A 113,904-nucleotide genomic window follows, 5' to 3' on the forward strand; every position below is an offset into this window, starting at 1 on the left:
GGGCAATGGCTGCATAATGTTCAACAGCCCGCCCGCACACGGAATTCCTGACAGTCCCGCCGACGGCGGCCCATTGCAGGCATTCGCGCTCGCGCGGGGTCAGCTCGATATGGTCGATGGTCTTGGCCGCCATGGTGTGGATTTGCATGGCGCGGCCAACGGCATAGGTCGAGACCAGCGACACCAGGCCGAACTCGGCAGCCGACAGCTGCACGGCCTCGCCACCCAGCGACACCATGACAATCTGGCCATCGAGCGTGATCAGCGGGAAGGCCAGTCCGTCGCGCAGCTTGAAGGCGCCGGCATCGCCCATCACCTCGCCGCTGCTCTTGTCGAAGCTAATGCCCTGGGCGGCTTCACGCCACTGGAACGGCGCCTGCAGCTGCTTCATGTGGCTGACCACCGGATCGTGGTCGACATAGTTGCGCGCCACGTAGCGCTCCAGCCATTCGACAGGCCAGTCGCAAAGCAGCACATGCTGCTTTTGCTGTCCGGCCGGCGTGCCTGGCTGTGGGACGGTTCCCGCCATCAGCGCGGTCAGACCGAAATCCGACGTTATGCCCAACAGTTTCTCGCAGACCGCCGCCGCCGTTCCGGCGTGCTGCAGTTGGTCTATGTATTCCAGCGTACGATCAAATTGACTCATCGCAACATCAACCCCATGTTGCCTCATGCATTGAGATCAATGGTCCACGCGTTGTCTGCATTTGGCCACCGACCACGGATTGCAAGGCGCACATTCTCAGTTGTGGTTCTCGACCCTGGTCCCCAAACCAAGGCAGCCACCGCTGCTTGCAAACGTAGTAAAGCATAGCCTGAAATTGGCGCGTTGAAATCAAAAACCATTGTGCCTGTACCATTTTCGTACCAAAACCGGTGCGAATACGAGTGCGGCGGAGTTCTATCGTGGCGTTCCAATGGAGATTCCCGGTCCTGGCGTCGCTGTTGATCGCGGCGCTGTCATTGGCTCCCGGGGTACGCGCGGCCGAACCGCAGGTGCCGGTGTTGTGGGACGCCAAGGAACGGTTGCCGAAGCCCGACCTCTCAGCACTGCCACGGCTGCGATTCCTGACGACCACGGATTTTCCGCCCTTCAACTTCCTCGATGGCGCGGGAAAGCTGTCGGGTTTCCACATCGACCTGGCACGCGCCATCTGTGCCGAACTCGGCATTGCCGACAAATGCCAGATCCAGGCATTGCCCTGGCGCGAGCTTGAAGGGGCACTCGAGAAAGGCGAAGGTGAAGCGATCATCGCCGGCATCGCCGCGACGCCGCAATCACGCCAGACATACGCCTTCTCGCGCTCGTATCTGCAGTTTCCGGCACGCTTCATCACGCCGAAGAACAAGGCGTTTGCCGAGCCGGTTTTCGACAAGCTGCGCAGCAAGCGCGTCGGCGTAATTGCCGGCTCGGCGCATGAGCGCATGCTGCGCGACTATTTCAACACGGTCCAGATCGTCTCCTTCGACGGACCGGAAGCCCTCTACAGCGATCTCAAGGCGGGCAAGATCGATGCCGCCTTCGGTGACGGCATGCGTTTCGCCTTCTGGCTGGGTGGCTCGGACGCGGCCGGCTGCTGCCGTTTTGCCGGCGGTCCTTATCTGGCGCCCGAATATCTGGGCACCGGCATGGCCATCGCTACACGGGCGGACAATCCGGCGCTGGCCGAGGCACTCGACTACGCGCTGCAGGAGATTTCGATGAAAGGCACCTTCGCCGAATTCTACCTGCGCTATTTCCCGGTCAGCTTCTTTTGATCCGGTCCCGGTCAGGTTTTTCTGGAGTTGCTCAGGTCAGCGTGCGCAGCCGCGCCTTGGCCGCGCGGCCGATGGCGGCGACGGTCAGCGTGTCGAGATCGAGCTTACGGCGGATCAACTGCAGCACCCGCACTTCCTCCATGCGCATTTCGAGATCGACGGCGGCCACTTCGAAGGCGGCGGCATAGGCGGTGTCGCGCAGGCGCTCAGGCAGGGCTTCGGCAATCTGGGCCAGGACACCCTCCAGGCCGTCCTTTTCATGCAAGAGCTTCTGACAAGCCTGGGCGACGGGAACCAGCCGATCCTGCTTGAAATCCTCGAACACCGGCCATGAGCGGACAACGTCGCCGATCCTGGCCAGCTCGACATCGGTCATGTCGCGGTCGGAGGCCGAGGTGATGACCATCAGGTAGATCAGGGCTTCGTGCGGGGTCGGCGACGGCATTCTTTACTCCTTGAACGGGTTTCGAAGGTAGGAACGGGGATCGAAGGTCGCAAGGAAAAAGCGCCCCACGCGTTGACGCTCCGGCCATGCGCGCCTAGAGGACCGGTTGAAAATCGACACTGCGACCATACCGGCGAACAATTTGGAAAACACGACCATGGCGGGATCAAACATAATCGATCTCAATCCCGAACTGCTGGCGGCAGCGGCCGAGAGCAAGGCTTGGCCGTTCGAGGAAGCCAAAAAGATCATCGAGCGCTACAAAGGCAGCGACTTTCCCGAAACGATCCTGTTCGAGACCGGCTACGGTCCATCCGGCCTGCCGCATATCGGCACGTTCGGCGAGGTGGCGCGCACCTCGATGGTGCGCCATGCGTTCCGCGTGCTCACGCAAGACAAGATCGCCACCAAGCTGCTGTGCTTCTCCGACGACATGGACGGGATGCGCAAGATCCCCGACAACGTGCCGGATCGCGCGGCGCTTGAGCCGCATCTGCACAAGCCGCTGTCTTCGGTTCCCAATCCGTTCGACGGCGACTATGCGAGCTTCGCCGACCACAACAATGCGATGCTCTGCCGCTTCCTCGACACGTTCGGCTTCGACTATGAATTCGCCAGCGCGACGCAGTACTACAAGTCAGGCCGTTTCGACGCGATGCTGCTGCGCGCCGCCGAACGCTACGACAAGATCATGGCGGTGATGCTGCCGACGCTCGGGCCGGAGCGGCAGGCGACCTACAGCCCGTTCCTGCCGATTTCGCCAAAGAGCGGCCGCGTGCTTTACGTGCCGATGAAGCATGTCGACGCCAAGGCCGGCACCATCACCTTCGACGATGAAGGCACCGAGACCACGCTTTCGATCACCGGCGGCCGGGTGAAGCTGCAGTGGAAGCCGGATTTCGGCATGCGCTGGGCAGCGCTTGGCGTCGATTTCGAGATGTTCGGCAAGGATCACCAGACCAACGCGGTGGTCTATGACCGTATCTGCAACATTCTGGGCGGGCGCGCACCGGAGCATTTCGTCTACGAGCTGTTCCTCGACGAGAACGGTCAGAAGATCTCGAAGTCGAAAGGCAACGGCCTGACGATCGACGAGTGGCTGACCTATGCGCCGACCGAAAGCCTCGGGCTCTATATGTACCAGCGGCCGCGGCAGGCCAAGAAGCTCTATTTCGACGTCATTCCGAGGGCGGTGGACGAATATTACACCTTCCTGGCCGCCTACCCCAGGCAGGACTGGAAGGAGCGACTGGGCAATCCGGTCTGGCACATGCATGACGGCAATCCCCCGGCAATCGACATGCCGGTGCCGTTCTCGCTGCTGCTCAACCTGGTCAGCGCCTCCAACGCGCAGAACAAGGACGTGTTGTGGGGCTTCATCTCGCGCCACGCGACCAATGTGACGCCGAAGACGCACCCGGAACTCGACCAGCTGGTCGGCCATGCGATCCGCTATTTCGACGATTTCGTGCGGCCGACGAAGACCTTCCGTGCGGCCGACGAGGTCGAGCGCGAGGCGCTCGAGGCCCTGGACGCGGCACTTGGCGCATTGCCGGCGGACGCCGGCGGCGAAGCGATCCAGAACGCTTCGCTCAACGTGGCGCGCAAGATCGAACGCTATCAGGATCATTCCAAGCAGAGCCCGGAGGGTGGCCCGGGTGTTTCGGGCGCTTTCTTCCAGATGATCTACCAGGTGCTCATCGGCCAGGAACGCGGTCCGCGCTTCGGCTCGTTCGCCGCGCTCTACGGCGTCGCCGAGACCCGCGCGCTCATTCAGCAGGCGCTGGCTGGTCAGCTGGCTTGAGGGCGCCGTCGACCTCTTCCAGGATCGAACCCGGCGCCTGAGGCGCCGGGGCTGGCGCGGGCGGCACCGCCGATATGCCGGCCAGGTTCGGCGCCGGTCCGAAAATACCCTTCTTGGCGCTTTGCGCCTTCTCGCCGGCCTCGACATAGGGTCCGCCCTTGGCGGCACGCGCCCAGCCATTGTCGACCAGCCATTGACCGACGTCCTGCTTGCCGATCCGGCACTCCGCCGCGATGCGGTCGCGGCCGCCTTCGGGCGGCACCGTGCAGACCACGGCGCGGCCGCGCAGGAAAGCGCGGAACGCCGTGCGCGCACGGATACCGCACGGCCAGGACTTGCCGTCGGTGGTGCAGGTCTCGTCCTGTGGCACAGCGTCTATGCCGGAAATCGCGACCGAATAGCCTTTCGCCTCGATCAGGCCGGCGGCCGTCGCGACCGGCTGGAACAGCTTCGTGCCGTTCCAGTCATCTGGCATCTTCGGCTTGGGCGGCATGGCCAGCGCCAGCTTGCTCAGCGGCTCGCGCGGCTCGACCCGCTCGAGTTCGCCCGCGGGCAGTTCCGGCGGCGCGACGACATCCGGATCGATCGCCCGCGAATGCAGCGCCGGCTTCGGCGGTGGCGGAGCGGCCGGCGCGGGAATGGCTGACGTGGCCGGCTCGTCAGGCGCGGCATCGGTGCCGGTTTGAGAGATCGTGTCCGCGCCGGGATCGATCTGATCCACCGCGACAGTGCTTTGGCTTCCTTTCAGCGTGCGGCCGCCGGCGACGACCAGAGCCGCCATCACCGGGACCATCACAACCGCCAGAATGAGATGAGGAATCCGCACCAGCCCGACCTACTGGCTTGCCCAGACAATCCGCGCCACCCATTCGACCTCTCGCATGGGGATATCGCGGTCGGGATGATCGGGATTGAGCGAGACCAGCGCGATCGATTTGACAGTCTGGCGCTCGAGCACCTTGGCCATCACCTCGCCCGACGTGGTCTTGACGACGACGCGATCGCCCTTGCGGGTGATAGCGCCCGGCTCGACGATGAGGACGTCGCCATTGCGGTAAAGCGGCAGCATGGAATCGCCTTGCACCTGCAGCGCATAGGAGCTCTCGGTCGATTGCGCCGGCAGTTCGACCAACTCCCAGCCTTGCCCGGCCGGAAAGCCGGCATCGTCGAAGAAGCCGCCGGCGCCGGCCTGGGCAAAGCCGAGCAGCGGCACGGAGCGCCTGTGGGCGGGCGCGGCACCCATGCGGCCTTCGATCAGCCCGGTGAATTCGTCGAGCGAGGCACCCGTCGCCTCGATGATCTTGGCCAGTGATTCGGTCGAGGGCCAGCGCGGCCGGCCATCCGAGGACAGGCGCTTCGACTTGTTGAAGGCGGTCGAATCGAGGCCAGCGCGCCTCGCCAGACCTGACGCCGAAAGCGAATAACGCTCGGCAAGAGCATCGATGGCGGCCCAGACGCGGTCGTGCGAGAGCATGTCGTGCTCTCCTTCCAGACAGGAAAAAATGCCTTTTCCTTCTAGTCTCTGCATCCCGGTTTGTCCACCGGACGCGCTCAGACGGCACACCTTCGTGAAAGCTGCGGAAATGATGATCTCCGCTGGTCAGCCGGTTCCTTTGGTCAGGCCGCGCAGCCCCTGGTGCGACGTCATGAAAATCCGTTCGGCCTCGGTCGGCGGACGCGGATTGACCGAGCGACCAAGCGCGGCGACGACCTCGTCAATCTCAAGGAAGCTGCGCGCCTTGCGGTCGTAGACGCCGGCGGTCGTCAGGATCAAGGCGGCCGTCTCGCCGTTGTCGAAGACGAAACGGTGCTTGCCGATGGCCTGGCTGCCCTCCCAGGTTTCGATCGACGACACCACCTCGAAGCGGCGCCACAGCCTGATCTCGCGTGCGTAGACCGCCTGCAGCCCGCCCATCATCGGCGCCCAGCCATTCTTGCGCGCCAGCGTGATCAGGCCGGCACGGACGAACAGGTCGATGCGGCCGAGATCGGCCAGCATCATGTAGCGCGCATTGTTGAGGTGGACGTTGAAATCGATGTCGGTCGGCAGGCAGCGGAAGGCCAGCCGGCTCTCACCGCCCATCATATAGGGGCCACGGCTGCGCGCCGTGGCCAGCATGCGCGCCATGCGCGCCCAGACATACATGACCCTGCGTCAGGCGGCCTGCTTCACGTCGCCCTTGGCGTAGGGGTCGAAGCGTTCGTAAAAAGTGTCACCCTTCTCGGCCATGTCGATGAGCAGTTTGGGCGCCTTGAACTCGGCGCCGTATTTCTTCTGCAGGCCCTTGGCGATCTTGACGAATTCCTTGGCGCCGATGCCGTCGATATAGGACAGCGCCCCGCCAGTGTAGGGGGCGAAGCCGAAGGCCAGGATCGAGCCGACGTCGGCCTCGCGTGGATCGGTGACGATGCCCTCCTCCATCACGCGCGCCGCTTCCAGCGCAATGGTGACCAGCAGGCGCTGCTGCAGCTCCTCATAGTCGACCTTCTCGGCCGCCAGCTGCGGATAGAGGTCCTTCAACCCCGGCCACAGCTTCTTCTTGGCGGGCTTGGCCGGATAGTCATAAAAGCCCTTGCCGTTCTTGCGGCCGAAGCGACCATGATCGTCGACCATGGTGTTGATCAGCGCCATCTGCTTGGGGTCGACGGCCTTGTCACCGAGATCCCGGATGGTCTGCTTCATGATCTTCTGGGCGAGGTCGATCGCCGTCTCGTCGGTCAGCGCCAGGGGACCGACCGGCATGCCGGCGGCCTTCGCCGCATTCTCGATCATCGGCGCGGGCACGCCCTCGATAAGCATCTTGTAGGCTTCCGACATGTAACGCAGCACGCAGCGGTTGACGTAGAAGCCACGCGTGTCGTTGACGACGATCGGCGTCTTCTTGATGGCGCGGACGAAGTCGATCGCGGTCGCCAGCGCCTTGTCGCCGGTCTTCTTGCCGAGGATGATCTCGACCAGCATCATCTTGTCGACCGGCGAGAAGAAGTGGATGCCGACGAAATTCTTCGGCCGCGCCGAATTCTTCGCCAGCGAGGTGATCGGAATGGTCGAGGTGTTCGACGCGAAGATCGCGGACGACTTCAGCACGGCTTCCGCCTGTTCGGTGGCTGCCTTCTTGACGGCCGAATCCTCGAACACCGCCTCGACCACGAGGTCGCAGCCGGCAAGGTCGGCATAGTCGGCTGTCGGCGTGATCAGCGACAAGAGCTTGTCCTTCTCCTCCGGTTTGGCACGGCCCTTCTTGACCTGATCCGAGACCAGGCCGTCCGAATGCGCCTTGCCCTTTTCGGCCGACTCCATGTCGCGGTCGAGCAGCACCACCGGGATGCCGGCCTTGGCCGTGACATAGGCAATGCCAGCGCCCATGAAGCCGGCGCCGAGAATGCCGATCTTCTTGAATTTGGTTTCCGGCACGCCGGCCGGGCGGCGGGCGCCCTTGTTCAGCTCCTGCAGCGACACGAACAGCGAGCGGATCATCGCCGCCGCTTCCCTGGTCTGCATGACCTCGGTGAAGTAGCGCTGTTCGATCCTGAGCGCGGTGTCGAACGGCACCAGCAGGCCTTCATAGACGCATTTCAGGATGGCGGCGGCGGCCGGATAGTTGCCATAGGTCTCGCGACGCAGGATGGCGATGGCCGGCGGCCAGAGATTGAAGCCGGCCGGCGAATAGATCTGGCCGCCGGGCAGCTTGAAGCCCTTCTCGTCCCAGGGCTGGACGGCTTTCAGACCGTTCCTGATCATGGCCTTTGCCGTCTCGATCAGCTTGGCCGGCTCGGCGATCTCGTGGATCAGACCCATGGCCTTCGCCTTCTGCGGCGACAGATTCTGGCCGGAGGTCAGCATCTGCAGCGCCTGCTGCTGATCGGTCAGCCGCGGCACACGCTGGGTGCCGCCGGCGCCGGGGAAGATGCCGACCTTGACTTCCGGCAAGGCCATCTTGACCTTGTCTGAATCAGCGGCGACGCGACCGTGGCAGGCCAGCGACAATTCGAAGGCGCCGCCCATGCAGGTGCCGTTGATCGCCGATACCCAAGGCTTGCCTGATGTCTCGAGCTTGCGCCACAGACCGCCCATGCGGCCGGCATTGTCGAACAGCAGCTTTGCCGCCTTCTCCGGATCCTTGGTCTTTTCCCTGGCGAACACGCCAAGCATCTTCTGCAGCATGGTGAGATCCGCGCCGCCGGAGAAGCTGTCCTTGCCTGAGGTGATCACCGCACCCTTGATGCCGGCGTCGGCCACCACCTGGTCGATGATCTTGTCGAGTTCGCCCATCACCTCCTCGGTGAACACGTTCATCGAGCGATCCGGCATGTTCCAGGTGACGAGCGCAATGCCGTCAGCGTCGGTGTCGAGGGTGAAATTGATGTAGCTCATTGTTTCTCTCCCCGTCAGACGCGTTCGATGATCGTTGCGGTGCCCATGCCGGCACCGATGCACAGCGTCACCAGCGCGGTGTTCAGATCGCGGCGCTCGAGTTCGTCCAGCACCGTGCCGAAGATCATCGCGCCGGTGGCGCCGAGCGGATGGCCCATGGCGATGGCGCCGCCATTGACGTTGATCCTGTCGTGCGGGATCTCGAAGGCCTGCATGTAGCGCAGCACCACCGAGGCGAAGGCCTCGTTGAGCTCGAACAGATCGATGTCCGACAGCTTCATCTTGGCGCGCTTCAGGAGCTTCTCGGTGACATCGACCGGGCCGGTCAGCATCAGCACCGGCTCGGAGCCGATATTGGCGAAGGTGCGGATGCGCGCGCGGGGCTTGAGGCCCATCGCCTTGCCGGCCTTCTTCGAGCCGAGCAGCACGGCCGCCGCGCCATCGACGATGCCGGACGAATTGCCGGCGTGATGGACGTGGTTGACCTCTTCCACCTCGGGGTGCTTCTGCACCGCGACCGCGTCGAAGCCGCCCATTTCGCCTGGCATGACGAAGGACGGATTGAGCGAAGCCAGCGACTGCATGTCGGTCGAAGGCCGCATGTGCTCGTCATGGTCGAGGATGGTCAACCCATTCTGGTCCTTGATCGGAATGACCGAATTCTTGAAGCGGCCGTCGGCCCAGGATTTGGCGGCGCGCTTCTGGCTCTCGACGGCATAGGCATCGACGTCGTCACGGGAGAAGCCGTATTTGGTGGCGATCAGGTCGGCCGAGATGCCTTGCGGCACGAACCAGCCGGGCAGGCCGACCGAAGGGTCCATGAACCAGGCACCGCCGGAGGCGCCCATGCCGACGCGCGACATGGATTCGACACCACCGGCGATGACGATCTCGTCGGCGCCCTGCGCGATCTTGGCGGCGCCGAAATTGATGGCGTCGAGACCCGAGGCACAGAAGCGCGAGATCTGCATGCCGGGCGCCTTGGTGTCATAGCCTGCCTCGAAGGCGGCGGCGCGCGGAATGACCGAACCCGCTTCGCCGACCGGATCGACGCAGCCGAAGATGATGTCGTCGACGTTGCCGGTGTCCAGCCCATTGCGGTCGCGCAGCGCTTCCAGCGTCTTGGCGGCAAGCCGCACCGCCGGCACTTCGTGCAGCGACCCATCCTTCTTGCCCTTGCCGCGCGGCGTGCGCACGGCGTCATAGACATAAGCCTCAGCCATTTTCGTGCTCCTTGGGTTTGCCGGTCGCCGCTCTCAGAGCGAGCGTCCGATCAGCAATTTCATGATCTCGTTGGTGCCGCCGTAGATGCGCTGGACGCGAGCGTCGCGGAACATGCGGGCGATCGGATATTCATTCATGTAGCCATAGCCACCATGCAATTGAAGGCATTCATCGACGACCTTGCCCTGCAGGTCGCTCAACCAGTACTTGGCCATCGAGGCCGTCACCGGATCGAGCCCGCCATTGATGTGGCGGGCGACGCAATCATTGTAGAAGACGCGGCCGATGGTCGCCTCGGTCTTGAGCTCGGCCAGCTTGAACTGGGTGTTCTGGAAGTCGATGATCGCCTTGCCGAAGGCCTTGCGTTCCTTGACGTACTCGATGGTCAACGCCAGCGCCCGCTCGATCATGGCAATAGCGCCGGTGCCGATCTGCAGCCGCTCCTGCGGCAATTGCTGCATCAGCTGGATAAAGCCCTGCCCTTCCTCGTGGCCGAGCAAATTGGAGGTCGGGACGCGCACGTCGTTGAAGAACAGTTCCGACGTGTCGTTGGCCTTCAGACCGATCTTGTCGAGGTTGCGGCCGCGCTCGAAGCCGTCGACCTCGTCGGTCTCGACGACAATCAGCGAAGTGCCCTTGGCGCCCTTTTCAGGATCGGTCTTGGTGACGACGATGATGAAGTTGGCCAGCTGGCCGTTGGTGATGAAGGTCTTGGAACCATTGATCCTGTACTGGTTGCCGTCCTTTTCGGCCCGCGTCTTGACGCCTTGCAGATCGGAACCGGCGCCCGGCTCGGTCATGGCGATGGCGCCGATCATCTCGCCGGTGGCAAGCTTCGGCAGCCATTTCTTCTTCTGCTCTTCCGAACCGTAGTGAAGGATGTAAGGCGCGACGATCGAATTGTGCAGGCCGATGCCAAAACCGTCGACGCCGACATGGCCGATCGCTTCGATGATGGCGCTCTCATGCGCGAAGGTGCCGCCGGAGCCGCCATATTCCTCCGGCATCGAGGCGCAGAGCAGGCCGGCGGCGCCAGCCTTCAACCAGCTCTCGCGGTCGACCATCTCGTTCTTCTCGAACTCGTCGTAGCGCGGCGCGATCTCCTCCGACATGAAGCGGGTTGCCATGTCGTAGAGCATGCCGACCTCGTCCGCCGCCCAGGCGGGCTTGGGAAGGCCAAGGATTTCGGCGGGGTTGGTCATTTGGATATGTTACTCCTCCCAGAGCGCATCGTCGGAGTTGAGGTCGGCGCATGTCACGCTGGCCTCAACCGACCCTCCCCTCGAGGGAGAGGGCAACCATCTTTAGAACGCTTCCGCCGGCAGGGCCATCAGCGTGTCCGCGCCACTCGAAATGCGGGCGAGATGGGCCGACGTCTCCGGCATGATCCGCTCCATGAAGAAGCGCGCCGTCACCACCTTGTTGTCGTAGAAGGCCCCCTTGTTTTCATGGAAAGATGGGGCGCCGTTGGCGCCGCTCTTGTCCTGAGCCGCCTTGGCCATCTGCGCCCACATGTAGCCGAGCGCCACAAGGCCGAAGAGATGCATATAGTCGGTCGAGGCCGCGCCGGCATTGTCGGGCTTGGCCATGCCGTTCTGCACCAGCCACATGGTCGCCGCCTGCAGGTCGTTGAGGCCCTTCTTCAACCCCTTGGTGAAGAGCGTCATCTTGTCGTCGGAGCGGTTTTCCTCGCAGAATTCGCCGACCTCCTTGAAGAAGGCCTGGATGGCGCGGCCGCCATTCAAGCCGAGCTTGCGGCCGACGAGGTCGAGCGCCTGGATGCCGTTGGCGCCCTCATAGATCATGGCGATGCGGGCATCGCGCACGAACTGGCTCATGCCGTGCTCTTCGATATAGCCGTGACCGCCGAACACCTGCTGGGCCATGACGGCGTGGTCAAAACCCTTGTCGGTGAGCACGCCCTTGACCACGGGCGTCATCAGGCCGGTGTAGTCGTCGGCGGCCTGGCGGTCCTTGTCGTCGGCGGAGCGGTGCGCGATGTCGGACTTGATCGCCGTCCACAGCGCCAGCGCGCGGCCGGCTTCGTTGAAGGCCTTCATGGTCATGAGCGAGCGACGGATGTCGGGATGGACGATGATCGGGTCAGCCTTCTTGTCCGGCGCCTTGGCGCCAGACAGCGAACGGCCCTGCAAGCGGTCCTTGGCGTAGGCGACGGCGTTCTGGTAGGCGATCTCCGACAGAGAAAGCCCTTGCAGGCCGACGCCGAGGCGGGCCTCGTTCATCATCGTGAACATCGCCTTGAGGCCGCCATTCTCCTCGCCGAGCAGCGTGCCTTCGGCCTCGTCATAGTTCATGACGCAGGTCGAATTGCCGTGGATTCCCATCTTCTCCTCGATCGAGCCGCAGGAGAGCGTGTTGCGTTCGCCCGGATTGCCCGATGCATCGAGCTTGAGCTTCGGCACGATGAACAGCGAAATGCCCTTCACGCCTTCCGGCGCGCCCTCGATGCGGGCCAGCACGAGATGGACGATGTTGTCCGACATGTCGTGCTCGCCGGCCGAGATGAATATCTTTTGGCCTGAGATTTTGTAGGTGCCGTCGCCGTTCGGCACCGCCTTGGTGCGCAGCAGGCCGAGATCGGTACCGCAATGCGGCTCGGTCAGGTTCATGGTGCCGGTCCAGGACCCCTCGACCATCTTCGGCAGCCATTTGGCCTTCTGCTCGTCGGTGCCGTGGGTGATGATCGCCGCGATGGCGCCCTGCGTCAGGCCCGGATACATCATCAGCGACATGTTGGCCGAGACCATGTATTCGGCGACGGCGGTGTGCACGGCATAGGGCAGGCCCTGGCCGCCGAACTCGACCGGCGCCGCCAGCCCCATCCAGCCGCCTTCGCGATACTGGTCGAAGGCCTCCTTGAAGCCTTTGGGCGTGGTCACCGAGCCGTCTTCGTGACGCACGCAGCCTTCCATGTCGCCGACGCGGTTGAGCGGATGCATGACGTTTTCGGCAAGCTTGGCGCCTTCGGCCAGGATCGCCTCCAGCACGTCGGGCGTGGCGTCGGCAAATCCGGGAAGGTTCGAATAGCGCTGATAGCCCAGCACCTCGTTGAGTACGAACAGCGTATCCTGGACCGGAGCCCTGTATGTCGGCATGCTTTTTCTCCACCCTGCGGACCTGATCCGAAAGCCCCCGAATTCGTGTCAGGGCAGCATACGGACCCGTGTTGAAGCCGGGATAGCAAAAATTGACGTTTGCGTAAACGTCAATTTTTTCGATGCGACAAGATTTCCCGCCCAACCCCTGCTTGGTGAGACTGGCGGCGCGACATCATGCAGGCCGGCGTCGACGGAACCAGTTGGGCTGATACAGGCAAAGAAAAAGCCGCGCGGCAGAGCCACGCGGCTTTGATGGTCAAGACTCCGACGGAGTCGGAACCGGTAGATGCTTCAGCTCGCGACGCTCGCCTGCGGCGCCGTGCGCTCGGCCAACATCTGGCGCACCGCCGACATTGAGCCCGAGAGCTCGTTGATGGCATCGTCGATCAGCGCCCGCTGCTTCTGCAGGCGGGCAAGCTGCTTCTCCGACTTGTCCAGCGCCAGCCGCAGCTGCTTGGTGTTGGAACCGGTGGGATCGTAGAGGTCCATCATCTGCTTGACGTCGCGCAGCGAGAACCCGACCTTGCGGCCAAGCAGGATCAGCTTTAGCCGGGCCTTGTCGCGGCGCGTGTAGAGACGGGTGGAGCCGTCGCGCTGCGGGTTGAGCAGGCCCTTGTCTTCGTAGAAACGCAGCGTGCGCAGCGTCACGCCATATTTCTTGGCCATTTCGCCGATGCGGGCGAGGTCCTCACCGGCTTCGACAGATGCATTATTGGTATTGGCCGCGGTCTCGCCGGCCGAGATAAGCTTCATGGTCACTGGCTTTCCCCGTCTGGTGGCGTCGCGGTCCTGGACCATGCGTCGCCTGACTGGAAGCGGGGGCGTGCTTCCGGCCGTGGTTTCGACAAACAAAATCGCAAACAGCACACACAAATGCGCCTTTTACGTTTACGTCAATTCTATACCGATAGCCGCCTCATGACGCAAGGGGCGTTCTGTGAAGGTGCTTTATGCCGCACCGTGGACAGCGACAGCGAACTTCCTTCCAACTTCTTAAGCTTGGTTAACGCCTTGTTTACCACGTTGGGGGAAATGTGGGCGCGTCGGCTACCCGTGTTTATCCTGTATCGAATTTTTCACGGTTTTTCGGAGCGCGGGTGAACCCCCGGGAAGCTTGTCTTCCACCGTGAAAGCGCGGTCGCCTCGTTCCGGCAGGGACTTGGGGAGCTGGTCGCAAGCCGGCCAATCTGAAAGACGGACGCACCGATGAACAGCAAGCGGTCCTATCTCGACACACTCAACGCCGGCAGGCAGCGCAAGCCGCAGACCACGCTCGAGCAACTGAACCGCTCGCTGGAGACGCTGGAACAGCGGCTGGGGCAGACCCGCGAGGAGGTGACGGCACGTCCCGCTCCGCACCAATACGGCGCCGACCCGCGCTATCCGGCCACCGAGCCGCGCTATCCCGCCGTCGACCCGCGCTATCCCGCCGCCCAGCCAACCGCTCAGCAGCGCTGGTATGAGGATCCGCGGCCGGCAGCGCGCCCGCAGACCCCGGCGCCGGCCCCCAGCTTCGACCAGAACTACCAGGCCATCGCCCGTGACATCGACCGCGTGCGCGGCCAGGAAGACAGCGTCGCCATGGTCGGCAAGATCGCCGGCGAACTGCGCGGCATGCGCGAGGAACTGCGCCACCAAATGACATCGGGACTGCAGCGTGAATTCGATACGCTGCGCAAGGATATCGACCGCGCCTTCCAGGCCAACGCCAGGCCCGGCACAGCGAGCAAGGGCAGCGCCGAACTCGGCGTCGAATTCGAACGGCTTTCCGGCGCCATCAAGTCGCTGTCGGAGAAAAGCGACGACAGAAGCGTCAACATGCTGCGGCTGGAGCTCGAGCAGGTTAAGGCCGCGCTCGACACGCTGGCGCGCGAGGAGAGCGTGCAGAAGGTCGATCGCCGCTGGGACGATTTCGATCGCCGCTGGACGGCTTTCGAAGACCGCGTCGACGCCGACCAGCGCAAACGTTCCGACGACCCCGCCCTTGCGGCGCTGACCGACCGGCTGGAGCAGATCAGCAACGCCGTCAACAATCTGCCGGAATCGCTGTCGCTGCGCTCGCTCGAGGAAAAGGTGCGCACGCTGGCCGGCGCCGTCGAACACTTCGCGGGCCAGCAGGACAACCGCGGCGGTGACACGCTTGCCATGATCGACGAGCGGCTGGACGAGATTTCCCGTGCCATCGTTGCCTCGACGGTCGCGGCACAGGCCAATTCGGTCGACCACGAAGCCTTCGACCGCATCGAGAAGCGCATCGACTCGCTCGCCCGGCAGATCGAGGAAGTGGCGCAGGATCGCCCCGGCAACGCGGTCATGGATCGCCTGAGCACGCTGTCGAGCCGCGTCGACGAACTCGCCGGCCGGGCCAATTTGCCCGAACAGGCGATGGAACGGCTGGCCAAGCAGATCACCCTCATTGCCGACAAGATCGACCAGGCGCCGGCCATGCCCGACGCCGACTACATCTTCCACGGGCTCGAGCAACGCTTCGACGTGCTGTCCGGCATGATGGAACGCCGCCAGGGCGATGCCATCGAACAGGGCAACATGCTGTTTCGCGATCTCGAGCGCCGTCTCGACGAGGTTGCCGACCGGCTCGACCATCGCCTCGCGCCGCAGATCGACAGCGCCGGCATCATGGAAGCCATCGACGCCCGCTTCACCGCGCTCGCCACCCGCATGGAGACGCGCGCCGCCGATCCCGCCGGCGAAGCGGCGATCCGTGGACTGGAGAGCCGGCTCGAGGATATTTCCAGCCGGCTCGACGCCTCGGCGGCCCAGGTGGCCGGCATCGATCCGGCGCTGATCCGCAGCCTGGAGGCGCAAGTCGCCGGCCTGTCCGCCCATCTGTCCAAGCCCAGCACGCCACTGCCGGAATTCGAGGACATCAGCCCGCGCCTCGACGAGATCGAGAAGGCGCTGGCCGGGACCCGCGATTCCATCCTCGGCGCGGCACGCGAAGCGGCCGAGAACGCGGTGCGTTCGCTTGCGGGATCGAATGCCAACGCCTCGGCGGTTTCCGGACTCGCCCAGGACCTGAAGACGTTGGAAACGCTGACGCGGCGTTCCGACGAGCGCAATTCGCGAACTTTCGAGGCCATCCACGACACGCTGCTCAAGATCGTCGACAGGCTGGGTTCGCTGGAAACCAACGAACCGTCCGAAGCGATCAGCGAACTCCTGGACACGCGCCAGGACGAGGTGGCCGGCAAGCGCCGTGCACGGACCGCCAAGATGGCTGTCGAAGCGCCGTCGATGGATATCGACGAGCCGATGCCGCTGACCGGCGACATGGCCGATCTCGATGGCCGCGCCGCCGCCATAATGCGTAACGAACAGGGTCCGCGCAGCGATCTGGGCACCCGCTCGCCGGCGGAAGCCGCCGCGGCTGCCGCCATGGCCGCGCTCGGGTCCGACTCCATCGCCGAGAAGGACCAGCCGGCAGGCCGCAAATCGATGTTTGGCGGGCTGGCCCGCGCCTTCAAGGGCAGGAAGGCGGCGGACCTCCCGCCGCTGGCTGGTTCGGCGCCGAGCAGCGATATTCCGACTGTCGACCTTGACGAGCCGCTCGACCCGAAGGTGGCCAACCGCCCGCTGGAGCCAGGCTCCGGCGCGCCCGACCTCAATGCCATCATGAAGCGGGTTCGCGACGAGCGTGGCCAGCCGGCAAAGCTTGGCGAAAGCGATGCCGCGAAATCGGATTTCATCGCAGCCGCGCGGCGCGCGGCGCAGGCCGCCGCCGCGGAGGCCGACGCCCTGAAGCGCCAGTCGACGGTGAAAGGCCCGGTCAAGGCGCTCAGGATCGGCGATCTGCTCAAGGCGCGGCGCAAGCCGATCCTGATGGCGGCGGCAGCGATCATGCTGGCGCTTGCCGGACTGCAGCTCGGCAAGGCGTTCCTCTCGGATCCCGCCCAGGTGGCCAGCAACGAAGCCGCCCCGATCGTCGCCGCGCAGCCAGTGCAGACGGCATCCGTCGACACGGCGAGCCAGCCGAAGACGGAAGCCCAGCCGGCGGCGACGGACAGCGCGCCAGCCCGTGCCGTCAGGCAGGCCGAACAATCCGCGCCCGCGACCAAGGACGACATGGTGGCGCAGGCCGCCCTGGCGATGCCGTCGGACACGGACGCAATGGCGAATACGGCGCCGGTTGCAGAGCCCGCTGCGGCGCCTGCTGCTTCAACCGCCTCTTCCGGCCCAAGCACTGCCGCTTCAGACGCGATGGCTTCGGCCGCTCCGGCGCCAGTTGCGCCTATCGCCACGACCCCGATGGATGCAACGGCTTCCGAGCCGGCCACTGTTGCCGGCGGTTCGCAAGCGACGAATACCGATGCCCAGCCGGCCGCGGCCAACGAGGCCATTGCCAAGGACACGACCGGCGCCGTGGCGCCGGCAGGTGCTCCCGCGACAGCAGCCGCGGCCAAGTTCGACATTCCGGCCGATGCCGGCCCTGCCGCGCTGCGCGATGCCGCCGCTGGTGGCGACGCCAAGGCGCTGTTCGAGATCGGCTCGCGCTACGCGGAATCGCGCGGCGTCAAGGAAGACATGGCGGCAGCGGCCAAATGGTACGAGAAATCAGCGGAACTCGGTTTCGCGCCGGCCGAGTACCGCATCGGCAATTTCTATGAGAAGGGCATCGGCGTCGCCCGCGACATCAAGAAGTCGAAGACCTGGTACCAGATGGCCGCCGAGCAGGGCAATGCTAGCGCCATGCACAATCTGGCCGTGCTTTTCGCCATGGCCGCCGATGGCGTGACCGACAATGAATCGGCCGCGCACTGGTTCCAGGAGGCCGCCGACCTCGGCGTCAAGGACAGCCAGTTCAATCTCGGCATCCTCGCCGCCAAGGGCGTCGGCATGAAGCAAAACCTCGAGGAATCCTATAAATGGTTCGCTCTCGTCGCCAAGACCGGCGACAAGGACGCGGCCGCCAAGCGCGACGAGATCGCCAATGCGCTGCGGCCCGAGCAGCTCGAGCGGGCGCGCGCCGCGACCGAGCTGTGGAAGGCCAAGCCGCTCAATGCGGCGACCAATTCGGCCGACATTCCCGAGTCCTGGCAGGAAGGTACTCCGCAGACGACCGCCGGCATCGACATGAAGAAGGCGGTCAAGAACATCCAGCTCATCCTCAACAAGAACGGCTATGATGCCGGCGGCGCCGACGGCGTCATGGGCGAGAAGACCAAGAACGCGATTATCGCTTTCCAGACCGACAACAAGCTGCCGGCGACAGGCGCCGTCGATGAAAAACTGGTGCGGGCGCTGCTGGCGCGCAAATAACAGAGAAGCGTCGTTTCCACGACGCTCTTGCCACACATTTGCCTGTTAACTGATTGAGATATTTTTTGTTTCGGCGCGGCGACGGGGTTTGACCCCGCCGCCGCGTTGGCGCAAGGAAAAATTGGCTTTTCGGTGCGAGACTGCCCAGAACGGCTGTATTCGCCGACAGGCAAACTGATCGAGACTGACGGGTGGGCATCTATCTCCCGATTGCGGAAATTTCCGTCAACGTCTTCGTGCTGCTGGCCATGGGCGCTGCGGTGGGCTTCCTGTCGGGCATGTTCGGCGTCGGCGGCGGGTTCCTGATCACGCCGCTCCTGATCTTCTACAACATCCCTCCGGCGATCGCGGTCGCCACCGGCGCCAACCAGGTCATCGCCTCTTCCGTCTCCGGCGTGCTTTCCCACATGAAGCGGGGTACGCTCGACTTCAAGCTCGGCGGCGTGCTCCTGGCCGGCGGCATCATCGGCTCCACCGCCGGCATTTATGTCTTCGCCTTCCTGCGCCGGCTCGGCCAGCTCGACCTGTTCATCTCGCTGCTTTATGTCGTGCTGCTCGGCACGGTCGGCGGGCTGATGCTGGTCGAAAGCATCAATGCGCTGCGCGCCACACGCAGCGGCGCCGCGCCGGTGCTGAAGAAATCCGGCCAGCACAACTGGATCCACCGGCTGCCGCTGAAGATGCGTTTCAGGGCGTCGAAACTGTTCGTCAGCGTCATCCCGGTGCTCGGCCTTGGCGCCGGCATCGGCTTCCTGTCGTCGATCATGGGTGTCGGCGGCGGCTTCATCATGGTGCCGGCGCTGATCTATCTGCTCAAGGTGCCGACCAATGTCGTTATCGGCACCTCGCTGTTCCAGATCATCTTCACGTCCGCCTACACCACGCTGGTCCACGCCACCACCAACCAGACGGTCGACGTCGTGCTGGCCTTCCTGTTGATGGCGGGCGGCGTCGCCGGCGCGCAATATGGCGCCAAGGCCGGTCAGAGGCTGCGCGGCGAGCAGCTCAGGGCACTGCTGGCCTTGCTGGTGCTGGCTGTGGCGATCAGGCTGGCCATCGATCTCTTCGTCACCCCGCCCAATCTCTATTCGCTGTCCAGCGCGGGCCTCAACTGATGGCGGGTCCGAAAGCACTCGCTGCCGCCATCCTCCTGTCACTGCTTGCGGCCGCCGCGCCGGCGAAGGCACAGACGCCACTGACGGAAGGCATCCAGATCGGTCTCTCCACCGACAATGTCTCGATCACCGCCGGTTTTTCCGGCGCCGACCTGACCATTTTCGGCTCGCTGGAAAATCCCGACCCGCTGGTCGCCCGCCAGGGGCGCTACGACGTCATCGTCGTGCTCGAAGGGCCACCCAAGCCGGTGGTGGTGCGACGCAAGGACCGGGTGCTTGGTGTCTGGGTCAATCTGGATTCCGAAACTTTCGAGAACGTGCCCGTCTCCTATTCGGTGGCGACGACGCGGCCGCTGCAGGACATCACCGAACCCAATAGCTACAAGCAGCTGTCGCTCGGCGCCTCCAATCTTTACATGCAGCCCGCCGACGCTGGCGACAGCCCGGCGACGATCGAGGAATTCACCGCTGCGTTGCGCGAGCGCAAGGGCGCGGCTGGCCTCTACAGTGAGAATGTCGGCGGCGTGCAGTTCCTGTCGCAGAACCTGTTCCGCGCCACCGTCAGGCTGGCGCCGAATGTGCCTGTCGGCACCCATAAGGCCCGCGCGTTCCTGTTCAAGAGCGGCCTGTTCATCAAGGAAAGCTCGGCCCAGCTCGAAATTCGCAAGTCCGGCTTCGAACAGTCGATCTTCCGCGTCGCCCACGACTACTCCTTCCTCTATGGCGTCTTCGCCATATCGCTGGCCATGCTGACGGGCTGGCTCGGCAGGCTGATCTTCCGCAAGGACTGAGGCAGCCAAAGGGGGTTTCCCTTTCGCGCGTCATGCTATAGACCGCACCTCCCCGCCCAACGGGCAAACAAGCACAATTCAATTCCGCAGAGCGGTCCGGTCGCCGGAACCCCAGCGCACGCCTCTCCCGCGAGCGCCGATCCGCTGTCTGCCGCCAGTGACAGGAGGCTGCCTTGCGGCCAGCATTCGCCGGTATCGATTTCGGCACTTCGAACTCCACGGTCGGCGTGGTCCGCAACGGGCAACCCCACCTCGTCGCGCTTGAAGGCGGTCAGGTCACGCTGCCCAGCGCGGTGTTCTTCAATTTCGAGGACGGCCGCATCTGTTTTGGCCGCCAGGCCATCGCCAACTACACCGACAGCGTGGAGGGCCGGCTGATGCGCTCGCTGAAGAGCGTGCTGGGCAGCTCGCTGGCGCATGAAAAGACGCGCATCAAGGCGCGCTCGATCGGCTTCATGGAGATCATCGGCCTGTTCCTCGGCCATCTCAGGAAGAAGCTTGAGGAAGATGGCGGCGATCTGGTCGAGACCGTGGTGCTCGGCCGGCCGGTGCAGTTCGTCGATGACGACCCACAAGCCGACGCGAACGCGCAGAGCGACCTGGAAAAGGCCGCGCATGCCCAGGGCTTCAAGCACATCGCCTTCCAGTTCGAGCCGATCGCGGCTGCGCTCGATTACGAGCAGAGGGTGACGCGTGAGGAGCTGGCGCTGATCATCGACATGGGCGGCGGCACGTCCGACTTTTCAGTCGTTCGCGTCTCGCCGGAGCGTGCCCGATCGCCGGACCGCAAGGACGATATCCTGGCCAGCCGGGGCGTCCATATCGGCGGTACGGATTTCGACCGGCTGCTCAGCATTGCCCATGTCATGCCGCAGCTCGGTTATTTGACCCCGACCAAGGACGGCAAGCGCAATCTGCCGGCCAGCTACTTCATCGATCTCGCGACATGGCAGCGCATCAACCTGGTCTACACCGCCAAGGCGATGACGCATCTGCGCCAGATCCGCTACGAGGCCGCCCGCGCCGACCTCGTCGATCGCTTCATCCACATCGTCGAGCACCGTTACGGGCACGCGCTGGCGGCCTTGGTGGAAAAGGCCAAGATAGAGCTGACCGACCACTCATCGGCCGAAGTCGCGGTGAGGCTATCCGACGTGGAGTTCGCCGCCGAAATCACGCGTGACGGGCTGGACGCCACCATCGCCAGGGACATCGATCGGGTCACCGCAACGGTGGCGGAGACCATGCGCGACGCCGGGGTCAAGCCGTCCGACATCACCGCGGTGTTCCTGACCGGCGGCTCGACCGCGATCCCGCTGGCGAGACGGGAAATCCTGTCGCTGGTGCCGCAGGCTTCCGTCATCGACGGCGACATGTTCGGCTCGGTCGGGCTTGGCCTGGCGTTGGATGCGCAACGCAAATTCGCCTAACTAGAGCGCGTCGCTCCCCTTAGTTTCTGCACCCAGGTGCGCCTTCAGCGCCATCTGGGCCAGGCTTGCCTGGCGGTCGCGGTGGGAGATCATGGCGAAGTCGCGCTGTGGCAGTTCGAGCGGCACGGACCGCAGGCTGCCCTCGGCGACGGCGCGTCCGACGACCAGTTCCGAAATGATGGTAGCGCCGGCGCCCGCCTCGACCGCCTGGCGAACCGCCTCGTTGCTGGGCAGCACCAGGAACACCTGCAGATCGGCAAGCGAAATCCCCTCGCGCCGCGCCAGATCCTCCAGCACTTCGCGCGTGCCCGAACCGCCCTCGCGGATGATCCAGCGCAGGCCCCTGATATCGGGGCGGCCCGGCGCGGTTTCGACGATTTCGGGATGTGACGCGGCAACCACCAGCATCAACCGGTCGGTGTCGACCTTGGCGCGGCGCAATATGTCGGACTCGGTGCGACCCTCGACCAGGCCGAGATCGGCGGTTCCATCCAGCACACTGGCCTCGACCTGCCTCGTGTTGCCGATGCTGACGCTCAGCCGCACCGCGGGATAGGCCTCGTGGAAGGATGCCAGCCTTCGCGGCAGCCAGTAGCTGGCGATGGTCAGGCTGGCAGCAATCGAAAGACTGCCGGCGACCGTCTGGGAGACATGTTCCAGCACATTGCGCGCGGCGGCGGCGCGCTCCAGCACGGCCTTTGCCTCGGGCAGGAACCGGTGGCCGGTCTGGGCAAGTTCGATGTTGCGGCCGACACGGTTGAACAGATGGACGCCGTGCTGCTCCTCAAGCGCGCGGATGGCGGCCGATGCCGCGGACTGGGAAATGCCCAGAAGCTCCGCCGCCTTGGTCATGTGGCCGCGCTCGGCGACGGCAACGAAAATGCGCAACTGATCCAGGGTCATGTCAGCATTAAGAACCAATATCGATCGAATTTACAAGAACAACTGATTAGACGGATCGATAGCTTCATTCTACATTTTCACGCGAAGTTAGAAAAAATTCGCCAGCGGATGGCAGAGACTAAAATGATCGGGCGGTTCAAGTCCCTTCTCGCGCATTGGACCCGCGGCATCCGCAGACGGCTGGCCGGCGATCGCTACCACCCGGAAGAGCATTACATGCGTGGCCCCGGGCCGAAGACCCGGGCCAAATCGGCCGGCCGCGCGGGCACATCCGGATCATGAGGCATCCATCGCCGCGCGGCGCGAATTCGGCACCATCGCAACGCCCGCTTGCCGACACGCGCGCGCCCGATGAAGGCGACGGCGTCGACACCTCGCCGGGCATTTCCGACAGCATCGCCAAGACCACCTGCTACATGTGCGCCTGCCGCTGCGGCATCGACGTGCACATCAAGGACGGCAAGGTCCGCTACATCAACGGCAACAAGGACCATCCGGTCAATCGCGGCGTGATCTGCGGCAAGGGCAGTTCCGGCATCATGCAGCACTACAGCCCGGCCCGGCTGAAGAAGCCGCTGCTGCGTACCGGCCCGCGCGGCTCGGGCGTGTTCCGCGAGATCGAGTGGGAGGAGGCTTTGTCGATCGCGACGGGGCGGCTCTCAGCCATCCGTCGCACCGACCCGAAGAAGCTCGCCTTCTTCACCGGCCGTGACCAGTCGCAATCCCTGACCGGATGGTGGGCGAGCCAGTTCGGCACGCCGAACTTCGCCGCCCATGGCGGCTTCTGTTCGGTCAACATGGCGGCCGGCGGGCTCTATTCGATCGGCGGCTCGTTCTGGGAGTTCGGTGAGCCTGACTGGGATAACACACGATATTTCATGCTGTTCGGCGTCGCCGAGGACCATGATTCCAACCCGATCAAGATCGGGCTGGGCAAGCTCAAGGCGCGCGGCGCCAAGGTGGTGTCGATCAATCCGTGCCGCACCGGCTACAACGCGATTGCCGACGACTGGATCGGCATCCGGCCAGGTACCGACGGCCTGTTCGTCTTCGCGCTCATCCATGAACTGCTGAAAGCCGGCCGCGTCGATCTCGATTATCTGCTCCGCTACACCAACGCCCATGTCCTCGTCGTGCAGGAGCCTGGCGCCTCAGACGACGGGCTGTTCGTCCGCGACGCCGACGGCAATCCACTGGCCTGGGACAGGGTGGCGAAGACCGCCGTCAAGGCAACCGACCCGGAAGCGAAGCCGGCGCTTACCGGCAGCTTCGAAGTCGGCGGCCGCCGCTGCACGCCGGTGTTCCAGTTGATCGCCGACCGCTACCTTGATGACAGCTATGCGCCGGATGCCGTCGCCGAGCGCTGCGGCATTGCCGCCGATGCGATCCGACGGATCGCCGCCGAACTTGCCCATGTCGCCTTCGAAGAGGCGATCGAACTGCAGGTGGCGTGGACCGACTGGGCCGGGCGCCGGCACGAGACGATCAAGGGCCGGCCGGTTTCGATGCATGCGATGCGCGGTATATCGGCCCGTTCGAACGGTTTTCACTCTTGCCGCGCCATCCACCTGCTGCAAGTGCTTCTGGGTACGGTGGATGTTCCCGGCGGCTTCCGCTTCAAGCCGCCCTACCCCCGCTCGGTGCCGCCAGGCCCGAAACCCGCGGGCAAGACGGTCAAGCCGATGACGCCGCTGGACGGCATGCCGCTTGGTTTCGTCTGCGGGCCGGACGACCTGCTGGTCGAGGAAGACGCCACGCCGACCCGCATCGACAAGGCCTACTCCTGGGACGCGCCGCTCGCCGCGCACGGGCTGATGCACACCGTCATCCGCAATGCCTGGGCCGGCGACCCCTACCCGATCGACACGCTGATGATGTACATGTCGAACATGGCCTGGAATTCCTCGATGAACACCGTCGAGACTATCCGTATGCTGACCGACAGCGACGAGGCGGGCAACTACAAGATCCCCTTCATCATCTATTCCGACGCATACTATTCCGAGACCGTGCCGTTCGCGGACCTCGTGCTGCCGGATACGACCTATCTCGAACGGCATGACTGCATCAGCCTGCTCGACCGGCCGATCAGCCATGCCGACGGGCCGGGCGATGCCATCCGCCATCCCGTCGTCGAGCCGGATCGCGACGTCAGGCCGTTCCAGTCGGTACTGATCGAACTGGGTTCGCGGCTTGGCCTGCCCGGTTTCGTCGATGAGGACGGATCGGCCAGATATGCCGACTACGCCGACTATATCGTCAACCACGAGCGCACCCCTGGCATCGGACCGCTGGCCGGCTGGCGCGGCAAGGATGGGACGTCGATCGGCAGGGGTGAGGTCAATCCAAACCAGTTGCAACGCTACATCGACAATGGCGGCTTCTGGCATCACGACTTCGCTCAGGACCAGCGCTACTACAAGATGGCCAACCGCTCCTATCTCGATTTCGCGGTGCAGATGGGTTTCATCCCGAAGGCCGAGCCGATCGTCTTTCAGCTTTATTCCGAGCCGTTGCAGCGGTTTCGTCTCGCCGCGCGCGGCCATGGCCGTGTCCTGCCGCCGGAGGCCGAGCGCCAGCGCATCGAGACCTATATGGATCCGCTGCCGTTCTGGTACATGCCGTTCGAGGAAGCGGTGGTCGACCTCGAAAAATACCCGCTGCACGCTCTGACACAGCGGCCGATGCATATGTATCATTCCTGGGGGTCGCAAAATGCGTGGCTGCGGCAGATCACCAGCCAGAACCGGCTGTTCGTGCATCATCGCACCGGCGCCAGCCTCGGTCTCGTCGACGACGACTGGGTGTGGATCGAGAGCATCAACGGCAGGGTGAAGGGGCAGATCAAGCTGGTCGACGGGGTGAACGAAAGCACGGTCTGGACCTGGAACGCGATCGGCAAAAGGCGCGGCAGCTGGGGCCTCAAGGACGATGCCGCCGAGAGCAATCGCGGCTTCCTGCTCAACCATATCATCGGCGACCAGACCTCGGCGGACGCGCAGGGCAAACGCTATTCGAATTCGGATCCGGTCACCGGCCAGGCGGCATGGTTCGACCTGCGTGTGCGCATCGTCAAATGCAAGGCGGAGGAAGCCGGCTTCACCGAGCCGCAATTCGAGCGGTTCAGCCAACCGCCGCATTTCGAGCCTTCGCCCGACAAGCTGAGTTTCGGGACCGAATTCCGCCGGGCAAGAGAGGCCGCGCAATGACCTGCCTCCCCGCCCATACCGACAAGAAGCTCGGCCTGGTCATCGACCTCGATACCTGCGTCGGCTGCCAGGCCTGCGTCACCGCCTGCAAGGAATGGAACACCGGCGGCCACATGGCGCCGCTGACCGACATCGACCCCTATGGCGGCCATGTCGACGGCGTCTGGTTCAACCGCGTGCACAGCTATGAGCACACCACCGAGATGGGCGGGCGCACGGTCAACTTCCCGCGCTCCTGCCTGCATTGCGAGACGCCGGCTTGCGTCACCGTCTGTCCGACCGGCGCCTCCTACAAGCGCGCCTCGGACGGCATCGTGCTGATCGACGAGGACAAATGCATCGGCTGCAAATTGTGCAGCTGGGCATGCCCCTATGGGGCGCGCGAATTCGATACCGATGTCGGCGTGATGAAGAAATGCACGCTCTGCGTCGACCGCATCTACAATGACAATCTGGCCGAAGAAGACCGTGTGCCGGCTTGCGTCGCCGCCTGCCCGACCAGCGCCCGGCATTTCGGCGATCTCGGCGATCCCCAATCGGCCGTCTCGCAGCTGGTTGCGGAGCGCGGCGGCGTCGACCTGATGCCGGAACTCGGCTATCACCCGACCAACAAGTACCTGCCGCCGCGCGCCCATACACAGCGCGCCGCATCGGTGCCCGCGAAGGCGCTGGAGCCGGTGCGGGCAGAAGGCGGCTTCCTCGGCTGGGTCGATCGCATGCTTTCGAACTGACCATGCATCCAGCCTTTTCCGTTGTCTTCTTCACCACCGCCACGGGCGCCGGTTACGGCCTGCTCGCACTGCTTGGCGTGTTGGGTGGATTTCAGGTCGTCCCGCCCGATTTCTGGCTCGGCTTCGTCGGCCTGGGGCTGGCGCTCGGCCTGATCGCGGCGGGACTGCTGTCGTCGACCGGGCATCTCGGCAGGCCGGAGCGCGCCTGGCGGGCTTTCTCGCAATGGCGCAGCTCCTGGCTGTCGCGCGAAGGCGTGTCGTCGGTCATCACCTTCATCCCGGCGGCATTGTTCGGGCTCGGCTGGGTGTTTTTCGGCCGTACAAGCGGCTGGGTGGCCGTTGCCGGATTGCTGGCCGCCATCGGTGCGGTCGTCACCGTTTGCACCACCGGCATGATCTATGCGTCGCTGAAACCGATCGCCCAATGGCACAGCCGCTATACTTTGCCGGCCTATCTGCTCTTCGCGGCCATGACCGGCAGCGTTCTGTTGAACGCTCTGCTGCAAGGTTTTGGTGTCGGCTCGATACCCGTGCTGTTGTTGTCGCTGCTTGCCACCCTTGCCGGCTGGGGCTGGAAGGTCGCCACCTGGCGACACAATGACGGGCTCGAGATCCCGACCACAGCCAACACGGCTACTGGTTTGGCCGGCGGCACGGTGCGGTCGCTGGAATGGCCGCATACCGAGGAAAATTACCTGCTCAAGGAAATGGGTTTTCGCATCGCGCGCAAGCACAGTGCGAAGCTGCGCATGCTCACACAGGCATTGGCCTTTGCCCTGCCCGTCCTGCTGCTCGCCGCCACCTTTGCCTCGTCCTGGCCCTATGCGGCGGTGCCTTCAGGGCTCGCCGCGATCATCCAGTTCGCCGGGATGCTGGTCGAACGCTGGCTGTTCTTCGCCGAGGCGAAGCACACCGTCACTCTGTATTACGGCAGATAGGACTGCTCAGCCCGGCCGCAGCATCGAGCGGGAGATGGCGAAGATGCGGTCGCTGCCAAGCATATAGGCCATCAGCGATTCCAGCCGGAACAGCCCGGCATAGGCGCGGTCGAGCACGTTGAGCGAACCGGTATAGGCGCCGAAGGCCGGCATGATCATGCGGCCGCCATCGCCGGCAAAGCAGCGCCGCCGCACCGAACGGCCGCGCTGGACGATGCGCGCGCAGGGATGGAGATGGCCTGCAATCTCGCCCTCGACGCGCACCTTGGACGGCTCATGCCGGAACAACAGCGAGCCGATGGCCAGTTCCCGCACCGTTTCACCGGGCAGATCGGCCGGCGCTTCCGGATCGTGATTGCCGGCGACCCAGAACCAGTCGCGGCCTGCCATCAGCGCTTCCAGCCGCTCGCGAAAACTCGCATGCATGCGCTCGGCGCCGCCGCCATCGTGAAAGGAGTCGCCCAGGCTGATGACGATCGACGGCTGGTAGTCCGATATGACAGCCTGCAGCCTGAGCAAGGTCGCGCCGGTGTCATAGGGCGGGATCAGCGTGCCACGCCTTGCCAGCGACGAGCCTTTTTCCAGATGCAGGTCGGAGACCGCCAACAGCCTGAGTTCGGGAAAATAGAGCACGCCGCGCGGATCGCATACCGCGCGCTCGCCGGCGATGCCGATCATGTCGGCCTCGGCGATCAGCGACGTGCGCGCCAGCGAAAAATTCATCCCTCTACCTTCGTTCGTCACCCTCGGCCCATGGCCTCTTCGACCAGGTCGGCCGCTTCCATGAGCAGCGAGTCATTGGCGCCGCCATTCACCGATTCCTTGCCGATCTCCAGCATGACAGGCACAGCCAGCGGCGAAATCTGCTCGAGATGCTTATGCATGATTCGACCGCGCACACGCGAGAGCATCTCGGCAAGTCTGCTGACATCGAGCAATCCGGCGGATGCGTCGGTGCGCGTCGCCTGCAACAGTATGTGGTCCGGCTCGTGGCTGCGCAGCACATCGTAGATCAGATCGGCCGAGACGGTTACCTGGCGGCCGCTCTTCTCCTGGCCCGGAAAACGCTTCTCGATCAGCCCGGCAATGACGGCGCAGGTGCGAAAGGTGCGCTTCAGCATCCAGCTGTCGTTCAGCCAGGCTTCGAGATCATCGCCCAGCATGTCCTCGTCGAACAGCGCGGCCAGAGACGGCTTCCTGGCTTTGAACAAGGCGGCCATGTCGTCCAGCGCCCAGACGGCCAGCGAATAGTCGGTGGCGACGAAGCCGAGCGGCCGGGCGTTCGCCCGCTCCAGTCGCCGTGTCAGCAACATGCCGAGCGTCTGGTGCGCCAGCCTGCCTTCGAAGGGATAGGCGACCATGTAGTGGCGGTTGCCGCGCGGAAAGGTCTCGACCAGAAGGTCGCCGCGCTTGGGCAGCACCGACTTTTCCTTCTGCAGCCGCAGCCAGTCGGCGACCTGTTCGGGCAGCGCCTGCCAGCGGTCGCTGTCGGCCAGCATGCCACGCACCTGATCAGCCAGATAGGTCGAGAGCGGAAACTTGCCGCCGGCATAGGACGGCACGATGATGTTGGCGCCCGCACCATTGGAGACGACGCATTCGTTCTCACGGATGCCTTCGAAGCGCAGCACCTTGCCGGCGAAGAGGAAATTGTCGCCTGGGCGCAGTGTCTCGGCAAAATACTCCTCGATCTTGCCCAGCACCGGCCCGCCACGCCCGGCCATGCCGCGGCCCTGCCTGACATAGCGGACATTGAGCTCCGGCATCTCGACGATGGTGCCGACATTGAGGCGGTATTGCTGGGCGACGCGCGGATGCGAGACGCGCCACAGCCCATCCTTGGTCCTGCGGATACGCGCGTAACGCTCGTAGTTCTTCAGAGCATAACCACCGGTGGCGACGAAATCGACGACGCGGTCGAAAGTCTCGCGCGCCAGTCCGGCATAGGGCGCGGCACTGCGCACCTCCTCGAACAGATGGTCGGCGTCGAAAGGCGCGCCGCAAGCGACGCCGAGGACATGCTGCGACAGCACGTCTAGCGCGCCGGTGATCAATGGCGGCGTGTCCTGCGCACCGAGATAGTTGGCGTCGAGCGCAGCCCGGCACTCCAGCACCTCGAAACGGTTGGCCGGGATGAGGATCGCCTTGGACGGCTCGTCCATGCGGTGATTGGCGCGGCCGATGCGCTGCGCCAGCCGACTGGCGCCCTTCGGCGCGCCGACATGCACGACCAGGTCGACATCGCCCCAATCGATGCCGAGATCGAGCGTCGAGGTGGCGACGATCGCACGCAGCGCGTTCTCGCCCATCGCCTTTTCGACGCGCCGGCGCTGGCCGACATCGAGCGAGCCGTGATGCAAGGCGATCGGCAGCGAATCCTCGTTCGCCCGCCACAATTCCTGGAACAAAAGTTCGGCCTGGCTTCGGGTGTTGACGAACAGCAGCGTCGTGCGGTGGCGCTTGATCGCCTCATAAATCTCGGGAATGGCATAGCGAGCCGAATGGCCGGACCACGGCACGCGCTCTCGCGAATCCAGGATCGAGATATCAGGCTTGGCGCCACCCGCCACGGTGATGAGGCCAGCCATCGCAGGCCCCTTGGAGCCTGGGGGCGGATTCTGGCTGACCAGCCAGCGCCGCAATTCATCCGGCTCGGCCACTGTCGCCGACAGGCCGATGGTTTGCAGACCGGGCACGTAGTTGCGCAACCGCGCCAGGCCGAGCGCCAAGAGATGGCCGCGTTTCGACGTCACCAGGGAATGCAACTCGTCCAGCACGACATAGCGCAGATCCTCGAAGAAGCGCCTGGCGTCGGGGGCGGCGATCAGCAGCGCCAGTTGCTCGGGGGTTGTCAGCAAGATATCGGGCGGCACCAGCTTCTGGCGCTGGCGCTTGTGGGAAGGCGTGTCGCCGGTGCGTGTCTCGATGCTGATCGGCAGACCGATCTCCTCGACCGGCTTGCCGAGATTGCGCTCGATGTCGACGGCCAGCGCCTTCAGCGGCGAGATGTAGAGCGTGTGGATGCCGCGATGCGCCTGCCCAGGCTTCCGCCTTGGCCTGACGGCCAGTTCAGTCAGCGATGGCAGGAAGCCGGCCAGCGTCTTGCCGGCCCCGGTCGGCGCGATCAACAGCACCGATTGGCCACTTTGAGCCTTCGCCAGCAATTCGATCTGATGGGCGCGCGGCGACCAGCCTTTCTCACCGAACCATCTCAGGAATGGTTCCGGCAGGGCAATGGCGGCATTCTGCTCGGCAAGGCGCGGCTCAACTGTCACGCGCCAGAGGTAGCGCGGCCACGGGCAATCGCCAAGGAAAATCGGAACAAAAGGGGATCGTGGCGTTCCTCGCCCCGTTTACGGGGAGAAGGAAAGGTCACGGCCTTCGAAACCCGGTCGGGCCGCCATAGAGGTAACCAATGCGGGCGATGGCGTCCCTCAGCCCTTCGCGCGAGACCAGCATGGTGTGGCCATTGGCGTGGATCATGGTCTCGGGGTCGGCCATGACGGCGACATGGCCTTTCCAGAAGACAAGGTCGCCCCGACGCAATCCGGCATAGTCCGGGCCGGGTTCGAGCGGCTCGCCGATGCTTGCTGCCTGCATGTCGGAATCGCGCAGCACGTTTTTGCCGGTCATGCGCATCGCCAGCTGCACCAGGCCGGAACAGTCGATGCCGAAGCCGGACACACCGCCCCACAGATAGGGTGTGCCCAGAAACGTCTCGGCAACCGCGACATAGTCGGCGGCAACTTCTCCGGTTGGCCTGAGGTGACCAGCGATGATCGCTTCGCCTGACGGCAGGACGGCATAATGCGTGCCGCGCGTCTCGGCGGTGCCCGTCACCGTCACGGTCGACCCCATCGACAGCTGTCCCGCGATCGGAAAGCGCAGATCCGGACCGGGATAGAGAAAGGTGCGGGGCACCGAGACGATATGAGTGGGCGTTTGGTCCCGTCCGCCGAGCTCGGTTGCGGCGACATAGCCGACATAGCCGTCGCGTTCGGCCTGGATCCAGGCCCAGCCTTCGGCATTCTCGAAAACCAGCACATCGTCGCCGAACAGGGCTTGTGTGTTGATGCCGGCATCCGCGCGCGGCGCCTTGCGGATGTCGGCCACCGAGGCCGAAATCCGCGCCGGCTGGCCGGCGACGAAACGCTCGGCGGTAACCTCGCCTTTCAGCCTTGCGTCGGCAAGGTCGGAACGGAATGCGTGGAGACGGGCATCGTGAGCAGTCAAAATCGGCAACCCTGTTGTATGGGCAAAACAGTCAGATGGGCAGTTCGTGGGCCTTGGCGATGATACCATCGCCGAAGCGCTCGACAAAGAGCGCGCCCTCCACCGTGCGCTTGATCAGCACGTTGCGCTTGTCGAGTTCGTCGCGATGGCGCGACACCAGCTTCAGGGCGCCCATCGTGTCGAGCGCGCGCGTGATCACCGGCTTGGTGACATTGAGACGGGCGGCCAGCCCGCGCACCGTGTGCGGCGGCGGATCGAGATAGATGGTGAACAGGATCGCCGTCTGGCGCATGGTCAGGTCTGGCGCGTCGTCGCGCACCTGCGACAGCATGACTTGCTGCCACAGTCGCAAGGCCTGGCTCGGGCGCATCGCAATCGACATCGCGCCAGCATGACGGCAAATTGTTTCGGTTCCGTTTCAGTTTCGGCGATTTGCCGGCTCTGCTTGCTGCCACCCCCATCAGCCAAAGCGTGTCGAGATGATCCGTTCCAGCGCCCGGATGCCTTGCGCCTCGCCGCCGGCGGGGCCGTGCGGGCGATCGGCGGGGTTCCAGGCGAAGATGTCGAAATGCGCCCAGCCCGCCGTCTTCTCGACAAAGCGCTTGAGGAACAGCGCCGCCGTGATCGAACCGGCGAAACCGTCCGTGGTGACGTTGTTGATGTCGGCGATCTTCGACGACAGTTTCGCATCGTAGGGCCGCCACAGCGGCATGCGCCACAGCGGATCCTCGACCGCCAGCGATGCCGCGGCGAGATCCGAGGCCAGCGCCTCGTCGCCGGTATAGAAAGGCGGCAGATCGGGGCCAAGCGCGACACGCGCCGCTCCGGTAAGCGTCGCCATGTCGACCAGCAGCTGCGGCTCCTCGTCATCGGCCAGCGCCAGCGCGTCGCCGAGCACGAGCCTGCCTTCAGCGTCCGTGTTGCCGATCTCGACAGTGATGCCCTTGCGGCTCACCAGCACGTCGCCGGGCCGAAAAGCATTACCGGCAATCGAATTCTCGACCGCGGGGATCAGTACGCGCAGCCGCACGTTCAACCCGGCGGCCATGATCATCGAGGCCAGGCCAAGCACATTGGCGGCGCCGCCCATGTCCTTCTTCATCAAGAGCATGCCGGATGACGGCTTGATGTCGAGACCGCCCGTGTCGAAGCAGACGCCCTTGCCGACCAGCGTCACCTTCGGCGCGCCCGGTTGCCCCCAGATCATGTCGATCAGGCGCGGCGCGCCTGATGAAGCACGGCCGACGGCGTGGATCATCGGGAAGTTCCGCGCCAGCAGCTCGTCGCCCTTGATGACGGAGACTTCGGCCTTGTGCGCCGCGGCCAGGGTGCGCACCGCCTTCTCCAGATCATCCGGCCCCATGTCGCTGGTCGGTGTGTTGACCAGATCACGGGCCAGGAAGACGCCATCCGCGATGCGGCGAACGCGCGCCGCGTCGACACCGGCCGGCACGTCGAAACGCAGCGCCTTGCCCGGCTTCTTGCCATAACGGGTAAAGACATACCCACCGAGCGCCAGCGCGATGGCCGCGAGTTCCGGCTCGGCCGGAGCGGAGGCGAAATGCCAGTCGCCTTCCGGGAGGGCTTTCGAGAGCGCGCCGAGACCGAGCGCGCCTTCCCCGTCGCCGATGCCGAACAGCGCGCCGGCAAGCGCGCCATTTTCGCCGGGCACGGCCAGCGTCCTGCCTGCGTCGCCGGAAAAGCCGTTGGCCTTGGCCCATGCGATAGCAGATGGCGCTAGGCCCGCGGCCTCCAGGCCGTCGCGGCCCACCAGATGCACCGGCAGCGCACCTTGCAATTTCGTCTCGACGAGTTCGACAGGCATTCGATGTTCTCCTGCCGACCCGGGCCCCGAGTCGGCGTTTCTTAACTATCCGTTAGGGTTAACAGAATATTTCTGCGGGAGGGAAGATGGCCACGCAATGGCCGCGCGCATGAATGGAGGCCCAGGTGCCGATGCCGACCAACCGCACAGTGAATGCCAGGGGAAAACGGCTCGCCACCACCGCCCTCATGCTCGCGCTCGCGGCGAGCGTCGCCGGTTGCGGAACCAGCAGGATGACAACCGGCTCGATCGGCCGCAGCGGCGGCAAGCCGCTGGAGAGCATGTCCGCGGGAGAGGTGCATAACGCCACGGCGGCCCTCGGCCAGTCCTACGCCAAGAATCCCAACGACAAGCGAATCGCAACCAACTTCGCGGCCGCGCTGCAGATGGACGGCGATGCCGACCAGTCACTTGCCGTAATGCGCAAACTGGCGATCGCCTATCCCAAGGATCGCGACGTGCTCGCCGCCTATGGCAAGGCGCTGGCCGCCAATGGCCAGTTCGACGCAGCGCTCGACGCCGTGCGCCGCGCGCAGACGCCGGAATATCCCGACTGGAAGCTGGTGTCGGCGGAAGCCGCCATCCTTGACCAGCTCGGCCAGAAGGACAATGCGCGCCAGCTTTACCGCAAGGCCCTCGAACTCAAGCCGAACGACCCCTCGGTTCTCTCCAATCTCGGCATGTCCTATGTGCTGGAAGGGGACCTGCGCACCGCGGAAACCTATATGCGTTCCGCCGCCCAGCAACCCAATGCCGACAGCCGCGTGCGTCAAAACCTGGCGCTGGTTGTCGGCCTGCAGGGCCGCTTCGACGAAGCCGAGAAGATCGCATCGCAGGAGCTCTCCCCCGAGCAGGCTCAGGCCAATGTCGCTTATCTCAGGCAGATGCTTGCGCAGCAGAATGCCTGGGGGCAGCTCAAGGATCAGGACAAGTCGAAGCCGGCAACCAACTGAGGCGACGATCTACAAAGGGCCCAATGGAACGAAGAAAGCCGCGCTGAGTTCAGCGCGGCTTTCTTCGTTTATCCTGATGTGCCTCGCCGCTATTTGGTCGATGATGAAGGATGATCGGTGCCGAAGATGCCGCGCTGGCTGACCTGGATGCCGGCCGGACCCAGGATGATGGCGAAAAGCACCGGCAGGAAGAACAGGATCATCGGCACGGTGAGCTTGGGCGGCAAGGCGGCGGCCTTCTTCTCGGCGGCATTCATGCGCTGGTCACGGCTTTCGGCGGCAAGCACGCGCAATGCGTGCGCCACGGGCGTGCCGTAGCGTTCGGCCTGGACAAGCGCCTGCGACACCGATTTGACCGATTCCAGACCGGTGCGGTTCGCAAGATTCTCATAGGCCTGCTTGCGTTCCTGCAGGTAAGAGAGCTCGGCGTTGGTGAGGATGAATTCTTCCGCCAGAGCCACCGACTGAGCGCCGATCTCGTCAGCGACCTTGCGGAGCGCGGCTTCCACCGACATGCCCGACTCCACGCAGATGAGCATCAGGTCGAGCGCATCCGGCCAGGCCATCTGGATCGACTGCTTGCGCTTGGTGGCGCGATTGTTGACATAGAGGACCGGTGCGTAAAAGCCGCCATAGGCGACGAGAACGCAGACGAACAGCCGGATGACCAGGGGTTTGTCAGGCAATCCTCCGAGTACGAATATGTAGACCAGACCCAGCGCGAAGCCGACAAAAGGCAGCACGAGGCGGAAGAAGAGAAACCGCGTCAGCGGGTTCTGTCCGCGAAAGCCAGCGACCTTGAGCTTCTGCAAGGTGCTCTCGTCGGCCAGTGCGCGCCGCAGGTCGAGCCGATCGACAATGTTGCGCATGCCGACCGACTGTTGCTCGCGCAGGCCCTTGCGGCGGCGATCGGCCTCGCTCGCGAGCCGTGCGCGCTGCTTGGCGCGAAGCTCGTCGCGCTCCAGCGCGACCGACTTCATGCGCGATTTGAGCTGGTTTCCGCCGAATGCGGGCAACAATGTAAAGACCGTCGCGAACACGGCGATGCCGACCAGCAGCGCGATCAGCAGGCTGGGGTCCGTCAGTGATTTGATGACTTGTTCGGTCATGCCACGGCCCTAGACTTCAAAGTTCATCATCTTGCGCATGACCAGGATGCCGATCGACATCCAGACAGCGGCACAACCCAGTATCAGATTGCCAACGCTGGTGTTGAACAGCGGCATCAGATAGTCGGGACTGGAAAGATAGACGAGAAAGGCAACGATAAAGGGCAGCGCGCCGATGATGGCCGCGGACGCCTTCGCCTCCATGGACAGCGCCTGCACCTTGGCTTTCATCTTCTTGCGATCACGAAGCACGCGTGAAAGGTTGCCCAGCGCCTCGGACAGATTGCCGCCGGCCTGCGACTGGATCTGGATGACGATGCCGAAGAAACTCGCCTCGGTGCACGGCATGGTTTCGGGCATACGCAAGGTCGCATCGGGGATCGAAATGCCCATCTGCTGCGAATCGACGATGCGGCGAAACTCCGTTTTCACCGGCTCGGGGGATTCGTTGGCGATCAGGCGCACGGCATCGTTCAGCGGCAGGCCGGACTTGACCGCGCGCACGATGATGTCGAGCGCGTTTGGAAATTCATTGAGGAATGCCTTGACCCGGCGCGTGCGGCGAAACGATACGAACCAGCGCGGCAGGCCGAGCGCGCCAGCCAACAGCACACCGGGCAAGACGAGCATCGGCGCGCCGGCCACGAATGCGACCACCGTCAGCGCGAGACCGCATATGGCGGAATAGATGTAGAAACGCTCGATCGAGACCTTCATCCCGGCCTGCCGGAGTTGCGCCTTCAGCGGCGGCTTCTTGATGGCGCTGTCCTTGGTCTTCTGCTTCTCATCGAGTTCCTTCAGCGAATCCTGCACGGATTTCCGGCGCTTGGCCGCATCCGTCGCGCGGTCGCGGGTGGCCTTGACGATGGAGCGGTCCGTCTCGGCGGCCTTGATCGTTTCCAGCCGCTTGCCAGCCTGTTTCTCATTGCTGATCTGGTTGAACAGGAATGCATAGGCGACCGCGCCGGCGCTGAAGCCGGCGAGCACGACAAACGCCAATACGGTGCCGTCAATTCCAAACATCGACCAGAACCCTCAACGCCGCGTCAGTCAGCGCGTTTCTCCATTGCCTCGAGCGCGACGGCGAGGCGCTGCTCCTCGCCATAGTAGCGAGCCCGGTCCCAGAAATGCGGGCGGCCGATGCCGGTCGAGACATGTTCGCCCAGCAGCCTGCCGTTGGCGTCCTCGCCCTTGATGTTGTAGAGGACGATGTCCTGCGTGATGATGACGTCGCCTTCCATCCCGATGACCTCGGTGATGTGCGTGATACGACGCGATCCGTCGCGCAGACGCGCCGCCTGGATGATCACGTCGATGGAACCGACGACGATTTCACGGACGGTCTTCTGCGGCAGCGAATAACCGCCCATGGCGATCATGGATTCGATACGGTTCAGGCATTCGCGCGGGCTGTTCGAGTGGATCGTTCCCATCGAGCCGTCATGGCCGGTGTTCATCGCCTGCAGAAGGTCGAACACTTCGGGTCCGCGCACCTCACCGACGATGATGCGCTCGGGCCGCATGCGCAGGCAGTTCTTGACCAGGTCGCGCATCGTCACCTCGCCTTCGCCTTCGAGGTTGGGCGGACGGGTTTCCAGACGTACGACATGCGGCTGTTGCAGTTGCAGTTCGGCCGAGTCCTCGCAGGTGATGACACGCTCGTCGCGATCGATGTAGTTGGTCAGGCAGTTGAGCAGCGTCGTCTTGCCGGAGCCGGTGCCGCCCGAGATGACGATATTGCAGCGGACACGACCGATGATCTTGAGCACTTCGGCGCCCTGCGGCGAGATGGCACCGAACTTGACCAGTTGATCGAGCGTCAGCTTGTCCTTCTTGAATTTGCGGATGGTGAGTGCGGTACCGTCGATGGCTAGCGGCGGAGCGATGACGTTGACGCGGGAGCCGTCGGGAAGGCGGGCGTCGCAGATCGGGCTGGATTCATCGACACGGCGACCGACCTGACTGACGATGCGCTGGCAGATGTTGAGAAGCTGCTGGTTGTCACGAAAGCGAATGCCGGTCTGCTCGACCTTGCCGTTGACTTCGATGTAGACGTTCTTGGAGCCGTTGACCATGATGTCGGCGATGTCGTCGCGGGCGAGCAATGGCTCGAGCGGCCCATAACCAAGCACGTCGTTGCAGATGTCCTCGAGCAGTTCCTCCTGCTCGGCGATCGACATCGCGAAATTCTTGATCGCGATGATGTCGTTGACGATGTCGCGGATTTCCTCGCGAGCGGTCTCCGGGTCGAGCTTGGCGAGTTGCGACAGGTCGATCGTGTCGATGAGCGCAGAGAAAACCTGGCTCTTGGTGTCGTAGTAGGTTTCGCTCTTTTCGCGCTGGGGCCGCCTTGCCTCCGGCGCGATGGGCGGCGCCTCGACGGCGCGGCGAGCCGGCGGTGCCACAGGCGCGCTTGGCTGCAGCGGGGCCGCGGGCCGGGCAAGAACCGCCGTATCCGCCGAACCCGCGGGTGGCGGCGCGGCCGGCGCCGGTGCTGGCTGGCGGAATTCCGGCGTGAACCGGTTGCCGTCGTCGTTGCCTCTTTTACCGAACATGATCGACTACCGGTTCCAAAGCGTCACTTCTTGTTGCGCGAGAGCTTGCCGAGCAGGCTGCCCAGGCCGGCCTTCTTCTTCGTACGGATTTCGCTTCGCCCGGTCAGCACGTGGGCAATCTCGTTGATGGTCGCGACAACCGGGTTCTTGGCATCCATCTCGCCGAGCATGCGTCCGTTATTGGCGGCATTGCCGAATAGTAATGGATCGAAGCCAATGACCGACATCGGCGTCAGGCCGAGCGGCTCGGCGAAATCGGACGGCGAAATTTCCGGCCGCTTGGGGATGCCGACCTGGTTGATGATCAGCTTCGGCGGCGGGTCGTTGGGACGAAGCCGCTTGAGCATGTCGACCATGTTCTTGGTGTTGCGCAGATTGGCCAGTTCCGGCGTCGCCGTGATGACGATCTCGTCGGCCTTGACCAGCGTGTTCTTGGCCCAGCCCGTCCAGACATGGGGGACGTCCAGGACCAGAAGCGGCACGCTGCGCTGCGCGGTATCGACAAGCTGCGCAAAGGCGTCGGGATCGAAGTCGTAGACGCGTTCCAGCGTCGAGGGCGCCGCGAGCAATGACAAATGCTCGGCGCACTGCGTCAGCAGCCTGTCGAGATAGACTTCATCGACGCGTTCGGGTGAGAAAACCGCTTCGGCGATGCCCTGTGCCGGATCCTGGTCGAAATTGATGTTGGCCGTGCCGAAGGCCAGATCGAGGTCGGCGACGACGACTTCGGATTTGAAGAGGGAGGACATTGCCCAGGCGACATTGTGGGCGATGGTGGAAGAGCCGACGCCGCCCTTGGCGCCGACAAAAGCGATCGAACGGCCGATCGGTTCAGCCTCCGGATCGACGAAAATCGACGACACGACACTGACGATGTCGGCCATCGACACCGGCGCGATGACATATTCGGAGATGCCGGAGCGAATGAGCTCGCGATAGAGACCGACATCATTGTAATGGCCGATCACAACCACTTTCGACGATGGATCGCAGTATTCAGAGAGCTGGGCGAGTTGCTCCAGCAATTGCTTGGGTTCGCTGCGTGACTCCAGCAGGATCAGGTTCGGCGTCGGCGCCGACTGATAGAACTCGATTGCCGTGGGAACGCCGCCCATATGGACCTTGAGATGCGTCTTGGTCATGCGGCGGTCCTCGCCGGCGCGCTCGACCGGATTGGCTACGCCCTCGGTCTCGCAGAATGCCTGGATCGAGATGCGCGGAACCGGCCGCAACGCCTGCATCGCGGCGATGTCCTGCGGCGACGTATCACCGCCGTCCACGGTGGCGTCATAGGCTAGGTTGCTCATGTCCGCGTACTCCAAGCTGCGATCGGTCAGTACTGAACTTCCGTTGCCGGAGTCGGCGAGTAGAATGGGGCGTTTCGATACCCGTCGATTACGTTCCCGCGCCTCTCGGCGTCGATGGGGGTCTGTTTGCGCGGCCCGAGCAGATCGGCCGGGTTGGCCATCTGGGCGGCGAGATTGTTCTGATAGGAGCAGCCGAAGTCGGCATAGTGCTTGTTTTCCGACGTCTCGAGCAGATCCTCCGGCCAGCGTCCGCATTTGTCGGTCTGGGCTTTCACCGCGATATAGGAGACGCGAACCGGGGCCGATGCCTCGCTCGAGCCAGCTTGATAGGAGGTGACGACGATCCGGTTGCGCTTGATACCGCTGGCAACCGCGAGCCTGGCGAAGTCACGGCCGGCCGCCGTCGCCGCGACCTCATTGGCCGACCCGCTCGGAATCTGGATGGTCAATGTCGACGCGGCACTCTTGTCATAGCCGTCAAGGAAACCCAGCAGCGTGTCGCGCTGCGAACCGGTCATGCCGCGGTCGCCGGCGCCGACGGGCAGGTCGATCTTCTGGTTCTTCTCCGCGATGACGATCGGATGGTTGGTGCGATAGTCGTCCGGAATGGCGCCGACGGTGATGCTGTCGCGCTGGGCGCACCCGGCCAGCAGAACGGTCATCGCCACCGCCAGAACCGGCAGCACCCGCAGGCCGGCCCGCGAACGTCTGGCGCTCGTCGTCGTGGCGATGGTCCTTGTCTTCAACGCTGACTGAGACATGTCCGCTTCCCCATTCACTTGTAGATGTAGCCGACAACGCCGTGGTACCGGCCGTTCGGCTTGTCAGTCTGCATGGTGCCGTAGACGCGATTGACCTTGCCAAGGAACATGGCGGCACCGTCGCTGGCAGCGTTGAAATTGTCGTCCGGCTTGGCGAGATCGTTGCGCGCCACCGGCTTCACCAGATAGGGCGTGATGATGATGACGAGTTCGGTCTCGTTGCGCACGAAATCCCTGCTGCGGAAGAGCGCGCCGAGCACCGGGATCTTTGTCAGTCCGGGCAACCCGTTGACGGCTTGCCTGACATCGTCGCGAACCAGGCCGGCGATCATCATGGAGCCGCCCGAGGGCAGTTCGACGGTCGTATCCGCAAGACGCTTGCGCAGCGACAGGGCATTCATGCCGACACTGGTGTTGGACGTGGATGCCGAGACGGATCCCTCGGTTGTCGGTTCGGAAACCGAGGTTCTGACTTTCAGGCTTATCCGTCCGGGTGACAAAACCACCGGCTGGAATTCCAGGCCGATGCCGTACTCGATCTTGTCGACGGAATAGTTCTTCAGGCCGGTCTGGTTGCCGGTGGATACGTTGGCGTCGACCGAGGTCACCATATTGTATTCGCCGCCGACCTTGAAGGTCGCCTTCTCCCCGGACACGGCGGTCAAGGTCGGCTCGGCCAGCGTCTTCATGACCCCACCCTGCTCCATGGCGTTGATATAGGCCTGCAGCCCCGACGCACTGATGTTGAAGCCGGCGTTCGACAACGGCTTGCCGAGGCCAGTGAAAGGGTCGCTGAGCGCGCCGTAGCTGATGCCATTGCTGCCGCCGGTACCGACCATGTTGACAGCGAGTTGCTTCATCACCGAGCGGCTGACTTCGGCGACGGTCACCTTGAGCGTGACCTGATCGTCGCCGATGATCTGCAGCAGATTGACGATCTTCGAGACGCGTCGTTCCTGGTCGGGGTTGTTGATGTCGACGCCGCCCTGGGCCGAGCCACCGGCCGCGGTCTGCGAATACTGCCCGGTCGTTGCTTCACCGCCGGAGACGAAGATCGTCGCCAGGTCGACCGCCCGCTTCGCATCCAGCGGCGTATCGACCGTTCCGGTCAGGACGACGTTGTCGTTCAGCAGTTCCACCTTGACGGCCGAAGTCGGAAGGAAGCGCCTGATATAGTCCTCCAGGCCGGCGACGTCGCGTTCGACGGCCAGGTCCAGGCTAGCGATCTGTTCGCCGTTCGGACCGAAGACGAAAATATTGGTCTCGCCCACCGACTTGCCGAACAGATAGATACGCCTTGCGGTGCGGGTCACCGCATCGGCAACGGCCGGGTTGGCGACAAGAATGTCGTAGGCATCGCTCGGCAGGTCTATGACCACCGATTTGTTGAGGCCAAGCTTGACGCGCTGCGTGGCTGTGGTCGCCGACACCCGAGTACTCTTCGCCTCGACGACGCCCTGCACACTCGTCCCGACGAGCAGCAGGCCGAATGCCACGGCTACGATTGCCGGCAGTTTACCGCTTAGCCTCATTTCCTTGCCCCTACTTCGGAAACTTCGCCCGACTTGATCAGTCTCACCGTTCCCTTGCGACCATTGCCGGAAACGAGATAGTCGGCCTCGCTCACATTCTTTTCCTGGGTGTCGGCGACCGCGCGCAGTGCCAGCGTCAGGCGATCCGCCATCTGCTGGGCGACGGTGATGATCTCCGCCTGCTTGGGTGTCAGCTCCAGCGTGGCGGTCTGGCCTACCCTGGTCTTCTTGCCCTCCTCGTCTTCCTGGATCGTCTGGTCGATCGCCAGGACGCGGATGTTCTTGAGGATGGTTTCGGTGTTGAAGCCGGTGCTGCCGCTGTTGGCATCCGCCCTGCGGGTCATGATGACGTCGACGAAATCGTTTGGAAGGATGAAGCCGCCGGCCGAAGTATCGGCCGATATGGTCGTGGCGACCGCCCGCATCCCGGAAGGCAGGATGGACGACATGAAGCTCTGCCCCTCGCCGATCAGCTTGGAACGCCGCACCGGCTCACCGGCATACATCGGCACACGGGCGATCGAGCCCTTCAATTTCTCCAGGGCGTCGGGGGCATTGGCCTTGGTGATGAAATTCGCGTTGACGCCGTCGGCCGGCCAGGATTGCCAGGAGATGTTGTTCTGAAGCGCGTTGCCCATCGCGACGTCGCCCGAAAGCACAAGCACGTCCTGCAGGGCCACGGCGGGAGCCTGGGGGCCGGAATCGACCACGATCTGGGGCGGCGGCGCGGCGACCATGTTTTTCGCGACATAGCCAGCACCACCCGCCGCGGCCACCGCCACGCTCAGAATAATAAGTCGGGATGCTGGCATCTGTCCGAACCTCGCCCTTGGCAAACCACGTAGCCAAGCCGGACTTTGCAGCGGCAATCGTCAAAACAAGGTTAATGTAATGCTTACGATCGTGATTAATTTAAGGTTTACATAAATTAGACGGATCATGCCGCCACAGGTTAAGGAACCCCGGCCAAGGCTCTTTTCAAGCCGGTCGGGCAATGCGGTCAGGGAAACGGAAAGCAGATCGCCTTCAGCCCGCAAGCCTGGCCAGCGCCCACACCATCAGAGGCGAATCCGGATAGGTCAGCAGCCCGCCAAGGCCGAGCGCGATCCCGTAGGGAATCCCGACCGACTCTTCCGCGAAATGGCGCAGGAACGGATTGCGGCCGGTCATGACCGCCAGCGGCGACTTCCGGTAAAGCAGGATGGCGATCGTCAGCAGGCCGCCGATGAGTGTCGAGACAACAAGGTATTCGACGAGATGGATGTTCAACCCCATCCACACGGCCGTTGCGGCCAGCAGCTTGGCGTCACCGCCACCCATGCCGCCCATCGCGAACAGGCCGAACGTCACGGCAAGGACCAGGGCGCCGGCGGCGAAATGCCAACCATAGGCGGCCCATTCCATACCCGTCAGCGGCGCGACCAGCGCAAAGACGACGACAAGCAGCACCGACACGCGATTGGCGATTGTCATCGACAGCATGTCGGAGATCGCTGCAAACAGCATGCAGAACGGAAAGACGACGAAGATCAGGGCTTCAAGCATCAGCGCCATGCCTATTGTTCACAGGCTCAATCTAGAATGGATCGATTAACGATTGATGAGACCTGGGATGGACACCGACGCTGCTGGCCGCGGCATCGACAGGCAACAATAGACAGGGGCCGCCCATATGGGCGGCCCCTATCCGAAAGAGAATCTGAACGTTCGGCAATAAGCAGATTAGCTGCCGCTTGAGTTCAGGGTGTTTCCGATGTTGGAGAACTTGGAGTTGATTGCATTGCCGAGGGCGCCGGCGCCAGTGATGATGGCGAGCGCGATGAGGGCGGCGATCAGACCATATTCGATAGCGGTCGCGCCGGATTCGTCCTTCACGAAACGTGCAAAAAGGTTAGACATTCGAGAGCTCCTACTCCACGTGTTACAGCACTTCCGTCAACTTCTGTGATGGTTGATCGGATACTGCCAATCTAGGGAGAAGCTCTTTCGATCGGCTTAATAAACAGCCTTACCGATTCCTTTCCCGGCTTGAATGGAATGCGTGGTTAACCCGACGCTAAGCGCTGGCTAATGTATTGTTTCCCAAGCCAATGCCGCAAAAGGCAAGGGCTTCGGGGAGGCCTGCGGCCAGCGCGGATCCGGCCATGTGAGGAGCCACGGCGGTCGCCACAGCCGGCGCCGGCTAGCCGACTTAACCGTTGGTTCACCAATCTCGTTCATGTTCCGTTGAACAGTTTGCTTGCGGGAGCGCATCGATGGCCGTGCAGAGATCCTCAGTCCTGATTGCCGTGCTTCTTGCAGCCACGAGCTTGATCACGCCGGCCAGGGCCGCCGCCGATATAGAAGTCACGATGAATCAGGCCAAGATCGTGAAGTTGTCGCGTCCCGCCGACACGATCGTGGTCGGCAACCCGGCCATCGCCGATGCGTCCGTCCAGGACGCTTCGACGATCGTGCTCACCGGCAAGGGTTTCGGTGTCACCAATCTCGTCGTTCTTGACCAGGAGGGCAGCCCGATCGTCGACGCGCAGGTTACCGTCGTGCGGCAGGCGGCCTCGTCGGTTCGCATTTACCGGCGCGCCGAGGTCCAGACCATGTCCTGCACGCCCTATTGCGAAAGCTCCTACAAGAGCGAGGCTGAAAAATCCTCCGAGGCCGAGATGAGCGCAAGCAAATAGGCTGCACGGCCCCGGCAGCCGTCCAGGTTACTGGCCGGTTAAGACGCTCGCGCCGACTTTAACGATCATTCAAACCGGACCTCAATTGGTTTGCGCTAATACACCTGTCGGAACCGTCCAGGGGTGGCAGGAACAGGGCATGGGCAACGAATTCGGCTCGACAGGTCAGCACAAGGTGGGACGCGCCGGGTTTTTGACGCGCTTCGTTCGCAATCGCCGTGGCAGCACGGCCATCGAATTCTCGATACTCGCATTGCCGTTCGCCCTCCTCGTATTCGCCATCCTTGAAAGCTGCATCTCGTTTGCCGGCCAGGAGGTGATGGCCAACATCACCGACGATGTCGCGCGTCAGTTACGTACGGGGCAGCTGCGGCCGGCCGATGTCGCCGGGAGCAAATTGACGACCCTGATCTGCGGCAGGCTGCAGATCATCGTGTCCACGGATTGCCCGCAACAGTTGCTCGTGGACCTTCGCGAGTATCCGACTTTCGCGGACGCGGCCACCGCGACCTTCAAGATCCAGAACGGCGACGTCGTGCTGATGCAAGGCACCAATTCGCAGCCCTTTGCAAATTCGCCGGGTCTGGCGGAATCGAGGAACATGCTGCGGGTCTTCTACAAATGGCCTGTCGTGACCGATCTGATGGCCAAGTCCATGGCCAATCTGAGTGGCGGCAGGACGCTGCATTTTGCGTCGGTGACCTGGCAGAATGAGCCGTTCGACAATTGAGTTCGGAACGACCAACAAGAAAAAGGCAAATGCCATGATGCGTGCGGGGGCACATCTGAAAATAGCGGAGTCCTGGAGCAGAGCGATCGGATTCTGGTCTAATCGCAAGGGCGTCGCGGCGGTCGAGTTCGCTCTTATCGTTCCGATCCTGCTGGTCATGTATTTCATGACCATGGAGGCTTCGCAGGCCATCGAGACCAGCAAGAAGGTCAGCCGCATCGGCAGCATGGTTGCCGATCTCGTCACGCAGCAGCCGACCATCGTCAAGGCGGATCTCGACGCCATCATGAAAATCGGCACCTCTACCATCCAGCCCTACAATCGCTCGACGCCGAACATCACCATCACGGCAATACAGGTCACCACCGATACGCCGCCGAAGGTCCTGGTGGCGTGGTCACGCAAGGTGGCCGGCGGCGTCAACAGTGTCGGGGCCGCCGCTGGCAGCACCACCACGGTTCCGGCAACCCTCAAGGTCGCCGGCACCTTCCTCATTCGTGTTGACAGCAATCTGGCCTATGCGCCGATCATCGGCTGGACGACGGATACCCAGCAGAAGCTCGGATTGACGCAATCCCTCACCACGACGATTTCAATGGGCGAGACCTACTATCTGCGTCCGCGCAGAAGTCTGACCATCCCCTGCAGCGATTGCTGAAGACTCTTACTCCTGGCCCCCATCGGCCGACACCTGGCGCACGATGGCCTCCGCCGTCGCGTAATCCTTTGAGGCCACGGTCAGAAAGCCGCCAGAGTGCTTCGATTCCAAGAGATCGTAGACATCCGGCGTCGTCGATTTGAGGTTGGTGAGGAACACGGTCAGCCGGCGCTTGGCCTCCGGGTCGAGATCGCTGCGCACGGCATGGGGACCGTATCTCAGCAGGCTCGACATCCACACCACCTGGAGAGCCGACGGTGAAAGGCCGGCCGCTTCGAGCCTGGCCTGCGTGCCACCGGATAGCAGCGGCTGGCCGTCGGCCGCGGCCCTCACCCAGCCGAACGTGGCGTCGGCCTGGCCGTCGACAAGCATGGTCTCCGCCGCGGACGCCGTATCGGCACGGATCAGAAACGAGGCATCCTCGGCGATCCTGGCGTGTTCGGTGGCCAGCTCCGTCAGCGGCAAAAGCGAGCTTCCGACGCTGTCCGGCGGCGGCATGGCGATCCGGTGCGTCTCCATCGCCGCCAGGCCGGACAGCTTGCCGTCCCGGGTCAGCAGCACGGAGCGGATGCCGGCCGCGCCATCGGAATCGACCGGAGCCACAAGTGGCTCGACGCATCCACAACGCTGCAACGCCGTCGCGTAGGCCGTCGCCGAATAGATGGCGTACTCGATCCGGGCGTTCGCCTGCGCCTCGATGAGTGCCGCATAGTCGCGCGCAACGACGAACTCCACCTTCATGCCAAGCGCGTTGGTAAAGGATTGTGTCAACAGCGCCAGCCCCGGAACAGTATTGCCGGCGCCGGGCTCTGCGACGATGCCGATGCGGAATGTGCCGATATCGTCGCGCCAGTCGGCCCGCGCCGGACCACAACAGAGCACGGCCTGCGTAACCGCAAGGACGGCGCATGCCTTCAGCACGACGTTCATGACAACCCGTCCCGCATTCCTTCGATCCGTGCTCATGCCCCGTGCGCCGAGATACTCTATATCCGCCGCGCACTTTGGGCGACATGCGCTCTTGGTTTGTCCATGTCGTTACCCCAAAACCGCCATGCACTATTGGGCGACATGGACCGGGACTATCGCGTCAAGCCGTTGCCGTTTGGTTTCCGAATTGCCAATACCGCCTTGGAACCCTATGTCTGGGCGTCCACACTGGCAACAATGACCCGATGGCGCGAGCTTTCCTCTTCGTCCTGGACTCTTTCGGCATCGGTGGTGCGGCCGACGCCGAACGCTATGGCGACGCCGGCGCCAACACGCTTGCGCATATCGCCGAAGCTTGCGCCGAAGGGCGCGCGGACCGCGAGCGGCTTCGACAAGGGCCGCTGTTTGTCCCGCACATGGCATCGCTCGGGCTCGGCAAGGCAGCGGAGACTGCGACAGGGTTGGGTTTTGCCCATTTCGGGACGGATCTGGTCGCCAATGCCTTCCATGGCGCGGCGCAGGAAGTCTCGAGCGGTAAGGACACCCCCTCCGGCCATTGGGAGATCGCGGGTCTGCCGGTGCGTTTCGACTGGGGCTACTTCCCGGATACGGTTCCCGCCTTTCCGGCTGATCTGACCGCGGCGATGATCCGCGAGGGCGAGGTGCCAGGCATTCTCGGCAACTGCCATGCGCCGGGCACCGAGATCATCGAACGGTTCGGCGAGGAACACATCCGCACCGGCAAGCCGATCTGTTACACCTCCGTCGACTCGGTCCTGCAGATCGCCGCGCATGAAGTCCATTTCGGGTTGGATCGGCTCTATGAATTCTGTCAGGTGGTGCGCCGGCTGGTCGATCCGCTCAGAATCGGGCGCGTGATCGCACGGCCGTTCGTCGGCGAGACCGCCGCCACCTTCCAGCGGACCTACAATCGCCATGACTATGCCGTGCCGCCGCCGGAGCCGACCTTGCTTGACCGGCTGACGGCGCGGGGAAGCCGCGTCATCGCCGTCGGCAAGATCGGCGACATCTTCGCCCATCGCGGGATTTCGGAGGTGCGCAAGGCCGCCGGCAACATGGCCATGTTCGACAAGGCGCTCGGTGCGATGGACGACGCCGGCGACGGCGATCTCGTTTTCGCCAATTTCGTCGATTTCGACACCGAATTCGGCCATCGCCGCGACGTCGCCGGCTATGCCGCCGCGCTCGAGGCTTTCGACCGACGGCTGCCGGAAGCATTCGCGAAGCTGCGGCAGGGCGACCTTCTCATCCTGACGGCCGACCACGGCAATGATCCGACCTGGCGAGGGACCGATCACACGCGTGAACGCATCCCGGTGATCGGCACGGGACCCGGTCTGGCAGGTGGCGACATCGGACTGAGAACGACATTCGCCGATATCGGCGAGACCGTCGGCGAACATCTCGGGCTGGCGCCCGGCCGCCACGGCACTTCTTTCCATGAGATGATTGGCGGCCATGCCTGAACTGCCCGAAGTCGAAACGGTCCGGCGTGGGCTGCAGCCGGTCCTGGAAGGTGCCCGCCTGACCAGGGTAGAGGCGCGACGGCCAGATCTCCGGTTTCCCTTTCCCGAACGGTTTTCGGAAAGGCTGACCGGCAAGACCATAACGGCGCTCGGCCGCCGGGCGAAATATCTGACCATGCATGTGCAGGACGGCCCGGTGCTGATCTGCCATCTCGGCATGTCGGGCTCCTTTCGCATCGAGACCGACGACGGCGGCGAGACACCCGGCGTGTTCCACCACGAGCGCTCGAAAAGCACGGCGCACGACCATGTCGTGTTCGATGTCGTCACTGCCGACGACGCCCGGTCCCGCGTGATCTTCAACGACCCGCGCCGCTTCGGCTTCATGCTGTTTGCGGAAGGATCGCCGGAGACGCATCCGATGCTGGCCGGACTGGGCGTCGAGCCAACGGGCAACACGCTGGACGGCGCGCTGCTCGCCTCGTTGCTGAAAGGCCGCGGATCGCCGCTGAAGGCGGCCCTTCTTGACCAGAAGCTGATCGCGGGACTTGGCAATATTTATGTGTCGGAGGCGCTTTGGCGCGCCGGCCTTTCGCCCTTGCGCGAGGCGGGCACCATCGCCAAGCCGGGCAAGAAAGCCAGACAACAAAGCGAACGCCTGGCTGAGGCAATCCGGTCGGTCATATCGGATGCCATCGCCGCCGGCGGGTCGTCGCTACGCGACTACATGCACACCGACGGATCGCTGGGCTATTTCCAGCATTCCTTCGCCGTCTACGACCGTGAGGGCGAGCCTTGCCCGAAGCCCGGCTGCGGCGGCCATGTCGAGCGCGTCGTGCAGAGCGGACGCTCGACCTTCTATTGCCGGACGTGTCAGAGCTGAGTTAGAGCAATTCCAGGAAAAGTGTGAGCGGTTTTCCGTCCGGACTTGCGTCAAACAAAGAGATGGACCGGTCGAGCGAGGAGAAGCAGCCATGGCCTATGAAACGATCATCACCGAGACGCGCGGCAAGGTCGGACTGGTCACGCTGAACCGGCCAAAGGCGCTCAATGCGCTGAACCTTCAGCTTCTCGCCGAACTGGTCGCGGCCGTGAAGGATTTCGATACCGACGCCGGCATCGGCGCCGTGGTCATTACCGGGTCGGACAAGGCCTTTGCCGCCGGTGCCGACATCAAGGAGATGCAGGCAATCTCCTTCGCGGACGCTTATTTGCAGGACCTGTTCGTCGGCTGGGAAGACCTGACGCGGGTGCGGAAACCCGTTATCGCCGCGGTGGCCGGCTATGCGCTCGGAGGCGGGTGCGAGCTGGCGATGATGTGCGACTTCATCATTGCCGCCGACACTGCCAAATTCGGCCAGCCCGAAATCACGCTCGGCGTCATTCCCGGCATGGGCGGGTCGCAACGCTTGACCCGGTTTGTCGGCAAGTCGAAGGCGATGGACATGTGCCTGACCGGACGGATGATGGATGCGGCGGAAGCCGAGCGCTCAGGCCTGGTGTCGCGGGTCGTGCCCGCTGCCGAGCTTGTCGAGGAGGCGGTCAAGGCGGCGGCCAAGATCGCCGATTTCTCACTGCCCTCGGTGATGATGGCGAAGGAAACCGTCAACCGTTCCTTTGAGACGACGCTGGCCGAGGGATTGCGGTTCGAACGTCGTCTGTTCCACTCGCTTTTCGCGCTCGAAGACCAGAAGGAAGGCATGGCGGCCTTCGCCGAAAAGCGGAAGCCGAATTTCGCCAATCGGTAGAGCCTTGCCGGCCCGCGACCGAAACCCTGTGGCGTCGGCCAAAAAGAACGCCAGGCAGCGTTGACGCGCCGGAAAAGCTGAACTATAAGCCGCACCAACCGAGGCGGCCCTGTGGCTGCCCGTTTGTTTTTTGCGCCCTGCGGCATGCCGCGTGCGCCGACCAGATCAGAAGAGAGGCATCATGGCCAACACATCCTCGGCCAAAAAGGCAACGCGCAAGATCGCCCGCCGCGCGGCGATCAACAAGAACCGCCGCTCGCGCGTGCGCACTTATGTCCGCCAGGTCGAGGAGGCGCTTGCTTCCGGTGACAAGGCTGCCGCGCAGGCCGCCTTCAAGGCCGCCGAGCCGGAATTGATGCGTGCCGCGACCAAGGGCGTGATCCACAAGAACACAGCGTCCCGCAAGGTGTCGCGCCTGGCCGCACGGCTCAAGGTGCTGTCGGCCTAACATCGCTATACAGACTAGCTGTCTAAAACCCGGCCGATCGCGCCGGGTTTTTTTCGTTTGCCGGCAAGTACTTAAAAAGAATGCTCGCAAACGGTGCCCAAGGCGGATTCCAAGCTTCCAAATGCTTTGCCGGCACATACATGCCCGCTGATGGTTGATACGCTTAAAAAGTGCCGCCCTGGAAATTCCCGACTATCAGAAATAGGCGATATTTTTCAGACACTTACCCACGGTCATCCACAGCCTGTCCACAGCGCTCCAAAGGGACGGGAGGACAACTGCCTGTCAAGCGAATTATTTCAGAATATTTCATATCGACCCGGCTTTTTCATATTCGCCGGAAAAGGGTTTGAATCACAATGGCTTTGTCAAAATATGCCGTTGCGGCATGGCGCCCGAAGGCGGCTGAGGTAACCAGATTCCTTAAAAATCCGTTAGACGTGGCCTTGCCCTATCCACAGCGATTTCGGTAATGTCGATCCATCGAAAGGGGCGGGCCTCTGGCCCTTAACCCAGCCTGACGCGGCCAGCTTAAATTGGCGGGATTTGCGACGCGGATCAAGTCCGCGGACGGCTTTGGTTTGCTCTTTTTCGATACGGTAGGGGACTGGCGTAACGAGACATGGCAGGTTGACAGCGCGCCGGCGTTTTTCGCCGGACGACGTTGTATTGCCCTGACATACCCAACGCGGACTGGCTTCCATGGGCCGGCACCGGTTCCCCCCGAATAGTGGCGACGTTCATTGCCGGCGGCGGCAACGGGCATCGTAGCGAAGACACAGTCGCTGGAAACAAGGATGCAGGAGGCGCATCCCCAGCGGAAAAACAGGTACAGAAAGGCAAGGAACTCGATCATGCAGAGCGGCATCGAAAGGGAGCTTACGGGCGACCTCCCATTTCCTGGAACTTTGATCGGAGCAAACGAGATGGCGGTCTCCAGCGACGCGGAACAGAAGTTCGACCGGGTCAAGGCCCAGTTGAAGGCGCGTCTGGGGGCTGAAGTCTATTCGAGCTGGTTCGGCCGCATGAAGGTCGCTGAAGCGTCCAAGGGCATTGTCCGCATTTCGGTCCCCACCGCGTTCCTGCGCTCGTGGATCAATGGCCATTATCTCGACCTCATCTCCGAACTGTGGAAGCAGGAGGATGCCGAACTCCTCAAGATCGAGATCGTGGTGCGCACGGCCACCCGTCAGGGGCGCAGCCATGCCGAACCGGAGTTGGCGCCGGCGCGCAAGATGACACGACAGACGCAGACGGCGCTGGCAGCCGGCACCGTGAGCCCCGGCAGGGTGGAACGCCCCCCCGTGCCGCGCCCGGGTGCGGCGGTCGAGAGCGAGTTCCGCCACAATGTGCTGGGATCACCGCTTGATCCGCGCTACACGTTCGGCTCCTTCATCGAGGGGCCCTCGAACCGGGTGGCCTTCGCCGCCGCAAAGGCCGTTGCGGAATCGCAGTCGAGCGCCGTGCGCTTCAATCCACTTTTCCTGCACGCGACCGTCGGGCTCGGCAAGACCCACCTGCTGCAGGCCATCGCGGCGGAATCGCTGAAGCAGAACCCGAAGTCCCGCGTCGTCTATCTCACCGCTGAGTATTTCATGTGGCGCTTCGCCACGGCGATCCGCGACAACAACGCGCTGACGCTCAAGGAGCAGCTGCGCGACATCGACCTCCTGATCATCGACGACATGCAGTTCCTGCAGGGCAAGTCGATCCAGCATGAATTCTGCCATTTGATCAACATGCTGCTCGACAGCGCCAAGCAGGTCGTCGTCGCCGCCGACCGGCCGCCGTCCGAGTTGGAATCGCTCGAGCCGCGCGTCCGCTCGCGCCTCAATGGCGGCGTCGCGCTTGAAATGTCGGCGCCTGATTTCGCCATGCGCCTCGGCATGCTCAAACTGCGCCTGGCCACGGCCAGGATCGACGACGCATCGCTCGACATTTCCGAAGAGATCCTCAATCACGTCGCCCGCACCGTGACCGGCAGCGGACGCGAACTGGAGGGCGCCTTCAATCAGCTGCTGTTCCGGCAGTCGTTCGAGCCGCAGATCACCATCGATCGTATCGACGAGATCCTCGGCCACATCTACCGCACGGGCGAGCCGAAGCGCGTCCGCATCGAGGATATCCAGCGCATCGTGGCGCGCCACTACAACGTGTCGAAGACCGAATTGCTGTCCAACCGGCGCACGCGCACCATCGTCAAGCCACGGCAGGTCGCCATGTACCTGTCGAAGGTGATGACGCCGCGTTCCCTGCCCGAAATCGGACGGCGCTTCGGCGGCCGCGACCACACCACGGTGCTGCACGCCGTGCGCAAGATCGAAGACCTTTCCGGCAACGACAACACGCTGGCACAGGAACTCGAGCTGCTGCGACGGCTGATCAACGACCAGGCCTGACCGGTCCAGGACAGGCAAGCCGGAACCGCACTGGAATTCAATGGCTTGCCTGCCCGGCCGTGACCCCGAAATGGGCTCGCGGCCGTGCCTGGCGACGATGCGGATTCCGGATTCAGCGCATCGGCTGGCGGTCTTCCTGGCCTTTATCCCCAGAAAGCCCGTGCAGCCGGCCCGAACCGGTGTCGCGGGCTTGCGTTTGCTGGCTTTTTCCTGTCAGTTTACGCAGATTCTGAGCCTGTTCAGACCTTTCGCGGGGCGCCGCCAGCCGGAGACCCGCTCATCCTTTCAAGCGAGCCTGTTTCGTCATGCGTGTTATCCTGGAACGGTCAAATCTCCTGAAGTCGCTCAACCACGTCCACCGTGTGGTCGAACGGCGCAACACGATACCGATCCTGTCCAATGTGCTGCTCAGCGCCGAAGGCGCCAGCCTGGAAATGAAAGCCACCGACCTCGACCTGGAGGTGACGGAAGCGACGCCCGCCAAGGTGGAGCGTGGCGGGGCGACGACGGTTCCCGCGCATCTGCTCTACGACATCGTGCGCAAGCTCTCGGACGGCGCCGAGGTGATGCTGAAGACGGACGAGGACGGCAACGCCATGACGGTGACGTCGGGCCGCTCGAGCTTCCGGCTGCAGTGCCTGCCGCAATCCGACTTCCCCGAACTTTCGGCCGGATCCTTCTCGCATATCTTCCGGCTCGACTCGGTTGCCCTGAAGGGTCTGATCGAGAAGACGCAGTTCGCCATTTCCACCGAGGAGACGCGCTATTATCTCAACGGCATCTACCTGCACACGCATGAAGTCGGCGGCAAGCTGAAGCTGCGCTCGGTGGCGACCGACGGCCACCGCCTGGCGCGCGCCGAAATCGACGCGCCGGCGGGCTCCGAAGGGATGCCGGGCATCATCATTCCGCGCAAGACGGTGAGCGAGCTGCAGAAACTGGTCGACGATCCGGATGTCGCCGTGACCACCGAACTGTCCGATACCAAGATCCGCTTCACCATCGGCAGCGTGGTCCTGACCTCGAAGCTGATCGACGGCACCTTCCCCGATTATCAGCGGGTCATTCCGACCGGCAACGACAAGAAGCTGATCCTCGACCGCCAGAGCTTTGCCGCAGCGGTCGATCGTGTCTCGACCATTTCCTCCGAACGCGGCCGCGCGGTGAAGCTTTCGATCAGCGAAGGCCAGGTGACGCTTGCGGTCAACAACCCGGATTCCGGCAGCGCCACCGAGGAACTGGCGGCCGATTACTCGTCCGACCCTATCGAGATCGGCTTCAACGCCAAATATCTGCTCGATGTCGCCGCGCAGCTGACCGGCACGGAAGCCAAATTCATGCTGGCCGATGCCGGTTCGCCGACGCTGATCCACGACATGGCCGACGAGACCGCGCTTTACGTGCTGATGCCGATGCGGGTGTAGACCGCGGTCATCGATCCCGCTCTGCGACAAGGCTGGCGGCAAGGACAATGGGTGCGGCACTTCTACAGGCGGATAGCGGTTGCCGGCACAGACGCATATAAGTAAGCTTACACTTACTAATTTCCGTAACTATGCGGCGCTGGCGATCGACTTCGCCCCGGGTGCCGTTGTGTTTTCCGGCGACAATGGCGCCGGCAAAACCAACCTCCTCGAAGCGATTTCCTTTCTGACGCCCGGGCGTGGACTGCGCCGTGCCCCTTACGCCGATGTCGCGCGCGAAGGGGGCGATGGCGGCTTTGCGCTGCATGCCCGGCTCGATGGGCCTGACGGCCAGGTCGAGATCGGCACGGGCATTTCGGTTGGCGAGGGCGAAGGCGGCAGGCGGGTTCGCATCAACGGCGCGACCGCCCGATCGGCCGAAGACATGCTGGAATGGCTGCGCGTGGTGTGGCTGACGCCGGCCATGGATGCGCTGTTCACCGGACCGGCCGCTGATCGCCGGCGCTTTCTCGACCGGCTGGTGCTGGCGATCGATCCCGGCCACGGCCAGCGTGCCCTCGACTACGAAAAGGCTATGCGTGGCCGTAATCGCCTGCTTACGGAGGGATCCCGGGATGATCGCTGGTTCGAGGCGATCGAGACGCAGATGGCCGAGACCGGCGTCGCCATTGCGGCGGCGCGCGCCGAACTGGTGCGCCTGCTCGCCGCCATGATCGACAGGCTGCCCGACACGGGGCCGTTCCCACAGGCCGACATCAGCCTTTCAGGTGATCTGGAAGCCGAGGTTTCGAGCGCGCCGGCGGTCGATGTCGAGGAGCGGTTCCGCCGCGCGCTTGCCGGTGGCCGTGATCGCGATCGTGCCGCGGGGCGAACGCTCGAAGGCCCGCACCGTTCCGATCTCCTGGTGCGGCATCGGCCCAAGGCGATGCCGGCCGAGCTCTGTTCGACCGGCGAGCAGAAGGCCTTGCTGGTCGGCATCGTGCTCTCGCACGCGCGGCTGACCGGCGAGATGTCCGGTATGACGCCGATCCTGCTGCTCGACGAAATCGCCGCCCATCTCGACGGCGGGCGGCGGGCAGCATTGTTCTCGATCCTCGAGGAGTTGAACTGCCAGGCCTTCATGACGGGGACCGATGCCGCGCTGTTTTCCAGCCTCAAGGGGCGGGCGCAGTTCCTGACCGTCGACCATGGCACGGTTGGGCCAACCGAAGACGCCTGACAAGGTTTTTCGGCCGCTGTATTGTCCTGATATGACCACTGCGCTCACCGCCGACGAGATCGAACGCTATGCCCGCCACATCGTGCTGCCGGAGGTCGGCGGTGCGGGCCAACAGAAGCTCAAGCAAGCGCGCGTCCTGGTGATCGGCGCCGGCGGGCTGGGTGCGCCAGTGCTCGAATACCTTGCCGCGGCCGGCGTCGGCACGCTCGGCATTGTCGACGACGACACCGTGTCGCTCTCCAATTTGCAGCGTCAGGTCATCCACGCCACCGATGCGGTCGGCATGCTGAAAACCGACAGCGCCAAGGCGGCGATTGCCCGCATCAATCCCAACACCGCGGTCGAGACGCACGCGTTCCGGCTGAGCGCGGACAACGCCCCTGCCCTCGTCGCCCGCTATGACATCGTGGTCGACGGCTCCGACAATTTCGAGACCCGTTATACGGTGGCCGACGCCTGTGCGAGCGCGCGTAAACCCCTGGTGCATGCCGCTGTCGGCCGCTTCGACGGCTCGGTGACGGTGTTGAAGCCTTTCGAGGTCGGCAAGGACGGCAAGCCTAATCCGGGGTATCGCGATCTCTTTCCCGAAGCCCCACCGCCGGGCCTGGTGCCGTCCTGCGCCGAGGCCGGGGTGCTTGGCGCGCTGACGGGAGTCGTCGGAACGCTGCAGGCGATGGAGGCGATCAAGCTGATCACCGGCATTGGCGAGCCGCTGGTCGGCCGGCTGCTGCTCTACGATGCGCTCGCCGCGCGCTTCGAAACGATCCGCTACGCCAGACGCTGACCTTGGAGCGGACCATCCCCCTCTCCATCGACCGCATTCCGGCCGATTTCGGCCGCTGGAATGAGGTGCTTGCCTTGATCATGCACGCCTTCGCCTTCATGGACGGGGTCATCGACCCGCCATCCTCGGCTCACCTGCTCACCGTCGACACACTGCGCGACAAGGCCCGGCGCGAGACCGGCTTCGTCGCCCTCTATGGCGACAGGATCGTCGGCTGCGTCTTTGCTCAGGAAAGGGCTGACGATCTTTACGTCGGCAAGCTCGCCGTCGCCCCGGACTGCCAGGGGCAAGGCATCGGCCGGCGGCTGATGCAGTCGGTCGAGATTCTCGCGCTCGATCTCGGCAAGGCAGCGCTGGAGCTCCAGACGCGCATCGAGCTCACCGCCAATCACGCCGCCTTTGCCCGCCTGGGCTTTCAGGAAACCGGCCGGACGGCCCATGAGGGCTACGCCAGGCCGACATCGGTCACCATGCGCAAGGCTCTTTCGTAAGCCTTGACTTGCATTTGAAGGAGCGCGGCGCCGCGATGCCGTCAGGTTCTGAGCGGCAGCACGCGGTCCGGCGGGCGGTGACCGTCAACGAAGGCCCGGATGTTGATGATGACCTTCTCGCCCATGTCGATGCGGCCCTCGAGCGTCGCCGAGCCCATATGCGGCAAAAGCACCACTTTGTGCCTGGCGGCGAGCTTGAGCAGCTTGGCATTGAGCGCCGGTTCATGCTCGTAGACGTCGAGGCCGGCGCCGGCGATCTTGCCGTCCTGGATCAGCTTGACCAGCGCTTCCTCGTCGATGATGTCGCCACGCGCGGTGTTGACGACATAGGCCGTCGGCTGCAGGAGCGCCAAGCGCCGCGCCGACAAAAGATGGAAGGTCGCGGGCGTCGACGGACAATTGACCGAGATGATGTCCATGCGGGCCAGCATCTGGTCGAGGCTCTCCCAATAGGTCGCCTCCAGCCCGTCCTCGACCGCCGGTAAAACGCGATGGCGATTGTGATAGTGGATGGAAAGGCCGAAGGCCTTGGCCCGCCGCGCGACGGCCGTGCCGATGCGGCCCATGCCGACAATGCCGAGCCGCTTGCCCCAGATGCGCCGGCCAAGCATCCAGGTCGGCGACCAGCCCGCCCATTTCTTGTCGCCGGTGAGCACATTGGCGCCCTCCGCGAGGCGGCGCGGCACCGCCAGCATCAGCGCCATGGTCATGTCGGCGGTGTCTTCGGTAAGCACATTGGGCGTGTTGGTGACGGTGATGCCCTTCTTGGCGGCCGCCGCCACGTCGATCTTGTCGACGCCATTGCCGAAATTGGCGATCAGCTTGAGGTTGTCGCCGGCTTGGGCAATCAGCGCCGCGTCGATCTGATCGGTCACCGTCGGCACCAGCACGTCGGCTTCCTTGACCGCGGCGACCAGCTCCGGCTGCGTCATCGGCCTGTCCTCGACATTCAGCCTGGCGTCGAACAGCTCGCGCATGCGGGTCTCGACCGGGTCGGGCAGCTTTCGCGTGATGACCACGAGAGGCTTCTTTTTGCCTACCATTGTTTCCCTCGTTGAGACCTCTTTAACCAAGACCGGCGAAACTGAAAGCCGGTCGCGGTAGCCGATTTACCCATGTAACAAGCGGTGCCGCCGAAGACAAAGAAAAAGGGGCGCCAAGGCCACCGGGCCGGCGCCGAAAGGAACGAAAGTGTCTGGTTTCGCGTCGCTTCGCCTGGCCCTCAGCGCAGCATTTCTCGGCGCTCTCCTCTATTCCCCACTTGCCGCGGCGCAGGGCGCGGCCGCACCCGCCCAGAGCGCCGTCACGCTCGGGCCGAGCGGCCTGCCGTTGCCGCGATTCGTCAGCCTGAAGTCGGGCCGCGTCAATTCGCGCGTCGGTCCCGGCGCCAACTACTCAGTCGACTGGATGTATCTGAAGGCCGGCCTGCCGATGGAGGTCGTCCAGGAATTCGACACGTGGCGCCGCGTGCGCGACGCCGATGGCTCCGAGGGCTGGATCAACCAGTCGCTGCTGTCAGGCCGGCGCACGGCGATCATCGCACCGTGGCAACGCGGCAAGGGTGCCCAGATCAACCTTATGAAAAGTCCCGACAAGGATGCCCGTGTGGTGGCGATCGTCGAGCCGGGAGTCATGGGCACGATCAAGTCCTGCGACGGCCAGTGGTGCGAAATGACGCTTGACGGCCACACCGGCTGGCTCGCCCAGGCCGCGGTCTGGGGCGCCTATCCCGGCGAACGGGTCAAGGACTGAGGTCGTTCCGCTTGCGCCCGATACGGCCAAGATGGGTGTCCTGAAAACCCGTTGGCAGTTTCAGGCCATAGCCCAGTGCACGGTCGATGGCGATATGTGCGATCCAGATCAGTGCGACTGCGATCGCGGCCGCATGACCGGACAGGTAGCCGGCGAGCAGCAGCAGCACCGGTACGATCAGGATGTGCAAGGCGTTGTAGGCGATGGCGCCGACGCGCGGCCCGCCGAGATAGCCGAACATCGACAGGTCCGGCGCCAGGATGAGCAATCCGAAGAGCCACCAGGAGACGCCAGACCAAGCGTAGAAGGCGATCGCAACGACCGCCACGACAGCCCATTCGAGCCGGACTATCAGGTCGAGGGGCTTCATCCCGGACAGATTATTCTGGCCGGACAGATATTCTGGCCGGACAGATTATTCTGCCCCGAACGATCACTCGCGGCCTGACCGATTGTTCTGCCCCGGCCGGTCATTCCTGGCGCTTGGGGCGCAGCCTCACCACGATGTCGACATTGGCGATTTCCATGCCCTCGGGCGGATCCGGCAGGTTGGTGACCGTCACCGGACCGTTGGCGATGTCGAAAATACGGTTTTCACCTTCGATGTAGAAATGATGGTGGTCGGAGGTGTTGGTGTCGAAATAGGTCTTGGCGCCCTCGACCGCGAGGATGCGCAGCAGACCCGCCTGGGTGAACTGGTGGAGTGCGTTATAGACAGTCGCCAGCGACACCGGCACGCCGGCGGCCAGCGCCTCCTCGTGCAGTTCCTCGGCCGAGAGATGGCGATCGCCCTTGGCGAAAAGCAGGTCGGCCAGCGCGATGCGCTGCCGCGTCGGCCTCAGGCCGGCTTCACGTACCCGCTTGTCCACAGCGACATTTTCCTTCCGGCAGCCCCGGTCCATCTGGTCGTCCAAGCCAACAGTCCCGCTTCAAGACACGCCCAGAATGGCAAAAAAATGAATGTCTGCCGAAACCGGACCCCTGTTGACATATATTCTGTCGTCCGAATGCGATCAATAGCGCGCATTGACCCGGGCAGACTGGCGGGTTAAGCGCAAACGCCGGTTTCCGGCCTGAAACAGATTGTGTTAGGACACCAACGACAAGGGCGCGCTACCGCCCGGACGATATGGGGACGAGATTCATGGCGGGTAAATCCAGCTACGACTACGAAGAATTGCTGGCCTGCGCCCGCGGCGAGCTGTTCGGAGAGGGCAATGCCCAACTGCCCTACCCGCCGATGCTGATGTTCGATCGCATCACCGAGATCAGCGAGACCGGCGGCGCCTTCGACAAGGGCTTCATCCGTGCGGAGTTCGACATCAAGCCGGACCTGTGGTTCTTCGCCTGTCATTTCATCGGCAATCCGATCATGCCAGGATGCCTCGGTCTGGACGCCTTGTGGCAGTTGACCGGCTTCTACCTCGGCTGGCTCGGCGAACCCGGCAAGGGGATGGCGCTGTCGACCGGTGAGGTCAAGTTCAAGGGCATGGTCACGCCATCGGTCAAGAAGGTCGAGTATGGCGTGGATTTCAAGCGTGTCATGCGCGGTCGGTTGGTGCTGGGCATCGCCGATGGCTGGATGAAGGCGGATGGCGAGCCCATATATGCGGCGACGGACCTGAAGGTCGGTCTGTCCAAGCAGTCGGCGGTCGCTTGACCGCACCCTTGGCCGACCCATTGGCCAGCATCCCTGGAAGGAGTTGCGAATGAGACGTGTCGTAGTCACAGGCCTCGGCATCGTGTCGTCGATCGGCAACAATGCCAACGAGGTGCAGACCTCGCTGCATGACGCCAGATCCGGCATCAGCTTTTCCGATTCCTTTGCCGAGCACGGCTTCCGCTGCCAGGTCTGGGGCGCGCCGACGCTCGACCCCTCCGCCATGATCGATCGCCGCGCGATGCGCTTCCTGAGCCAAGGTGCTGCCTGGAACCACGTCGCCATGGACCAGGCGATCGCCGATGCCGCCTTGAGCGAAAGCGACATCACCAATGAGCGCACCGGCATCGTCATGGGCTCGGGCGGCCCCTCCACCCGCACCATCGTCGAGGCGGCCGAAACCACGCTGAAAAACGGCAGCCCCAAGCGCATCGGCCCCTTCGCCGTGCCGAAGGCGATGTCGTCGACCGCGTCGGCAACGCTGGCCACCTGGTTCAAGATCCACGGCGTCAACTATTCGATCTCGTCGGCCTGCTCGACCTCGGCGCATTGCATCGGCAATGGCTACGAGCTGATCCAGTGGGGCAAGCAGGACATGGTCTTTGCCGGCGGCCACGAGGATCTCGACTGGACGATGTCGGACCTGTTCGACGCCATGGGCGCCATGTCGTCCAAGTTCAACGACAGGGCCTCGGCCGCGTCCCGCGCCTATGACGTCAACCGCGACGGCTTCGTCATCGCCGGCGGCGCCGGCGTGCTGGTGCTGGAGGAGCTCGAGCATGCCAAGGCGCGCGGCGCCAAGATCTACGCCGAGATCGTCGGCTACGGCGCGACCTCGGACGGCTACGACATGGTGGCCCCCTCCGGCGAAGGCGCGGTCCGCTGCATGCGCCAGGCGCTGGCGACGGTTTCCACGCCGGTCGACTACATCAACACCCACGGCACCTCAACGCCGGTGGGGGATTCCAAGGAAATGGGCGCCATCCGCGAGGTGTTCGGCGAGAAGATGCCGTTCATCACCTCGACGAAGTCGCTGACCGGCCATTCGCTGGGCGCGGCCGGCGTTCAGGAGTCCATCTATTCGATCCTGATGATGCAAGGCGGCTTCATCGGCGAAAGCGCCCATATCGAAACCCTCGACCCCGAATTCGAGGGCATGCCGATCGTACGCAAGCGCATCGACAACGCCAAGATCGATACCGTCCTGTCAAATTCCTTCGGTTTCGGTGGCACCAACGCAACGCTCGTTTTCCAGCGCTATTCCGCATAAGGCCAGCGGTTTTCTAAAAGGATTGCCTGCCATGGACGGATTGATGAAGGGCAAGCGCGGGCTTGTCATGGGTGTTGCCAACGATCATTCGATCGCCTGGGGCATTGCCCAGAAATTGTCCGAGCATGGGGCGGAGCTCGCCTTCACCTACCAGGGCGATGCCTTCGGCCGCCGGGTCAAGCCGCTCGCCGACAAGCTCGGCGCCTCGCTGGTCGTTCCCTGCGATGTCGAGGACAGCGCTTCGGTCGCCGCGACGTTCGAGACGCTCGGCAAGGAATGGGGCGGACTGGACTTCGTCGTCCACGCCATCGGCTTTTCCGACAAGAATGAGTTGAAGGGCCTCTACGCCGACACCAGCCGGGACAATTTCGTCCGCACCATGGTGATCTCCTGCTACTCCTTCACCGAAGTGGCCCGCAACGCCGCGGCACTGATGACGGAAGGCGGCTCGATGATCACGCTGACTTACGCCGGTTCGGTCCGCGTCATGCCGAACTACAATGTCATGGGCGTCGCCAAGGCCGGCCTCGAGGCCAGCGTGCGATACCTTGCCAACGACTACGGTCCGCGCGGCATCCGGGTGAACGGCATCTCGGCGGGCCCGGTGCGCACGCTCGCCGGCGCCGGCATTTCGGACGCCCGTCACATGTTCTCCTACCAGCAGCGCAACTCGCCGTTGCGCCGCACGGTGACCATCGACGAGGTCGGCGGCTCCGCGCTTTATTTGCTGTCCGACCTATCCTCGGGCGTCACCGGCGAAATCCACTATGTCGATTCCGGCTATCACATCGTCTCGATGCCGACGCTCGACGAGTTGAAGCAGACGGATGGTTAACTGACCCTGAAACGGATCGAGGCGATACGTTTTGGGCAATTGCTTCGGGGAAATGGCCCTTTTCCAGTAAAGAAAATAATCTTCTCCAGTAAAATTGAATACATTCGCGGAAACTCATTTTAAGAGGATTTCCGCTATAGAGTCCCGCAATCTGGGGACCTTTGAATGCCAGCCGTCAGCAACCCGAAGCGAACACCGGTGTTCCGATTGCTCACCATAGCAAGTTCGGGCATTGGCAGTTTTGTCCTCGGCATCTGGGGCCTGAAGCACGGTCTCGGCGACGGGTTTGCCGGCATATCGATGGACATGATGGTCGCAATCATGGCCGCGCTTTGCGCGCTGGCGGCGTCGGTGGCGGCCATGTCGTTCTTCGCCGGCGTCGATGAATCAGCCGATTTCGTCTTCAACGAAACCCATTTCGACAAGCTGACCGGGCTGCTGGCGCGCCCGGCGATGGTCGGCAAGATCGCCGAGGCGGCATGCGCGACGAGCAGGACCGGAGAGCCGGTGTTCCTGATCGACATCGACATCGACCGGTTCAAGCAGATCAACGACGCGATCGGCTATACGCAGGGCGACGAGTTGATCCGCGCCTTCACCAAGCGGCTGCAGACCTGCGTGCCCGCACGGGCCGTGATCGGACGTATCGGCGCCGGCGAGTTCGCGGTGCTGCTTGCGGATCATCAGATCCAGGGAACGATGGAAAGCATGGTCGAAAGGCTCATCGACGAAATGATGGAGCCCTATGAGCTGAGCACCCATCAGCAATCGGTGAGCCTGTCGGTGGGTATCGTGGCCATGCCCAAGGATGGCGTCGATCCGGTGCTTCTCCTGCGCCGCTCCAATCTGGCGCTGCAGAATGCGCGCGCCGGCGGGGTCGGCAACTGGTCGGTGTTCGACAGCGAGATGGGGCGTGTCGCCGATCATCGCCAATGGGTCGAATCCGAACTGCACACCGCTTTCGAGCGCGGAGACTTCGACCTCCACTATCAGCCGCAGCTCGACCTGCCGACCGGCCGCATCATCGGCTACGAGGCGCTGATCCGCTGGAACCATCCCGAACGCGGCATGATCCCGCCCATGGAGTTCATCCAGATCGCCGAGGAAACCGGCATGATCAACCCGATCGGCGAATGGGTTCTGCGCAAGGCTTGCAGCGACGCCCGCCATTTACCTGACGACTGCTTCGTCGCCGTCAACATCTCGCCGGTTCAGTTCATGACCAAGGACTTCGTCGGCATCGTGCGCGACACCATGCGGGCCACCGGCATCAAGCCGTCGCGGCTTGAGCTGGAAGTCACCGAGACGGCGATGATGCAGGACCGCGACCGCGCGGCCGCCATCCTGAAAGAGCTTGCCGACATGGGCATCTCCGTTGCCGTCGACGATTTCGGCACCGGCTATTCCAACCTCAGCTACCTCATCGATTTCTCGTTCGGCAAGCTGAAGATCGACCGTTCCTTCGTAAGCCGCATCGATACCGATTCCAACTCCGGCGCGGTCGTCTCGACCATTGTCGGGCTTTCGCGGGCGCTCGGCGTCAGCATCATTGCCGAAGGTGTCGAGACCGAGAGCCAGGCGACACTGTTGCGGGCCGCCGGCTGTGAGGTGGTGCAAGGCTACCTGTTCGGCCGGCCGGCGCCGCTCAAGTTCAGGCTTGGCGACGAGCACGCGACCGACGAGGTCCGGCGCGTCGCCAACCTGCATTGAGGCAAGTCAACGCCGAGCGGAAAACACCTTGAACATGCCGTCGCGGGCAAGCTCCGCGTGGCTGGCAAAGGCGGCCGACAGCACGGGCTCGTAGGGAAGCTGGCGGTTGGCGACCATGAACAGCCTGCCAGCCGGCTTCAAAGCCTTGGCCGCCGCGCGGATCATGCCGGCGCCGATCTCCGGCTCGGCCGCACGGCTGCGGTGGAAGGGCGGGTTCATGGCGATGACGTCGTAGCGGCGCTCGACAGGCTCGGCGAGCAGATCCGTCCAGAAGAAGCCTTGCGCCACTGTGTTGGCGAGGTTGCCCTTGGCCGCCTCCAGCGCGTCGAAATCAGCCTCATGGAGATCGAGACCAGACAGGCCTGACGAGCGGGCAACCATCTCAGCCGCGACATAACCCCAACCGGCGCAGAAATCGGCCGCACTGCCGCGCAGGTCACCGGGCAGGTTGTCGACCAGCAGTTTCGAACCCGCATCGACGCGATCGAAGGAGAACATGCCGGGTGCGGTGTGGAACCGCTCCTCGATCAGCAAGGCGGGATTGGCGGCGCGAAGCGTGGCGGCGGCCTGCATATCCGCCGGGCGGCGCAGCCAGAAGGCGATGCCGTGATATTTCGGCATATGGCCGTTGAGCGGCACGAGCTCGTCGACGCGCTTGCGCAAGCTGGCAATGCCGTCGTCCTTGCCACCGGCGACCACGACAAGTCCGCCCGGCGCCACGCGCTCCAGGGCCTCGGCGATACGCAGTTCGTTCTGGCCGCGGTGACGGCCCGCGAGCACGAGGGCGGCATCAAAACCATCCCCCTCGGTTCGCGGCGTGACGGCAAAGCCCGCCGCCTGCAATGCGCGGAAATGCGGCCGGAAGCCCTGTACGAGGTGCAGCGTGGCCTCGAAACCCGGCGGCACGCGCAGGCCGGGCTCGGCACCGAGGAAGAGAATGCGCTCGTCCTTTCGTGGCAAGGAGAGAGCCTCGGCCTCGAACGGATGGAAAAGCGTCTTCAGCGCTTCAGCGGACATGGAAGTGCTCCCGGATTCTTACGCAATTCCAAACGAAAACGGGCGCGACATAAGCCGCGCCCGTTTCGATTTTTCTGTCAGATCGCTCAGGCGGCGTCTTCTTCGCCTTCGGCTTTCTTATCGCGCACGATTTCCTTGCCGGTGGCCTGGTCGACGACCTTCATCGACAGGCGGACCTTGCCGCGCTCGTCGAAGCCCATAAGCTTGACCCAGACCTTGTCGCCTTCCTTGACGACGTCGGAGGTCTTGGCAACGCGCTCATTGGCGAGCTGCGAGATGTGGACGAGGCCGTCACGCGGACCGAAGAAGTTGACGAAGGCGCCGAAGTCGGCGGTCTTGACGACCGTGCCTTCGTAGATCTCGCCGACTTCCGGCTCGGCGACGATGGTGTGGATCCACTTCTTCGCCGCCTCGATCTCCTTGGCGTTCGAGGAAGCGATCTTCACCGTGCCGTCGTCCTCGATGTTGATCTTGGCGCCGGTCTTCTCGACGATCTCGCGGATGACCTTGCCGCCCGAACCGATGACGTCGCGGATCTTGTCGGTCGGGATGTGCATGACCTCGATGCGCGGCGCGAATTCGCCGAGTTCGGGGCGGGCGCCGGTCAGGGCATGAGCCATTTCGCCGAGGATATGCTGGCGGCCGTCCTTGGCCTGGTCCAGCGCGATCTTCATGATCTCCTCGGTGATGCCCTCGATCTTGATGTCCATCTGCAGCGAGGTGATGCCGTTGGCGGTGCCGGCAACCTTGAAGTCCATGTCGCCGAGGTGATCCTCGTCACCAAGGATGTCGGAGAGCACGGCGAAGCGCTCGCCTTCCTTGATCAGGCCCATCGCAATACCGGCAACGGGCTTGGCCAGCGGCACGCCGGCATCCATCAGCGCCAGCGAGGTGCCGCAGACGGTGGCCATCGAGGACGAGCCGTTGGACTCGGTGATCTCCGAGACGACACGCAGCGTGTAGGGGAACTGGTCAGCGCTCGGCAGCATCGGACGAATGGCGCGCCAGGCGAGCTTGCCGTGGCCGATTTCGCGGCGGCCCGGCGAACCCATGCGGCCGGTCTCACCGACGGAATAGGGAGGGAAGTTGTAGTGAAGGAGGAACTTCTCCTTGTACATGCCGGTCAGCGAATCGACATACTGCTCGTCTTCGCCGGTGCCGAGCGTGGCAACGACCAGCGCCTGCGTCTCGCCGCGGGTGAACAGCGCCGAACCATGGGTGCGCGGCAGGACGCCGACTTCGGAGACGATCTTGCGGACCGTCTTCAGGTCGCGGCCATCGATGCGCGAGCCGGTGTCGAGGATGTTCCAGCGCACGACCTTGGCCTGGAGTTCCTTGAACACCGAACCGATCTGCTCGGAGGTGTATTTGGGCTCTTCGCCTTCGGCAGGAGCAAAGGCTGCCTTGACCTTCGCCTTGACGGCGTCGACGGCGGCATAGCGCTGCTGCTTGTCGGTGATCTTGTAGGCCTCACGAAGCTCGTCGCCGACGATCTTCAGCATCTCTGCTTCGAGCGCGGAATAGTCCGGCGCGGTGAAGTCGCGCGGCTCCTTGGCGGCAACTTCGGCCAGCTTGATGATGGCGTCGATGACCGGCTGGAAGCCCTTATGGCCGAACATGACAGCGCCGAGCATCAGCTCTTCGCCAAGTTCCTTGGCTTCCGATTCAACCATCAGCACGGCGTCGGCGGTGCCGGCGACGACGAGGTCGAGCTTGGATTCCTGCATTTCGTCGATATGCGGGTTGAGAACGTATTCGCCGTTGATGTAGCCGACGCGCGCGCCGCCGACCGGACCCATGAAGGGGACGCCCGACAGGGTCAGCGCGGCCGAGGTGGCGACGATCGACAGGATGTCCGGATCGTTCTCGAGGTCATGCTGGACGACGGTGACGACGATCTGCGTGTCGTTCTTGTAGCCGTCGGCGAAGAGCGGACGGATCGGGCGGTCGATGAGGCGCGAAACCAGCGTTTCCTTTTCGCTCGGACGGCCTTCGCGCTTGAAATAGCCGCCCGGGATCTTGCCGGCGGCATAGGTCTTTTCCTGGTAGTTGACGGTCAGCGGAAAGAAATCGAGGCCGGGCTTGGGCTCTTTCATCGAAACGACGGTGGCCAGAACCTTGGTCTCGCCGTAGGTGGCGAGCACAGCGCCGTCAGCCTGACGGGCGATCTTGCCGGTTTCGAGGATGAGCGGGCGACCGCCCCATTCGATTTCCACTTTGTGCTGATTGAACATGTCTTGTCCTTTGTATGAGGAAGGGCCGCGCCGTTTCAGCGTGCGCGGGTGCCCTTTCCTCTGGCTTCCTTTCTCGGGCAGCCACGGGCAAGACAACGGGAGGCTCGGGTCTGTCGGCACGGTGGCCATGCGAGCGTCCTGCAATCCTGCCCCATGACCGTCCATGGGTGGCTCCGAGTGGCCCTCTGCGCGCTCGAAGCCGGATATGGCCAATCGATCGACCGGCCCGCGCATGACCCCGGTTTACGGAACACGTCATGCGCAATTCAACTTTTCGGAGCGTCCGTCCGGCACCCGGATGGGGTGCGCGGCGCTCCAGTCCTGCATTCGAGATCGGATTGGTCCGGTGCTCGAATGCGCGACCGGCGGACTCCTTGAGAGAGCCCGCCGGTCAATTCGTCAACGGCGCAGACCGAGCTTCTCGATCAGTGTCTGATAGCGCGCGTCGTCCTTGCGCTTGAGGTAATCAAGCAGGCTGCGGCGCTGGGACACGAGAGCGAGCAGACCACGGCGGGAATGGTTATCCTTCTTGTGGTCCTTGAAATGGTCGGTCAGGTTCTTGATGCGCTCGGAAAGGATGGCCACCTGGACTTCCGGAGACCCGGTATCGCCCTTGGCGGTCGCGAATTCACCCATCAATTCCTTTTTGCGCTCGGCAGTAATCGACATCGTGTTTTTCCTTATCTGTTTGAGGAAACGGGTCGCCCTCAGCCGGGATGTCGTCCAGCAGGGGCCGGTGCAAGCAAAGCGTCGTGGCGCTATGCTGCGGCGCATATAGTGCAATTCCCGGCAAAACACCAGCCCAATTCACCAAGCCGGCTTTTCAGCTCCAAATGGCAAGTTTTGTCGCCTTTAAAGCCATTTCTTCCATTTGAAGAAGGCAATCAGGCCGACAGCGACAAGCAGCATGAAGACGAGTGCCGCCGGATAGCCATAGTAGGCCCGCAGCTCCGGCATGTTCCATGGCGAGGTATCGGGACTGAAATTCATGCCCCAGACGCCGACCAGGAAGGTGAGCGGCATGAAGATGACCGAGACGATGGTGAGATAGCTGATGACGTCGTTGGTGCGCGCCTGGCTCAGCGACAGATGCATCTCGATCAGCCCGGTCAGCATGTCTCGCTGATTTTCGACCAGTTCGATCAATCGCAGCGAATGATCAAGCGTGTCGTTGAGGAAGACCTTGGTCTCGGCTTTCACAAAGGGCACGTCGTTACGGATCATCGTCGCCAGTGCATCGCGCATGGGCCAAAGCACGCCCTTCAACACGTTGGCATCACGCCGCAGTTCATGCAGCTGCCGCATCTGGTGTTTGTGCGGCGTGTGCAGCATCTCGTCCTCGATGCTGTCCACCATTTCTCCGGCCGCTTCGATCGGCGGGAAATAGCTGTCGACGATGGCGTCGATCAGCGCATAGGCAAGATAGTCAGCACCGCGAGCACGCAACCGGTTGGGCATCGAGCTTTCGATGCGCTTGCGCACGGGGTCGAACGGATCGCCCTCCCGCTCCTGAAAGGTGACGACAAAGTTCTTGCCGAAGAAGACGGCTATCTGTTCGTAGCGGTGGGCGGTGACATCGTCGATCATCCTGACGACAACGAAGGCGTGGTCTTCGAAGAAATCGACCTTCGGCCGCTGGCCGGTGTTGACGACATCCTCCAGGGCCAGCGGATGCAGGTTGAAAATGCGGCCGATCTCCTCGATCAGCTGGATGTTGGCGAGGCCCGTACAGTCGAGCCAGATGACCGGCCATTTGTCGCAATTGGCATTGACGTCATCGATGCTGGCGTTGTCGATGGTCTTGAACTTCTGCGGCGAGATCAAGGTCAGCCGCAATTCGGAGCGTCGCGCCGCCGGATCGGCAATCAGCGTGCCCGGCGAAGCGCCGACCGGCGGCCGCCTCGTCCTCACCGGCGCCCGCTTTTTCACCGCCTCGGCCATTGCCATGTCCCCTCGAGCGTAGAGTCGACGTGAAGTTAGCCGAGAGCCGTCAGCCGGCAAAGACCCGCTTGGGCTTGAACATGCCTTGTTCGATCGCGCCGATGGCAACCAGCTTGCCGCGTGCCGTCGCGCAGGCTTCTTCCGCCTCCACGGGTGCGTCGCGGCCGCGGATGATGACCGGATTGCCGAGGCGGATCTTGGTCGCCGCATCGTCGCTGATGGCGATCTGCGGCAGGCAGTCGAGCGCCGCTGACGTGTCGACAAGAAGCGCGTCGATCGCGCTGAAGTCTATCGGCACATCAACTGCATCGGCATCGTCGGCAGGCTCGGGCTTGTCTTCGCCCGGCGCGCCGAAGCGGGCCGCCTCGAGTTCGGCGATGGTGACGAAATCCTCTGACGTGAACGGCTCGACCTCGACCCGGCGCAGATCGGAAATATGGCCGAAGCAGCCGAGATCGCGGCCCATGTCACGGGCCAGCGAGCGCACATAGGTGCCCTTGCCGCATTCGACCTCGAAAACGGTGTGGTCGGCGTTGTGTTCGACTATTTCGAGGCGGCCGATCTCGATCTCGCGCGCGGGGATGTCGACCGTCTCGCCTTCGCGGGCGAGGTCGTAGGCGCGTTCGCCCGCGATCTTGATGGCCGAGAACTGCGGCGGCGTCTGCATGATGACGCCGGTGTATTTCGGCAGCAGCGCCCTGACCTCACCTTCCGCCGGACGCAGGTCGGAACTCTTCGTCACCGGCCCTTCAAGATCGTCGGTCGAGCGCTCCTGCCCCCAGGCGACGGTGAAGCGGTAGATCTTGGCGCCGTCTTGCACATAGGGAACGGTCTTGGTGGCTTCACCGAGCGCGATCGGCAGCATGCCGGAAGCCAGCGGATCGAGCGTGCCGGCATGGCCGGCCTTTTCCGCCTGGAACAGCCATTTGATCTTGGACACAGCCTCGGTCGAGCCCATGCCCACCGGCTTGTCCAGCACCACCCAGCCGGAGACCGGCCGGCCCTTCTTCTTGCCGCGGCGCCCCATTATTCCCCGTCCTTGTCGTCTTTGGCCTTGTCGTCTTTGGCCCCGTCATCCCTGGCCTTGTCGTCGTCCGCATCGAGATCGCGTGCCACTTCGGGCGACTTCAGCAGATCGTTGATCCTGGCGAAATTGTCGAAGGATGTGTCGAGCTTGAAGCGAAACTCCGGCATGAACTTCATCTGCCGCAAAGCGCCGGAGACACGGCCCCGGACGAATTTCGCATGCTTGTTCAGCGCCTCGACAACGGCGTCGGTGTCCTTTGCGCCGAGCGGCGAGACGAAAGCGGTGGCAACCCTCAGATCGGGCGACATGCGCACTTCCGAGACCGACACAACGGTGTTTTCGATCAGCGGATCGATGATCTCGCCGCGCTGCAAGGTTTCGGAGAGCGCATGGCGCACCTGTTCGGCAACGCGCAGCATACGCTGGGAAGGGCTGGATGTGGTTGGACGGGGCATTTTTCTCAATCCTGAAAGCGTGGGGCGCGGGATAGGACCGTGCCACATATCTCATATGTCAACGCATCGGCCCGAAATCGAATTCGGTTTCGAAAAGCACGATGCGCAATTTCACAATAAACTCCAGGCGGCGGTCGTTCGACCACCGCCTGGCATGGACAAATCACGCGAACTCAGAGTGTCCGGGTCACCATCTCGACGCGGAAGCACTCGATGATGTCGCCGACGCGCATGTCCTCGTAGTTCTGGAAGGCCATGCCGCACTCCTGGCCGCCGGGGACTTCCGAAACCTCGTCCTTGAAGCGCTTGAGAGTCTTCAGCGTGCCTTCGTGGATGACGACGTTGTCGCGGATCAGGCGCACGCCCGCGCCGCGCTCGACCTTGCCTTCAGTGACACGGCAGCCGGCGATCTTGCCGACCTTGGTGATGTCGAATATCTCGAGGATCTCGGCATTGCCGATGAAGGTCTCGCGACGCTCCGGCGACAGCAGGCCCGACAAAGCCGCCTTCACATCATCCACGAGGTTGTAGATGATCGAGTAGTAGCGGATTTCGATGCCCGCGGCCGCGGCCGCGGCACGTGCCTGCACGTTGGCACGGACGTTGAAGCCGATGATTGCCGCACCGGACGTTTCCGCCAGCGAGACGTCGCTTTCGGTGATGGCGCCGGCGCCGGCATGGACGATGCGCGCACGCACCTCGTCGGTGCCGAGCTTGTCCAACGCGGCGTTGATCGCCTCGATCGAACCCTGCACGTCGCCCTTGATGACCAGCGGGAATTCCTTCAACCCGCTCGTCTGCAACTGCGACATCATCTGTTCGAGCGAGCCGCGCTGGCCGGCATGCTTGGCCACCGCCTTCTCGCGCGCCAGACGCTGACGATATTCGGTGATCTCGCGGGCGCGGGCCTCGTTGTTGACCACGGCGAAGCGGTCGCCAGCCTGCGGGGTTCCCTGAAGGCCGAGCACCTCGACCGGCATCGCCGGAGGCGCTTCCTTGATCTGCTCGCCGCGATCGTTGACCAGAGCGCGAACGCGGCCCCATTCGTTGCCGGCGACGAGGATGTCGCCCGGCATCAGCGTGCCGGTCTGCACCAGCACGGTGGCGACGGGGCCACGGCCCTTGTCGAGCTGCGCTTCGATGACGACACCTTCGGCGGTGCGGTCCGGATTGGCCTTCAGGTCGAGGATTTCGGCCTGCAGCAGGATCGCCTCGAGCAGCTTGTCGAGATTGATGCCCTTGGTCGCCGACACTTCGACGTCGAGGACTTCACCGCCCATCGATTCGACGAAGACCTCATGGCGCAGCAGTTCGGAACGCACCTTCTGCGGATCGGCGTCGTGCTTGTCGATCTTGTTGATGGCCACGATGATGGGAACGCCGGCCGCCTTGGCATGGCTGATCGATTCGATCGTCTGCGGCATGACGCTGTCGTCGGCCGCCACCACCAGGATAGCGATGTCGGTGGCCTGGGCGCCGCGAGCACGCATCGCCGTGAAGGCGGCGTGGCCGGGCGTGTCGATGAAGGTGATCTTCTGACCGTTCTTCTCGACCTGATAGGCGCCGATATGCTGGGTGATGCCGCCGGCCTCGCCGGAGACGACATTGGCATTGCGGATGGCGTCGAGCAGCGAGGTCTTGCCGTGGTCGACGTGGCCCATGATGGTCACGACCGGCGGACGCGGCACAAGGTCCTCGGCGTTGTCGGCGATGTTGAACAGGCCTTCCTCGATGTCGGACTCGGCAACGCGGCGGACCGTGTGGCCGAATTCGGTGGCGACCAGCTCGGCCGTGTCGGCGTCGATGACGTCGCCCGGCTTCAGGATCTGACCCTGCTTCATGAAGAACTTGACCACATCGACCGCACGTTCGGACATGCGCTGCGCCAGTTCCTGGATGGTGATGGTCTCGGGCAGGATCACTTCGCGCATGACTTTCTCGCGCGGCTCATTATGCATCGCGCGCTTGAACTTCTCCTGGCGGCGACGCATCGACGACAGCGAACGGGCCCGCGCATCCTCGTCGGAAAGCGCGGAATTCAGCGTCAGCTTGCCGCGGCGACGATCTTCCTCGCCCTTGGTCGGCTTGGCCGGACGCGCCACTTCGGGCGTGACCAGGCGGCGCACAGGCGCGCCGGCGCCAGCCCGCTTCGGCTTGACCTCTTCTTCTTCGTCCGCCGTTGCCAGTTCCGCGGCCAGGGGCGCGCGGCGGCGTGCTTCTTCCTCGGCGCGCCGGCGCGATTCGGCCTCGGCCTGCAATCGCGCCTCTTCCTCGGCCTGGCGGCGCGCGGATTCCTCGCGCTCACGCTTGCGGCGCTCTTCGTCCTCGGCCCGGCGCTTGGCTTCCTCGGCGGCGCGCTGGCGGTCTTCGACCTCGCGGACCTTGGACCCTTCCAGCGCCCTGCGGCGGGCTTCCATTTCGCTGCGCGACAGTTCGTTCAGCACCATGCCGCTGCGCTCGACCGGAGCCGGCGGGGGAGGCGGAGGCGCAGCCTTCGGCGCTTCCTGCACGACAGGGGCCGCGGCGACCGGCGGCTTCGGCGTGAAGACGGGCACAGGGGCGGCCGCAACCGGCTCCGGCTTGTCGCCGGGCAGGGAGAATTTGCGCTTCTTGGTCTCGACCACGACCGACTTGGTACGGCCATGCGAGAAGTTCTGGCGCACGGTGCCCTGTTCCATGCCGGGGCGCTTCAGCGTCAAGGTCTTCTTCGGTGTAACACTCAACGTCTTGTCGTCGCCCGATTTCGTATCGCTCATTCCATATCCTCTGCGGCCTCATCTTCGTCAGCAACGGCCGCAAGCATTGCCAGATCGTCCGGGGTACCGCCCCGATACCGGTCGAGCGCAACCATGCGCTTCTGGACCGCCTTACCCGCGTCTCCCGCGAGGACGGCAGCATGTATCACATTTGTACCCCCCAATGCCAAGCTCAACTCGGCCTCGGAGAAAAGTTTGTAGGCAAGGATGGAAGGGCCGCCAATATGGACGGTCGCCCGCCGCGCCTGACTGATCTTGCGTACGCCATCGTCCGATGCTTCGGTCGCGTGGAGCACGAAAAGCGCCAGCCCGCCGCGCACGGCACTCTCAACCTTGGTTGCGCCAAGAGAAATTGCGCCTGCCTTGCGGGCGAGACCCAGCATGCCCAGAGCGGATCTGGAAAGCAGCCCATCGACCATGCCGCCAAGATCCGGCGGCACGACCACCTGTGCCTTGAAGGCGCGGGCAAAAAGGTTCTTGGCCGCCGCCTTGTCGATATGTAGGCGGTCGGCGCTCACCCAGCAACCGCGGCCGGGCAGATTTCTCTTGAGATCGGGAACGACGGCCGAATCCGGGCCGACGACGAACCGGATCAGTTCATCCGGTTCGGCCTGCTTGCGGGTAACGATGCAGGTGCGATCGTTCATCTCGTCCAAGGGCGGGTTGTGTGCGATGCGGTTTCACCTCACGCACCAACGGCTTCGTCAGCCGATGCTTCTTCGGCCGCAAGCTCATCCTCGGAAATCCAGCCGGCCTTGAGACGGGCATTGAGCACCATCTGTTCGGCATCGGCGCGCGAAACACCGTGATTGGCCAGCACGCCCGGATAGACCTTGGTCTCGCCGTCCTTGCGTTCCTTCCAGCCGGTCAGGTCATCGGCGGCATAGCCGGCGAAATCCTCGATCGTCTTCACACCATCCTCGCCGAGCGTCACCATCATGGCGGTGGTGATGCCGGGAATTTCGCGCAACTCGTCCTTGACGCCCAGCGCCTTGCGCTTGTCGTCATGCTCGGCCTCGATCTTTTCGAGGTACTCGCGGGCACGGGTCTGGATTTCGGACGCGGTGTCGTCGTCAAAGCCGTCGATCGAGGCGATTTCGCCGGCGTCGACATAGGCGACTTCCTCGACGCTGGTGAAGCCTTCGGAGGCCAACACCTGGCCGACCATCTCGTCGACATCGAGGGCTTCCATGAACAGCGCCGAGCGCTCAACGAATTCCTTCTGGCGTCGCTCGGATTCCTCGGCCTCGGTAAGGATGTCGATGTCCCAGCCGGTGAGCTGCGAGGCGAGACGCACGTTCTGGCCGCGGCGGCCGATGGCCAGCGACAGCTGATCGTCGGGAACCACCACTTCGATGCGCTCGGCGTCCTCGTCGAGCACGACCTTGGCGACTTCCGCCGGCTGCAGCGCATTGACGATGAAGGAGGCGGCCGAGGGCGACCACGGAATGATGTCGATCTTCTCGCCCTGCAATTCGCCGACGACGGCCTGGACGCGGCTGCCGCGCATACCGACGCAGGCGCCGACCGGATCGATCGAACTATCACGCGAGATGACGGCGATCTTGGCGCGCGAGCCCGGGTCGCGGGCGACCGACTTGATCTCGATGATGCCGTCATAGATTTCCGGCACTTCCATGGTGAAGAGCTTGGCCATGAACTGCGGATGCGTACGCGACAGGAAGATCTGCGGGCCGCGCTGCTCGCGGCGCACGTCGTAGACATAGGCGCGGACGCGGTCGCCATATTTGTAGTTTTCGCGCGGAATCAGCTCATCGCGGCGGATGATGGCCTCGCCACGGCCGAGATCGACGATGACGTTGCCATATTCGACACGCTTGACGGTGCCGTTGACGATCTCGCCGATGCGGTCCTTGTATTCGTCATACTGACGGTCGCGCTCGGCCTCGCGCACCTTCTGCACGATGACCTGCTTGGCCGACTGGGCGGCAATGCGGCCGAAATCCATCGGCGGCAGCTGTTCGGCGATGAAGTCGCCGAGCTGGGCGTCGGGATTGCGCTCGCGGGCCGAGGAAATGGCGATCTGGGTGGCATAATCGTCGACCTTCTCGACCACTTCCATCAGCCGCTGCAGCTTCATCTCGCCGGTGTTCGGGTTGATGTCGGCGCGGATGTTGGTCTCCTGGCCGTAACGCGAGCGCGCCGCCTTCTGGATCGCATCGGCCATGGCGGCGATGACGATCGACTTGTCGATCGACTTTTCACGCGCGACCGCGTCGGCAATCTGCAGCAGTTCAAGTCTATTGGCGCTTACAACCATGTTTTTTCTCCCGAGCCTGTTTGCCGGACCCTTGGGGCCGGCAGCTCAATCAACTTTCCTGTTCGTGTTCTTCCGTGGCGGCCGCTTCCGCACCCTCGGGCGCGTCGTCATCCGGTTCGCCGCGGCGTTTCTTGGCTTCCTTGCGCGCCCTGTTGTCCTTCGACAACGCATCGCGGATGAGGTCGTCGGTCAGGATCAGCCGGGTCTCGGCAATGGCGTCGTAAGGCACGCGCACTGTCGGTTCCTCGCCATAGGCCGCCTTGTCGCGCTCGATCAGCACGTCGTTTTCACCGGCCTCGGCGATCTTGCCCTTGAAGCGCTTGCGATCCGCGACGATGACCGATGTTTCCATCTTCACCAGATGACCGGTCCAGGTCACGAAATCCGATTTGCGCACCAACGGCCGGTCGATGCCAGGCGAAGAGACTTCGAGATGATAGGCCTTTTCGATCGGATCATCGACATCGAGCGCCGGTGACACCGCGCGGCTGACCTCTTCGCAATCCTCGACGGTCATGGTGCCGTCCTCGCGTTCGGCCATGATCTGCAGCGTCAGCCCGTTCTGGCCGGACAGATGTACCCGCACGAGGCGAAAGCCGATGCCGCGCAGCACCGGCTGGACGATCAGCGCAATGCGCGCATCGATGCCGCTTTCGCGGATGATGCGGTCGTCACCTTCGCTTGCCGTTGCAGTCATCAAGTACCTGTCGTTTCGAACCTATCGGCAGGTAATAAAAAAGAGCGGGACCGGGTGGACCCACTCTTCGTCATACCGACCAAGAATTTGAGGCTGATATAAACGAACATGGCCGGTCTTTCAAGCCCGCCGTGCCGGTTCGGCAAAAGGCCAGACAGCATCAGCATTGCTCCAGGCGCATGGCCACCATGCGCCAATCCCTCTGTGAGAGCCGGCGGGGCGCTCTTATCTGTTAGCCACGACACGAACAAAAGCGGCGCGCGGTGGCGCGCGAAAGGACAAGATCATGAGCAACCGCAGCCTATTTTCCGCCCTGGGCGTTCTCTTCACGACGTTCGGCAGTGCCGTTGCCGCATCGCGCTCGGTGGAAGCCGGCCGCAAGCCGCGCGCCGACGATTTGCGTCGGCTCGGCATGGATCCGGCCATCTTCAACAGAATCGGCCGTTTCTGAAAATCTGGCGACGGCGCGCGCCTATTTCCTGACAAAGGTCAAATAGGCGGGCCGCCGGCCCTCGCGAATGGCCTTCGCCTCGTAACGCGTGCCAGGCCAGCCCTCATAGGGGCGATGCCAGTCGGCAGCTTCGGTTGCCTGCCATGCGAAGGCGCCATGCGCCCGGCAATTCAGCAAGGTCCAGTTCACATAGGTGTCGATATCGGACGCGAAGCGGAATTTTGAGCCCGGTTTCAGGACGCGGGCGAAACGCTCGAGATTGAGCGGACTGACGAAACGCCGCTTCCAGTGCTTCTTCTTCGGCCATGGATCCGGATAGAGAAGATCGATGCCGTCGAGCGAGGCCGGCGGCAGCCAGTCGAGCAGCCGGGTGGCGTCGTCGTCATGGACCCGCAAATTGGCAAGCGGCCTTGCCCGCACCGCCATCATCATCTTGGCCATGCCGTTGACGAAGGGCTCGACGCCGATGAAGCCTGTTGTCGGCGCCTCGATGGCGCGGTGCAGAAGATGTTCGCCGCCGCCAAAGCCGATCTCGAGCCGGACGGCCGAAACATCAATTTCAAACAGAGCGCGCAAATCCGACGGCGCATCAGCCGTCAGATCGAGCCGATAGGCATCGAGCCCGCTTTCGAGGGCGGCCGCCTGCTGCGGACGGACGGGCTTGCCGCGCCGGCGACCGAAAAAGCCTTCGGTCGCGCGGCTTGGCCTGTCTTGCGGGCTCATCTGGCAGCGCAGGGTCTGTCGTGGCCTCAGGCCGCGACAGCATCCTTGAGCGCCTTGGCGAGATCGGTCTTTTCCCAGGAGAAAGACCCGTCACGGCCGGCCTTTCGGCCGAAATGGCCGTAAGACGACGTCTTGGCGTAGATCGGCTTGTTGAGGTCGAGATGACGGCGGATGCCCGACGGCGACAGGTCCATCACCGTGCGCAGCGCGTCCTCGAGCTTGGCCTCGTCGACCTTGCCGGTACCGTGCAGGTCGACATAGACCGACAGAGGCTGGGCGACGCCGATGGCGTAGGAGAGCTGGATGGTGCAGCGGTCGGCGAGCTTGGCGGCCACGACATTCTTGGCCAGATAGCGCGCCGCATAGGCGGCCGAACGGTCGACCTTGGTGGTGTCCTTGCCCGAGAACGCGCCGCCGCCATGCGGTGCCGCGCCGCCATAGGTGTCGACGATGATCTTGCGGCCGGTAAGGCCGGCGTCACCGTCCGGGCCGCCGATGACGAACTTGCCGGTCGGGTTGATGTACCACATGCAATCGTCGGCGATCTTGAGATCACCAAGCGCCTCGCGGATGTAGGGTTCGACGACCTTGCGGACCTTCTTGGAGTCCCAGGTCGCGTCGAGATGCTGGGTCGACAGCACGATCTGCGTCGCCTCGGCGGCCTTGCCGTCGATGTAGCGGACGGTGACCTGGCTCTTGGCGTCCGGGCCGAGCTTGCCGGCCTCGCCGTTGTTTTGATGGCGGGCGGCGGCCAGAAGTTCGAGAATCTTGTGGCTGTAGTAGATCGGCGCCGGCATCAGGTCCGGCGTCTCGCGGCAGGCATAACCGAACATGATGCCCTGGTCGCCCGCGCCTTCCTCGCCCTGGCGATCGGCGGCGTTGTCGACGCCCTGGCCGATGTCGGGCGACTGGCCATGCAGGAGAACCTCGATCTTCGCTGTCTTCCAGTGGAAGCCGGCCTGCTCGTAGCCGATCTCGCGGATCGCCTTGCGGGCGACGGATTTGAATTTTGCCGGGTTCACGACCGGGTGGCCCGCGGCGTCCTTGAGGATGTTGCCGGCCTTGTCTTTCTTCAGCAGCGTCTCGGGGACGCGCACTTCGCCGGCGATGACGACGCGGTTGGTGGTCGCGAGCGTCTCGCAGGCGACCCGGACTTTCCATGGGTCCATGCCGGTCTTCTTGGCCTCACGGTAGACCAGATCGACAATTTCGTCGGAGATGCGGTCACAGACTTTGTCGGGATGGCCCTCGGCAACGGATTCCGAGGTGAAGAAGTAGTTCTGCCGCGTCACGGGTGTCCCCTCTTGAAAAACGATCGGCAGGCTGCCGATTTTGGCGCGCCACGTGTTAGCGGGGCAAAGCGCCGCTCGTCAAGCGTTGCCGCCATTCTGGCACGACTGTCGATGTCGATATCTTGTACCACCGGCGGCGAATGCCGCCGGTTCGAGGCGCATCGAGGGTCAGTCGAGGTCGTCCGCGGCGAGCGACTTCACCAGGTCGATGATCCTGCGGCGCACCTTGACGTCGGCGATCTTGACGAAGGCCCGGTTGAGCTGAAGGCCTTCGGGACTGCCGCAGAATTCGACGGCGAAAGCCATTGACGCATCCTCCGAAAAGCCGCGGCCGGCCACCGCTTCCTGGCCCGGCGCATCCTCGAAGAAGAAGGCAACGGGCACGCCGAGTATCGAGGCTATCGCCTGCAGCCGGCTGGCGCCGACGCGGTTGGTGCCCTTTTCATATTTCTGGATCTGTTGAAATGTGATGCCGAGGTTCTCACCCAGCTTTTCCTGGCTCATTCCGAGCATGTTGCGGCGAAGCCGGATGCGGCTTCCAACGTGAATGTCGATGGGATTGGGTTTCTTCTTGTTTTCTTCTGTCATTTTGTCCTCGCCGAATTTTTTCGGCTTTGTGATTTTTTTCCTGCCCAAAAAAAGCCGGAGGCGACTGCCCCAACAGATAATCCACCGACTTCGAGAAATTTTCAGGCGATACAGTATGAGTTTCTAATGTGTCGACTGTCAATTCACCCGTAGCCTTTGCCTTACGTTCAACAGTGCCCCCACCAGCGCAAACAGCAACATGATCAGCATTCCGTTAATGCGCCGCTGGGCCGAGGAAACGACCGCTTGTCCAGAAATCGGCACCTTCACGTCGATGGCTCCGCGAGCATCGATCGCCAACGCATCGACGATGCGTCCGTGTGGGTCGACGACGGCCGAGATGCCGTTGTTGGCAGCACGCAGCAAGGGCAATCCGTTCTCCACCGCGCGAACCTGGGCCTGTCTGAAATGCTGATACGGTCCCGGTGTGTCCCCGAACCAGGCATCATTGGTAACGTTCACAATAAGCTGCGCTGACGTTGCGTCAACTGCCACGAGATCGGGAAAGATCACCTCGTAACAGATAAAAGGCAGCGCTCGGATGCCGCCCGGCAGTGTGATGGCGTGGCGCTCGTTGCCGGCGGCGAACGTCACCGGCCCGGCGACAAGCTGCGCGATGCCGAAACGGTTGAGCAGGTCGGCAAAAGGCAGGTACTCGCCGAACGGCACCAGATGGACCTTGTCGACGGCGTCGGCAATCTCGCCCTTGTCATTAATCGCCACCACGGAATTGTAATAGCGGCTGTCGGTGCCGGCCGCCGAGCCGCCTTCCTCGCGAACGACGCCGGCGATCAGCATCTGGCCATCGGCCAGCATGTCGCCCAGCGCCGTCAGCGCGTCCGGGCGCTCTGTGAAGAGGAACGGCACCGAGGTTTCCGGCCAGAGGATGAGTTGTGGCTTTCCGTGACCGGCGTCCGGCGCCTTGGCGGACAGGCCGAGCAAGGTGGCGAAGATGCGGTCGCGCACCGAGGCATCCCATTTTTCGCTAAGGTCGACGGCCGGTTGGACAATGCGGACATCCAGGCTGTGCTCCGCCGGTTTTTCAGGAGCCGCAAGCCTGACATAGCCGAAACCGACATGGGCTGAAGCAAGCAGGACGAACAGTGCGGCACCAAGGCGCAGATGCCGGCGCGCGGCCAGCAGCGCCGGCAACGCGAAAAGAAACACGGCAAGCGCGTTCATGCCGATCATGCCGGTCACCGACACGCTCTGCATCAGGAGAGGCACCGGCATTGCCGCGTAACCTATGGCATTCCAGGGAAAACCGGTGAACAGGAAGCCGCGCAGCCACTCGGTCAGCCCGAAGCCGAAGGCAAGCGCGGCGATGCGGCCGATATCGCTGCTCCACAGAAGCCGGGCGACCATGGTTGCGAAGCCATAGAAAAAGGCGAGCGCGAAGGGAATGCCGACCACGGCGAAGGGAAGCGCCCAGGCAAAGTCGTCGGCCTCGACCAGCAACGCCGAGCCGATCCACCAGAGACCGGCAAGGAAATAACCGAAACCGAACCACCAGCCGACGGCGAAGGCCGGCCGCAAGCGTCTGAACAGGCTGCCTGAAGCTTCGCCGGTCGCGCCGTCGAGCAGCCAGACCAGCAGCGGAAACGAGATGAAGCAGGCGGCGAAGAAATCGTAAGGTGCCTGACCAAGCACCGCCAGTGCTCCGGCCAGAAAGGCCACGAGCGCACGCCGCCAACCCCAAAGCAGAATTATCCGGCCGGCCAGGCGCTCCATGCATACTTCCGAGTCGCGCGAATCAGGACGCAAGATTTATCAGGCCGCGGCCCGCGCTCCAAACGCCGGCCTGTCGGCCGCAATGATCCGATCGCGCTCTAAAAGCGCGTCGCGTTGAAACGGACCCATGGGACGCGCTTTGGGTCTTTGGTTTATGCGTGTCGTTCTCGCAAAACCGAGGTCGCTTTTGGGCGACATGCGTTACCGGTGCCAGCCGTCAATGCGCAGGCCGCTCAACCGCTCGGCCTCTTCTCGGGGAACGGAACGGATGGGCTGGGTGAAGGTCCAGACATGGCCCTCAGGATCGCGGGCTCGATATTGGCGTTCGCCGTAGAACTGGTCCGCCGGCTCCTGGACTATGTCGGCGCCGGACGCCCGCGCCTGCTCGCAATGCGCATCCAGGCCGTCCTTGAGCCTGACATAGACAGACTGCGTGTTCTTGCCCGAGACCGAAGCCGGGCTCGCGGCATAATCGCTCCATTCGGAATCGACGATGATATAGCAGCCCCCGAACCGCATCTCGGCGTGGACGAGGTTTCCGTCGGCATCGCTCACCACCATGCTGCGCTCGAAGCCGAAAGCCGCTTGGAGCCACGCCAGCGCGGCAAGCGGATTTCTGTAAAATACGCCGGAACCCAGACTTGAATGCTTGAATGGGTCGTCCACCGTCATCTGCAGCGGAAACTCAGGCCTGTTCGGTGCGCGCCGTGGCGCGCCGACGGCGTTCGCCCTTCTGGCTTTGCACGATACGCACGCGCTTGACGCGGCGCGGATCGGCATCGAGGACATGGAACTCGAACCCCGGAATGGCCTGCACCACCTCGCCCCGCGCCGGCACGCGGCCGAGCGTGTTGAAGATCATGCCGCCGATCGTGTCGACATACTCGCCATGTTCACCGGCGGCGAAATCCTCGCCGATCATCTTGGCGACCTCCTCGATCTCGGCCTTGCCGTCGACAATGAAGACACCGTCGCCGGCCTGGGTGATCATCGGCTCGTCATCATCATGCTCGTCCTCGATGTCGCCGACGACCATTTCGACAATGTCCTCGAGCGAGACAAGGCCATCCGTGCCGCCGTACTCGTCGATGACCAGCGCCATCTGCGTGCGCGTCGTCTGCATGCGGCCCATCAGGTCGGAAGCAAGCATCGAGGGCGGCACGAACAGGACCTGGCGGATCAGATTGAGTTCGCCGATGGTGCGCGCGAGGTCGACCTGGGCAAGATCGAGCTGCGTGGCGACGGGCGTCTTCCTGGTCGTGCGGCCCTTCTTCACGCGCGCGAGCTTGGTGATGTGGGCCAGCACGTCGCGGATATGGACCATGCCGCGCGGATCGTCGAGCGTCTCGGAATAGACCGGCATGCGGGAATGGCCGGATTGTTCGAACGTGCCCAGGAGATCGCCGAGCGTCGTGGTGATCTCGACCGCCTCGATATCGGCGCGCGGCACCATGACATCCTCGACGCGCACCTCGCGCAACCGCAGGATGTTGTTGAGCATGGCGCGCTCGCCAGGCGAGAAGGCGCCCGCGTCACTCGCCGTCTCGGCCAGCGCGCCGGCGATTTCCTCGCGCAGGCTGGTGCCGTTGCGTTGCCTGAAAAGGCCCAAAACACGATCGAACAGGGAGGGTCCGGCAGGCGAAGACTCGCTGGCTGCGCTGCCGGTACCAGTACTCGGACTTGATCCCTCTTCCGACGTGTCGGAAGCCTTGGGCGCACTGCCGGCGTCGGGGCGGGCGGCAGTCTCTGGTTTGTCGTTCATCGTCGTCCGGTCAATTGTCAGATGTAGTTACGCGTAGGGATCGGGAATGGCAAGCCTTGCGAGCGCTGCGCGTTCGATGGCCTCCATCTCCTCGGCCTCGGCGTCGGTCTCGTGATCATGGCCAAGCAAATGCAGCAGGCCGTGGATGACGAGATGGGTGATATGGTTCTGCACGGGCTTGTCTTCCAGTGCCGCCTCGCGTGAAACCGTCTCGGCGGCGAGCACGATATCGCCCAGCATCGGCGGCAGCGCGCCACCCTGCGCGAGCGGAAAAGCCGGGAAAGACAAGACGTTGGTGGGTTTGTCCTTGCCGCGCCATTCGGCGTTGAGCGTACGGATATGGGCGTCGTCGGAAAAAACGACGCTGAGTTCGGAACGGCCCGTCACGCCGGTCTCGGCGAAAGCAGCGCCAACCGCGCGATCGACCAGCCGCGCCAGGCTTGCCTCATCGGGCCAATCGCCAGCTTCGACCGATATATCGATGTCGACGGGAGGCCCCCCGTCGCCGGATAGATTGTCCTCAGGCATGAAGCCGCATCGTCAAGATCAATTCTCGGCGCCGAGGCCGCGCGCCAGTTTGGCATCGCGGTCATAGGCCCTGACGATTTCCGCCACCAGCGGATGGCGAACGACGTCGACATCGTTGAAGCGCACGGTGACCGCGCCGGCCACGCCGTCGAGGACGCGCAAGGCTTCGACCAGACCCGATTTGGTGCTCGGCGGAAGGTCGATCTGCGTCGGATCGCCGGTGACGATCATGCGCGAGTTCTCGCCAAGACGCGTCAGGAACATCTTCATCTGCATCGGCGTGGTGTTCTGCGCCTCGTCGAGGATGACCGCGGCATGCGCCAGCGTGCGCCCGCGCATGAAGGCGAGCGGCGCGATTTCGATGACTTCGGCGGCAATGGCGCGCTCGACCTTGTCGGCCGGCATCATGTCGTAGAGCGCGTCGTAGAGCGGCCGCAGATAGGGATCGACCTTTTCCTTCATGTCGCCCGGCAGGAAGCCCAGACGTTCGCCGGCCTCGACGGCCGGCCGCGACAGGATGATGCGCTCGACCATACCGCGCTCGAGCAGCATCGCCGCATGCGCAACCGCCAGATAGGTCTTGCCGGTGCCGGCCGGACCGATGCCGAACACCAGTTCCGACCGCTCCAGCGCCCGCATATAGGCATCCTGGTTCAGCGAACGGGCATAGATGGTCTTCTTGCGGGTGGCGATCTGGGCGGCGGAGACCTTACCCTTGCGCTCCAGCGTCGGCAGGGTCAGCTGATCGTCGGCGGCGACCGCCATGCGCACGGCGCCATCGACGTCGGACTGGCCGATATCGACGCCCTTCTGCAGAATACCGTAGAGATTGTCCAAGGCGCGGCGCGCCTGTTCGGCGGCAGAAGCCGACCCCTTGATGGTCAGCTGGTTGCCGCGCGAGCGGATGTCGACGCCGAGCTTCTGCTCGAGCCGGGCGAGGTTCTCGTCGAACTGACCGTAAAGAGCGCTGGCAAGCTTGTTGTTGTCGAAAGTCAGAACGATGTGCGCCATGTCAGAAGCCCCAGATGCCGGTACCGGGGGCAGGTTCTTCAGCTCTGCTGCGCTCAACCGTCTCTCCTCATCTGCCGAGGTCTGTGGCGATGCATGTCGTTGTCCCAAACCGGGACCACTTTTGAGCGACATGCATCAGGCCAACTCGGCGAACAGGCTATTGTAGCCCGTCTTCGTGATTCGCACCTGGATAATGTCACCGATTTCGCCGGCCTTTTCATCAACAATAACCGGCTGCAGCCAAGGTGAGCGGCCGACCTTCTGGCCGGCCTGCCGGCCGGGCTTCTCGATCAGCGTGTCGATGGTGCTGCCGACCAGGCTGGAACCAAAGTCCTGCTGCTGTTTCAACAGCAGCGCCTGCAGGCGCTGCAAGCGCTCGTCCTTGACCGTTTCGGGCACATGATCGGCCATTTCGGCGCCCGGCGTGCCGGGGCGCGGCGAATATTTGAACGAAAAGGCCGAGGCGTAGTTCACCTGGCGCACCAGTTCCATCGTCGCCTCGAAATCGGCCTCCGTCTCGCCGGGAAAGCCGACGATGAAGTCGCCGGACAAAGCGATATCGGGCCGTGCGGCGCGGATGCGGTCAAGCAGGGCCAGATAATCCCTGGCCGTATGCCGGCGGTTCATTGCCTTGAGAATACGGTCGGACCCAGATTGCACCGGCAGATGCAGATAGGGCATCAGCGACGGCAGATCGCGGTGGGCAGCGATCAGCTCGTCATCCATGTCGCGCGGATGGCTGGTGGTGTAGCGCAGCCGCGCCAGGCCGGGAATTTCGGCCAGCCGGAACAGCAGGCGGCCAAGGCCCCATTCCTCGCCGTTCCCGCCCTGGCCGTGCCAGGCATTGACGTTCTGGCCAAGCAGCGTCACCTCGCGCACGCCGGCCTCGGCCAGGCGCTCGGCCTCGGCGACGATCTGCGCCACCGGCCGCGACACTTCCGAGCCCCTTGTATAGGGCACCACGCAAAAGGTGCAGAACTTGTCGCAGCCTTCCTGCACGGTGAGGAAGGCGGTGACGCCGCGCTTGATGACCTCGGCGCGCTTGGGCTGCGGCAGATGGTCGAACTTGTCTTCGATGGCGTAGTCGGTCTCGACGATCTTCTCGCCACCGCGCACCCGCGCCAGCACGTCGGGCAGACGGTGATAGGTCTGCGGCCCGATGACCAGGTCAACGGCCGGCGAGCGCCTGATGATCTCGGCGCCCTCGGCCTGCGCCACGCAGCCGGCGACGCCGATCAGCAGTTCGCGGCCGGCAATGGCGCGCTCCGCCTTCATGTCGCGGATGCGGCCGAGCTCGGAATAGACCTTTTCCGCCGCTTTCTCCCTGATGTGGCAGGTGTTGAGCAGCACAAGGTCGGCCTCGTCGATGGCATCGGTCGCGGTGTAGCCGTCGGCGGCCAGCGCATCGCCCATGCGCTGTGAATCGTAGACGTTCATCTGGCAGCCATAGGTCTTGATGAAGACCTTCTTCGCTGCCGTGGCGCGCACTGCCGGCTGTCCGGCCACGCTGCCAATGTCGTCGCTTTCAATCGTGTTCAAGTCCATCCGGCGGCTTCTAACGCCTTTCCGTGACAAAAAACAGACGATTCTCGGTGTGCATGTGCAGGCGCAGGGTTCGGGCTAGCGGCTCGGGCGTGGATCGGCGAGTGCCGCCTGCATCATCTCGCGCACCCGGCTTTCCATCAGCCTGGCCGTTTCCTTGCGGTTCGAGCCCTTGGCGAAGGCGATCGGCTCGCCGAAATGCACTTCGACGTCGAGCGCGCCTTCCGCCATCAGCACCTTGAGATGCGGCATCAGGTCTTCGTCGCCGATCCAGGCCGAGATCGGCCGGTGGCGGCGGCCGAGCGGCACGCCGTGCAGGCGCGTATAGGCGATCGCCACCGGCTGGATGAACACCTGCTCGGCCGCGCCCTCCGAAAGCGCCATCGAGGCCGCACCGAACAGCGTGCTCTTGAACGGCAAGACGGCATTGCCGTCGCCGGTCGATCCCTCGGCAAACAGCACCATGGCATCGCCCTTGGCCATGCGATTGGCGATCTCGCTTGCCTGGTCGCCCGAGGAGCGCTTGCGTTCGCGCTCGATGAAGACGGTGCGCTGCAGTTTCGACAGCATGCCGATCAGCGGCCAGCCTTCCATGTCGGCCCTGGCGATGAACTTCACATCGGCAAAAGAGCCCAGCACCATGATGTCGGTCCAGGAGATGTGGTTCGAGGCCACCAGCAAGGGGCGCTTGTCGGACAGCGCCCCCTTGACATGGACGCGCATGCCGAGCGCCCTGAGGATCAGCCTGTGCCATATCTTGAGAATGATGGTTTCCGGCCACCAGCCGGTCTTCATCGACAGGATCTGCAACGGCACCAGGACCAGCGAGCCGGCGACGACAAGCCCCAGGGCCAGGAAAATCCTGATTTTTCCGATCATGCAGTCCTGGCCCTGTCATTACAGCGCCGCGCGTCCGCTTGGACGCGCAAAGGGCGCTGTAACACTTCAAATTTGGCGCATGACCCCGAAAATCGGATCCGATTTTCGGGGTCATGCGGCGCTCTGGCTAGCGAAGATCGCGGCGCATGACAAGCGCGCCGGTAGGCCCGCGATCGGGCGACTTGTAGTAATCCGGGCGCTTGCCGACTTCGCGGAAGCCCAGGCGACGGTAGAGGGCAATCGCGGCGACATTGGTCTCGTCGACCTCGAGGAACAGCGCTTCGGCGCGCTGCGCGTGAAGTTCGCGCAGCACCGCATCCATCAACTGCCAGCCCAGTCCCTGGCGGCGGTGCGAGCGCGCCACCGCGACCGTCAGGATTTCGCCCTCGCCGGCGGCCAGACGGGCTAAAACGAAGCCGACGGGGGGCTTGGCGCCCTGCCCGGTCTCGCGCGCGGCGTAACCGAACACGGTGTCCTGCTCGAGCAGGGCGGCGAACTCGCCATCGGTCCACGGACGGACGAAATCCTCACGGTGCAGCAACGACACCGCGGGGCTGTCGGTGATCCGGAGCGGCTCGAGCGCATAGTCCCGGCGGCGGGGTTGGAGAAACGGTATGCGCATTAATTTTGCTGCCTCGAAAGAATAAATCCAGCTTGCGGCTTTGCATCCGCGCCGCGCAGGTAAAGTGGTTTCGGCCTTTCGCCCTCGCCTTTGGCGGCGGCCAGACGGGCGTAGGTGAGAATATCGGCGGTCGCCGTCCGAGGCCCGATATCGGAACCCCGGCCCGCCGATTCGGCGATCTGCACCGCCGCAGTGCCGGCAAGCGCCGCAGAGGTCTCCCTCGCCAAGGCTGTGGCTTCCGGTAATGTGGTTACCGCTGGACCGTAAGTCAAAACTAACGCTTTGTCATACAGTGCCGCATGGATTTCCTCGCGGCCGGCATCGAGCGCCGCCAGCACGGCGTGGCCAGGAAATGCCGCCGCGGCCTCGGCGGCCAGCGCTTCGAGCGTCGTCACGCCGATCGCCGGTATCTTCAACGCCAGCGCCAGGCCACGCGCGGTCGAGACGCCGACGCGAAGACCGGTGAAGGAGCCGGGGCCGACGGAGACCGCAATGGCGCCAAGGCCGGCATAGTCGGTTGCCGCGGCGTTCAGCGCCTCGGCGATGACGGTCATCAGGTGCTCGGCATGACCCTTGCCGAGATCGAGCCCCGAGCGGCCAAGCTCCCGCCCGGCCGCCGCGTCGTAGACGCAGGCGGCGCAGAGGCTGGCGGCACAGTCGATGGCAAGCACTTTCATGAAACGACCGGTTCGAAAAAACAACTTCCCTGTGCCCGCCAGGGCGCGCCACCGCAAGCATAATTTGTTAAGCGGCTTGGGTTCCGCCAGCGCTGTCAGGCCTGTTCGATGCGAAGCATATGGTTGTCCCAGACATAGTCCGGCTCAGACCGCGTCGCGCCGTTGCCCTCGATGATCTCGCCGGCACCGGTGGTTGCCATAAAGCCCGATCCGTCCGGCGCCAGGCCGCAGACCTCGACCAGCGCGCTCGATGAGACGACCCGGCCGCTGGCCGCATCGATCACCACAAGCGAATTGCCTTCCGGCGACGACACCGCGACGGTGGCTGCGCGAGGATTGACGGCAACCGAGCCGATATAGTTGCGGAAACCGGACAGCACCTCCTGCGGCATGTCGAGAAGCTGCAACTCCTTGCCGCGCAAGGCGCGGCCGACCAGCAGCGGACGATCCGTGCCCGGCCCCCGGTACTGGCAGCCAAACCACACCGTGCCGGATGGGTCGGCATCCATGTGACGGATCGACAGCTGGTGCAGGGAAGCCGGCAATTCATGCTTTTCGATGAGGTCGCCGGTGACGCGGTCGATGAGCACGTAGGACGGCTTCATGGTGGCGATGTTGAGCTCGGCGCGGCCATAGTCCGGATGGGTCTCGATGCCGCCATTGGCGACCGCGATCGTCCTGCCGTCACCCAGCAAGAGGAGTTCATGCGGGCCTACGCCATAGGTTGGGAATTCGCCGATGCGGCTGAATTTCGCCCGCGCATCGTAGACGCCGACGACGCCGGCCGCATTGTCGAAGTCGTTCTCGGTGGCATAGAGCAGTGCGCCGTCGGGCGAGAACACGCCATGGCCGAAGAAGTGCCGGCCGGCGATGCTGGCGATGGTCTGAGGGGCATCGCGCCCGGTGTGGTCGAACACCACGGCGAAGGTGCCGGGCTGGCGGGCGAAGACCACCGAACGCTTCGACAGGGGATCGAAGGTGACGTCGTGGCCGCGATCGGGCAGGTCGATGGCGTGCAGCACCTTGCCGGCCTCGGACAGCACGGCGGCACCAAAACCGCCGTCGCGCTTGACGAAAGCGGTGGCGAAGACTGCGTCGGCGGCAAGCGTCTTCGCCCAGGCAGACGGCGCCATCGCGGCAGCGAAGCCGACACCCGCAGCCCTCAAGAAATCCCGGCGATCGATGAGCGGCGCGCGCATGCTCAGTCCCCGTCCAGCGACGAGAAGCCGGCGGTCAGGCCGAATTCCGCGGTCAGCCTGGTGCCGATCAGGGTCGACAGGCTGGAGGTGATCAGCGCGAAATGCTCGAGCTTCTCGCGCAGCGCCGGATCAGTGAGTGTCTTGTCGATCGGACCCTGAATCGACTTCGCGGTGGCGACGCCGTTGACCAGCTGGATATGGATGGATTCCGCCATCCAGCGCGCATCGGGTGGCAGCGCATCGCCAAGCTCGGAGGCCTCGAACAGCGCATCGATGCCCGCCAGATTTCCGGCGAGCGCATTGGCGGTGTTTTGCGACCGCCAGTAGATCGCCTGTTTCGGCTTGTCCGCCTCCGGCTTGCCGCCAAGGAACCCTTTCAGGCGGACATCCCTCACCATCTCAAGCTCGTTGATGAAGACGCCGACCAGTTCGGTGACCGCTTCGTTGCCGTCGCGGTAGAGCGCGTTCTGCGGCCCTGGATTGGCCCAAAGCGCGGCAAAGCCGTCCGGCTTGTTCCAGGCTGCGCTGACGTCGCCAGCCATGGTTTCGATATTGCTGGCAACCGCCGCGCCATAGGCGCAGCGATAGGGATCGTCCTTGCCCGTCAGCGCATCGGCGCCGTCGCCGAAAAGCACGAATTCCAGCGCGCCCAGCCCCTGCATGGCGACGCTCTTGCCGGCCAATTGTACCGGATCAGTGCCGCTCGGGTCCTTGTCCGCCAGCGCCGCCTGCACCTGTTTGAGCCCTATGCTCTTGCGATCAGGCCAGTAGAGCGTGCGCTCCAGCCGGTTGTTCTCCTTGATCGGCCCGAAACCGATGATTTCGGCGGACGACCAGGCATAGACCGTGGCCGAGAATTCGGCCCGCACCGCGTCGAGTTCCTCTTGCGAGGGCGCTTCGCAGAGCTTGTGCATTGCTTGCGTCAACGCTTCCGCATGCTGGTACAAGCCGGCATAGGCCGGACGGACAAAGCCGTCGATCGCCCGCTGGATGATGTCGGAGGCTTTCGCCGCCGCCGAGGCCGGGGAAACACCGAGCAGGGCCAGCGGAAGGGCGAGAACCAGTGCAGAGCGCTTCAACATCACAGTGACTCCAAGAATTTCACCAGCGCATCGCGCTCGGCCGCGTTGGCGGCGGCAAAGCGGTCGCGCGCCTTCTGCGCCTCGCCACCATGCCACAGGATCGCCTCGGTCAGGCTGCGCGCGCGGCCATCATGCAGGAAGAAGGAATTGCCGTTGACGGTTCCGGTGAGGCCGATGCCCCACAGCGGCGGGGTGCGCCATTCGTTGCCCGTCGCATCGCCCACCGCCTGGCCGTCGGCCAGATCAGGTCCCATGTCGTGCAGCAGGAAATCGGAATAGGGCCAGATGAGCTGGAAGGCCTGCGCCTTGTCAGGCGCATCGCGGCGGGTGACGAATTTCGGCGTGTGGCAGGAAACGCAGCCGATCTCGTAGAAGAGCTTCTTGCCGGCGAGCACATCGGGCGCGGCAAGATCGCGGCGCGCCGGTACCGCCAGGTTCTGTGAATAGAAGGTGACGAGATCCATCACTGGCGGCGGCGCCTCGACCGGACCAAGACGCGCCTGCACGCCATTCGGCATGACGAGACATTTTGCCTGCGCGGCGGTGCAATCGCCCCAGTGCTTCGGTTCTTCCGGCGTCGAGATGCCGATGTCGCCGGCGAAAGCATCCGCCGCCTGCTGGCGGATCGTCGCGGTTTGCGCCTTCCAGCCGAAACGGCCAAGCGTCAGTTCGCCACTCAGCCCGTCACGCACGATGTTCGGCTTGCCGGAGATGCCGTCACTATCGCGGTCTTCCGGATCGGCGTGGGCCAGAATGTCAGCCGGCGCGATCTGCTCGATCAGGCCAAGGCCGATCATCGGCGGCGTCAGGCGCGGCGACAGGGTGGTACGCGGATCAAGCGGCCCATAGCCGAGATCGGTGACGGAATAGCTGGGCTTGCGCAGGGAAACCATCGTGCCGGCCGCCAGCGTCACCTGCCGTTCCTGATAGTCGACGCGCATCCGGCCTTCGCCGCGCAAGCCAGGCACGGCCAGCTCCTGCAACTGCGTTCCATAGACCGGGTCGGGGAAGTTGAGCAACTCGCGGCCGGCAAGGGCTGACTTTTCCTCGGCGTTGCTGGCGTCGCGCGCCAGCCGCAGGAACATCGAGGTGGTGCCGGCGTCGCCTTGCGGCGGGCGGCCGCGGCCGTCCTTCAGATGGCAGTTCTGGCAGGCGCGTTCGTTGAACACCGGGCCAAGCCCGTCCGACGCCTGCGTCGAAGATGGCGACGACACCCAGTTCTTGCGGAACAAGGCGTTGCCGAGCTTGAAAGTGCCCTCTTCCTCGAAAGAGATGTTGGCCGAGGACTGCGAGAAGGAATCGCGGCTGACGTCTTTCCTGGACGTGCCGGCGCCACCTTGCATGAGTTCGAACGGCTCGGGTTTGGAGAAATCCGTGGTCGGCCTGGTGACGGCGGTGACGCGCGTCTGATCCTTGGCATTGAGGTCGCTGCGCGTTGTGGCGAGGCCCGTTGGCTGAAGCCCGCCGGCAATGGCGGACGATGTCAGCGCCAACACGAAAATGGTGCAGCGCCGACGAGCCAGTCCGGCTTGTCTTTTCAGGCGAAACGGCGAGCCGTCGGCCCGCCGCAAGCGGCGCGGGAATTCTAGCAGGCGCCGCATTCCCGCATGCCTTTACTCCGCCTCGTTGGCCGCGTCGGCGTTGAGCTGGCCGTACTTCTCCTCGCCGATCGAGGCGAGCAGGTCGAGCTGCGTCTCGAGGAAGTCGATGTGACCTTCCTCGTCAGCCAGCAGATCCTCAAACAGTTTCATCGTTACGTAGTCGCCCACCTCATGGCAGATTTCGCGCGAACGCTTGTAGGCCGTGCGCGCGTCATATTCGCCGGCAAGGTCGGATTCGAGCACTTCCTTGACGTTCTGCCCGATGCGCAGCGGCGCCACGGACTGCAGGTTTGGATGGCCTTCAAGGAAGATGATCCGGGCGATCAGCCTGTCGGCGTGGTGCATCTCCTCGATCGATTCTGCCCGCTCCTTCTTGGCCAGCTTCGTGTACCCCCAATCCTCCAGCAGACGGAAATGCACCCAATATTGATTGACGGCTCCAAGCTCCAGGAAAAGGGCCTCGTTAAGCCGCTCGATGATCAGACTTTCGCCCTTCATGGGTTCTGCTCCCGTATTGGACGCGCAGACCTCTGACGCGATCCAGGTGTGAGACAATGTCCACGCCGCTCGCCTCCGAGCGGGCGTGGTAATTTTCGGTAACCCGAATGATCGTTTCGACCACATTTGGGAAACAGCCGCAACAGCGGCCACGCTTTTGCATCGCATGATAGACCTTGGCCGGCACGATGAGCTGCCAGGGGTCCAGGTCCAGCAGCCCGTTGATCGTCTGCTCGATCTCCTTCTCGGTGATGATGTTGCAATGGCAGATCAGCATTTACAGTGCTCGGATGGCTGACGGCGCCTCCCGCGCCGTGTGGCTTGTTCAGGTCCCGGAGCCCATTCCGGAGGCGATTATCGGCTTCGGACCAGGCTCCAGGTTTCGGCGCTTACTTGAACACCTTGTCGGGTGCGTCGAGGCTGTCGGAGCCTTCGAAGGCGATGGCGTTGAGTTTCAACGAGCCGACCGCACGTTCGATCGACTTGGTCTGGTCGATCAGGGCGTCGATCGCGGCCTGCACGGTGGCGTTGCCCGCCGCATTGCCCTCGGCGATCTGCTGGTCATAGGCTTCGCCGGTCTCGGCCCGCGCCTTGATCGCTTCCATCCTGGCGACGGTGACGTCGAGTTTGTCGGACAGTTCCTTGTCGATCGCCGGATCGGCGGCCATGACCATGTCATGCACCGAAGGTCCGGAAACGACGGTACCGTCGAGGCGCGTGTAGCTGGCCAGGTAGGCGGCGCGGATGCCGATCGCGTCATAGAGATGCGAATTGTAGGTGTTGTCGGAGAAGCAGTCTTGCTCCTCCTCCGGATCATGCAGCATCAAGCCGAGTTTCATGCGTTCACCTGCCAGTTCGCCGTAGGACAGCGAGCCCATGCCGGTGAAGATGACCGAGATCGCCGTGTTCGGCTCGCCATCGACCAGGTTTTTGCGCGCTGCGCCGTCTTCCTTCCAGTCGTCGATCATCTTCCGTAGATCCGAAACCAGAAGGGTGGTGGCGGACTTCAGATATTCGGCACGGCGATCGCAATTGCCGCCGGTGCAGTTCTTGAGGTCATAGTCGGTGTAATGGCGCTCGCCGGCGCCCGGGCCGGTGCCGTGCAGGTCCTGGCCCCATAGCAGGAATTCGATGGCGTGATAGCCGGTGGCGACATTGGCCTCGACGCCGCCGGCTTGCTGCAACGTGCCGGAGAGGAATTCCGGCGAGAGCTTCGAGGCATCGACCTTCTTGCCGTTGATCTCAATTTCCTTGTTGGCGATCACATTGGCCGTATAGAGCGAATTCGTGTCCGATTCCGTGCCGTAGCTCTTGGCGACATAGTCGATCAGGCCTTCGTCCAGCGGCCAGGAATTCACCTCGCCTTCCCAGTCGTCGACGATCTTGTTGCCGAAGCGGTAAACCTCGGTCTGCTGGTAGGGCACGCGCGATGCCTTCCATGCGTCGCGGGCGGCATTGAGTGTTTCCGCCGAAGGCTTGGCCAGCAGCGCATCGACCGCCTTGTCGAGAGCCTGCGCCGTGGTCAGCGAATCCTCATATTTGGCAAGCGCGATATCGGAATAGGTCTTGATGACCGCTTTCGCGTCGGTTTCCGCCTTGGCAGGCAGCACGAACACCGCTGCCGTCAACAGCGCCGTGGCACCAATCGCCGCCAGCCTGCCGCCATATCGTGCTGTCATTATCACTCTCCAGTTTTTTGGAAATTCCATAAGCGGCGCGCAGGGCGACCGGCGCCGGGCCACGTCGTTGCCAAAAGCGCCATGGCTAGCCGCGCCGTTGCGCGGGTCGGGGAAGAAAGACACCAAAATGCCTCCAATCGAACGGGTTCAAGGCCCAGACATCAAAGGGATGCGCCAACACGCAGGCTTCCATAAAGCTTCGACGCCGGTGGAAGTCAACGAAAATCTAAGGGAAAAGCCAATTGAAACAATAGTTTAGAATTATTCTAAACTACAACAGTCAACTTTAGACCTCGGCTGCACCGGCTTCGCCGCCGAACTGTGCGATTGACAGCCGCCGTTCCGGGTGCGACCCGCAAACGCTCTCTTGCGGCGGCGCCAGACAATTGCCACTTGCCGAGAGATCCTAGGATCGAATCAGGATTTGGGACGCGATGAAGAACGGCGTGGTCATTGTCGGTGCGGGTCATGCGGGCGTGCAAGCGGCCGCCAGTCTGCGCGAGGACGGCTATGACGGGCCGGTGATCCTCGTCAGCGACGAGAACGAACTGCCTTACCATAAGCCACCGCTGTCGAAGACCTTCATCAAGGATGCCGAGGCCAAACCACAACCGCTTCGGGGCGAGGCCTTCTATACCGGCAGCGCCATCGACTACCGGCCGGGCGTCCGCATCGAGCGCATCGATGCCGGCAGCCGCAGTCTGGAAATATCAGGCGGCGGCGTGCTTGCCTTCGACCATCTGATCCTGGCGACCGGATCACGCCCGCGTCTCCTGCCGCTGCCAGGCGCTGATCTGGCCGGCGTCTTGTCGTTGCGTTCACTGGCCGATGCCCGGCTGATCCGGGACTTGAGCGCGCGGAGCGAAGATGTCGTCATCCTCGGCGGCGGCTTCATCGGGCTGGAGATCGCCGCGACGCTGCTCGCGGCCGGTCGCACGGTGACGGTGGTGGAAACGGTCGACCGGCTGCTCGGCCGCGCCGTTGCCCCTGTGGTGGCGAGCCATGTCCGCCAGCGGCTGGAAGCGGCCGGCGTGCGCATCCTGACCGGCACCTCGATTGCAAGGCTCGAAGGCGAAAACGGCCATGTCGCCGCCGCGATCACCTCGTCGGGCGAAAGGCTGCCGACGCGCATGGTCATCGTCGGCATCGGTGCCGTGCCCAATGTCGAGCTGGCGCAGGACGCCGGCCTCGCCGTCGCCAACGGCATCCGTGTCGATCATCAGATGCGCAGTTCGGTGCCGGAAATCCTCGCCATCGGCGACGCCGCCTCCTACCGGCACTGGTTCACCGGCGGCGATGTGCGGCTGGAATCGGTGCAGAACGCCACCGACCAGGCGCGGCTCGCGGCGCGCACGATCACCGGTCACGCGGATGCTTATTCGGCGGTGCCATGGTTCTGGTCCGATATTGGCGACATGAAGCTGCAGATGGTCGGGCTGACCGCCGGCGGCGACAACCATGTCGTGCTGGGCGACCTGCCCGACAACAAGTTCTCGATCTACCACTATGCCGGCAACCGGCTGCTCGGCATCGAATCCGTCAACCGCCCCGGCGACCACATGCTTGGCCGCAAGATGCTGGGCGCCGGCTTCTCGCCGACGCCGGAAACGGTGGCGACGGGACCCGATGGGCTGAAGGCAGCGCTGGCTGCGTTTCAAGAAAACGTCCTGGCAAGAGCTGCGGGATAGCCGCCCTTACCCTCCCTCTTGTGGGGAGGGTCGCCGCGAAGCAGCGGGGTGGGGCCGGCGCCAAGCCCCCCACCCGGACCTGCGGTCCGACCTCCCCACGAGGGAGGTAAAGTGGCTCAGGCGGCGCAGACTTCGCGGATCGAGCTTTCCAGGATGTCGAGCGCCTCGTTCATGACCTCGTCCTGTATGGTGATCGGCGCCAGGAAGCGGATGACATTGCCGTAGACGCCGCAAGTCAGCAGGATGAGGCCCTTGTCGAGCGCCTTCAGCCGGATGGCGTTGGCGATCTCGGCCGACGGCAGGCCTTTCTTGACGTCGTTGAACTCGACCGCGTTCATGAAGCCGAGGCCCCTGATATCGACGATCTCGGGCACGTCGTCGCGGATCGACTGCAGTCGCTGCTTCAGCCGCGCGCCCAGCGTGTTGGCGCGGTCGCACAGCTTTTCGTCCTGGATCACGTCGAGAACCGCGTGTGCCGCGGCAACCCCGATCGGGCTGCCGCCATAGGTGCCGCCGAGGCCGCCCGGGCCAGGCGCATCCATGATCTCGGCGCGGCCGGTGACGGCCGACAACGGGAAGCCGCCGGCCAGGCTCTTGGCCATTGTGGTAATGTCGGCCGCGACTTCGTGGTGATCCATCGCGAACATCTTGCCGGTGCGGGCAAAGCCGGTCTGCACCTCGTCGGCGATGAGCAGCATGCCGTGATGGTCGCACAGCTTGCGCAGCGCGGTCAGGAATTCGCGCGGCGCCTCGTAGAAACCGCCCTCGCCCTGAACCGGCTCGACAATGATGGCGGCGACGCGGGCCGGATCGACATCGGCCTTGAACAGCCGGTCGAGTGCTGCGAGCGAATCGGCAACCGACACGCCGTGCAGCGGCACCGGGAACGGCGCGTGATAGACGTCGCCCGGCATGGCGCCGAAGCCGACCTTGTAGGGCACGACCTTGCCGGTCAGCGCCATGCCCATGAAGGTGCGGCCATGGAAGCCGCCGGCGAAGGCGATGACGGCCGGGCGGCCGGTGGCATTGCGGGCGATCTTGATGGCGTTCTCGACCGCCTCGGCGCCGGTGGTGACGAAGATCGTCTTCTTCTCGAACTTGCCGGGCAGCATGGCGTTCAGCCGCTCGGCCAGCCTGACATAGCTCTCATAGGGCACGACCTGGTGGCAGGTGTGGGTGAAACGGTCGAGCTGCGCCTTGACCGCTTCGATCACCCTGGGATGGCGGTGGCCGGTGTTGACGACGGCGATGCCCGAGGAAAAGTCGATGTAGCGGCGGCCTTCGACATCCCAGATTTCCGAATTTTCGGCCCGGTCGGCATAGATTTGCGTGGTCATGCCGACGCCGCGCGAGATCGACTGGTTCTTGCGTTCGGAAATGGCTGAATTCTTCATGATATCCTTCATCGGGCCGGCGCCCGTCCTCGTTGATCAGATGTCTTCTGACCTTATTTCACGTTTTCCTCAAGTCGGCACCACCGGCGGGCGATTGGGCCTGCGAAGGGAATATCCCGCCCTTAACCAGTCGGGCGATACGCGTACGAGACCGGTTTCCTTTTCCCGGGGATCGATTATCCTCCTGACATCCGCGAGGCATCGCGATCAGCAACCCGCGGCTGGGGGAGCCCATGAGCAGGAACGCGACATCGTCCGTCTCGCCGCCATCCGTCAGAATCGCCAGCCTTTTGTCATTTCCAATCGCCCCGGCAATGTGCGTCTGCGCAGCCGCATTGCTGCTGGCAGGCTGCCAGAAGCAGGAAGCGGCGGACAAGAAACTGCCGATCATGGTGCGCACCGAAACGGTGGCGATGGCCGACTATGCGCCGAGAACCTCGCTGACCGGGGTGATCGCGGCGCGCACGCTGAACAATCTGTCGTTCCGGGTCGGCGGCCGCATTGCCGAGCGGCTTGTCGATGTCGGCCAGCATGTCGACCAGGGTGCGGTGCTTGCCCGCATCGATCCGCAGGAGCAGCAATCCGACCTGCGCTCCGCACAAGCCGATCTCGATGCAGCACAAGCGCAGCTGACCCAGTCCGCCGCCGCCTTCGAGCGGCAGAAGACGCTGCTTGCCCAGGGCTTCACCACCAGGCGCGATTATGACGCCGCCGACCAGGCGCTGAAGGTGGCGCAAGGCAGCGTCGATGCCGCCAAGAGCGCGTTCGCCAACGCCCAGCAGAACCTGTCCTTCACCGAGCTCAAGGCCGGCGCCCCCGGCGTCATCACTGCACGCCAGGTGGAAACCGGCCAGGTGGTGCAAGCGGCGCAAACCGTCTTCACCGTCGCCGAGGACGGCGACCGCGATGCGGTGTTCAACGTGCAGGAGACGCTGGTCGCCAGGACGCCGGCCTCGCCGGCGGTGACGATCACGCTGTTGTCCGACCCGCAGGTGAGGGCGACAGGCAAGGTGCGCGAGATCTCGCCGGTGGTCGACCAGGCCTCCGGTTCGATCCGGGTCAAGGTCGGCATTGCCGACACGCCGGCCGGTATGCCGCTGGGGGCGGCCGTCATCGGCTCGGTCAGCGCCAAGCCGGCAAAGGCGATCCTGCTGCCCTGGCAGGCGCTGACATCCAGCGCCGGCAAGCCGGCGGTCTGGACCGTCGACCCCTCGACCAAGGCAGTGGCGACGACGCCGGTCGAGGTGCGGGCCTTCGATTCAGGCACGGTCGTCATCGCCAGCGGACTGAATGAGGGCCAGAGCGTCGTGACCGCGGGCGGGCAATTGCTCAGCCCTGGGCAGACGGTCGAGATATCGGGGGCGAGCCAATGAAGCGGCCCATCATGGTTGGCCTGTTCGCGCTTGGCGCGCTCGCCGCCTGCTCGAAATCGGAAGAGAAGCCGCCGGAGGTCATCCGGCCGGTGCTGTCGATGGTGGTCGAGCCGAGTACCACGCAAACCTTCGGCTTTGCCGGCTCGGTCGAGCCGCAGGTCAGCGCCGACCTCGCCTTCCGCCTGCTTGGCCGGGTCGTCTCGCGCGACGTCAAGGTCGGCGACATCGTCAGCAAGGGCACGACGATCGCCGCGCTCGATCCGACCGCGCTGGAGCTGGCGGTGCAAGCGGCCAAGGCCGAGCTGTCCAATGCCGAGGCACAGTTCGCCAACGCCGCCGCCAGCGAGGAACGCCAGCGCCAGTTGCTCGCCTCGGCCAACGCCTCGCAGGCCGTCTTCGATGCCGCGCAGCAGGCACGCAAGGCTGCGGACGCCAATGTCGAGCGGGCCAAGGCATCGCTGGCCAAATCGCAGGAGCAGCTTGGCTATGCCAGGCTGTTCTCGGATTTCGACGGCGTCGTCACCGCGGTCGGCGCCGAGGTCGGGCAGACCGTCTCGGCCGGCCAGACGGTCGTCACCGTGGCACGCTCGGATCTGCGCGAAGCCGTGGTCGATATTCCCGATCAGTTGACCGGCGATCTCGCCGCCGGCACGCCGTTCCAGGTCATCCTGCAATCGTTGCCGACGATCGAGACCCAGGCCAAGCTGCGCGAGATCGCGCCGCAGGCCGAGGGCTCGACCCGCACTAGGCGCGTCAAGCTGACGCTCACCGATCCGCCACAGGCCTTCCGGCTCGGCTCGACGGTGACGGCGACCCGCGTGACCAAGGTCGCGCCGACGATCGAACTGCCGATGTCGGCGCTGCTGGAAAAGAACGGTGCCGACAAGGTGTGGATCGTCGACCCGCAGACATCGAGCGTGAGCACGAAAGAGATCAAGGTGGCCGCCAAGGGCGCCGCTACCTTTACTGTCGCCGAAGGGCTTGACGCCGGCATGCGCGTGGTCACCGCGGGCGTCCACAGCTTGAGCGAAGGCCAGAAGGTCAAAGTGCCGGAGGGCGGCGTCTGATGAAGGGCTTCAATCTCTCCGACTGGGCGCTCAGCCACCGCTCCATGGTCTGGTATTTCATGCTGGTCTTCGTCGTGGCCGGCATCTTTTCCTACCTCAATCTCGGTCGTGAGGAAGACCCCAACTTCACCATCAAGACGATGATCATCCAGGCCAACTGGCCGGGCGCGTCGGTCAAGGAGACCGTGCAGCAGGTAACCGACCGCATCGAGAAGAAGCTCGAGGAGCTCGACAGCCTCGACTATACCAAGTCCGTCACCACCGCCGGTCAGACCGTCATCTTCGTCAACCTGAAGGACACCACCAAGGCGCGCGATGTCGTGCCGAACTGGATTCAGGTGCGCAACATGGTCAACGACATCCGGGCGCAGTTTCCGCAAGGCGTGCAGGGACCGTTCTTCAACGACCGCTTCGGCGATGTCTACGGCAACATCTACGCCTTCACTTCCGACGGGCTGACGCCGCGCCAATTGCGCGACTATGTCGAGGATGTCCGCACCAAGATCCTGACCGTGCCGAATGCCGGCAAGGTCGATCTCGTCGGCGCGCAGGACGAGGCCATCTATCTCGAATTCTCGACCCGCCAGATCGCCGCCCTTGGCCTCAACCAGCAGGCGATCGTGGCTAGCCTGCAGGCACAGAACGCGATCACACCGTCCGGCGTCATCCAGTCCGGACCGGAGCGCATCAGCGTGCGCGTCGGCGGCCAGTTCACCTCCGAGGACAGCCTTCGCGCCATCAACCTGCGCGTCAACGACCGCTTCTTCCGGCTGAGCGACGTGGCGACGATCACGCGCGGCTATGCCGATCCGCCGACGGCGCTGTTCCGCTTCAACGGCCAGGACGCGATCGGGCTCGCCATCGGCATGAAGCCCAACGCCAATCTGCTCCAGTTCGGCGAGGCGCTGCATGAGGAGATGAACAAGGTGCTGGCCGACCTGCCGGTCGGCGTCGGCGTGCATCTGGTGGCCGATCAGCCCGTCATCGTCGAGGAGGCCGTCTCGGGCTTCACCCGCGCCCTGTTCGAGGCGGTGGCCATCGTGCTCGCAGTGTCGTTCATAAGCCTCGGCATGCGCGCCGGCTTCGTCGTGGCGCTGTCGATCCCGCTGGTGCTGGCCATCACCTTCACGGTCATGGCCTATCTCGGCATTTCGCTGCAGCGCATTTCGCTCGGCGCGCTGATCATCGCGCTCGGCCTTTTGGTCGACGACGCCATGATCGCCGTCGAGATGATGGTGGCGCGGCTGGAGGTCGGCGACAATCTGCGCAAGGCGGCGACCTATGTCTACACCTCGACCGCCTTCCCGATGCTGACCGGCACGCTGGTGACCGTTGCCGGCTTCATCCCGATCGGCCTCAACTCGAGTGCCGCCGGCGAATACACTTTCACGCTGTTCGTCGTCATCGCCGTGTCGCTTTTGGTGTCATGGATCGTGGCAGTGCTGTTCGCGCCGCTGCTCGGCGTCACCATCCTGCCAGCGACGATGAAGACGAAACACCACGACCAGCCTGGACGCTTCACTTCGCTGTTCCGGCGCGTCCTTGTCGGCTCGGTGCGCCACCACTGGCTGACCATCGTCGCCACGGTGCTGTTGTTTGCCGCCTCGATCGCCGGCTTCGGTCTCGTCCAGCAGCAGTTCTTCCCGCCCTCCGACCGGCCCGAGTTGATCATCGACTGGAACCTGCCCCAGAATTCCTCGATCGCCGAGACGCGCGACCAGATGGAGCGCTTCGAGCAGCGGGCGCTGGTCGGCAATCCCGACATCGACCATTTCTCGTCCTATATCGGCCAGGGCGCGGTGCGCTTCGTGCTGGCCTACGACGTGCAGCCGGCCAACCCTTATTTCGGCCAGACCGTCATCGTCACCAAGAGCCTCGAAGCCCGCAACCGGGTCAAGCCGGCACTGGAGAAGCTGCTGCGCGAGGAGTTCGTCGGCACCGACGCCTTCGTCAAATTGCTCGAACTCGGGCCGCCTGTCGGCCGTCCGGTGCAGTACCGCGTCGGCGGTCCCGACATCCAGATGGTGCGCGAGCTGGCACAGCAGTTCGCCGGCCTCATCTCGGCCAATCCTAAGCTCGCCGCACCCACCTTCGACTGGAACGAGCCGCAGCGCGTGCTGAGGGTCGACGTGCTGCAGGACAAGGCACGCCAGCTCGGCATCACCTCCTCCGACATCGCCAGCGCGCTGAACAGCACGGTCGGCGGCGCCACCATCACGCAGGTGCGCGACGCCACCTATCTGATCAATGTCGTGGCGCGCTCACGCGATGCCGAACGCGGCTCGATCGAGACTTTGCAGAACATGCAGCTGCCGACCAGCACCGGCGAGGCGATCCCGCTCGCGGCCGTCGCCAACTTCCACTATGACCTCGAGCAGCCGACGGTGTGGCGGCGCGACCGCATTCCGACGATCACCGTGCGCGCCGGCCTGGTCGGCGACGTGCTGCCGGCGACCGTGGTCAACGAGTTGAAGCCATCGGTCGATGCCTTCATCGCCAAGCTGCCGCCGGGCTATTCGGTCGCGACCGCCGGCTCGGTCGAGGAAAGCGCCAAGAGCCAGGGGCCGATCGCGGCCGTGGTGCCATTGATGCTCTTCGTCATGGCCACGATCCTGATGATCCAGTTGCAGAGCTTCCAGCGCCTGTTCCTGGTGGTGGCGGTGGCGCCGCTCGGGCTGATCGGCGTGGTGGCGGCCCTGGTGCCGAGCGGCGCGCCGCTCGGCTTCGTCGCTATTCTCGGCGTGCTGGCGCTGATCGGCATCCTGATCCGCAACTCGGTCATCCTGATCGTGCAGATCGAGGACCTGGTGCGCGAGGGCAAGGACCGTTGGGCGGCCGTCATCGAGGCCACAGAACACCGCATGCGGCCGATCGCACTGACGGCGGCGGCGGCGAGCCTCGCGCTGATCCCGATCGCGCGCGAAGTGTTCTGGGGGCCGATGGCCTACGCGATGATGGGCGGCATCATCGCAGGCACGGCGATCACGCTGCTGTTCCTGCCGGCGCTTTATGTGACGTGGTTCAGGATCAAGGAGCCGAAGGACAGAGAGAGGTCCCCGGTTTTGGATGCCGGCGAACCGTTACAAAGCTCAACTTAACTTTTTGCCGGGTTATCGTTGTCATTGAAGCCCACGGGCCGCGATTTGGCGCGCTGCCACGGCGACGATTTTGAGCTGCGCCAGGCGTGCCAGCCTTCCGGCAAGTCGGCCAATTCCATGATGCTTTCGTCAATCCGAACAACCTCTTGCAAGCCGACGAGCATTTTTTCGCGTTCCTCCCAATCTCGATTGTCGCAGTTGTAGAACAGCCAACCGCCATCGTCCTCCATATGGGAAACGTATGCGATCCAGTCGCCACGTTTAAATATGCTCTTGTCCGATAGCACCGCGACATTGGGTGGATCTGCAAACTTCCATTCCTCCATGGAATTCCCCGAAGACGGTTGGTCTATGCACAGGAAGAACGAATTTAGGCGGTCCTCACAAACCCCTCACTCGCCCGTAACAGATTGCGCGTGTAATCCTCTGTCACGCGGTGCGCGACAAGTTGGGCCGCCGTCAGATTCTCCACCGCCTCACCGCTTTGCATCACCATCAGCCGCTCACACATATGGGTGATGATGGCAAGGTCGTGGCTGACCATCAGGAAGGTCAGCTTGCGCCGCCGGCGGACCTCTTCCAGCAGGTTGAGCACTTCCGCCTGAACCGAGGCATCGAGCGCCGAGGTCGGCTCATCGAGCAGGAGGATGGACGGTTCGAGGATGAGCGCGCGCGCGATCGCCACGCGCTGGCGCTGACCGCCCGACAATTGATGCGCGTAGCGGAAGCGGAAGCCGTTGCCGAGGCCGACCTCGTCGAGCGCGCGCTCGATGCGTTTTTCGCCGTCGGCAAACCCATGGATGGCCAGCGGCTCCTGCAGCAGACGGTCGACTGTCTGGCGCGGGTGCAGAGAGCCGTACGGATCCTGGAAGACCATCTGCACTTCGCGGTAAAAAGCCTTGTCGCGGCGGGCGCCAAGCGCCTTGCCATTGACGGTGATGCTGCCCGAGGCGACCGGCGCGAGGCCGGCAATGGCCCTCAGCAGCGTCGATTTGCCGGACCCGCTCTCGCCGACCAGGCCGAAGGATTCGCCTGTCCTGACTTCGAGGCTGACACCCTTCAGCGCGCGAAAGCGGTCGAAGATCACTTCCAGTCCGTCAATGGCGATCGCTGCTGTCATGCCGCCCACTCCGGCTTGCGGTCGAGCACCGGCAGTGGGTGGCGCTCGAACCCGATCCTGGGCATGCAGTTGAGCAGGCCGCGCGTGTAGGGATGCTGGGCCTGGCCGAGTTCGGAGGCCTTGAGCTGCTCGACCACCTTGCCGGCATACATGACGATGACGCGATCGCAGAAGGACGAGACCAGGCGCAGATCGTGCGAAATGAAGATCAGCCCCATGCCGCGATCGCTGACCAATTTATCGAGGATGCCGAGCACGTCGAGCTGCACGGTGACGTCGAGCGCCGAAGTCGGTTCGTCAGCGATCATCATTTCCGGCCCGGCAATCAGCATCATGGCGATCATGGCGCGCTGGCCCATGCCGCCGGACACCTCATGCGGATGCAGGTCGAAGACACGTTTGGGATCGCGGATCTGCACCGCTTCCAGCATGGCCAGCGCGCGCTCCCGCGCTTCTGCCTTGCTGACTTTCTCGTGGGTGCGCAGCGTCTCGACGATCTGCCTGCCGATGCTCATCACCGGGTCCAGCGAATATTTCGGATCCTGCAGGATCATGGCGATGCGGTTGCCTCGTAGCGCCCGGCGCTGGCGTGGCGAGATGCCGAGCAGGTCGATACCGTCGAAGGCCAGTTTCCTGGCCGATATCCTGGCCTGCGGCGGCGTCAGGCCCATGATGGCGCGGCCGGTCTGCGATTTGCCGGATCCGCTTTCGCCGACAATGCCCAGCCGCTCGCGGCCGAGCGCGAAGGAAACGCCGCGCACGGCCTGGATGAGGCCGGTGCGGGTTGGAAAATCGACCCGAAGATCGTCGACTTCAAGCAGCGTGCCGCTCATTGGTCACCGCTCCGGGGATCAAGCGCGTCGCGCAGGCCGTCGCCGAGCAGGTTGAAGCCGAGGCTGACGATGAGGATGGCGAAGCCCGGCGCGCCGGCCACCCACCACTGGTCGAGGATGAAGCGGCGGCCCGACGCGATCATCGTGCCCCACTCAGGCAGCGGCGGCTGGGCGCCGAGGCCGAGGAAGCCGAGGCCGGCGGCAGTCAGGATGATGCCGGCCATGTCGAGCGTCACGCGCACGATCAGCGAGGAGATGCAGAGCGGCATGATGTGGCGCAGCACGATACGGAAGGGCGAGGCGCCCATCAATTGCACCGCCTTGATGTAATCGGAATTGCGCACCGTCAGCGTTTCCGCGCGAGCAATTCGCGCGTAAGGCGGCCAGGAGGTGATGGCTATCGCCAGCACCGCGTTTTCGATGCCGGGGCCAAGCGCCGCGACGAAGGCCAGCGCCAGGACCAGCTTGGGGAAGGCGAGGAAAATGTCGGTGATGCGCATCAGGATGGCATCGGTCCAGCCGCCGGCATAACCGGCGACGGTGCCGACCAGCAGGCCGATGGGCGCTGCGATAATGGCGACCAGGATGACGACATAGAGCGTCCAGCGCGAACCGTAGAGGATGCGCGACAGGATATCGCGGCCGAGGTCGTCCGTGCCGAACCAGTGCGCGGCGCTCGGCGCCAGCAGCCGGGAATTCTTGAGATCACCGAATGTCGGCGAGTAGGGCGCCAGCACGCCGGCAAGGGCGGCGATGACCAGCAAGGCGATGATGATCAGCAGGCCGACAAAAGCCAGCCGATTGGCCGAGAAACGCCGCCACGCGACATAGGCGCGGCCAAGCCTTGCCTGCATGCGCGAGGCCGGCCGCTCGCTGAGCAGCCAGTCGCGACGGCTCTGGATAGTGTCTGTACTCATCCTGTCTTCGTCCTTGGATCGAGCACGCGGTAGAGAAGATCGGACAGAAGGTTGATGCCGATGAACACCGAGCCGATGACGATGGTGCCGCCAAGCACGGCGTTCATGTCGGCGTTCTGCAGCGAGTTGGTGATGTAGAGGCCGATGCCCGGCCAGGAGAAGACGGTCTCGGTCAGCACCGAGCCTTCGAGCAGGCCGGCATAGGAGAGCGCGATCACCGTCACCATCGGCACCGCCGCATTGCGCAGCGCGTGGCCCCAGATGATGCGGGTCTCCGACAGGCCTTTGGCGCGCGCGGCGACGATGTATTCCTGCGCGAGTTCGTTGAGCATGAACGAACGCGTCATGCGGCTGATATAGGCGAGCGAGAAATAGCCGAGCAGCGAGGCCGGCAGGATGATGTGCCGGAAGGCGTCCCAGAAGACATCCCACTGACCCTGCATCGCCGAATCGAGGAGATAGAAACCGGTGATCGGCGTGAAGGTATATTCGTAGACGACATCGAGCCGGGCCGGAAAAGCCACCCATTGCAGCTTGGCATAGAACAGGACGAGGCCAAGCAGGCCGAGCCAGAAGATCGGCACGGAGTAGCCGATCAGGCCAATGACGCGCACGATCTGGTCGATGATACTGCCGCGCCGAACGGCGGCCAGCACGCCGAGCGGCACGCCGAACAGCGCGCCGATCAGCGTCCCCAGCGTCGCCAGTTCCGTTGTTGCCGGCAGCGCGCGGCGAATATCGGTCATGACCGGGTTGGTGGTCAGCACCGATGTGCCGAAATCACCGCTCAGGGCATTTTTCACATAGATGTAGAACTGCTCGACCAGCGGCAGGTCGAGGCCCATCTCGCGGCGCGTGCGCTCCACGACATTGAGAGGCGCCCGATCCCCGAGCACCGCCAGCACCGGGTCGATCGGGATGACACGGCCGATGAAGAACGTCACCGCGAGCAGACCCAGATAGGTCGTAACCGCGATGACCAGGAAACGGCCGATCGCCGAGGCAATGGCGACCGCGCGGGCGCTGCCGCGCCCGCTCTCGTTTTCAATCGCGCTCATGCGGCGCGTCCGTCGGCTTTATTCTTTCGAGACCGGGCCGACGAAGTTGCTGTCGAAGCTCGGACCGAGCGCGAAGCCCTTGAGGTTCTTGCGCAGCCCGGCCACTTCCAATTGCTGGTGGATGATGACGAACGGGCTGGTGTCGAGGATCTTCTGCTGCAGATCCTTGTACATATCGGCGCGCTTGCCCGCATCCTTCTCCAGCAGTGCCGCTTCGGTTTCCTTGGTCAGGTCAGGAATGTCCCAGGAATTGCGCCAGGCGAGCGTGTGCGACTTGCCGGCATCCGAATTGTCGGGGTTGGAGGCGAAGGTCTGGGCGTTGGAGTTCGGATCGAAATAGTCCTGGCCCCAATTGCCGATGTAGATGTCATGGTTGCGGGCGCGGTACTTGGTCAGCGTCTGCTTGCCGTCGCCGGGAATGATCTCCAGCTTGATGCCGGCCTGGCCCAGTGTCTGCTGGATCGATTCCGCCATGCCGGTGGTCGGCTGGCCGGTGCGTACGTCCATGGTGACGCTAAAGCCGTCGGCCAGGCCGGCCTTGGCCAGCAATTCCTTGGCCTTGGCAACGTCGAGCTTGAAGGGATTGGTGTCGATGGCGCCGAGATCGCCCTTGGGCAGGAACGACTGGTGGATTTCGCCGATACCCTTGAGGATGGTCGAGCTCAGCGCATCGTAGTCGACCAGGTATTTGAACGCCTGGCGAACCTCTGGCTTGGCGAGGTTCGGGTTCTTCTGGTTGAGGCTGATGTAGTAGACCGTGCCTTTCGGCGCGCTGGTGGTGGTGAGCTTGTCGTTCTTGGCGATGGCGTCGAGGTCGTTCGGCTCGAGGTTGCGGGCGACGTCGATGTCGCCGGCTTCGAGCGCCAGGCGCTGGGCCGAGCTTTCCTTCATGTTGCGGTAGATGACGCGGGCGAGCTTGGCCTTTTCGCCGTGATAGTTGTCGTTGCGCTCCATGACGACGGCTTCGTTGGCGCGCCATTCACGCAGCTTGTAGGCGCCGGAGCCGGCATAGCCGGTCTTCAGCCAGGCATTGCCGAAGTCGTTGTCCCATTTGTAGTCGGCGCTCGGCGTCACAGCGGCGACATGCTCCTTGACCAGCTTGGCGTCGACGATCGAGGCGACGGTGGCCGACAGGCAGTTCAGCACGAAGCTCGGCGCATAGGCCTTGTCGACGGTGAACTGGAATGTGGAGTCGTCGATTGCCTTGGCCTTTTCGGTCACGTTGTCGCCGCTGATGCCGAACTGGTCGATGATAAAGGCCGGGCTCTTGTCCAGCTTGACGGCGCGCTCGAACGAATAGGCGACGTCGGCGGCGGTGATCGGATTGCCCGAGGCGAATTTGAGGCCCGGCTTGAGCTTGAAAGTGTAGGTCAGGCCGTCGTCGGAAACGGTCCAGCTCTCCGCGAGATCCGGCTTGACCTTGGAGGTGTCGCTGAGGTCGAGGCGCACCAGCAGGTCATAGGTGTTGCCGGTGACTTCGGCGGTCGACAGCTCGAACGCCTCGCCCGGATCCATGGAGATGATGTCGTCGATCGCGAAGCCCTCGACCAGCGTGTCGGCGGGCGTGACCGCGAAGGCAGGTGCTGCGCCAATGAGCAACGCGGACACCGCCGCACCCGCAAGCAAGGCACGCGAGCGAAGAGCAAACTTTTCCATCATCATGGTGATTGTTCCCTGTTTTGTGGTTTGTTGACCTGAGTTCCCGGCTCAGGATTGCAGAATTCTCGTCGGGGCCAGAGGACGGCCTCTAACCCCTTACCGTCGTGGTTTTTGTCCAATTGGTCAACAGCATATCCGGCCGCTTTGTGACGGGCAACGAGCATTTACAGCACGGGCCCATTGGAGCAGAACGGCGGGCAGCGCGTCGACGCACGGGCCAGCCAATCGAGGCCGCCGAACAAGAAAAATCTGTTAATTTCTTGAGTTATTTCAGCGTGGCGACCAGGCCGGCATCAGGAAAGCAGGTCGCAGCCTGGCCATTCTTGGCCTGCCACTTGCCGATCGAACGGCGGGTCTTGAAGCCCGGCAGGCCGTCGGAGGTGCCGACATCATAGCCCTTGGCTTCCAGCGCCCGTTGCAGGGCGGCGATGTCGGAGCGGTGGAGATCGCCGACCGGACCCCAGCCGCCGGAAAAATTCTGGTCGCCATGCACAATGCGGTCGGCACCGTGGCCGATGAACAGCGCGTAGAGATCGCTGGTGTTGTATTCCTTCAGCACATAGAAATTGGGGGTGGCGATGAAAGCCGGCCCGCTGCGGCCGGCCGGCATCAGCAGAAAGCCCTCCGCCTTCAGTTCGCTCGGCGGAAACGGCTTGCCGCCGACGCGCTTGATGCCCATGCCAGCCCATTCAGATATCTTCTTGCCCTGATCGGGACCTTCCAGCGAGCAGGAGACACTCTCGGGCACGGTCACCTCGAAACCCCAGCCGCGTCCCCTCACCCAGCCATAATGGACGAGATAGTTGGCTATCGAAGCGAGCACATCAGGCGTCGAGTTCCAGATGTCGACGCGGCCGTCGCCGTCGAAATCCACGGCATGCTTGAGGAACGAGGTCGGCATGAATTGCGGCTGGCCGAGCGCACCGGCCCAGGACGATTTCATCGCGCCGACCGGGGCAAGGCCGCGTTGGACGATTTCCAGCGCGGCCAAAAGCTCGGTGCGGAAGAAATCCTTCTTGGTCGACATGAACGCCTTGGTGCCGAGAACCTCGAAGGCGTCGTAAGGCATCTTTGCCGCGCCGAAGCCGGTCTCACGCCCCCAGATCGCCAGAAGGATCTCGCCGGGCACGCCGTAGCGTTTTTCGATTGCGGCAAGCGTCCTCGCGTTGGTTGCTTCGCGCGCGCGTCCGCCTGACGTCACCGCGCGAACCGTCTTCTCGGCGAAATAAGCGCCAGGCGAGCCGAACTCGGCCTGATGCTGCTTCTGCGGCGTCTTCGGCTTCTCGCCGGGCATGACGAGGTCGGGCAGCTTCAGATTGGGCTTTATGCCGTCGAAGGCAGCGTCAAAGGTCTGCTTGGATATGCCTTTGGCCTTGGCCTCGGGCCAGAGATCGTTCTGCAGCCAGGCGTGGAACTGGTCGTCGATCTTGGCGGCCGAGGCGGGCGTGGCGATGAGGATACCGAGAAGCGTCGCGACAAAGGCGAAGGAGATTGTGCGAAGGAATGCGGTCATCTCGGCAAACATCCCCGCCAATTGCGTCAAAACGCCGTCCGCGAGCGCAGTGCGGCGGCGAGCGTGCCTTCATCGAGATAGTCGAGTTCGCCGCCGACCGGCACGCCATGCGCCAGCCTTGTCACCTTGATGTCGAAGCCGGACAGCTGGTCGGTGAGGTAGTGCGCCGTGGTCTGGCCCTCGACCGTTGCGTTGACGGCGAGGATGATTTCCTTGACCTCGCCGCCGGCGACGCGGTCGATCAGCGAGCGGATGTTGAGCTGATCGGGGCCGACACCGTCGAGCGGCGACAGCGTGCCGCCGAGCACATGGTAGCGCACGTTCATCGCGGCTGCCCGCTCCAGCGCCCAGAGATCCGAGACATCCTCGACGACGATCAGCGTGGCGGCGTCGCGGCGCGGATCGGTGCAGATCATGCAAGGGTCGGATGTGTCGACATTGCCGCAAGTGGAACAGATGCGCACCTTGTCGGCCGCCTCGCCCATGGCGGCGGCGAGCGGCGACAGCAGCTGTTCCTTCTTCTTGATCAGATGCAGGGCGGCGCGCCTGGCCGAACGGGGCCCGAGCCCCGGCACCTTGGCCAGGAGCTGGATCAGGCGTTCGATCTCTGGACCGGCGATTCGCTTGGACATCGCCCTGATCTAGGATTTTTCGGAGCGCTTTGGAACATCCCGCGTTCGTGCATGGTCGCCATACTGCCACGCCAAGCGTTGGCGATGCGAATCAGTTGACCTCGAGCGGTCGGCTCTGGCTGGCGATCATCGCACCGATGGCGTCGGTGTTCTCAGGCGTCGACTGGAACCCCATCGCCGCCTCTTGCGGCGCACCCTGAACCGAGGAAATGACGCGGCTGTTCAAGGTTCCGCCGAAACGGGCGGCATCCGGCTCTTCCATCGGCTCCTGCATCGCGACCATTGTCGGCTTCACGGTCACGCGCGCCGACTTCGCCGTGGGCGCGGCGGCCGCGGTCACATAGGTCTCTTGAACTGGGGTCTCTTGAACCGGGGCGGCCTTGGTCCTGGGCTGACGGGCCGGTTCCGCGGCGGCGGTCATGAAGACCTGCTGCGCCGGAGCGGTGCGGGACGTTTTGGCCGGGCGCGCTGGCTCCGCCGAGGCGACCATCGTCACCGGCGCGGCAGGCTTCACAGTTTCAGGCGCCACGGAGGCAACCATCGGCTCATCGGGCAGCGGCTGCCAGTTGCGGCCGCGCTTCTCGTAGAAGGCATTGCCACCGGCAACCATGGTGTAGTGCATGTTCTTGTAGGGGAAGCGCAGGCCGGCGGTGTGGAAATACATCGTATTCTTGAGCTTGGCCTTGCGCTCGCCCTTGAGCACGGCGTCGGCCGCTTCCTCGACATCGGGCATGGCGCGCGAATTCATCGGCCTGGTCATGACGCCCGGCGCGAACTGCCCCGGCTCGCCGACCACCTGGCAGATGGTGCTGCCGTGGTTGCCGGAGCGCAGCCGGTTCATCACCACCGTGCCGACAGCGATCATGCCATCGCGGCTCGAGCGGTTGGATTCGAAGAACATCGCCCTTTCCAGGCACTCCCTGTCCTTCGGCGAGTGGCTGGAGGCGCGCGACGTCAGGAAACTCGGTGTGATGGCATCGGTCAGGCCTGCAACGGACATGCCGTGCGAAGTGGTCTGGCTGCAGGCAGCCAAAAACAGGGGAGACGTAATGACGCCGAGCAACAGCGGCGTCTTCCATCGCGTAACGATCAACAGGTTACCCTCTCACTTCGATGCCCGCCCCCAGGCTGCGGCAAGAATGAGACACTTTCGGGCAAAATGATGGCCAAAACGTTATTAACCACGTACTGTTGCTGAAAAGGCACAATTTTGAGCTTTTCCAGATAGATCGAGCCGTCATTTCACAAAAGCGATAACCGCTTTCTCTTGGTTTCGCCGCAATTGCTGAGGGGAAAATCGCGCTGCGTTTTTCCGGGAATCGCTACCGCCCGGCCGCAATCGCCGCCGGCTGGCCAGGCTCGAGCTCCTCGACTTTCTCCGAAAACAGGCCGCGCCTGAGAAACAGCGCCCGCGCATCCCTGGCCGCCGGCGCGATCTTTCCCGGCCAGTCGCTGTCGATGAATTCGGCCTTGGTGAAATCGGTATTTGTTTCGGAGGCCGCCTCGAGGAATTCGGCGATCTCCAATACGACAGCGCGCTCGTCCTTCGAAAGCGCCGACGTGCCGGCCTCTATCGACGGGCGATGCACGAAATCCTCGAACAGGTAGAAGTAGCCCTTGATACCGACAATATCGACGCCGGCATCGCAATCGGCGAGGATTTCCAGAATCTCGTAGATCCTGTTGCGGATACGCTGCTCGATCAGTCTTTCGGACGGCTCTTCGGTCATGGCGCATCGCCGCTGGGTTCGACTTTCATGCATGCCACTGCCCCAAACCGCTGCACGGTTTTGGGCGAGATGCATCAGAACGGCAGTTTCATTCCCGGCGGGATCGGCAGGCCTGCGGTCAGCGCCTTGGTCTTTTCCTGCATGATCTGCTCGACCTTGGCCTTGGCGTCATTGTGGGCGGCCAGAATCAGGTCCTCGAGTATCTCGACCTCATCCTCCTTGAACAAAGACGGGTCGATCTTCAGCGACTTCATGTCGAACTTGCCGCTCAAGGTGACGCTGACCAGGCCGCCGCCGGCCTGGCCGACGGATTCGACAGTGGCGATCTCATCCTGCATGGCCTGGAACTTGGCCTGCATTTCCTTCGCCTTGCCCATCAGGCCGAGAAGATCTTTCATGGTCCGATCCTTGTCTTGGTTATCAGGTCTCGTCGTCATCCGCTGGCGGCTCGACCGGCACTTCGGCTTCGGTCGTGTCCACCTCCGGCGCGTCGGGAATGCGCACATCGATGATCTTGGCGCCGGGAAAGCGCGCCAGGATGGCGGCGACAGTCGGATCGCTCTTGGCATCGAGGAAGGCGTTTTCGCGCCTGGTCGATTCCATTTCGGCCAGTGTCTGGCCGCCCTCTTCCTTCGACAGCGACACCAGCCAGTTGCGTCCGGTCCAGGCGCGCAGTTTCGTCGTCAAATCGTTGAGCAGCAGCTTGGGCGCATCGTCGGTCAGGCTGACGTCGATGCGGCCGGGCTCGAAGCGCACGGGGCGGATGCAACGCTTGACCAGCACCTTGAATGCGATGTCGCGCTGCGCGTCGGCAAGGGCAACAATGTCGGCCAGCGACCTGACCGGCACCTGCTGCGGCTCGGACACCGGCGTGGGCGGCGCGACGAAGGCGGCCGGCGCGGGCGCGGCCTCGACCAGCCGCATGGTTTGCGCGCCACCGGACCCGGATGGCATGCGCGCCTGCGCCACCGCGCTAGCCCCACCGCCATTGCCAGGACCGGCAGGCGCGCCGTTCGGGCGCGAAGCGCTATTTTGAACTGTTGTTGCCCCGTCCAGTGATCGCAGCGCCTCGTCCAGCGTCGGCAGGTCGGCGGCGTGCGCCAGCCGGATCAGCACCATTTCGGCGGCGCTGACCGGCCGGTTGGAGGACTGCACCTCGGGAATGCCCTTGAGCAGCATCTGCCAGGTGCGTGACAGCACGCGGACCGACAGCGCCCTTGCGAAATCGGCGCCGCGCTGGCGCTCGTCCTGCGACAGCGAAGCATCGTCCATGGCGGTCGGCACGAAACGCAACCGGGTGACGAGATGGTTGAACTCGGCAAGATCGGTGAGCACGGCGGCCGGATCGGCGCCGGTGTCGTATTGGGTGCGGAACTCGGCGAGTGCCGCCGCCACGTCGCCCTTCATCACATGTTCGAACAGATCGACGATGCGGGCGCGGTCGGCCAGGCCCAGCATGGTCCGCACCGCGTCGGCGCTGACGGCGCCGGCGCCATGCGCGATCGCCTGATCGAGGATGGAGAGCGAATCGCGGGCCGAGCCTTCCGCCGCGCGCGCGATCATAGCCAGCGCGTCGTCGTCGACCGAAATGCCTTCCTTGGCGGCGATCGAGGAGAGGTGCGCGACCAGCGCGCCGGCGTCGATGCGCCTGAGGTCAAAACGCTGGCAGCGCGACAGGACGGTGATCGGAACCTTACGGATTTCGGTGGTGGCGAAAATGAACTTGACGTGCGGCGGCGGCTCTTCCAGCGTTTTCAGCAGGCCGTTGAAGGCCTGCGTCGACAGCATGTGCACTTCGTCGATGATGTAGACCTTGTAGCGGGCCGAGACCGGCGCGTAACGCACGCGCTCGATGATGTCCCTGATGTCGTCGATGCCGGTGTGCGAGGCGGCATCCATCTCGATGACGTCGACATGGCGGCCTTCCATGAT

Annotated in this window: 103 protein-coding genes (1 of these 103 only partly in view); 33 read left to right on the plus strand and 70 right to left on the minus strand. The window is 63.8% G+C overall.

Translation table 11 applies throughout. The features are described 5' to 3' along the window. A partial coding sequence (locus tag QQK95_RS17490; protein WP_284274941.1) for a helix-turn-helix transcriptional regulator occupies window positions 1–646 on the minus strand: 646 nt, incomplete at its 3' end. 260 nt (window positions 647–906) lie between these two features. Here QQK95_RS17490 and QQK95_RS17495 point away from each other — a divergent pair. Next, on the plus strand, window positions 907–1,758 hold the full coding sequence (locus tag QQK95_RS17495) for a transporter substrate-binding domain-containing protein (protein ID WP_284274942.1): 852 nt from the start codon (window positions 907–909) through the stop codon (window positions 1,756–1,758). Window positions 1,759–1,789: 31 nt separating this feature from the next. Here the strand turns inward: QQK95_RS17495 and QQK95_RS17500 are convergent, their stop codons facing one another. Next, window positions 1,790–2,203 (minus strand): tellurite resistance TerB family protein, encoded by a 414-nt coding sequence (locus QQK95_RS17500; protein ID WP_038644445.1) that lies wholly within the window; start codon window positions 2,201–2,203, stop codon window positions 1,790–1,792. Window positions 2,204–2,360: 157 nt separating this feature from the next. On the opposite strand from QQK95_RS17500, the gene QQK95_RS17505 reads away from it, so the two are divergent. Next, window positions 2,361–4,007, plus strand: a complete 1,647-nt coding sequence (locus QQK95_RS17505; RefSeq protein ID WP_284274945.1) for a lysine--tRNA ligase — start codon at window positions 2,361–2,363, stop codon at window positions 4,005–4,007. Here QQK95_RS17505 and QQK95_RS17510 read toward each other — a convergent pair. The 8 genes from QQK95_RS17510 to QQK95_RS17545 form a co-directional block, all read right to left on the minus strand. Further along, window positions 3,973–4,833 carry a thermonuclease family protein gene (locus tag QQK95_RS17510; RefSeq protein ID WP_407660578.1) on the minus strand — a complete coding sequence of 287 codons (861 nt, stop codon included), beginning with the start codon at window positions 4,831–4,833 and terminating at the stop codon, window positions 3,973–3,975. The two genes, QQK95_RS17505 and QQK95_RS17510, sit on opposite strands and share 35 nt — an antisense overlap. Before the next feature lie 9 nt (window positions 4,834–4,842). Further along, window positions 4,843–5,481: a S24 family peptidase gene (locus tag QQK95_RS17515; protein ID WP_284274947.1), complete on the minus strand. Its 639-nt coding sequence runs from the start codon at window positions 5,479–5,481 to the stop codon at window positions 4,843–4,845. Between the two features lie 126 nt (window positions 5,482–5,607). Then, window positions 5,608–6,153, minus strand: a complete 546-nt coding sequence (locus tag QQK95_RS17520) for a thioesterase family protein (RefSeq protein ID WP_284274948.1) — start codon at window positions 6,151–6,153, stop codon at window positions 5,608–5,610. A gap of 9 nt (window positions 6,154–6,162) precedes the next feature. Next, window positions 6,163–8,382, minus strand: coding sequence for a 3-hydroxyacyl-CoA dehydrogenase NAD-binding domain-containing protein (locus tag QQK95_RS17525; protein WP_284274950.1), 2,220 nt, complete (start codon window positions 8,380–8,382; stop codon window positions 6,163–6,165). A gap of 14 nt (window positions 8,383–8,396) precedes the next feature. Further along, window positions 8,397–9,605 (minus strand): acetyl-CoA C-acetyltransferase, encoded by a 1,209-nt coding sequence (locus QQK95_RS17530; protein ID WP_284274951.1) that lies wholly within the window; start codon window positions 9,603–9,605, stop codon window positions 8,397–8,399. 33 nt (window positions 9,606–9,638) lie between these two features. After that, window positions 9,639–10,808, minus strand: coding sequence for an acyl-CoA dehydrogenase family protein (locus QQK95_RS17535; RefSeq protein WP_284274952.1), 1,170 nt, complete (start codon window positions 10,806–10,808; stop codon window positions 9,639–9,641). Between the two features lie 102 nt (window positions 10,809–10,910). After that, a complete protein-coding gene (locus QQK95_RS17540) occupies window positions 10,911–12,722 on the minus strand; it encodes an acyl-CoA dehydrogenase (RefSeq protein WP_284274953.1) in 1,812 nt (603 codons plus the stop codon). Between the two features lie 294 nt (window positions 12,723–13,016). Then, on the minus strand, window positions 13,017–13,478 hold the full coding sequence (locus QQK95_RS17545; protein WP_284275381.1) for a MerR family transcriptional regulator: 462 nt from the start codon (window positions 13,476–13,478) through the stop codon (window positions 13,017–13,019). Between the two features lie 453 nt (window positions 13,479–13,931). On the opposite strand from QQK95_RS17545, the gene QQK95_RS17550 reads away from it, so the two are divergent. The 4 genes from QQK95_RS17550 to QQK95_RS17565 all read left to right on the plus strand — a co-directional run bounded on the left by QQK95_RS17550 (window position 13,932) and on the right by QQK95_RS17565 (window position 21,338). After that, window positions 13,932–18,002 (plus strand): peptidoglycan-binding protein, encoded by a 4,071-nt coding sequence (locus QQK95_RS17550; protein WP_284274955.1) that lies wholly within the window; start codon window positions 13,932–13,934, stop codon window positions 18,000–18,002. 191 nt (window positions 18,003–18,193) lie between these two features. Continuing rightward, window positions 18,194–19,117: a sulfite exporter TauE/SafE family protein gene (locus QQK95_RS17555; protein WP_064984650.1), complete on the plus strand. Its 924-nt coding sequence runs from the start codon at window positions 18,194–18,196 to the stop codon at window positions 19,115–19,117. Further along, window positions 19,117–19,908 carry a TIGR02186 family protein gene (locus QQK95_RS17560; protein ID WP_284274956.1) on the plus strand — a complete coding sequence of 264 codons (792 nt, stop codon included), beginning with the start codon at window positions 19,117–19,119 and terminating at the stop codon, window positions 19,906–19,908. Before QQK95_RS17555 ends, QQK95_RS17560 begins: the two co-directional genes overlap by 1 nt. Window positions 19,909–20,081: 173 nt before the next feature. Next, window positions 20,082–21,338 (plus strand): Hsp70 family protein, encoded by a 1,257-nt coding sequence (locus QQK95_RS17565; protein ID WP_284274957.1) that lies wholly within the window; start codon window positions 20,082–20,084, stop codon window positions 21,336–21,338. On the opposite strand, the gene QQK95_RS17570 is transcribed toward QQK95_RS17565, so the two are convergent. After that, window positions 21,339–22,241, minus strand: coding sequence for a LysR family transcriptional regulator (locus QQK95_RS17570; RefSeq protein ID WP_284274958.1), 903 nt, complete (start codon window positions 22,239–22,241; stop codon window positions 21,339–21,341). Between QQK95_RS17570 and QQK95_RS17575 the strand changes: the two genes are divergently transcribed. The 4 genes from QQK95_RS17575 to QQK95_RS17590 are packed head-to-tail and all read left to right on the plus strand — an operon-like array spanning window position 22,191 to window position 27,119. Next, window positions 22,191–22,523 (plus strand): hypothetical protein, encoded by a 333-nt coding sequence (locus QQK95_RS17575; protein ID WP_284275402.1) that lies wholly within the window; start codon window positions 22,191–22,193, stop codon window positions 22,521–22,523. The two genes, QQK95_RS17570 and QQK95_RS17575, sit on opposite strands and share 51 nt — an antisense overlap. Continuing rightward, window positions 22,520–25,450, plus strand: coding sequence for a molybdopterin oxidoreductase family protein (locus QQK95_RS17580; RefSeq protein ID WP_284274959.1), 2,931 nt, complete (start codon window positions 22,520–22,522; stop codon window positions 25,448–25,450). Before QQK95_RS17575 ends, QQK95_RS17580 begins: the two co-directional genes overlap by 4 nt. Then, window positions 25,447–26,181, plus strand: a complete 735-nt coding sequence (locus tag QQK95_RS17585) for a 4Fe-4S dicluster domain-containing protein (protein ID WP_284274960.1) — start codon at window positions 25,447–25,449, stop codon at window positions 26,179–26,181. The genes QQK95_RS17580 and QQK95_RS17585 overlap by 4 nt, the downstream gene beginning before the upstream one ends. 2 nt (window positions 26,182–26,183) lie before the next feature. Continuing rightward, window positions 26,184–27,119: a dimethyl sulfoxide reductase anchor subunit family protein gene (locus tag QQK95_RS17590; protein ID WP_284274961.1), complete on the plus strand. Its 936-nt coding sequence runs from the start codon at window positions 26,184–26,186 to the stop codon at window positions 27,117–27,119. Window positions 27,120–27,125: 6 nt separating this feature from the next. Here the strand turns inward: QQK95_RS17590 and pdeM are convergent, their stop codons facing one another. From pdeM to QQK95_RS17615, 5 genes are all read right to left on the minus strand, one after another. Next, window positions 27,126–27,842, minus strand: coding sequence for a ligase-associated DNA damage response endonuclease PdeM (gene pdeM / locus QQK95_RS17595; protein WP_095787295.1), 717 nt, complete (start codon window positions 27,840–27,842; stop codon window positions 27,126–27,128). 17 nt (window positions 27,843–27,859) lie between these two features. Then, window positions 27,860–30,394, minus strand: coding sequence for a ligase-associated DNA damage response DEXH box helicase (locus tag QQK95_RS17600; protein WP_284274963.1), 2,535 nt, complete (start codon window positions 30,392–30,394; stop codon window positions 27,860–27,862). 97 nt (window positions 30,395–30,491) lie between these two features. Beyond that, entirely contained in the window at window positions 30,492–31,352 is an 861-nt protein-coding gene (locus tag QQK95_RS17605; protein WP_284274964.1) for a C40 family peptidase, read from the minus strand. Between the two features lie 31 nt (window positions 31,353–31,383). Continuing rightward, complete coding sequence (locus tag QQK95_RS17610; protein WP_096453375.1) at window positions 31,384–31,734, minus strand: MarR family winged helix-turn-helix transcriptional regulator; 351 nt, start codon at window positions 31,732–31,734, stop codon at window positions 31,384–31,386. A gap of 78 nt (window positions 31,735–31,812) precedes the next feature. Next, the gene (locus QQK95_RS17615) at window positions 31,813–33,177 is read right to left on the minus strand and encodes a leucyl aminopeptidase family protein (protein ID WP_284274967.1); all 1,365 of its coding nucleotides are present in this window, start codon (window positions 33,175–33,177) and stop codon (window positions 31,813–31,815) included. Window positions 33,178–33,308: 131 nt separating this feature from the next. Between QQK95_RS17615 and QQK95_RS17620 the strand changes: the two genes are divergently transcribed. Further along, window positions 33,309–34,130 (plus strand): tetratricopeptide repeat protein, encoded by an 822-nt coding sequence (locus QQK95_RS17620; protein ID WP_284275383.1) that lies wholly within the window; start codon window positions 33,309–33,311, stop codon window positions 34,128–34,130. 89 nt (window positions 34,131–34,219) lie between these two features. Here QQK95_RS17620 and QQK95_RS17625 read toward each other — a convergent pair whose 3' ends face one another. From QQK95_RS17625 to QQK95_RS17665, 9 genes are all read right to left on the minus strand, one after another. Next, on the minus strand, window positions 34,220–35,239 hold the full coding sequence (locus QQK95_RS17625) for a type II secretion system F family protein (RefSeq protein ID WP_284274968.1): 1,020 nt from the start codon (window positions 35,237–35,239) through the stop codon (window positions 34,220–34,222). A 9-nt stretch (window positions 35,240–35,248) separates the two neighbouring features. Then, a complete protein-coding gene (locus QQK95_RS17630; RefSeq protein ID WP_284274969.1) occupies window positions 35,249–36,262 on the minus strand; it encodes a type II secretion system F family protein in 1,014 nt (337 codons plus the stop codon). A 23-nt stretch (window positions 36,263–36,285) separates the two neighbouring features. Then, window positions 36,286–37,794, minus strand: a complete 1,509-nt coding sequence (locus tag QQK95_RS17635) for a CpaF family protein (RefSeq protein ID WP_095771851.1) — start codon at window positions 37,792–37,794, stop codon at window positions 36,286–36,288. A 23-nt stretch (window positions 37,795–37,817) separates the two neighbouring features. Next, window positions 37,818–39,101 carry an AAA family ATPase gene (locus QQK95_RS17640; RefSeq protein ID WP_284274970.1) on the minus strand — a complete coding sequence of 428 codons (1,284 nt, stop codon included), beginning with the start codon at window positions 39,099–39,101 and terminating at the stop codon, window positions 37,818–37,820. A gap of 26 nt (window positions 39,102–39,127) precedes the next feature. Beyond that, entirely contained in the window at window positions 39,128–39,862 is a 735-nt protein-coding gene (locus QQK95_RS17645) for a CpaD family pilus assembly protein (RefSeq protein ID WP_284274971.1), read from the minus strand. 14 nt (window positions 39,863–39,876) lie between these two features. After that, complete coding sequence (locus tag QQK95_RS17650; protein WP_284274972.1) at window positions 39,877–41,394, minus strand: type II and III secretion system protein family protein; 1,518 nt, start codon at window positions 41,392–41,394, stop codon at window positions 39,877–39,879. Then, window positions 41,391–42,206 (minus strand): Flp pilus assembly protein CpaB, encoded by an 816-nt coding sequence (gene cpaB, locus QQK95_RS17655; RefSeq protein ID WP_284274973.1) that lies wholly within the window; start codon window positions 42,204–42,206, stop codon window positions 41,391–41,393. The genes QQK95_RS17650 and cpaB overlap by 4 nt, the downstream gene beginning before the upstream one ends. A gap of 214 nt (window positions 42,207–42,420) precedes the next feature. Further along, a complete protein-coding gene (locus QQK95_RS17660) occupies window positions 42,421–42,939 on the minus strand; it encodes an A24 family peptidase (protein WP_284275385.1) in 519 nt (172 codons plus the stop codon). Window positions 42,940–43,116: 177 nt separating this feature from the next. Beyond that, on the minus strand, window positions 43,117–43,293 hold the full coding sequence (locus QQK95_RS17665) for a Flp family type IVb pilin (RefSeq protein WP_284274974.1): 177 nt from the start codon (window positions 43,291–43,293) through the stop codon (window positions 43,117–43,119). Between the two features lie 356 nt (window positions 43,294–43,649). Between QQK95_RS17665 and QQK95_RS17670 the strand changes: the two genes are divergently transcribed. The 3 genes from QQK95_RS17670 (at window position 43,650) to QQK95_RS17680 (ending at window position 45,460) form a co-directional block, all read left to right on the plus strand. Continuing rightward, on the plus strand, window positions 43,650–44,072 hold the full coding sequence (locus tag QQK95_RS17670; RefSeq protein ID WP_284274975.1) for a pilus assembly protein N-terminal domain-containing protein: 423 nt from the start codon (window positions 43,650–43,652) through the stop codon (window positions 44,070–44,072). A 139-nt stretch (window positions 44,073–44,211) separates the two neighbouring features. Continuing rightward, window positions 44,212–44,802, plus strand: a complete 591-nt coding sequence (locus tag QQK95_RS17675; protein ID WP_284274976.1) for a TadE/TadG family type IV pilus assembly protein — start codon at window positions 44,212–44,214, stop codon at window positions 44,800–44,802. 34 nt (window positions 44,803–44,836) lie between these two features. Continuing rightward, on the plus strand, window positions 44,837–45,460 hold the full coding sequence (locus QQK95_RS17680) for a TadE/TadG family type IV pilus assembly protein (RefSeq protein WP_284275387.1): 624 nt from the start codon (window positions 44,837–44,839) through the stop codon (window positions 45,458–45,460). A gap of 6 nt (window positions 45,461–45,466) precedes the next feature. On the opposite strand, the gene QQK95_RS17685 is transcribed toward QQK95_RS17680, so the two are convergent. After that, window positions 45,467–46,390: a phosphate/phosphite/phosphonate ABC transporter substrate-binding protein gene (locus tag QQK95_RS17685; RefSeq protein WP_284274977.1), complete on the minus strand. Its 924-nt coding sequence runs from the start codon at window positions 46,388–46,390 to the stop codon at window positions 45,467–45,469. A gap of 245 nt (window positions 46,391–46,635) precedes the next feature. On the opposite strand from QQK95_RS17685, the gene QQK95_RS17690 reads away from it, so the two are divergent. From QQK95_RS17690 to QQK95_RS17730, 9 genes are all read left to right on the plus strand, one after another. Further along, window positions 46,636–47,877 (plus strand): phosphopentomutase, encoded by a 1,242-nt coding sequence (locus QQK95_RS17690; protein ID WP_284274978.1) that lies wholly within the window; start codon window positions 46,636–46,638, stop codon window positions 47,875–47,877. After that, a complete protein-coding gene (gene mutM, locus QQK95_RS17695; protein ID WP_284274979.1) occupies window positions 47,870–48,760 on the plus strand; it encodes a bifunctional DNA-formamidopyrimidine glycosylase/DNA-(apurinic or apyrimidinic site) lyase in 891 nt (296 codons plus the stop codon). The genes QQK95_RS17690 and mutM overlap by 8 nt, the downstream gene beginning before the upstream one ends. A gap of 91 nt (window positions 48,761–48,851) precedes the next feature. Beyond that, the gene (locus QQK95_RS17700) at window positions 48,852–49,625 is read left to right on the plus strand and encodes an enoyl-CoA hydratase (RefSeq protein WP_284274980.1); all 774 of its coding nucleotides are present in this window, start codon (window positions 48,852–48,854) and stop codon (window positions 49,623–49,625) included. A 181-nt stretch (window positions 49,626–49,806) separates the two neighbouring features. After that, window positions 49,807–50,073 carry a 30S ribosomal protein S20 gene (gene rpsT / locus QQK95_RS17705; RefSeq protein ID WP_010913342.1) on the plus strand — a complete coding sequence of 89 codons (267 nt, stop codon included), beginning with the start codon at window positions 49,807–49,809 and terminating at the stop codon, window positions 50,071–50,073. 926 nt (window positions 50,074–50,999) lie between these two features. Then, complete coding sequence (gene dnaA / locus QQK95_RS17710) at window positions 51,000–52,472, plus strand: chromosomal replication initiator protein DnaA (RefSeq protein WP_284274982.1); 1,473 nt, start codon at window positions 51,000–51,002, stop codon at window positions 52,470–52,472. A gap of 305 nt (window positions 52,473–52,777) precedes the next feature. Further along, window positions 52,778–53,896: a DNA polymerase III subunit beta gene (gene dnaN / locus QQK95_RS17715; RefSeq protein WP_010913340.1), complete on the plus strand. Its 1,119-nt coding sequence runs from the start codon at window positions 52,778–52,780 to the stop codon at window positions 53,894–53,896. A gap of 79 nt (window positions 53,897–53,975) precedes the next feature. After that, a complete protein-coding gene (recF, locus tag QQK95_RS17720; RefSeq protein WP_284274984.1) occupies window positions 53,976–55,115 on the plus strand; it encodes a DNA replication/repair protein RecF in 1,140 nt (379 codons plus the stop codon). 31 nt (window positions 55,116–55,146) lie between these two features. Beyond that, entirely contained in the window at window positions 55,147–55,899 is a 753-nt protein-coding gene (locus tag QQK95_RS17725; protein ID WP_284274987.1) for a molybdopterin-synthase adenylyltransferase MoeB, read from the plus strand. A gap of 14 nt (window positions 55,900–55,913) precedes the next feature. Continuing rightward, the gene (locus QQK95_RS17730) at window positions 55,914–56,390 is read left to right on the plus strand and encodes a GNAT family N-acetyltransferase (protein ID WP_409371698.1); all 477 of its coding nucleotides are present in this window, start codon (window positions 55,914–55,916) and stop codon (window positions 56,388–56,390) included. 41 nt (window positions 56,391–56,431) lie between these two features. Here QQK95_RS17730 and QQK95_RS17735 read toward each other — a convergent pair whose 3' ends face one another. Beyond that, window positions 56,432–57,433, minus strand: a complete 1,002-nt coding sequence (locus QQK95_RS17735) for a 2-hydroxyacid dehydrogenase (protein ID WP_010913336.1) — start codon at window positions 57,431–57,433, stop codon at window positions 56,432–56,434. 148 nt (window positions 57,434–57,581) lie between these two features. Here QQK95_RS17735 and QQK95_RS17740 point away from each other — a divergent pair, with 148 nt between their 5' ends. Continuing rightward, on the plus strand, window positions 57,582–58,142 hold the full coding sequence (locus QQK95_RS17740; protein WP_284274994.1) for an SH3 domain-containing protein: 561 nt from the start codon (window positions 57,582–57,584) through the stop codon (window positions 58,140–58,142). On the opposite strand, the gene QQK95_RS17745 is transcribed toward QQK95_RS17740, so the two are convergent. Beyond that, a complete protein-coding gene (locus QQK95_RS17745; RefSeq protein ID WP_284274995.1) occupies window positions 58,132–58,512 on the minus strand; it encodes a DUF4260 domain-containing protein in 381 nt (126 codons plus the stop codon). The two genes, QQK95_RS17740 and QQK95_RS17745, sit on opposite strands and share 11 nt — an antisense overlap. A 100-nt stretch (window positions 58,513–58,612) precedes the next feature. Beyond that, the gene (gene irrA, locus QQK95_RS17750; RefSeq protein ID WP_010913333.1) at window positions 58,613–59,044 is read right to left on the minus strand and encodes an iron response transcriptional regulator IrrA; all 432 of its coding nucleotides are present in this window, start codon (window positions 59,042–59,044) and stop codon (window positions 58,613–58,615) included. Window positions 59,045–59,286: 242 nt separating this feature from the next. On the opposite strand from irrA, the gene fabA reads away from it, so the two are divergent. The 4 genes from fabA (at window position 59,287) to QQK95_RS17770 (ending at window position 63,617) form a co-directional block, all read left to right on the plus strand. Next, window positions 59,287–59,802 (plus strand): 3-hydroxyacyl-[acyl-carrier-protein] dehydratase FabA, encoded by a 516-nt coding sequence (gene fabA / locus QQK95_RS17755; protein ID WP_010913332.1) that lies wholly within the window; start codon window positions 59,287–59,289, stop codon window positions 59,800–59,802. A 49-nt stretch (window positions 59,803–59,851) separates the two neighbouring features. Then, window positions 59,852–61,072, plus strand: coding sequence for a beta-ketoacyl-ACP synthase I (gene fabB, locus QQK95_RS17760; protein ID WP_284274999.1), 1,221 nt, complete (start codon window positions 59,852–59,854; stop codon window positions 61,070–61,072). A gap of 31 nt (window positions 61,073–61,103) precedes the next feature. Next, window positions 61,104–61,907, plus strand: coding sequence for an enoyl-ACP reductase FabI (gene fabI / locus QQK95_RS17765; protein WP_284275001.1), 804 nt, complete (start codon window positions 61,104–61,106; stop codon window positions 61,905–61,907). Between the two features lie 165 nt (window positions 61,908–62,072). Continuing rightward, window positions 62,073–63,617, plus strand: a complete 1,545-nt coding sequence (locus QQK95_RS17770; RefSeq protein ID WP_284275003.1) for a putative bifunctional diguanylate cyclase/phosphodiesterase — start codon at window positions 62,073–62,075, stop codon at window positions 63,615–63,617. A 6-nt stretch (window positions 63,618–63,623) separates the two neighbouring features. On the opposite strand, the gene QQK95_RS17775 is transcribed toward QQK95_RS17770, so the two are convergent. The 10 genes from QQK95_RS17775 to rimP all read right to left on the minus strand — a co-directional run bounded on the left by QQK95_RS17775 (window position 63,624) and on the right by rimP (window position 76,025). Further along, entirely contained in the window at window positions 63,624–64,634 is a 1,011-nt protein-coding gene (locus QQK95_RS17775; RefSeq protein ID WP_284275005.1) for a class I SAM-dependent methyltransferase, read from the minus strand. Window positions 64,635–64,720: 86 nt separating this feature from the next. Then, entirely contained in the window at window positions 64,721–66,868 is a 2,148-nt protein-coding gene (gene pnp, locus QQK95_RS17780; RefSeq protein WP_199652011.1) for a polyribonucleotide nucleotidyltransferase, read from the minus strand. Window positions 66,869–67,267: 399 nt separating this feature from the next. Further along, window positions 67,268–67,642, minus strand: a complete 375-nt coding sequence (gene rpsO / locus QQK95_RS17785; protein ID WP_269465810.1) for a 30S ribosomal protein S15 — start codon at window positions 67,640–67,642, stop codon at window positions 67,268–67,270. Window positions 67,643–67,720: 78 nt separating this feature from the next. After that, window positions 67,721–68,815: a magnesium/cobalt transporter CorA gene (corA, locus tag QQK95_RS17790; RefSeq protein WP_284275011.1), complete on the minus strand. Its 1,095-nt coding sequence runs from the start codon at window positions 68,813–68,815 to the stop codon at window positions 67,721–67,723. A gap of 43 nt (window positions 68,816–68,858) precedes the next feature. Then, on the minus strand, window positions 68,859–69,836 hold the full coding sequence (gene truB, locus QQK95_RS17795) for a tRNA pseudouridine(55) synthase TruB (RefSeq protein ID WP_284275013.1): 978 nt from the start codon (window positions 69,834–69,836) through the stop codon (window positions 68,859–68,861). Continuing rightward, complete coding sequence (gene rbfA, locus QQK95_RS17800) at window positions 69,836–70,291, minus strand: 30S ribosome-binding factor RbfA (protein ID WP_284275015.1); 456 nt, start codon at window positions 70,289–70,291, stop codon at window positions 69,836–69,838. Before rbfA ends, truB begins: the two co-directional genes overlap by 1 nt. A 173-nt stretch (window positions 70,292–70,464) precedes the next feature. Further along, a complete protein-coding gene (infB, locus tag QQK95_RS17805) occupies window positions 70,465–73,047 on the minus strand; it encodes a translation initiation factor IF-2 (RefSeq protein WP_284275016.1) in 2,583 nt (860 codons plus the stop codon). Continuing rightward, window positions 73,044–73,694 carry an RNA-binding protein gene (locus tag QQK95_RS17810; protein ID WP_010913321.1) on the minus strand — a complete coding sequence of 217 codons (651 nt, stop codon included), beginning with the start codon at window positions 73,692–73,694 and terminating at the stop codon, window positions 73,044–73,046. The genes infB and QQK95_RS17810 overlap by 4 nt, the downstream gene beginning before the upstream one ends. Before the next feature lie 38 nt (window positions 73,695–73,732). Then, window positions 73,733–75,328, minus strand: a complete 1,596-nt coding sequence (gene nusA / locus QQK95_RS17815) for a transcription termination factor NusA (protein WP_284275020.1) — start codon at window positions 75,326–75,328, stop codon at window positions 73,733–73,735. Window positions 75,329–75,377: 49 nt separating this feature from the next. Beyond that, the gene (gene rimP, locus QQK95_RS17820; protein WP_284275022.1) at window positions 75,378–76,025 is read right to left on the minus strand and encodes a ribosome maturation factor RimP; all 648 of its coding nucleotides are present in this window, start codon (window positions 76,023–76,025) and stop codon (window positions 75,378–75,380) included. Between the two features lie 286 nt (window positions 76,026–76,311). Between rimP and QQK95_RS17825 the strand changes: the two genes are divergently transcribed. Continuing rightward, the gene (locus QQK95_RS17825) at window positions 76,312–76,476 is read left to right on the plus strand and encodes a hypothetical protein (protein ID WP_284275024.1); all 165 of its coding nucleotides are present in this window, start codon (window positions 76,312–76,314) and stop codon (window positions 76,474–76,476) included. Between the two features lie 21 nt (window positions 76,477–76,497). On the opposite strand, the gene trmB is transcribed toward QQK95_RS17825, so the two are convergent. The 18 genes from trmB to QQK95_RS17915 all read right to left on the minus strand — a co-directional run bounded on the left by trmB (window position 76,498) and on the right by QQK95_RS17915 (window position 93,890). Continuing rightward, a complete protein-coding gene (trmB, locus tag QQK95_RS17830) occupies window positions 76,498–77,199 on the minus strand; it encodes a tRNA (guanine(46)-N(7))-methyltransferase TrmB (RefSeq protein ID WP_284275026.1) in 702 nt (233 codons plus the stop codon). A 26-nt stretch (window positions 77,200–77,225) separates the two neighbouring features. Next, on the minus strand, window positions 77,226–78,491 hold the full coding sequence (gene metK / locus QQK95_RS17835) for a methionine adenosyltransferase (protein ID WP_199645439.1): 1,266 nt from the start codon (window positions 78,489–78,491) through the stop codon (window positions 77,226–77,228). A 168-nt stretch (window positions 78,492–78,659) separates the two neighbouring features. Further along, window positions 78,660–79,079 (minus strand): helix-turn-helix domain-containing protein, encoded by a 420-nt coding sequence (locus QQK95_RS17840; protein WP_027047724.1) that lies wholly within the window; start codon window positions 79,077–79,079, stop codon window positions 78,660–78,662. Between the two features lie 138 nt (window positions 79,080–79,217). Next, window positions 79,218–80,810 (minus strand): apolipoprotein N-acyltransferase, encoded by a 1,593-nt coding sequence (gene lnt / locus QQK95_RS17845; RefSeq protein ID WP_284275033.1) that lies wholly within the window; start codon window positions 80,808–80,810, stop codon window positions 79,218–79,220. A gap of 201 nt (window positions 80,811–81,011) precedes the next feature. Next, the gene (locus QQK95_RS17850; RefSeq protein WP_284275035.1) at window positions 81,012–81,482 is read right to left on the minus strand and encodes a VOC family protein; all 471 of its coding nucleotides are present in this window, start codon (window positions 81,480–81,482) and stop codon (window positions 81,012–81,014) included. A 13-nt stretch (window positions 81,483–81,495) separates the two neighbouring features. Beyond that, a complete protein-coding gene (locus QQK95_RS17855; RefSeq protein WP_284275036.1) occupies window positions 81,496–82,572 on the minus strand; it encodes a hemolysin family protein in 1,077 nt (358 codons plus the stop codon). Window positions 82,573–82,599: 27 nt separating this feature from the next. Next, on the minus strand, window positions 82,600–83,100 hold the full coding sequence (gene ybeY, locus QQK95_RS17860; protein ID WP_284275039.1) for an rRNA maturation RNase YbeY: 501 nt from the start codon (window positions 83,098–83,100) through the stop codon (window positions 82,600–82,602). An 18-nt stretch (window positions 83,101–83,118) separates the two neighbouring features. Further along, complete coding sequence (locus QQK95_RS17865) at window positions 83,119–84,111, minus strand: PhoH family protein (protein WP_019863063.1); 993 nt, start codon at window positions 84,109–84,111, stop codon at window positions 83,119–83,121. Between the two features lie 135 nt (window positions 84,112–84,246). Continuing rightward, window positions 84,247–85,656 (minus strand): tRNA (N6-isopentenyl adenosine(37)-C2)-methylthiotransferase MiaB, encoded by a 1,410-nt coding sequence (gene miaB / locus QQK95_RS17870; RefSeq protein WP_284275045.1) that lies wholly within the window; start codon window positions 85,654–85,656, stop codon window positions 84,247–84,249. Between the two features lie 75 nt (window positions 85,657–85,731). Beyond that, entirely contained in the window at window positions 85,732–86,532 is an 801-nt protein-coding gene (gene olsA / locus QQK95_RS17875; protein WP_284275047.1) for a lyso-ornithine lipid O-acyltransferase, read from the minus strand. A 127-nt stretch (window positions 86,533–86,659) separates the two neighbouring features. Continuing rightward, a complete protein-coding gene (rimI, locus tag QQK95_RS17880) occupies window positions 86,660–87,154 on the minus strand; it encodes a ribosomal protein S18-alanine N-acetyltransferase (protein WP_096453298.1) in 495 nt (164 codons plus the stop codon). Then, window positions 87,154–87,831 carry a tRNA (adenosine(37)-N6)-threonylcarbamoyltransferase complex dimerization subunit type 1 TsaB gene (gene tsaB, locus QQK95_RS17885; RefSeq protein WP_284275053.1) on the minus strand — a complete coding sequence of 226 codons (678 nt, stop codon included), beginning with the start codon at window positions 87,829–87,831 and terminating at the stop codon, window positions 87,154–87,156. The genes rimI and tsaB overlap by 1 nt, the downstream gene beginning before the upstream one ends. Before the next feature lie 95 nt (window positions 87,832–87,926). Beyond that, on the minus strand, window positions 87,927–89,030 hold the full coding sequence (locus tag QQK95_RS17890; protein ID WP_284275054.1) for a DUF1513 domain-containing protein: 1,104 nt from the start codon (window positions 89,028–89,030) through the stop codon (window positions 87,927–87,929). Between the two features lie 2 nt (window positions 89,031–89,032). Further along, window positions 89,033–90,112 (minus strand): imelysin family protein, encoded by a 1,080-nt coding sequence (locus QQK95_RS17895; protein ID WP_284275056.1) that lies wholly within the window; start codon window positions 90,110–90,112, stop codon window positions 89,033–89,035. After that, entirely contained in the window at window positions 90,112–91,713 is a 1,602-nt protein-coding gene (locus QQK95_RS17900) for a di-heme oxidoreductase family protein (protein ID WP_284275057.1), read from the minus strand. Before QQK95_RS17900 ends, QQK95_RS17895 begins: the two co-directional genes overlap by 1 nt. Before the next feature lie 12 nt (window positions 91,714–91,725). Beyond that, the gene (gene bfr, locus QQK95_RS17905) at window positions 91,726–92,211 is read right to left on the minus strand and encodes a bacterioferritin (RefSeq protein WP_010913300.1); all 486 of its coding nucleotides are present in this window, start codon (window positions 92,209–92,211) and stop codon (window positions 91,726–91,728) included. Next, complete coding sequence (locus QQK95_RS17910; protein ID WP_284275058.1) at window positions 92,177–92,488, minus strand: (2Fe-2S)-binding protein; 312 nt, start codon at window positions 92,486–92,488, stop codon at window positions 92,177–92,179. Before QQK95_RS17910 ends, bfr begins: the two co-directional genes overlap by 35 nt. A 112-nt stretch (window positions 92,489–92,600) precedes the next feature. Then, window positions 92,601–93,890, minus strand: a complete 1,290-nt coding sequence (locus QQK95_RS17915; protein ID WP_284275059.1) for an imelysin family protein — start codon at window positions 93,888–93,890, stop codon at window positions 92,601–92,603. Between the two features lie 434 nt (window positions 93,891–94,324). On the opposite strand from QQK95_RS17915, the gene QQK95_RS17920 reads away from it, so the two are divergent. Then, complete coding sequence (locus QQK95_RS17920; RefSeq protein ID WP_284275060.1) at window positions 94,325–95,578, plus strand: NAD(P)/FAD-dependent oxidoreductase; 1,254 nt, start codon at window positions 94,325–94,327, stop codon at window positions 95,576–95,578. A gap of 116 nt (window positions 95,579–95,694) precedes the next feature. Here QQK95_RS17920 and QQK95_RS17925 read toward each other — a convergent pair whose 3' ends face one another. Continuing rightward, complete coding sequence (locus tag QQK95_RS17925; protein WP_284275061.1) at window positions 95,695–96,972, minus strand: 4-aminobutyrate--2-oxoglutarate transaminase; 1,278 nt, start codon at window positions 96,970–96,972, stop codon at window positions 95,695–95,697. Window positions 96,973–97,205: 233 nt separating this feature from the next. On the opposite strand from QQK95_RS17925, the gene QQK95_RS17930 reads away from it, so the two are divergent. From QQK95_RS17930 to QQK95_RS17940, 3 genes are read left to right on the plus strand one after another with little or no spacing between them, the layout of a single operon-like run. Continuing rightward, window positions 97,206–98,345 (plus strand): efflux RND transporter periplasmic adaptor subunit, encoded by a 1,140-nt coding sequence (locus tag QQK95_RS17930; protein WP_284275062.1) that lies wholly within the window; start codon window positions 97,206–97,208, stop codon window positions 98,343–98,345. Then, the gene (locus QQK95_RS17935) at window positions 98,342–99,412 is read left to right on the plus strand and encodes an efflux RND transporter periplasmic adaptor subunit (RefSeq protein WP_284275064.1); all 1,071 of its coding nucleotides are present in this window, start codon (window positions 98,342–98,344) and stop codon (window positions 99,410–99,412) included. The genes QQK95_RS17930 and QQK95_RS17935 overlap by 4 nt, the downstream gene beginning before the upstream one ends. Further along, entirely contained in the window at window positions 99,412–102,510 is a 3,099-nt protein-coding gene (locus tag QQK95_RS17940) for an efflux RND transporter permease subunit (protein ID WP_284275066.1), read from the plus strand. The genes QQK95_RS17935 and QQK95_RS17940 overlap by 1 nt, the downstream gene beginning before the upstream one ends. Here QQK95_RS17940 and QQK95_RS17945 read toward each other — a convergent pair. The 12 genes from QQK95_RS17945 to QQK95_RS18000 all read right to left on the minus strand — a co-directional run. Then, window positions 102,507–102,836, minus strand: a complete 330-nt coding sequence (locus tag QQK95_RS17945) for a hypothetical protein (protein ID WP_284275068.1) — start codon at window positions 102,834–102,836, stop codon at window positions 102,507–102,509. The two genes, QQK95_RS17940 and QQK95_RS17945, sit on opposite strands and share 4 nt — an antisense overlap. 44 nt (window positions 102,837–102,880) lie before the next feature. Continuing rightward, on the minus strand, window positions 102,881–103,630 hold the full coding sequence (locus QQK95_RS17950) for an ABC transporter ATP-binding protein (protein ID WP_284275070.1): 750 nt from the start codon (window positions 103,628–103,630) through the stop codon (window positions 102,881–102,883). Beyond that, window positions 103,627–104,463: an ABC transporter ATP-binding protein gene (locus tag QQK95_RS17955; protein ID WP_284275072.1), complete on the minus strand. Its 837-nt coding sequence runs from the start codon at window positions 104,461–104,463 to the stop codon at window positions 103,627–103,629. Before QQK95_RS17955 ends, QQK95_RS17950 begins: the two co-directional genes overlap by 4 nt. Then, window positions 104,460–105,380 (minus strand): nickel transporter permease, encoded by a 921-nt coding sequence (gene nikC, locus QQK95_RS17960; RefSeq protein ID WP_284275073.1) that lies wholly within the window; start codon window positions 105,378–105,380, stop codon window positions 104,460–104,462. Before nikC ends, QQK95_RS17955 begins: the two co-directional genes overlap by 4 nt. Next, window positions 105,377–106,438, minus strand: a complete 1,062-nt coding sequence (locus QQK95_RS17965; RefSeq protein WP_284275075.1) for an ABC transporter permease — start codon at window positions 106,436–106,438, stop codon at window positions 105,377–105,379. Before QQK95_RS17965 ends, nikC begins: the two co-directional genes overlap by 4 nt. An 18-nt stretch (window positions 106,439–106,456) precedes the next feature. Continuing rightward, the gene (locus QQK95_RS17970) at window positions 106,457–108,100 is read right to left on the minus strand and encodes an ABC transporter substrate-binding protein (RefSeq protein ID WP_284275077.1); all 1,644 of its coding nucleotides are present in this window, start codon (window positions 108,098–108,100) and stop codon (window positions 106,457–106,459) included. Window positions 108,101–108,362: 262 nt separating this feature from the next. Continuing rightward, a complete protein-coding gene (locus QQK95_RS17975) occupies window positions 108,363–109,610 on the minus strand; it encodes a lytic murein transglycosylase (RefSeq protein WP_284275080.1) in 1,248 nt (415 codons plus the stop codon). A 26-nt stretch (window positions 109,611–109,636) separates the two neighbouring features. Continuing rightward, window positions 109,637–110,242 (minus strand): recombination mediator RecR, encoded by a 606-nt coding sequence (gene recR, locus QQK95_RS17980; protein WP_056569846.1) that lies wholly within the window; start codon window positions 110,240–110,242, stop codon window positions 109,637–109,639. 91 nt (window positions 110,243–110,333) lie between these two features. Further along, window positions 110,334–111,335 (minus strand): cell wall hydrolase, encoded by a 1,002-nt coding sequence (locus tag QQK95_RS17985; RefSeq protein ID WP_284275086.1) that lies wholly within the window; start codon window positions 111,333–111,335, stop codon window positions 110,334–110,336. Window positions 111,336–111,564: 229 nt separating this feature from the next. After that, window positions 111,565–111,972 (minus strand): hypothetical protein, encoded by a 408-nt coding sequence (locus QQK95_RS17990; protein WP_284275088.1) that lies wholly within the window; start codon window positions 111,970–111,972, stop codon window positions 111,565–111,567. A gap of 74 nt (window positions 111,973–112,046) precedes the next feature. Further along, entirely contained in the window at window positions 112,047–112,370 is a 324-nt protein-coding gene (locus QQK95_RS17995; protein ID WP_284275090.1) for a YbaB/EbfC family nucleoid-associated protein, read from the minus strand. Between the two features lie 22 nt (window positions 112,371–112,392). Continuing rightward, window positions 112,393–113,904 carry the 3' portion of a DNA polymerase III subunit gamma/tau gene (locus QQK95_RS18000; RefSeq protein WP_284275092.1) on the minus strand. It continues 306 nt past the right edge of the window, so 1,512 of the gene's 1,818 nt are visible here — the last part of the coding sequence; its start codon lies beyond the right edge, outside the window; it ends in the stop codon at window positions 112,393–112,395.

The organism is Mesorhizobium huakuii (assembly GCF_030160235.1).
GTDB lineage: Bacteria > Pseudomonadota > Alphaproteobacteria > Rhizobiales > Rhizobiaceae > Mesorhizobium > Mesorhizobium huakuii.

Excerpts from the sequence above, each read along its gene's own strand:
- QQK95_RS17500 (WP_038644445.1), bottom strand. The coding sequence starts at position 2,203 with ATGCCGTCGCCGACCCCGCACGAAGCCCTGATCTACCTGATGGTCATC.
- QQK95_RS17505 (WP_284274945.1), top strand. The coding sequence starts at position 2,361 with ATGGCGGGATCAAACATAATCGATCTCAATCCCGAACTGCTGGCGGCA.
- QQK95_RS17515 (WP_284274947.1), bottom strand. The coding sequence starts at position 5,481 with ATGCTCTCGCACGACCGCGTCTGGGCCGCCATCGATGCTCTTGCCGAG.
- QQK95_RS17520 (WP_284274948.1), bottom strand. The coding sequence starts at position 6,153 with ATGTATGTCTGGGCGCGCATGGCGCGCATGCTGGCCACGGCGCGCAGC.
- QQK95_RS17525 (WP_284274950.1), bottom strand. The coding sequence starts at position 8,382 with ATGAGCTACATCAATTTCACCCTCGACACCGACGCTGACGGCATTGCG.
- QQK95_RS17530 (WP_284274951.1), bottom strand. The coding sequence starts at position 9,605 with ATGGCTGAGGCTTATGTCTATGACGCCGTGCGCACGCCGCGCGGCAAG.
- QQK95_RS17535 (WP_284274952.1), bottom strand. The coding sequence starts at position 10,808 with ATGACCAACCCCGCCGAAATCCTTGGCCTTCCCAAGCCCGCCTGGGCG.
- QQK95_RS17540 (WP_284274953.1), bottom strand. The coding sequence starts at position 12,722 with ATGCCGACATACAGGGCTCCGGTCCAGGATACGCTGTTCGTACTCAAC.
- QQK95_RS17545 (WP_284275381.1), bottom strand. The coding sequence starts at position 13,478 with ATGAAGCTTATCTCGGCCGGCGAGACCGCGGCCAATACCAATAATGCA.
- QQK95_RS17550 (WP_284274955.1), top strand. The coding sequence starts at position 13,932 with ATGAACAGCAAGCGGTCCTATCTCGACACACTCAACGCCGGCAGGCAG.
- QQK95_RS17560 (WP_284274956.1), top strand. The coding sequence starts at position 19,117 with ATGGCGGGTCCGAAAGCACTCGCTGCCGCCATCCTCCTGTCACTGCTT.
- QQK95_RS17570 (WP_284274958.1), bottom strand. The coding sequence starts at position 22,241 with ATGACCCTGGATCAGTTGCGCATTTTCGTTGCCGTCGCCGAGCGCGGC.
- QQK95_RS17580 (WP_284274959.1), top strand. The coding sequence starts at position 22,520 with ATGAGGCATCCATCGCCGCGCGGCGCGAATTCGGCACCATCGCAACGC.
- QQK95_RS17585 (WP_284274960.1), top strand. The coding sequence starts at position 25,447 with ATGACCTGCCTCCCCGCCCATACCGACAAGAAGCTCGGCCTGGTCATC.
- QQK95_RS17590 (WP_284274961.1), top strand. The coding sequence starts at position 26,184 with ATGCATCCAGCCTTTTCCGTTGTCTTCTTCACCACCGCCACGGGCGCC.
- pdeM (WP_095787295.1), bottom strand. The coding sequence starts at position 27,842 with ATGAATTTTTCGCTGGCGCGCACGTCGCTGATCGCCGAGGCCGACATG.
- QQK95_RS17610 (WP_096453375.1), bottom strand. The coding sequence starts at position 31,734 with ATGTCGATTGCGATGCGCCCGAGCCAGGCCTTGCGACTGTGGCAGCAA.
- QQK95_RS17615 (WP_284274967.1), bottom strand. The coding sequence starts at position 33,177 with ATGCCTGTCGAACTCGTCGAGACGAAATTGCAAGGTGCGCTGCCGGTG.
- QQK95_RS17620 (WP_284275383.1), top strand. The coding sequence starts at position 33,309 with ATGCCGACCAACCGCACAGTGAATGCCAGGGGAAAACGGCTCGCCACC.
- QQK95_RS17625 (WP_284274968.1), bottom strand. The coding sequence starts at position 35,239 with ATGACCGAACAAGTCATCAAATCACTGACGGACCCCAGCCTGCTGATC.
- QQK95_RS17630 (WP_284274969.1), bottom strand. The coding sequence starts at position 36,262 with ATGTTTGGAATTGACGGCACCGTATTGGCGTTTGTCGTGCTCGCCGGC.
- QQK95_RS17635 (WP_095771851.1), bottom strand. The coding sequence starts at position 37,794 with ATGTTCGGTAAAAGAGGCAACGACGACGGCAACCGGTTCACGCCGGAA.
- QQK95_RS17640 (WP_284274970.1), bottom strand. The coding sequence starts at position 39,101 with ATGAGCAACCTAGCCTATGACGCCACCGTGGACGGCGGTGATACGTCG.
- QQK95_RS17645 (WP_284274971.1), bottom strand. The coding sequence starts at position 39,862 with ATGTCTCAGTCAGCGTTGAAGACAAGGACCATCGCCACGACGACGAGC.
- QQK95_RS17650 (WP_284274972.1), bottom strand. The coding sequence starts at position 41,394 with ATGAGGCTAAGCGGTAAACTGCCGGCAATCGTAGCCGTGGCATTCGGC.
- cpaB (WP_284274973.1), bottom strand. The coding sequence starts at position 42,206 with ATGCCAGCATCCCGACTTATTATTCTGAGCGTGGCGGTGGCCGCGGCG.
- QQK95_RS17660 (WP_284275385.1), bottom strand. The coding sequence starts at position 42,939 with ATGCTTGAAGCCCTGATCTTCGTCGTCTTTCCGTTCTGCATGCTGTTT.
- QQK95_RS17665 (WP_284274974.1), bottom strand. The coding sequence starts at position 43,293 with ATGTCTAACCTTTTTGCACGTTTCGTGAAGGACGAATCCGGCGCGACC.
- QQK95_RS17670 (WP_284274975.1), top strand. The coding sequence starts at position 43,650 with ATGGCCGTGCAGAGATCCTCAGTCCTGATTGCCGTGCTTCTTGCAGCC.
- QQK95_RS17675 (WP_284274976.1), top strand. The coding sequence starts at position 44,212 with ATGGGCAACGAATTCGGCTCGACAGGTCAGCACAAGGTGGGACGCGCC.
- QQK95_RS17680 (WP_284275387.1), top strand. The coding sequence starts at position 44,837 with ATGATGCGTGCGGGGGCACATCTGAAAATAGCGGAGTCCTGGAGCAGA.
- QQK95_RS17685 (WP_284274977.1), bottom strand. The coding sequence starts at position 46,390 with ATGAACGTCGTGCTGAAGGCATGCGCCGTCCTTGCGGTTACGCAGGCC.
- QQK95_RS17690 (WP_284274978.1), top strand. The coding sequence starts at position 46,636 with ATGGCGCGAGCTTTCCTCTTCGTCCTGGACTCTTTCGGCATCGGTGGT.
- mutM (WP_284274979.1), top strand. The coding sequence starts at position 47,870 with ATGCCTGAACTGCCCGAAGTCGAAACGGTCCGGCGTGGGCTGCAGCCG.
- QQK95_RS17700 (WP_284274980.1), top strand. The coding sequence starts at position 48,852 with ATGGCCTATGAAACGATCATCACCGAGACGCGCGGCAAGGTCGGACTG.
- rpsT (WP_010913342.1), top strand. The coding sequence starts at position 49,807 with ATGGCCAACACATCCTCGGCCAAAAAGGCAACGCGCAAGATCGCCCGC.
- dnaA (WP_284274982.1), top strand. The coding sequence starts at position 51,000 with ATGGCGGTCTCCAGCGACGCGGAACAGAAGTTCGACCGGGTCAAGGCC.
- dnaN (WP_010913340.1), top strand. The coding sequence starts at position 52,778 with ATGCGTGTTATCCTGGAACGGTCAAATCTCCTGAAGTCGCTCAACCAC.
- QQK95_RS17725 (WP_284274987.1), top strand. The coding sequence starts at position 55,147 with ATGACCACTGCGCTCACCGCCGACGAGATCGAACGCTATGCCCGCCAC.
- QQK95_RS17735 (WP_010913336.1), bottom strand. The coding sequence starts at position 57,433 with ATGGTAGGCAAAAAGAAGCCTCTCGTGGTCATCACGCGAAAGCTGCCC.
- QQK95_RS17745 (WP_284274995.1), bottom strand. The coding sequence starts at position 58,512 with ATGAAGCCCCTCGACCTGATAGTCCGGCTCGAATGGGCTGTCGTGGCG.
- irrA (WP_010913333.1), bottom strand. The coding sequence starts at position 59,044 with ATGGACCGGGGCTGCCGGAAGGAAAATGTCGCTGTGGACAAGCGGGTA.
- fabA (WP_010913332.1), top strand. The coding sequence starts at position 59,287 with ATGGCGGGTAAATCCAGCTACGACTACGAAGAATTGCTGGCCTGCGCC.
- fabB (WP_284274999.1), top strand. The coding sequence starts at position 59,852 with ATGAGACGTGTCGTAGTCACAGGCCTCGGCATCGTGTCGTCGATCGGC.
- fabI (WP_284275001.1), top strand. The coding sequence starts at position 61,104 with ATGGACGGATTGATGAAGGGCAAGCGCGGGCTTGTCATGGGTGTTGCC.
- QQK95_RS17770 (WP_284275003.1), top strand. The coding sequence starts at position 62,073 with ATGCCAGCCGTCAGCAACCCGAAGCGAACACCGGTGTTCCGATTGCTC.
- QQK95_RS17775 (WP_284275005.1), bottom strand. The coding sequence starts at position 64,634 with ATGTCCGCTGAAGCGCTGAAGACGCTTTTCCATCCGTTCGAGGCCGAG.
- pnp (WP_199652011.1), bottom strand. The coding sequence starts at position 66,868 with ATGTTCAATCAGCACAAAGTGGAAATCGAATGGGGCGGTCGCCCGCTC.
- rpsO (WP_269465810.1), bottom strand. The coding sequence starts at position 67,642 with ATGCGCCGCAGCATAGCGCCACGACGCTTTGCTTGCACCGGCCCCTGC.
- corA (WP_284275011.1), bottom strand. The coding sequence starts at position 68,815 with ATGGCAATGGCCGAGGCGGTGAAAAAGCGGGCGCCGGTGAGGACGAGG.
- truB (WP_284275013.1), bottom strand. The coding sequence starts at position 69,836 with ATGGGGCGCCGCGGCAAGAAGAAGGGCCGGCCGGTCTCCGGCTGGGTG.
- rbfA (WP_284275015.1), bottom strand. The coding sequence starts at position 70,291 with ATGCCCCGTCCAACCACATCCAGCCCTTCCCAGCGTATGCTGCGCGTT.
- infB (WP_284275016.1), bottom strand. The coding sequence starts at position 73,047 with ATGAGCGATACGAAATCGGGCGACGACAAGACGTTGAGTGTTACACCG.
- QQK95_RS17810 (WP_010913321.1), bottom strand. The coding sequence starts at position 73,694 with ATGAACGATCGCACCTGCATCGTTACCCGCAAGCAGGCCGAACCGGAT.
- nusA (WP_284275020.1), bottom strand. The coding sequence starts at position 75,328 with ATGGTTGTAAGCGCCAATAGACTTGAACTGCTGCAGATTGCCGACGCG.
- rimP (WP_284275022.1), bottom strand. The coding sequence starts at position 76,025 with ATGACTGCAACGGCAAGCGAAGGTGACGACCGCATCATCCGCGAAAGC.
- QQK95_RS17825 (WP_284275024.1), top strand. The coding sequence starts at position 76,312 with ATGAGCAACCGCAGCCTATTTTCCGCCCTGGGCGTTCTCTTCACGACG.
- trmB (WP_284275026.1), bottom strand. The coding sequence starts at position 77,199 with ATGAGCCCGCAAGACAGGCCAAGCCGCGCGACCGAAGGCTTTTTCGGT.
- QQK95_RS17840 (WP_027047724.1), bottom strand. The coding sequence starts at position 79,079 with ATGACAGAAGAAAACAAGAAGAAACCCAATCCCATCGACATTCACGTT.
- lnt (WP_284275033.1), bottom strand. The coding sequence starts at position 80,810 with ATGGAGCGCCTGGCCGGCCGGATAATTCTGCTTTGGGGTTGGCGGCGT.
- QQK95_RS17850 (WP_284275035.1), bottom strand. The coding sequence starts at position 81,482 with ATGACGGTGGACGACCCATTCAAGCATTCAAGTCTGGGTTCCGGCGTA.
- QQK95_RS17855 (WP_284275036.1), bottom strand. The coding sequence starts at position 82,572 with ATGAACGACAAACCAGAGACTGCCGCCCGCCCCGACGCCGGCAGTGCG.
- ybeY (WP_284275039.1), bottom strand. The coding sequence starts at position 83,100 with ATGCCTGAGGACAATCTATCCGGCGACGGGGGGCCTCCCGTCGACATC.
- QQK95_RS17865 (WP_019863063.1), bottom strand. The coding sequence starts at position 84,111 with ATGGCGCACATCGTTCTGACTTTCGACAACAACAAGCTTGCCAGCGCT.
- miaB (WP_284275045.1), bottom strand. The coding sequence starts at position 85,656 with ATGGACTTGAACACGATTGAAAGCGACGACATTGGCAGCGTGGCCGGA.
- olsA (WP_284275047.1), bottom strand. The coding sequence starts at position 86,532 with ATGATCGGAAAAATCAGGATTTTCCTGGCCCTGGGGCTTGTCGTCGCC.
- rimI (WP_096453298.1), bottom strand. The coding sequence starts at position 87,154 with ATGCGCATACCGTTTCTCCAACCCCGCCGCCGGGACTATGCGCTCGAG.
- tsaB (WP_284275053.1), bottom strand. The coding sequence starts at position 87,831 with ATGAAAGTGCTTGCCATCGACTGTGCCGCCAGCCTCTGCGCCGCCTGC.
- QQK95_RS17890 (WP_284275054.1), bottom strand. The coding sequence starts at position 89,030 with ATGCGCGCGCCGCTCATCGATCGCCGGGATTTCTTGAGGGCTGCGGGT.
- QQK95_RS17895 (WP_284275056.1), bottom strand. The coding sequence starts at position 90,112 with ATGTTGAAGCGCTCTGCACTGGTTCTCGCCCTTCCGCTGGCCCTGCTC.
- QQK95_RS17900 (WP_284275057.1), bottom strand. The coding sequence starts at position 91,713 with ATGCGGCGCCTGCTAGAATTCCCGCGCCGCTTGCGGCGGGCCGACGGC.
- bfr (WP_010913300.1), bottom strand. The coding sequence starts at position 92,211 with ATGAAGGGCGAAAGTCTGATCATCGAGCGGCTTAACGAGGCCCTTTTC.
- QQK95_RS17910 (WP_284275058.1), bottom strand. The coding sequence starts at position 92,488 with ATGCTGATCTGCCATTGCAACATCATCACCGAGAAGGAGATCGAGCAG.
- QQK95_RS17915 (WP_284275059.1), bottom strand. The coding sequence starts at position 93,890 with ATGACAGCACGATATGGCGGCAGGCTGGCGGCGATTGGTGCCACGGCG.
- QQK95_RS17920 (WP_284275060.1), top strand. The coding sequence starts at position 94,325 with ATGAAGAACGGCGTGGTCATTGTCGGTGCGGGTCATGCGGGCGTGCAA.
- QQK95_RS17925 (WP_284275061.1), bottom strand. The coding sequence starts at position 96,972 with ATGAAGAATTCAGCCATTTCCGAACGCAAGAACCAGTCGATCTCGCGC.
- QQK95_RS17930 (WP_284275062.1), top strand. The coding sequence starts at position 97,206 with ATGAGCAGGAACGCGACATCGTCCGTCTCGCCGCCATCCGTCAGAATC.
- QQK95_RS17935 (WP_284275064.1), top strand. The coding sequence starts at position 98,342 with ATGAAGCGGCCCATCATGGTTGGCCTGTTCGCGCTTGGCGCGCTCGCC.
- QQK95_RS17940 (WP_284275066.1), top strand. The coding sequence starts at position 99,412 with ATGAAGGGCTTCAATCTCTCCGACTGGGCGCTCAGCCACCGCTCCATG.
- QQK95_RS17945 (WP_284275068.1), bottom strand. The coding sequence starts at position 102,836 with ATGGAGGAATGGAAGTTTGCAGATCCACCCAATGTCGCGGTGCTATCG.
- QQK95_RS17950 (WP_284275070.1), bottom strand. The coding sequence starts at position 103,630 with ATGACAGCAGCGATCGCCATTGACGGACTGGAAGTGATCTTCGACCGC.
- QQK95_RS17955 (WP_284275072.1), bottom strand. The coding sequence starts at position 104,463 with ATGAGCGGCACGCTGCTTGAAGTCGACGATCTTCGGGTCGATTTTCCA.
- nikC (WP_284275073.1), bottom strand. The coding sequence starts at position 105,380 with ATGAGTACAGACACTATCCAGAGCCGTCGCGACTGGCTGCTCAGCGAG.
- QQK95_RS17965 (WP_284275075.1), bottom strand. The coding sequence starts at position 106,438 with ATGAGCGCGATTGAAAACGAGAGCGGGCGCGGCAGCGCCCGCGCGGTC.
- QQK95_RS17970 (WP_284275077.1), bottom strand. The coding sequence starts at position 108,100 with ATGATGATGGAAAAGTTTGCTCTTCGCTCGCGTGCCTTGCTTGCGGGT.
- QQK95_RS17975 (WP_284275080.1), bottom strand. The coding sequence starts at position 109,610 with ATGACCGCATTCCTTCGCACAATCTCCTTCGCCTTTGTCGCGACGCTT.
- recR (WP_056569846.1), bottom strand. The coding sequence starts at position 110,242 with ATGTCCAAGCGAATCGCCGGTCCAGAGATCGAACGCCTGATCCAGCTC.
- QQK95_RS17990 (WP_284275088.1), bottom strand. The coding sequence starts at position 111,972 with ATGACCGAAGAGCCGTCCGAAAGACTGATCGAGCAGCGTATCCGCAAC.
- QQK95_RS17995 (WP_284275090.1), bottom strand. The coding sequence starts at position 112,370 with ATGAAAGATCTTCTCGGCCTGATGGGCAAGGCGAAGGAAATGCAGGCC.